This window comes from Cetobacterium sp., assembly GCF_051658645.1.
GTDB lineage: Bacteria > Fusobacteriota > Fusobacteriia > Fusobacteriales > Fusobacteriaceae > Cetobacterium_A.
The window spans coordinates 57,672-162,578 of the sequence record NZ_JBOFMZ010000074.1 but is presented as its reverse complement, the minus strand read 5'-3'; the positions used below and the strand labels follow the sequence as shown (position 1 = coordinate 162,578).

Below are 104,907 nucleotides of genomic sequence, written 5' to 3'. Positions count from 1 at the left end.
AGATAGAGCTTTCTGGACAAGCAGAAACAATGGAATGGTTACAAGAAAAATAGAATAGGCAAAGCTCCTGATTTAGTAGGAGCTTTTCTTTAAAGGAGAGGGACATGGAAAAGAAACAACCTATAACATTACAAGAATTTTTAGATAAAGTTGAAGAGAATGAAAGTAAAAAAGTAAAAATAACACATATTGAAGTAGATGGGTTTGGATTAGTTGAATTTGTAAGACCTCGTGAAGGTGTCTTGTTAGATTATTTAAACGATATGATAAAAGCTATAGATATGACAAAAGAAAAAACATTTGAAAAAAATGAAGAAGATGAAATGGATTTCGGAACTTCCGAAATTGAAGAGATAAAAGAAAATAAGACTAGATTAACAATAGAAAAAGAAAATTCAAAAGTTGATATGAAATTATTGGTTAAAGCTTCTGAAAAACTAGTTTACTTATGTTGTCCAACTATGCAAGCCAAAGAAGTAAGAAGTAGATTTAAATCAATTTCACCATATGAGATACCTACACAAATATTGGGGGTTAATGGAGTTAATAGTTTAGCACAAAAATTGAGTAATATATTTGATGGAATTAAGATTCAAGAGAAGGTAAATAAAACAATAAAAAACTAATAGGAGGTAATAAGAAATATGGTGAGTTATTTTGGATTTCTTATTACCTACAAAAAGGACATAGATTAGATTATTTATTAAACCTTGATTATGAAGAGCAAGTATTCTTTAAACAAAGTATGGAAAAAATGAATGAGGAACAAGTTTTATATGACTATAAAAAAATGGAGGACTTTTTAAATGCTTTAGGAGGTGAGAAAAATAGGGGATAGAGTTATTAATACGATACTAACTTTAAGAGATAGTATCTCAGGACCTTTAAAAGCTGTTTCAAAAGCAACAGAGCTAGCGAATAGTCATTTAGATGGAGCTAAAGAATTAGTTGAAAAATATGAAGGAACAATAGCTAATGCAAATAAACATATAGATTCAGCAAAAGCAAGAATAACAAATTTATCTAAAGAATATTCCAGCAATTCTAAGCATATAGAAAAGTTGAAATCAGAAACAGAAAAATATGAAAAATCTATTGCAGATGCAAAAGATAGAGCTCAGGAGTATGGAAAAGGGTTAGAAAATACAAAATTAAAATTGAAACAGCTTCAGTCAGCACAAGAAACAACAAATAAAGCTTTAGAGGAAGCAAATAAAAGTGGAGAGAAATCAACTTTAAAAAAATTAACAAAAGAGTATTCAGATGTTTCTAAAGAGATAGAAAAAACTAAATCAGAAATTGAAAGATATACTAAAAGTTCTAAAGCAACAGAGGAACAAATAGAAAGTTATAATAAAAGATTAGAGACCAGTAAGAGTCAGCTCCATGGTTTAGAAAAAGCTCAAGAATCAAATACTAAAGCTGTAGAAACAGCAAGAAAAGTAATAGTGGATTATGAAAAGGTTATTACTCAAAATAATGGTCCACTAAATACAGCTAGAGCTAAAATGAGAGAATATGGAAAATCATTTGCTGAAATTAGTAAAAGAGCAGAAGAGGGTAAGAAAAATATTTTAGAATGGGGAAAAGCTTTTGTTGAGACTGGTGATGATGTTGTTAAAAGAGCAATACAAGCAACAGGAGCAGTAGCAACTTTAGTTGGTGGATTTGCTGTTAAAGAAGGGTTTGGAGAAGCCATGAATATGGAAGGTTATAAAATGCAACTTGAAACAGCAACAAAATCTACACAAAAAGCAGGACTGTTAATGTCAAATGCAATAAAATTTGCAAATAGTACTCCTTTTGAAACAGGAGAAGTTGTAGAGTCTACAGCTAAGATGGAAGCTTATGGGATTTCGTCAAAGAGGTGGTTGAAAGATGTAGCGGATATGGCTGGAGCCACAAATAAGTCAATTGATCAAGCAACTGAAGCTATGGCAGATGGTGTTATGGGTGAATTTGAAAGATTAAAAGAGTTTGGAATAAAAAAAGAGCAGTTGATAGAAGCAGCAGCTTTAAAGTATGGAAAAAATATTGTTTTTAACAAAAGAGGACAAGTAAAAGATGAAGCTAAACTGCAGGATATTTTACAAGCTGAAATGCAAAAAAAGTTTATAGATGGTGCTGAAAAACAAGCTAAAACTTTAAAAGGATTATGGTCAACAGTAACAGGAGTTACTAAATCATCTTTAGCTAAAATAGTTGGAATGACTGAAGAGGGAACAATTAAGCAAAGTAGTCTTTATATGAAGTTAAAAGAACAAGTTGAAAGAGTTGTAGGCATTTTAAATAGATGGCAAAAAGATGGGACAATAGATAAAATAGCAGAAAGAGTAGCAAAAGCAGTAGAAAGTATGATTATATTCTTTTCAGAACTATTTAATTTTATAAAAAAGTATAGAGCGGTAATTGAAACAATATTAATTTTTATCTCAACTTTATATTTAGTGACAAAGGCAATAGCAATATTAAAAATAGCACTGACAACCTTATCTGTTGTTTTAGGGGTATTAAATGGAACAATAGCGTTATCTCCAATAGGATTAATAACAATAGCAATAGCTGGATTAGTAGCTATTTGTTATTTACTTTGGAATTATTTAGATGAAGTTATAAATATGTTTAAAGGTGTATTTAATTGGATTAAAAAAACCTTAGATTCTTTAGGACCTTTAAGTTTTGCTTTTGCTACATTGGTTGGACCGATAGGTTGGGTAATAACAATTGTTTTAGGGTTAATTCAGCACTTTGATAAGTTGAAAAAAATAGTATTATCAATACCAGGAATATTAAGAGAACTAAAAAAATGGATATTAGATAGTTATGATACTTTTTCAAAATGGATCGCTGGATTGAAAGAAACTTTTTTATCTTTAGATAAAGTTAAAAATGCAATTAATTTTGTGAAAATAGCAGGTCAAACATTGCTAGAGTGGATAAATTCAATTGTATCAACTTTTCAAATTTTTTATGGTTGGATAAAAATAATACTGGATAGCATAGGTGAATTCGCATTTTTATTAGGAGGTCCAATAGCTCCATTGTTAGGATTAATTCAACATTTTGACAAATTAAAAGAAGCTGGAGAGAAAGCTTTTAATATTATAAATAAGGTGTTTGGTTATAATAGTAAAGATACAGATATTTCTATATCAGAGAATAAGAATATTAAAAGTAAACTAGAAGCTGTTGAAAGTTTGAGATTAGAAACTGCTAGTGGGGTATCAGGAATGAACTTTCCAGAATTAAAAGAGATATCAAAGTCAGAGCCTAATTTTGGTCAAGATAAAAAGTATAGTCAATCTAAAGATACAGGAAAAAGTAACCCAATAGAAACAAAAATAAATGTAGTTATAAAAGGTGATGTTTATGGATTTAATGACTTTAAAGAAAAGGTAGCAGAAGCAGTTATAAAAATAGCAAATCCTAATATGTCGAATATGGTGAGGTAAAGATGATTTCAAATGTAGTTAATTACATATTAAAGGGAATGGAAATATATTTTTCTGTAGATAATAATAAAGAAATATTTAGACTTCCATATGTCCCTCCAGATGTTGAATTTGAATCGCCACTAGACTTTGAAGTCTTTGAAACCACAAGTGGAAAACTTTTAACTTTAATTGGAGAAACAGGACTAAAAACTTTAACAATAGATAGTTTTTTTCCTTCTAAATTTTATAGTTGGCTAGGAAATATAACTTTAGCACCATTGTGTATAGATTTTTTTGAAAGAAATAGAAATAAAAAATTAAGAATAGTCATAGTGAGTTTATCTATAAGAGAAAATATGGAGTGTATAATCACAAATTTTAAATATAGTAAAAAGCATAATGGAGATATAAAGTATAGTCTTTCTATTCAGGAATATATAGATCCTAATAAGATTGGAGGAAGTAGTGCATAAATTAAAATTGATTCAAGAAGATAAAATTACAGATATAACAAATATGGTTGGGAACATAAATTTTAATACAAGTGTAGATGCGTTGGGAGCAATGTTTGAGTTCAGTATTCCAAGAAGCTTTAAAGATAAAAATTATAAATTAACAGAAATAATAAAAACTGGAGATATTATTAAATTTGAAAATACAAAAAATTTATTTACAGGAATGATTATAGATATAGATACTCTTAAATTTTCAAAAGAGATAAAGTGTTTTGATTTTTATTTTTACTTAAATAAGAATAAGCTTATAAAGCAGTTTAAGAATTTGAATGCATCAGCTTGTATAGAAAACTTATTAGAGAGCGTAGGAGCTAAAGTAGGGACTATAACAAGCATAGCAACTTCAATTGATAAAATATATAAAAATAATACTGTAGCAGAAATAATAGATGATATTTTAAAAATTGTAAATGAAGAAACAGGCAAAAAATATCTTTTGGAGATTGAAGATACAACATTTAGTCTGGTTCCATATAAAAAAATAAAAGTTCAAGTGACTAAAAATATTTTTGGAATGCCAACTTTAACAGAAAGTATAACAGATATGAAAAATATTGTATTGGTAGTTTCAAATGATTCAGAAGATGAGAGTATTTATGCAAAGGCTGAAGACAAAAATAGTGTAAAAAAATATGGAATGCTTCAAGAGATAATAGAAGTTGATCCTAATAAAGATGACATTTCAAAAGTTAGAAATATAGCTAATACAAAATTAAAAGAACTAAATAAAGTTTTAACCACTTCAAGTTTAAGTGTTTTAGGAAATGATGAATTGAAGGCTGGAAGACTTTTAGATGTTGAGATTAAAGAATTTGGAATAAAAGAGGAGTTTTTAATAAAAAGTTGTACTCATACATTTCCAAAGGGGAATCATATTTGTAGTTTAGAGCTAGAGGTGGATTGATGAATTATCAGTTAATGTTAGCCAAAATGTTTAAAGTAAATGAAAATAAAGAGATTGAATTTGAAGCTTGCATCGGACAAGTCATCAAAGCACCACCAGAGACAACTATAAGTATTTGGGATGGACAAGTTATTTTATATCCACATCAATTATATATGAATGACAGGTTGTATGATGACTATACAAGAAACTTTGATATAGATGGAGAGATAACAGAAATAGCTATACAAACCACATCAAGTAATATAGATGCAGGACCAGGTCCTCATAAGCATAGTCATGGAACAATAGAGGGAAAAGGAAAGTATAAAGCTATAGGAACAATTATAAATACAGATACACTTATAATTGGAGATTATGTAAAGGTAATTCCAACAGAAAAAGGGCAGAAGTGGTTTATTGATTCTAAGTATAGGAAGGTAAAAGAATGAGTATTTTTCCTGTATTTAATGAAGTTTTAGATGTGAAAGAAGAAAAAAAAAAGAATGGAAAAAAAGAGATTTTATTTGATTTTAAAGCTAAAAAGATTGTTATAGTTGATGGAAAAACAAAAGAAGCGACTGAAGTTGAGCAAGTTCGTCAATGGATTCAACTTCTGATATCAACTCAAGTAAATAAATACAAAATATATGAAGATACAGAATTTGGTATGACTGATTTATACAATTTAAGAGGTCATAATATATTTAATACACCATTTGGAGTAATGGAATTAGAGCGTGAAATTAAAGAAAAAATTATGAATAAAAAAGAAGTTCAAGAAATAATAGATATAGCTTCAAGAGTACAATTTAATAGCCTAAATATAGAGGTCACAGTGAAATTAAAAAGTGGTGAAACTCTTACAAGTGAGGTGAGTATAGAGTGATAGAATATAAAGTTCCTACAATAGATGAGATAGAAGAGGAGATGTTAAATAATATATCTGATGATTACGTAAAAGATATTGGAACTTTTACAAGAGATATGATAAGAACATATGCTATAGAGTCTCATAAATTTGAAAAGAAATTAGAAGAATATTATAAAAAATTAGATATTTATAATTTAATTGAGAATGAGCTTACTAAATTTGTTGAACAGAGAAAAGGACTTCATAGGAAAAGTGCAAATCCAGCTAAAGGAGTTTTAACAGTTGAAGGAACAGGAACTATTAAAATTGGAGATGTATTTGAAACAGCATCAGGAAATAGATATAAAACAACTGAAGAAGTTGCTATAGATAAAGTAGGTATTGTAAATATAGAAGCGATTGAACCAGGAAGTACTGGAAATGTAGGAGCTAATTCAATTGTTTTTATTCCAGTAACAATTCAAGGAATTGAAAAAGTTACAAATAAAGCTCAATTGATAGATGGATATGATGAAGAAACTGATGATTCATTAAGAGAAAGATACTTGATTGAAATTCAAAAACCTTCAACAAGTGGGAATGTTTACCATTATATGCAGTGGGGAAGAGAAGTTGTAGGTGTGGGAGATGTAAGAGTTTTTCCTTTGTGGAATGGAAATAATACTGTTCAAATAGTAATAATAGATGATAATAAAGTTGTAGCAAATCAAGAGCTAATAAACAGAGTGCAGGAATATATAGACCCTAAAGGTACAAATGATAGAACTTGGGGAACAGGCTCTGGAGCAGCTCCTATAGGAGCATATTGTACAGTTAATACAGCTACAGCTAAGACTATCAATATAGAATGTGAATTAATTTTAGAAAAAGGGTATGAACTAGATTTGATAAAACCTTTGATTGAAGATGAAATAAAAAAATATTTGAAAAGTATTGCATTCAAAAAAACTAGTGTATCATATGCTCTTTTGTCAAGTTGGATATTAAATATTGATGGAGTTCAAGAATGGACAACGTTTACTATAAATGGTAATCAAGAAAATATAAAAACAGAAGAAAAAGAAGTAGCTGTATTGGGGAGTGTGAACTTAAGTGTCTCATAAAGTACAAATAGTAAATAATTTACATAAAATATTTAGAAGTGATTCTTATATAAATAACTTATTAGGAGTAGCTGGAGAGAGATTGGATAACTATGAAAAAAAAGCTGAAGGATTAGAGAAGGAATTTTGGTTTGATACTATGTCAGCTTTAGGAATAGCTATTTTAGAAGAGCAACTTGCATATAATACTATGAGTAATACTTTAGAAGGGAAAAGAGAAGAGTTAGAAGCAAGATGGAAAACTTCAGGTAAGTGTGATTTAAAACTGCTTCAAATAATAGCTAATTCATGGAGAAATGGTGAAGTAGCAGTGTTGTTTACAAATGCTTGTATAAAGATAACATTTATTTCAATAGTAGGAATTCCAAGAGATATAGCTACTCTAAAAGGAGCGGTAGAAGAAGCGAAACCAGCACATTTACCTGTAGAATATACATTTAGATATAGAACTTGGGGTAACTTACTACAAAATACATGGGGTTATTATAAGCAATTTACTTGGGAACAAATCTTAAGAAGGGAAGGGATTTAAAATAGATAAGGAAAGAGTTGAATTTATAGATGTTGAGTATCCAGATTACGATACAACAGCAGATGTAGAAATAATAAATAAGAATATTAGAAAATTAGTTGAAAATGCAAAAGAACAAGATGTTGAACTAAAATCTAAAGAACCTATGATTAATAAAAAAACAGGATTTAATTTAGAGAAGACTGATTTAACAGAAAATGAAAGTGACAAATTGTTTAGTGCAAAAGGAGCATTAAATCTATTTAATAATTTAACTACGAACTTTACAGATGTAATTAATACAGCAAAAGAAGTTTTGAGGGGGGATATATCAAAAAAAGAAGATAAGTTTGAAAAAAATAGTGGTTTTAATAAAGTTAAAACAGATTCTTTAGAGGATGATACAAATAAATTATTTACATCAAAGGGAGCATTTAATCTAAATAGCACCCTAACAAAATTGATCAATGAAATAAAAACGACATTAACATCCCATACAGAATTAAAAGCAACATCATCTAAAGATGGTCATATATCTAAAGAGGATAAAAGTAAATTAGATGGAATAGCAACTGGAGCTAATAACTATTCTCATCCTACTTCATCAGGGAATAAACATATTCCAACAGGTGGCTCAGTAAATAGGTATTTAAAATGGCTTTCTGATGGAACACCAACTTGGGAGTTGGTAGATTGGAGTATTATTCAGAATAAACCTAGTAGCTTTCCAACAGCAAGTCATAATCATGATGATAGATATTTCACAGAAACAGAAATTAATGAGAAATTTAAAAATTTCTGTCCAATTGTAGTCGGAGCACTATTAATTTTAGACTCTACAGCGAATCCTGCAACCTTATACCCTAATACTACTTGGAGTAAGATTGAGAATAGATTTCTTTATGGTTCAGCTAGTCCTAGTGCTACTGGTGGAAGAAGTTCTGTAGCATTAGCTTTAGCAAATATTCCTGCACATAACCACAGTGCTTCACAAGGAGGCCACACACATACTGCTAATCATAACCATACAGCGACACAAGCTTCTCATCTTCACAGTCAGCCTGGTCACTTCCATACTTCAACATCAAAATCAATAGATACTTATGGGGCAGGGAATTGGTCTGTAGCACCAAACTTCACTATCTATCAAAATAGCAAGGGAAATGCAACGTTAAATACAGATACCAAAGGTGGAGATAATACTGGTTCTGCTACTCCAGCTATAACAGTTAATGCAACAAATGTAACAACATCTAGTTCGACACCTTCTATAAGTATTGGAAATACTGGTTCAGGAACATCATTTGATATAATGCCACCCTACTATACAGTTTGTATTTGGAAGAGATTAAGTTAATTTTTAAATCTGGAGAAAGAATACTAGTTGAAGTTATTGGAAAAGGACAGATTTTTTTAATTACTAACGATTTTTATTAAAATATTAAATTAAAAGGAGACTTTAAAATGGTTGAAAATAAATATATCTATATAAGTAAAGAAGAGGCTAAAAAAGGAACAGCATTAGTTTTTGCCGTAACAGATGAGCCAATAAAAAATATGGAAGAATATTTTGAAGGTAGGGCTTGTCTATTTGTTGGAGAAGATTTACCGCATTTTATAACTTATTTAGAAGATAAAAATATAATTAGAGAAGCTACAGAAGAAGAAAAGTTAGCTAGAAATCAAAGAACACTTAATGAAAATGAAATTATAAATAAAAATGGAGTGATTGAATTATATGATACTTATACTCAAAAGATTATCAATAATGAAATAATTGATAAAACTAGGGATGACTATATAAATGAAAATTTAATAACTTTAGATTCTGAAAAAAACAAGGCAAGAAACCAAAGAAAAAATGAAATGAAATCAGTTGATTTGTATGATAAAGCTGTACTTAGAGGAGATATTGAAGAATCTGAAGATATGAAAAAAGAAAGAGATGAATATAGAAGAAAGTGGCTAGAACTTCCTAATTCTTATGAGAATATAATTATTCCAATTGAAGAACTATATCCTCAAAAACCTCTTGTAATAGAGTATTTTAATAATAGTTCTGCATTTTAATTAATAAAGGAGTTGTTTAAATTTTGATAGGGAATATAGAGTATATAAAATTAGGATTAACAATAGTGACATCATTATCCACTGTATTAGGTTTTTATCATAAATTTATTATGAGTCAGATAGATAAAAAAGTAGATCAAAAAATATATGATGGTGAAGTCTCTAATATAAAACAACAAACAAAATATAATTATATTAATTTAGAAAATAGAATTGTTATAGTTTCAGATGATGTAAAAGTAATTAAGGAATATCTTCTAAATAGTAGGAAATAAATCAAATGGGTGCATTTTGGGTGCACATATAAAAAACACACCTTGAAAACTATTAGTAATCAAGGTGTGTTGTATTTTTAATTATTATTCCCACTCAATAGTTGCAGGTGGCTTAGAAGAGATATCATATGTCATTCTGTTGATTCCCTTAACCTCGTTTATGATTCTATTAGATACTTTATCTAAGAACTCATATGGTAATCTAGACCAAGTAGCAGTCATAAAATCTATAGTGTTAGCTGATCTTAAAACAGCAGTATATTCATAAGTTCTTTCGTCTCCCATAACTCCAACTGATTTAACAGGTAAAAGCACTACAAAAGCTTGGCTTACAGTTTTATATAAGTCGTGAGCTCTTAACTCTTTTATAAAGATATCATCAGCTTCTCTTAATATGTTGGCTTTTTCTTTATCAACATCTCCAATAATTCTAATTCCAAGTCCTGGACCTGGGAATGGGTGTCTGTCAACCATGTGATCAGGAATTCCTAATTCTCTTCCTACAGCTCTAACTTCATCTTTAAACAACTCTCTTAAAGGCTCAAGTAGTTTGAATTTCATATGCTCTGGAAGTCCACCAACATTATGGTGAGATTTAATAGTAGCAGATGGTCCTTTTACAGATTGAGATTCAATTACATCTGGGTATATAGTTCCTTGAGCAAGGAAGTCAACATCAGTTAATTTAGAAGCTTCATCATTGAATACTTCAACAAACTCATTTCCAATAATTTTTCTTTTAGTTTCTGGATCAGATACTCCAGCTAATTTGTTAAGGAATCTTTCTTCAGCTTCTACACACTTTATATTCATATGGAAGTTTTCTCCATAGATTTCCATAACATTTTTACCTTCATCTTTTCTAAGAAGACCTGTATCAACAAAGATACAAATTAATTGATCTCCAATAGCTTTATGTATTAAGGCTGCTGCAACAGAAGAATCAACTCCTCCAGAAAGTCCTAGAAGAACTTTTTTATCTCCAACAGTTTCTTTTATAGATTTTACAGTTTCTTCAATGTAATTACCCATTGACCAATTTTTCTCGGCTTTAGCTACTCCAAACACAAAGTTTTCTAACATCTTAGCACCATATTCAGAATGAGTAACCTCAGCGTGGTATTGAATGCAATAGATATTTTTTTCAACGTTAGCAATAGCAGCAATACAAGAATCAGTATGAGCGATTTCTTTGAATCCTTCTGGTAATATTGTAACATGGTCTCCATGACTCATCCAAACTTCATTTAAGTTGGGAACATCTTTAAATAGAGGACTTTCTAAATCGTCAATAATTAACTCGGCTTTTCCAAATTCTTGCTTGTCAGCTCTTTCAACTACTCCACCAAGTAATTGAGATGTTAATTGCATTCCGTAACAAATTCCTAAAACAGGAATCCCTTGTTCGTATAATGCTTTATCAATTGTAGGTGATCCATCTAAATAAACTGAAGCAGGTCCACCAGAAAGAATAATACCTTTTGGTTTTCTAGCTAAAATATCCTCTAATGGTTCGAAGTAAGGAACAACTTCTGCGTAAACTCCCATTTCTCTTACTCTTCTTGCAATCAATTGGTTGTATTGAGAACCAAAGTCAAGAATAATGATGCTATTTGTCTTCATAAAAACCTCCAAAATATAATAAAAAAAGATAAATCTTATACTATAAAAAATAGAAAGTAGACTTATCCCTTTAACTTTTTTTCATAGAAACTAATTTATGGTTAGTTGTAGAAACGTTGCACCATATTTGCAACATATACGAATATTTGTATTTACTTTTGAAACATTTTAGCATATAAGCATCGAAAATGTCAACTTATAATTAAATATTTTAATCACAAGATGAAGACCGATAATAATTATAAAATAAAAAATAGTATTAGAATTAAAAAGATGTTACAATTATAAATAGAAAATAAATACTAAAATATAATTAACGAAAGGAAAAATAAAAAAATATGAAAAAACAAATAAAAGAAGTTATTGTAGTTGAAGGAAGAGATGATATATCTGCAGTAAAAGCAGCAGTAGACGCTGAGATTATTCAAACAAACGGTTTTGCAATTAGAAAAAAAGGTAATGTAGAAAAGCTTAGAGTAGCTTATGAAAATAAAGGTATTATAGTATTGACTGATCCTGATTTTGTAGGAGAAGAGTTAAGAAAATATATATCTAAATTTTTTCCAAATGTAAAGCAAGCTTATATAAGTAGAAAAGAAGGTTCAAAAGATGGTGATGTAGGTGTTGAAAATGCAACTCCAGAAGCAATAATAAAAGCATTAGAAAATGCAAAATGTGAAGTAGTTCAAAATACAGAAAATATATTTACTATGAATATTTTAATGGAACATAAATTATCTGGTTCTGTTGAATCTAAAGATTTAAGAGAAAGATTGGGAACTGAATTAAGAATAGGATATTCAAATACAAAACAAATGCTTTCTAAACTAAATAGATATGGAATAACTATGAAACAGTTTTTAGAAGCAGTAGATAAAATAGAAAAAGCGAAGAATTAATTCTTCGCTTTTTCTATTTTAATTTTAGAAAGAAATTATTTCAGCAGTAGCTTCGTACCACTCACCCTCTTCATCTTCACCAAATTCGATAAAGAAGTTTACTTGAACATCTTCAAAAGTAAATCCAACGCAATTTTCCTCTTCAACAGTGAAAAATTCTATTTTTTTAAATTTGATAGCATCTAATTTTTCAGCTAAATCTGATCTCTCTTCAAAAAGTTCAATTATATCATCTTTTATAAAAAAGTCTCTACTTTCAAATTCACCATTGATTCTCTCTATTTTTTTCATTAATTCTTCTGTCATATTAATTTATCCTCCTACATTTTAAAAATTGATTTTACTTTTTTAATTGTTTTAACCAAAGACAATATAAACTTAATTTTTCTAATTTCAAAAGGAACCTTTTCTAAAGCTCTTTTCATCTGAAGATCAATATCTTTTTCGCTCATACTCATAAAAAACCTTCTCCTTTAAAAACAACTATATCGTAAAGTATACATGAAAAAAAATATATAGTCTATATTTATATTAAAAATTATTTTTTATTGAAAAATATGCTATAATATATACGGTTAAAGTAATATAAATGTACAAATAATAATTAATTAAAAAAATATAATAATATAAAATCAGGAGGTGAAAACGTTATCAAAAAATAAATTTATGGTAACGTATGAAAAAATGAAAAATTGCATATTGATCGGAGTAGCTGGTGGAAGTGGAAGTGGAAAAACAACGATAGCACATAATTTAGCAAAGGCTTTCAAGTCAGAAGACGCAGTGCTAGTTGAGCAAGATGCTTATTATAAAGAATTGACAAATTTACCATTGGAAGAAAAAGCAGCTGTTAATTTTGATCACCCAGATTCTATAGAATTTGATTTGTTAAAAGATCATTTAACAAAACTTCAAAATGGTGAGGCAATAGAAAGACCAATATATGACTTCACAACACACTCTAGAAAAGACGGATGTGTTAAAATTGAACCATCAAAAATTATAATAGTTGAAGGTATTTTAATATTTGCAGTACCTGAAATTAGAGAATTGTTTGATGTAAAGATATTTGTTGACACTGATGCAGATGAGATGATACTAAGAAGAATTGAGAGAGATATGACTGAAAGAGGTAGAAGTTTTGAATCAGTAAAAAACCAATATCTAAATACAGTAAAACCTATGTTCTTAGAATTCTGTGAGCCAAGTAAAAGATATGCAGATGTTATAATACCTAGAGGTGGAGAAAATAAAGTTGCTATTGGAATGGTAATAAGTAATTTAAAAAGATTCCTTCAAAAAGGAGTGTTAGGATAAAATATGAAAAATGTTATCTGTATAGAAGGGGTTGTTGGAGCAGGAAAGACAACTTTAGGAGATATTTTAGCTAAAGAATTATCTATTCAATTTTTTGAAGAGCCATATGTAAATAACCCATTTTTAGATAAATTTTATTCAAATAAAGAAAGATATTCATTTTTAAGTCAGATGTATTTTTTAAATAAAAGAATGGATATAATAGATGAAGCTTCTAAAATGAATGACTGTGTTATGGATAGAAGTATTTTTGGAGATTTATTATTTGCAAAAATGCACCTAAAAAATGGATTTATGACTCAAGATGAATTTTGTTTATATGAGTCTTTTTGGAAAAAGTTGATATCAACAAGAGAAAAACCACTTTTGATAATATATTTAGAAACAAATGTAGATAATGCAATAAAGAAAATTGAAGAAAGAGGAAGAGATTTTGAAATTGGAGTTGAAAGAGAATATTGGAACTCTTTAAATGATGAATATTCAAATTTTTTCAATACATATAGCGATTCAGTTATATTAAAAATAAATATAGACAATATGGACATAAGAGATAATGCTGAAGATAGAAAACTGTTTTTTGAAATTATCAAATCTAAATTAAAAAAATAAAACATTTATGGAAAGAGACTTTTAAGGAGAGAAATGATGATTTTTTTTAAAGGTATAATAACAGGTATAATATTATCTCTTCCTTTTGGTCCAGTTGGAATACATTGCATGGAAAAAAGTATGACTGAAGGAGAGAAAAAAGGTTATATATCAGCATTAGGAATGGTATCTGTGGATATAATTTATGGAATAATATCTTTTTTATTTATAAGTAGAATTGATCATTACATAATAAAATTTGAAACTCCATTAAAAGTGTTGATAAGTGTGTTTTTAATATTTATTGGTGGCAAAAAATATTTTTGTAAAAATGAAATAAAAGAAATGGATGATGAGAATTATAATTTAGTTCAAGATTTTTTTGAAACATTTTTACTTTCAATATTTAACATATCGTCTCTTTTTGTAATCACAGGAATATATACACTTTTGGGTATCTTAAACCTTGAAATAAAAGAGACAACAGTCTTAGAATTGGGATTTGGAATTGGAATTGGCGGAATATCGATGTGGTTTATAACTGTTTTTTTAATATATCACTTTAAAAAATGTGTGACTGTTGATATATTATTTAAAATAAGTAAATGTTCAGGTTTGGTGATTCTTTTATTTGGAATTGGAACTATTATATTTGCCTTCTACAAATAATAATAGAAATAATATTTCTTAAGGATGGTAGTTTATGAATTTAGATTTTAAAAAAGAAAATTGTAAAAAAACAATAGCAGTTGCTATGAGTGGTGGTGTTGATTCGGCAACTGTAGCATATCTTCTAAAAAAGCAAGGTTATAATATTTTTGGTGTAACAATGAAAACTTGTGGTGAAGAGGATAAAGATGCTAAAAGAATATGTGATGATTTAGGAATAGAACATTATCTTTTAGATGTTACAGAAGATTTTGGGAAAGAGGTTATTGACTACTTCGTGAATGAATATAGTTCAGGAAGAACTCCAAATCCTTGTATGGTATGTAATAGAAAAATAAAGTTTGGGAAATTAATTCAATTTGCATTAGAAAAAGGAGCTCAATTATTAGCAACAGGGCATTATGCTAATATAGTTGATGGAACTTTAGCAATTGGTGATGATATAAATAAAGATCAAGTTTATTTTTTATCTCAAATTAAAAAAGAAAATTTAAAATATATAGTTTTCCCAGTTGGAAAAATGCAAAAACCATTAGTTAGAGAGTTGGCAAAAGAACTTGGTGTAAGAGTTTATGCTAAAAAAGATTCTCAAGAAATCTGCTTTGTTGAAGATGGAAAATTAAAAGAGTTTTTAATGGATAAAACAGATGGGAAAATAGATACTCCAGGACAAATTGTGGATATGCACGGGAAAATGTTAGGAAAACATAATGGTCTAGCTTTTTATACAATAGGTCAGAGAAAAGGTTTAGGAATAGCTTCAGCGAATCCACTTTATGTAGTTGCATTAGATAGAAAAAATAACAGAGTGATAGTTGGAGACAATGATGATTTAATGAAAAATAGTTTGGTGGCAAATAATCTTAATTTACTTTTAGTAAATGAAACAAAAGAGTTAGATAACCTAAATTGTTTTGCAAAAGCAAGGTCTAGAGATAGACTTCATCCATGTAAAGTAAGAGTAATTGATAATGATACAATTGAGATTATATTTACAGAAGATAGTGTAAGAGCAGTAACTCCAGGTCAAGGAGCTGTCTTGTATACAGAAGATGGAAAAGTTATAGCTAGTTCATATATAATTAAATAAATTAAAACCTGTAAATAGATTATATCTATTTATAGGTTTTTTTTTGTTTTTTTTAGAAAAATATACTTGTGAAATAGTCAAAATTACGATATACTTATATTGCCAAAGTGTTTATTTTAAAAGAAAGAGAGGTGTTATTATGAGTTTTTTCAATAGATTTAATGATGCAGACAAAATTAACCTGTTCTTAGGAGATTTTTTAGTTAGACAAGCTGGCTACCCAACAAGAAGAGATTTAGCAAAACTGTTAATAAAAGATATGAAAGAAAATATAAAAGGTTATATTAGAGATGAAAATTCTTTATTTCAAGTTAGTCAAATTTATTTAGATGGTGTGGTTACGAGTAGAAGTGCATTATTAAAAAAAATTAAAAATTTATATGAAACAAACAGAGATACAACAGAATTAGTGAAAGTTTTTTCTGAAAGTGAAAAAATAAATGCTGTTTTTTCAACAGATTATGACATAATTTTAGATGATGTAAATTCAAATAAAATAGTTAAAATATTACCAACTGATGATAAAGTAGCAGTATCTAAAGGTGGAGAGATTAAGCATTATAAGCTTTTAGGAGATGTAAATAAATATGAAAAAATATTTATTTCAATTCAAGATTTTAGAAAATTAAAAGTTTTAGATTTTTATAAAAATTTCTTTAAAAGTATGAAAGAAGATATTGAAAAATATCCAACGCTAATTTTAGGAATGGACTTAAATAACATTGACTTTATAGACATGTTAGAATCTACATTGTTAGGTGTAGAAAAAAAAGATGTAATTTACGCTGTAAGTAGCTCAAATGTTTTAAAAACTAGAACGATTGAGAGATTAAATGAGTTAGGAATTAAATTACTACCTCACACTGAAGAGGAATTTTTCAAAGAGTTAAAAGATTATCTTTGCTCAGCTCCAACTATGGAATTAGAGTTAAAAGAGGCAACTGTTGGAAAAAAGATCTTTCGGTAACTTCAATGGAATCTACTCAAATAATATCTGAAGAACCAATATTAGATGTTGTGAAGAGAAGTCCAGAAGTGTTAGAGATAAAAAGTGAAGATTTTAAATTAATGGAAAGTGCTTTAGAAATAAGGTATAGTTCTTTAAAATTGGATAGGTTACCAATTGAATTTTCAACTGTAAAAGATATGAAAAATCAAAATCTAATAAAAACTTTTGGAGTTACCGAATTAAAAATTGATGAACTATATTTAAAAGGGTGTAGTAGTAGAATTGTAGAGATAAATAAAAAAACATACTTAGAGTTAAAGAACAGAGAGTTTAAATTAGGTTTAGAAATAAAACTAGAAGAAGATGGATCTTTTGATACAGTTATAAAAGATTATTATTATAAAATTTATAAAAGTAATAATACAAAAAGATTAATTGTTAATATAAAAATACTGAAAGAAATTTTCGTAGGACACTCTATCGAATTAATGAGTAAATTATTAACTGGAAAAGTATCTTTTGAAAACAGAATAGAGATTATGAAACTAGATTTATTAGAAAAAGAAATTTTAGAATTAAAAAGCAATAAAAGAGAAAAACTTTTACAAGAGGAAAATTCTCTTTATTCATTAGCACTATTAAATCTTATAGATAAAACACCAAATCTTCAAAGTTGGATAAACTTTAGATGTGACCTAGATAAAATTAAATTTATTGAGGGTGATAAAATATCTTTTGAAAGAATTCATTTAATCAAAGGAAATGAATTTAACATAAGAGAAAAAATAATAACTACATCCCCACTAGAGGAGAGAGAGTTTAAAAATTCAGAAGTAGCAGCTTATAGAAAAACCGCTCAAATTTTATTAGAGAAAATATCTAGAAAATAGTAAAGAGGTGTTAAATTTATGTTGGACAAAACCATAAATAAGGAAGAATTTTTTAAAATATTTTCAATAAGTGATGAGTATTTCGAGTCAACAGGATTGAATTGGGATGAGCTAATGAAAATATATTTAGATTATTTAAAATTAGTTCCTTATTTAGAAAAAGAAGCAGAACATATAGTCTCTAAACTGATAGATAGTATTGGTGTTCATTCGGTCAGAAGAAGAGTAAAAAAAGCAGCTCATCTTGTAGAAAAAATAATTAGAAAAGGTCGGAAATATGCTGATCGTGGAATATGTGTAGAGAACTATAAAGAAATTATAACTGACCTTATAGGTATTCGTGTATTACACCTTTTTAAAGATGATTGGCGTGGTATTCATGAAGAGATAACAAAGTTATGGGATACAAAAGAAACACCTCAAATCAACATAAGAAGAGGAGATTATAATATACAGGATTTGAAAACTACAATTGAAGATTTAGATTGTGAAATAATAGTAAGAGATCATGGGTATAGGTCTATACATTATTTAATTGGAGTTCCTGTTACAAAGCAAGATGAAGTTCTTGTAGAGATACAAGTTAGAACTGTTTTTGAAGAAGCTTGGAGTGAGATTGATCATTTGATGAGATATCCTTATGATGTGGATAATCCTATTATAACTGAGTATTTAGGTATCTTTAATAGATTGGTTGGAAGCGCAGATGAAATGGGAACATTTGTAAAAAAAATAAAAAAAGAATTTTCTAATGGAAAAGGTCTAGAAGAAAGTTTTAGAGAGTTAGATTTAAAATTCAAGTAAAAGAAGAGTTAACGCTCTTCTTTTTTTCTAAAAAAAGTTAAAGGTGGGCTGATGAAAGAGATATTAATAGCTTTAAAAGACTACTTAGTTTTTATAAATATCATATTTGCAGCAATTGTAATTTTTTTTGAAAGAAAAAGACCTGTATTTACACTATTTTGGATAATGATACTATTATTGACATCATATTTTGGATTCATAATGTATTTATTTTTTGGAATTAGCTTTAAAAAAAGACGTGCTTTATCAAAATATTATTTGAAAAACAGTAATAAATATTCTAAAAATATAAAAAAAAAATCAATGATTAATATAAAAAAATGGATTGGACTAAGTAAATATTTAGATGGAGTTCTTTTAGGTAAGATGACACATAATAATAGCTTTGTTTTTTATAGAAAAAACGAATCTTTTTTTAGTAGTTTAACTTTAGCTATAAAAGAATCAAAAAAAAATATCTATATGGAGTACTATGTTTTTGATGATGATGAAGTTGGTGGACCGATTTATGATGCTATTTTAGAAAAAGCAAAAGAATCTATTGAAATAAAGATTATTATAGATGGTGCTGGAACAAGAGGAGTCTCTAGAAAAAGGTTAAAAGAGCTGAGAAATGCTGGTGTAATGATTGAAATATTCTTTCCATCATACTTTCCATTTATAAAAATAGGGAATTTAAGAGCAAATTACAGAAACCATAGAAAAATAAGTTTGATAGATAATGAGGTTTTATTTTCAGGTGGATTAAATATAGGAAAAGATTATTTAGGAAAAGGTAAGTTAGGAAATTGGCAAGATATCGGATTTTCAATAAAAGGTGAAGCTATAGTTGATTATCTTCATGAGTTTGAAAGAAGTTGGAAGTTTTTAAAAAAAGATACAACAGATCTATTTGAAAATCCAGCTTTAATAAAAAAAGATTATCAAATTACACCAATTCAAGTTGTAAGCTCTGGACCAAACTATGAATTTCATACAATAAAAGATACAATATTAAATTTAATTATTAAAGCTGAAAAAAGTATAATGATCGAAACACCTTACTTTATACCAGATGAACCAGTAATGGAAGCTTTAAAAGGTGCTTTGGTTTCGGGAATTAAAATAAAAATAGTAATTCCAAATATAGGAGACCATGCTTTTGTTTATTGGGCAAATCAGTATTTTTATGGAGAGTTATTAGAATTAGGAGCAGAGATTTATAAATATAAAAATGGATTTATACATAGTAAATTGATGATTGTAGACAGAGAGATTGCATTTTTGGGAACGGCTAATTTTGATTATAGAAGTATGTATCAAAATTTTGAAATTAATTTATTGATTTTAGGAATTAATATAATTGAATTGGAAAATAGAATAAAATCAGATATACAAAATTCTGAAATGGTAAAAATAGAAGATTATAAAAATAGAGGAAAAAAAGAACGAGTTTTAGAATCAATATCTAAACTAATTGCACCAATACTATAAGGAGAATAAGATGATAAGAGTAGCTATAATAACTTTAAGTGATAAAGGTTCTAGAGGAGAAAGAGAAGATATAACAGGTAAAAAACTAGCAGAAATTTTTGATAATCATAAAGATTATAAAAATGTTTATTATAATATGTTACCAGACAGTTATTCTGAAATTTGTGATGAACTAAAAAAATTATCAGATGAAGATATCGCAGATTTAATTGTAACAAATGGTGGAACAGGGTTTTCTAAAAGAGATATAACACCAGAAGCAACACTCGCTGTAATAGAGAGAGAAGCTGAAGGTGTAGCAGAGTATATGAGAGCTAAATCCTTTCAAATAACACCAAAAGCTATGCTCAGTAGAGCTAAATGTGGAATAAGAAAATCGAGTTTAATTTTAAATTTACCAGGAAGCCCAAAAGGAGCAACCGAGAATTTAAATTTTGTAATAGATGCTTTAGTTCATGGAATTGAAATATTAAAAGGAACTGCGAGTGAGTGTGCAACACCATTAAAAAAATAGGAGGAAAAAATGCAGTTTGAATACATAAATTATGGGAGTTCTTTAATTCAGGGACTAAAAAAAGATCCTCTTGTTTTATATATATTTTCAGATTATCCACTTAAAAATATTCAAAGAAAAGAGAGTAAAAGAAATATTTTTGAACCTGATCCTGTTTATTACACAATAGATGAATTTAAAAATCAAGCTTTTAGAACAGATAAAATTATCTTAAGTGAAGCCAAGAGATTTATAAGTTTATATAACCATATGAAAAAAGAGTTTTTAGAACTAAATATAAATAATTACTTTGAATCAATAGAGTTTTCAGATAAATTTTTTAAGTATTATGCTGAGTTAAATAAAAGTTTATCAATCGAATCAATAGAGTTAGAAGAGTGGCAAAAAAAGTATTTTCAAAATTTTCATAAGTTTAAAGAAAAGTATGATATTCATCTAGCTGAGAAAAATTATATACCAAAGGATTGGATACATAGTATAGAGAACTTAGACTTATCATCCTTTAAGAAATATAAAAAAATAGTTTTTGTAGATGTAATCAACTTTACACCTTTAGATAAGCTTGTGATTTCAAAGCTAGAAAAATTTGTGGAAGTTGTAATTAGAGTTCAAGGAGAGTTTGGAGTTTTTGATGAGGATAATTTAGAGTTAAAAGATGTTTATCTACCAAAAATTCAAAAAAATGAAATTTCTATTTTAGAGGTTCAAGATGAGTTAGAACTAATAGGTAACTTATTAGATATCATGAAAATAAAAAATAATATGACAAATATATTTTCACCAGAAGCAGATGAAAATGAGTATTCTAAAATATTTCCAAATAACTTTATGAGAGGAAGCTTTTATACTATAAATGACACAAAGCTTTTTAAATTCTTGTCAGCTTTAAATGAGCTTGTATCTTCATTAGAGCCTAGAATGAATAATCTGATCTCTATAAACAGTTTTTTGAGTGGTATAAGAGTTTCAGAGATACAAGAATATTATAAAGTTGAAAAAAAAGATATGGAATATATCTATAATCAAATAAATTGGGATTATAAATATATTGGACAAGAGAAAAATGAAAATATTTCAAAAATATATTTAGATATATTAAAAATATATAAAATGAAAAATATAGATGCTTTTATAGAATACTTTAACGAATTATTATCATTAGATATGTTTCGTGAGAAAATATATTTGAATTTTTATGATAAGCTTCAAGAGTATATGGGCTATGCTAAAACAACAGAGATAATGTTAGAAGAAAAAGATATGGATAACTGTTTTAGAAATGGTGGAGATATATTAAAATTTTTATTGCAATACTTTAATGGTGTTGAAATAATAAGAAATGATAAAACAGAAGGTAAATATTTAATTAAACCTATGGAAAACTGTAAAGTTATCCAATCAAGAGAATCAATTTTTATAAATATAAGCATAAGACATCTTCCAAAAATGAAAAGAGATTCTCTTTATTTAACAGAAAAGCAAAAAAAAGAAAATGGATTTAGTTATTATGAAAAAGAAAGAAAAGAAGAAAAATATCGTTTTTATCAAAATTTATTGAAAAATAAGTTTAATACAATATTATATATAAAAAATGAAAATAGTGGAGAAGCAGTTTCACCTCTGCTTTCAGAGGTGTTAAATAAATATAAAATAAATTATTTAGAAAAGATGATTTATAGTGAAGATATTTTAGAAAGACTATTGGCTTTAAAATCAAATTCAATTGGACAGTTTTCTGAAGCTCACTTGTTAAAAGAAAAAATAGACTTTAAAAATGGTCAAATGAGTTTAGGAGCTTATGATTATGAAGTTTTGGCTAAATGTGAATACAGATTCTATTTAAGTAAAATTTGCCAGTTAGAGTCTTTTGAAAAAGAGGATACTTTAGGATTGTCATTAAAATTTATAGGAACATATGTACATGAAGTTTTTGAAAAGTTAACGGATAAAATGTGGAAAAAAATTCTGAATATTTCTGATTATAATATAAGTCCAGAAGAAGTTGAAGAGTTATTATATCTTAGTTTCCATTATAACAGAAAAAAAATACCACTTTATTTAGATAATTATTTTACACAGATATTAATTCCTCGTTTTACTAAAAATATATTAAAGTTTTATAAAGAGATAGAAGAGTTATATATCGAGAAGAAAGTAAAACGTATAGAAAGTGAAAAAAATAGTAAAAAAGAGCCGTTATTAAAAGGTGAAGTAGAAGTTACTCTTGGTGGTAGAGTCGATTTGGTTATTGAAACAACAACGAACAATCATATAATTGATTTTAAAACAGGAAGTAAAATAGATAACCAACTTGATTTTTATACGATTATGTTATATGGAGATGAAAGCAGAGCACAAAAATCAATCTATAATGCCTTTGAAGGTAAACTTGAAAATCAAGATAAAATAAAGCTAACAAAAGAGTTATTAAAAGAAAGATTAATAGATTTTTTCAGAGAAGAAACTTATCTTTTAAGTGAAAAGAAAAGTGGATGTTTATACTGTGAATATGAAGATATATGTAGGAAGGAGTTTTAGATGAAAGGAACAGTTTTAAAAGCAAGTGCTGGAACAGGAAAAACATATAGACTTTCGCTTGAGTACTTAGCTTCTCTTTTTAAAGGAGAGAACTATAAGGATATATTAGTAATGACATTTACTAAAAAAGCTACCTCAGAAATTCAAGAGAGGGTATTAGTTTTTTTAGAAGAGATGTATAAAGACTCTGAATCAGGATTATATGAAAATTTAAAACACCTTTATCCAGAATTAGATTTATCTTTCGAAAATGTAAAAAAAGTTTATTATGAAGTTTTAGATAATAAAGATAGACTTAAAATATCAACGATAGATGGTTTTATAAATAATATATTCAAAAATGTAATAGCACCATATTTAAATATATTTTCTTATGAAATAATTGATGATAATGATAATATCGAGATCTTGTTAAAATGTTTTGAAAAAATTGTACAAGATAAAGTTGAATTTGATAGATTTAAGATATTTTTACAAAATAGAACAGAACGTGATGTACAAAAATATTTAGATATACTTAAGAAACTTGTTGATAATAGATGGAAACTTATTTTGATTGAACAATCACAAAGTTTAAAAAATAAAGATGAATACTCTGGAGAGATATCTGTTCATAAGTTAATAAAACATTTAACAGATACTTTTACAAATATTCAAGAGAAAAAAAATGATGGTAAAAATATAACTGAATATATGACAAAGGTTATAAAATGGATAGTAGAAAAAGATAGTAGTGAACATAAAGATTATGTAATTGAAAATTGGAGTGAAATATTAAAAAGTGATAAATGTTGGGATTCTAGAAAAGTAAAAACAACAAAAAAACATGATTTTGATTCTGAGATAGAGATTTTAGGAAAAGCTTTTTCTCAATTGAAAGAAGAAGTTTCAAAAGAAATTTTTAATAAAGAAGTTTTAAGTTTTGAAAAAGAAATTTTATATTTTATAGAAAATCTTTATAAAATATATGACAGTATAAAATTCAGTGAAAAAAGTTTTACTCATTTGGATATAAGTAGTTATATGTTTCAGTATATAGATAAACCAGAAATAAATTTAATAAAAGATGGTTTTATTACTCAGTACTTTAAAGATATTTTTGACAGTGAATTTAAAACAGTATTTATAGATGAATTTCAAGATACAAGTGTTCTTCAGTGGAGAATATTAAAAGGTCTTATAAATAGCTGTGAGAATCTAATTTGTGTTGGAGATGAAAAGCAGAGTATATATGGTTGGAGAGGGGGAGAAAAAGCTCTTTTTGAAAACTTGCCAGATATTATAAATGTAGAAGAGGAAACGATGAGTGTTTCTTATCGTAGCTGTAAAAATATAGTAGATTTTACAAATGATATTTTCAATGGAATATCCGAAGCTTATGACGAAGTGGCTAAGCTAGAAAATCACAATCATAAATGGGCTTTTGCCTCTGTAGATGGTAAGAGTGAAGAACTCGGTTATTTTGAAATTATAAAAAAAAGTGAATTAGAATCAGATAGTGATAATATAGAGAATATATTACCAGAAGATGAAAATATGATTGAAAATATGCTGGATTCAATTGAAGATAACTTTAAAGGTGAGTATGGTGGAATAGGTATAATAGCAAGAAGTAATAAACAATTAAATGAAATTGCAAACTCTTTGAGTGATAGAAAAATACCTTTTTTTATAGATTCAAATGATTCCATTATATATCATAGAGCTGTAAATCCTATATTTAAATTATTAAAATTTAGTGTGAACAAGGATATGTTTTCTTTATTAGAGTTTCTAAGAAGTGATATTGTTAAAATTGGAAATGATGAGTTGAAATTTATTTTAAAAGAAAAAGATGATATAGGAAGTTATATATTTTCTTTTCCAAGAATAGATACTGAAAAAGATGAATTAAATTTATCAAATCTTAAAGATGTAATAGATAAAGTAAAATATATTGTTCAAAAAGGAGTAACGAATAGAAACTTTGTATTGGATATAATTGAAAAGTTTAATATATCAGAGCATTTTTCTGGCAAATCAGATTTAAAAAATATATTCCGATTTTTAGAGATGTCTAAAAACTATGAGGATATTTTATCTTTTTATAATTCTTTGCTAAACGAAAAAGACAATCCTAAATTTAAGCAAGTTTCATTAGAAGAGGAAAAAGCAATAACACTTTTAAGTATACATAAATCAAAGGGATTAGAGTTTGAAACAGTTTACTATTATCATCAAAACCAAAAAAAAGGTATGTCAAGTGGTGTCCAATTTTATATAGATTTTAAAACGCCATTTAACGAGATAGAAAATTATATATTTGTAGATAAAAAATATGAGAAAATTTTATCTAATTTAGGAGATGACTATGCTTTCTTAAGAGAGTTAAAAATAAAAGAAGAACAAGAAGAGATAAATAGTATTTATGTAGCTTTAACAAGAGCGAAAAAAAATCTATTTTTAGTTATAGGAGAAAATCAAAATAAATACTTAATGAATGTAACTGATGAATTATCAAATACAAAGCGTGGGAAAATAAGTAAAACTGAAAAAAATAAAAATGACGATAGAATAAAAAATACCGAGCTTTTAAATTCAATAAATTTTGTTGAAAAAAATGTTGAAGATTGTGAAGAACCTAATAGAATTCTTCTAGTTGATATAGTAACTGAAGAAAAAAGAAGAATAGGAAATGCAGTACATTATTATTTAGAATTTATTATAGATAATACAATTGAAGAACATTCTGAAGCAAAAGAAAAAACATACTCAGAATACTCTTCAATTATAGGAGAGAGGAAATTAAAAAAAATCCTGGAAAGTGATGAATTTGAAGCTCTGTTTCAGAAGAACTCTGTTATTTTCTCTAGTGAATGGGATCATATATACCCAGAGTATGAAATATACCACGAAGGTCAACTAAAAAGAATAGATAGAATAATGATAAAAAAAAGATTTGAAAACAATAAGGGTAAAATTTTAGTAGTCGACTATAAAACTGGTGGAGTAAATCAAACTCAATTAGATGAATATATTGAAATAGTTGAAAGTCATTTGAAAAATTTAGGTGAAGATAAAAACTATGATGTCGTTGGGGAATTTTTAGAAATAAAACTATAAAATTTAAAAAATGCAAAGATAAATCTAGATAAAAAATAGATTCATCTTTGCATTTTTATTATAGTCTTTTAAAATAAAATGCGAATAAAATAAGATTTGCTCCACTAAAAAAAATATACCAAGCAACACATAAAAATATAAAACTTTCAGAAATAAAAGGCATTCCTATTAAGAGAGCTCCAAATAAAATATTAATAATTCCAGTATTTAAACTAAAATTTATTGAACTAGGAAATATTTTCCGATTAAAAATAGTGTTTACAAATATTAAAAGACCTTTAAAAGTCATGAAAATTCCAGAGTATATAATCATATAAAGTTGATTGTTAAAAGGTTGACTAAGTAATGATATAGATGCAACAATTTCAAGAACTCCAACAAAAATATAAAGTCCCCAATGAAAATTTATTATTTTTCTAAATTGAAATCCTTTTATAAAATTTTTAATACCACTTACAAAGAAAAAAGCAGCTAAAATATCAATTACGTATTTTGAAAAGATATTAGTACTAAAAATTCCTAAAAAACCAACTATACTGAATAAAATCCCTGTAATCAAAAGATATCTAAAAACTTTTTTTTTGAAACAAATCATAAAATCACCATCCTTTAAAGTTAAAAAATTATGTATTGTTTTATTCTAAAAAACTTACAATTCTCCTTTCTTTAACTATAAAATAAAAATATTGATTAAATATATATAATAAAAATATTATATATATTTTGCATATATTTGCATTTGTATTTTTTTAATGGTATAATTTATTAGAAAGTAATAAAAAAATATATGGGGAGGTTTTATGATAGAATATCAATTTAATATGGCCGAAACATTAGCAACAGCAGTGGTATTATTATTAGTAGGAAAATTTATAAAAAATAAAGTATCATTTTTTGAAAAGTTTTTTATACCAGCCCCGGTAATTGGTGGAGTAATATTTTCAATAATAACTTTAATAGCTAGAAATGCTGGAATATTCGAATTTTCATTTAATGGAGCATTAAAAGATTTATTAATGATTGCATTTTTTACTACAATTGGGTTTTTAGCAAGTTTAAAATTATTAAAAAAAGGTGGGATTCAAGTATTTACATTTTTATGTATAGCGAGTATTTTGGTTGTTATTCAAAATTTAGTAGGGATAAGTTTAGCTAAACTATTTGGATTAAATCCACTTATAGGAATAGCAGCAGGTTCTGTTCCATTAACTGGAGGCCATGGTACATCAGGAGCTTTTGGACCAGTTTTAGCTACAGCAGGAGCGACAGGAGCAATGTCAGTAGCAATAGCATCAGCAACATTTGGATTAGTAGCAGGATGTATGATAGGTGGTCCAGTAGCAAAAAAATTAATGAATAAATATAATCTTATAGGTCATGTGGAAGAAGAGTTTTTAATACCAGAAGAAAAATCGAAATCAGTTTCGAAAGAAACTGTAACAGAAAAAAGTCTTTTTTCTGCGATTGTTTATATAACTTTATCTATGGGCATTGGAGGTTTCTTAATTCCAATATCAAAAAAATACGGTGTAGTTTTACCAGCCTATATAGGTCCAATGTTAATAGCGGCAGTTATAAGAAATGTAATTGATACAAAAGAAACAAAATTACCACTACATACTATAAGTGTAATAGGGAATCTTTCATTACAATTATTTTTAGCGATGGCTTTAATGTCTATGAAATTATGGGAATTAGCAGCTTTAGCTGGACCTTTAATTGTAATTCTTTTAGCACAAACAGCAGTTATGGGATTATATGCTTATTTTGTTACATTTAGAGTGATGGGAAAAGATTATGATGCAGCAGTTATGGCATCTGGACATTGTGGATTTGGAATGGGTGCAACACCGAATGCAATGGCTAATATGGAGTCGTTTACAGCTGTAAATGGACCTTCACCAGCAGCATTCTTTGTACTACCATTGGTAGGAGCTCTTTTTATAGATTTTACAAACGCTTCAATAATAACAGTTTTTATGAATTTTTTCGGAAAATAAAATGTTATCTATTAAATTAGCTGATTTTAAAAAAGTAATAGTGTTAAAAACTATTACTTTTTTTATTTTTTGAAAGAATCTAAAAAGAAAGTACACATTGTTTGCGTATTATTAGTTAATAGATAAGTATTAAAAGGAGGATTGCACAATGAGTGAATTAATTAATAGTAAACTAAAAGAAATTTATAAAATACAGCCATATTTAGTTTATATAGATAGTATATTCTATATTTCAGGTTCTGTGATTCCAATTGATGAGTTTAAAAGGTATATTGACAATATAAACTACATAAGTAATCACAAAAAAATTTTAGAAACTTATGAAAATTATACAAAGAATAGTTTACATCTTTTTTTTGATAACTATATTTCAATTTTTTCAGCAAAAGATATTAAAAATTACATAAATCAAATATTTAAAGGACGTTTAATGATAAATCGTTCTGATTTATTGGAAGGTTTAGAAAGCTATAATATTTTAAATGAAGACTTTGTAGATTGTTATATAAAACGTTCAGTTTATTTTGATCAAATATCAGACAGGATAAAAAAGAATTTTTTAATAGATGATTTTGAGTGAAAAAACACAAAAAATGAACAAAAGACTTGAATTTAGTTAAAATGTGTGATATATTATAATTAAATACGGGGGTATTAGATTTTTATAAAAAAGGCAATTTTTAATGATTTTCATTAAAAATTGCCTTTTTAAATAACTTATTAACTAATATATTAAGCTACTTTAACAGAAGATATCAGAAAAAACTCTTCTCCATCATATTCAGATCTTTCAACTGAAAGTTTAACGTTTTGACTTAACTTAGAACTTTCTAAAATAAAATGAAGCCTTTTATTTTCTTCATTCAATGTTAGTTTAAATTCGTGGCGTAAAAGTGAAAAAATATCATCTTCTAATTCTGTAAGAGTATATTCAAAATCCTCCATTAAAAGATATAAGGTATCTGCAAAGCTAACAGCATCTTTTTTCATTAATTCCTCCATTGATATTAATTATTTAAATAATGTAGAAGATAAATTCCAAAACGATCTAATTTGTAAGAATTATCTTTTAAACAATTATGATTTGTAATTAATTCTTCTCTTAAAAGTATTTCATAGTCCATACTATAATATTTTTCTTTTATAGGTAATAAAATATCAGAAACTTCAATTTTATTGCTACTATTTTGTAAAAGATTAAAACAATTTTCAACTTCATTTTTATTTTTTTCAAAACACTCTTGAAGCACTTCATAACATTTTTTAGGTAATCTTTCTTTAAGATAATAAAAATATTCTCTATAGTACATAGCCATCCTCCAAAATATTCAATAATATATTTCAAATGGATTATACTCTTGTTTTATTTAAATCCTTTATTTTTAGATTATATAAATAATAAAAATTAAAAATACTATTATAATTGGAATAATAATTTTTTCATTTTTGAAAAAACGATGACTAGAAATTGGCTTTTCAACTTTAATTTCAATATCTTTAGAATGAAAACTATCAACTAGTGAACTAATAAACTCTTCTTCTGAAAGCTTTCTCTCTCTAAGTTCATCTAAATCTAAATCTCTAAAATTTAAAAAAGTGAATTTCAAAACTCTCTGATTTTTATTATTAACAAAGTCTTCTCCTAAAATAAGAGTTTTAGAATTATCATCACGTTCAATAAACTTTGTTTTTAAATTAAATTTAACAAGAGTTTCAGGTTTTATATTTCCAGAAAGCTTATCAAAAAAATTCTTTTCATTATTGGTAAAATCTTCTTTTGTTTTAGTACCACTATCTATTTGTTCTATAGGTTTTTCTTTTGATATATTCATGTCTTTTTCCCAAATATATAATTTTTCTTGTAAACTTATAAGATGATAGCCATCTTTAGGAAATATTTTTTTCAGTTCTTCAACTAATTTAATTGATTCAATTGTGACTTGCCTATCCATGATCACTCCTTTTATTTTTTAACTATCTTTAATTATACACCTTTTAAAATGAGAGGTCAATATGCTAAAAATTAACTATAAAATTATTTGCTCTAAATCTAAAGAATCTAGAAAATCATATGGGAAAATAATTAGTCCATTATCAGAATCTAAATCTAACTTATAGTTTAAATCTTGAGCAGTTTTATAATATAAAAACCATACAAATTTAGAACAATAAAAATTATGTTCATTTTTTTTAGAAAATGAAATTTTATACTTTCCATTTCCATAAGTTTTTATATTTTTTAAAAATTGTTGTTTAAATTTTTGATTGAAACCTTTGTATCTTAAAACAACTATTTTACGATTAGCTTCATTAAGCCAAGCTTGTACAGTTATAGTATAGTAACTTTTTGTCGGCATTGGAAAGTCACCTATATAAAAATCATTAATCATAACTGAACTATGTCCCAACCAAGAAAGAGGATCTGTAATAACTTTATTTTTAAGAATAATGTCTCCAACTTGAAGTTTATTAGAATTATGAATAATACTTTGGCTATCTTGCCATAAATAACGGCTATTAGAACATCCGATAACACTTAAAAAAATAAGAAAAAGAAATAAAAATCTTTTAGAAACAGAAATAATCATAAAATCACCACCTATTATATAACTAATACCACAGTTATTATAAAAAAGTAAAGAAAAAAAAAGAAAAGCCATAAAAAATAGTAATAAAATATATACAAAATTAATTAGGAAGTGGTTTATTATGATGTTATCAATTTTATTTTTTATATCAATATTTATAATTTTTAAAATTATCATTAAATTAAAAGAAATAGGAGGATGGTAAAATGGAAGAATTTAAAGTTTTAATTTTGAATAATGTTACACTTAATATTATCGCATCAATTATTATATTTATAGTAGGATTAGGAGTTGCATCAATTATTATAAGTAAGTTAGAAAACATCTTTACTAAAACAAAACTATTTTCAAACTTAGAGCATGAAATAACAGGAAAAGAAGGTGGTAGTAGTACTTATGCAATAAAAACATTAATTAAATTTATATATTACATATTTATTATATTTATAATTGGTATAATAATGGAAAAATTAGGTTTTAGTAGATTAGTTAATCCAATATTAAATTTATTAGATCCAATATTTTCATATATTCCTAATATCTTAGGTGGTATTATTTTATTAATTTTAGCTATTATATTAGCAAAACTAGGCCAAAAATTATCTTTTGTATTTTTTACTAAAATAAAAGTAGATGAAAAAATTAATTCAAATAAAAGTAATATTTCATTAGCTAAAATATTTAGTGAAATTATTTCGCTTTTAATATTTATACTTATTTTACCAGGAGTTTTAGCGGCTTTGAAATTAGATAAAATACTTATTCCAATAACAGATATGTTAACAAAATTCTTAAGTTATATTCCAAGTTTAATAGCTGCATTCTTGGTATTTATAGTAGGTTGGTTTATTGCTTCAAAATTAAGAGATATATTAAAAGAAGTTATTGAATCATTTAAATTAGATGATAAATTAAGTGTTGATGGTAAAGTGTTATTTGAAGGTAAGCTATCAACTATTATAGCAAATATAGTTTATGTATTAGTTTTAATTCCTGTGTTTTCTGCATCATTAAATTATTTAGGATTAGAAATAATAATATCACCAGTTATAAGTATGTTGAATGTTCTATTTAACTATATACCTAATTTAATTGGAGTGGCTTTAATAATAGTTATAGCTTTATACTTTGGAAAAATTATTGAAAGTATTATTACCAATCTACTTATAGGATTGAAGTTTGATTCTTATTTAGAAAAAGCTGGTTTAAAAACAGTAGAAAATAACTATTCTAAATTAATTGGGAAAATATCAAAAATACTAGTTCTTTACTTTGCAATAATACAATCAATAGAAATTTTAAATTTTGGATTATTACAAAATTTAAGTTTAAAATTAACTTTATTATTTGGAGAGATATTCTTAGGAGTTACAATCATTGCAATTGGAATTGTTGTAGCAAATTATGTGTCTAAAATAGTAAAAAATACCTCACTAGATAATAAAGAACAAATTGCAGTTATAGCCAAAATAGCTGTTATAGTATTTGTAGGAGCAATGGGGCTTAGACAGATGGGAATAGCAAATGAAATTATTAATTTAGCATTTGGATTCACTGTTGGAGCTTTGGCAATAGCATTTGCAATAGCATTTGGAATTGGTGGAAAAGATTTAGCTAAAGAAAAACTTCAAAAATTAAGTTCTTGTAAAAAACAAGAAACAAAAGAAAATTAAGTAAAATATCCTCCTGGCGAAAGATTTAATCTTATGTCTGGAGGATTTATTAATTAAAAGGAGAGAGTATGAAAAAGAATAAAATTATAGGAGTATGTCTCTTGGTTTTAATTGGAATTGCAGGATATATATATATTCTAAAACCTAAAAAAATAGAAGGAATAAAATTGGTAAAAACAGATTTTATTGAAAAAATATTGGTTTCAGGAATCGTTTCAGGAATCGATAATTCGATTCTTTCAACTGAAATAAATGGAACTATTTTAGATATTTTCTTTAAAGAAGGAGAATTTGTAAAAAAGGGAGATATTATCGCTAGTCTTAGAACTAAAGATATAGATGTTTTAATAAAGCAAAAAAAAGCAGAACTTTTATCAACAGAAGCTGAGTTGGAAAAATTAGAAACAGTATTAATTCAGAATGCCGAGCTTTTATTTTTAAATTCAGAAATTGAATATAAAAATGCTGAAATTGAATTTCAAAAGTATTTTAAATTATATGAAAATCAATATGTTAACATTTTAGAATTAAATGAGAAAAAAAATATTTTGTTAGAAAAAGAAATTAAGTTTAAAAATTCTTTAAATGAATTAAATTCTTTAAAAACAGGACCAAATAGAAAAACAATATTAGCAAATTTAACACAAAAGAAAGAAGCTTTAGAATATGAAAAAGAGCAAAAACAAAAATATAATATAGTTGCACCATATGATTCTTATATTAGAGAAAGGTATATTGATATTGGAGAAACTGTATCTGCATATTCAGAATTATTTTTGATATCTTCATTAGATGAAAAAATAGTTGAAGTTGATTTAGATGAAAGATATTCTGACAAAATAAAAAAAAATGATAAAATAACAATTTATTCTTTTGGTAACGAAAATATAAAAGAATTTGGTGAAATTTATTTTATAAATAACAGTGTAAATGAAAGAAAAGGAACAATTTTAATAAAAGGAACTTTAAAAGAAAAGTCACATCATTTTCTATATGGAAGTACTGTTAACATTGAGATTGATGGTCAAAAAATAAAAGATAGCTTTTTTATACCAAAAGAATATTTTTATTCTAAAGATGAAAAAACTTTTGTAATGATATATGAAAACGGTAAAGTTGAAGAAAAAGAGATAAGTGGAGTTCATGTTTTAGATGGCTTTGTTATAAAAGATGGAATAGATGAAAGTAATATCGTTTTGAATCCAGAAAATTTAAAAATAGGAGAGAAGATTCAATATGAGATACGAAATTAAAATAGCTTATAATTTTTTAATGAAATCAAAATGGCAAACATTATTTCTTTTAACGGCAATCGGAACTGGAGTTGCAGTTCAACTTTTCATTTCATCTTTAATTGTTTCACTCCAAGATAATTTAGTAGATACAATTTTGGGGAATATAGCTCATATTATTATTGAAGATGGAGACATGAGAAAAACGATTAAAAAAGAAGGAGGAATTTATACTTATGGAAATTTTTCAAATGAACGAAATAAAATATCAAACTACAAAAATATAATTTCTGTATTAAAAAATGATACGAGTGTTAAAAATGTTGTTCCGACTTTAGAAGGAAATGCTCTTTATGAAAGATCAGGAAAATCTATAGCTTTAAAAATTAGAGGAGTTGATTTAGAAACTGGAAATTCAATATTTAAAGTTAAAGAAAAAGTTTACTCTGGTAAAAATAATATAGAGTCGAATAAAATTCTTATTGGAAAAAGAGTTGCTGAAGATTTTTTTCTCTCTCCAAATGATATATTAAGTATAACACTTCCAAATGGAAATAAAGAAAACTTCATTGTGAATGGTATATTTGATTTAGAGGATGCTCAGTCAAATAATGGGTTAGTTTATATGGACATATTAAAAGCACAACGTATTTTTGATAAAAGAGGATATATTAATAAAATAAATATTCAATTAAACAATATTTTTTTAGGAAATGAATTCTCTAAAAAAATAGAGAGTAGATATCCATATTTAAAAGCTATATCTTGGATGAAAGATGGAAAACAGCTTTTAAATGCATTGAAATCTCAAACGATGTCTTCATTAGTTATTCAGGTTGTTGTATTATTATCAACAACTCTAAGTATAGCGAGTGTACTTTATATTACAGTTGTTCAAAAGACAAAAGAGATCGGAATCTTAAAAGCAATTGGAGCTTCAGATTTTTCAATAGGATTTATAGTGTTAATTCAAGGAGCTACAGTTGGATTTTTAGGTGCAGTGCTCGGGTGTTTATTAGGAATAATATTAATTCAAGTATTTCAAATAGGAGCAAAACCTAGTTTTATAATAGTTGTAAAACTACCTTTGATTTTAAGAATACTAATATTTTCAACACTTTCAGGAATAATCGCCGCATATATTCCTGGAAAAAAATCGATGAAACTAAATCCAGTAGAGGTGATTAAAGGTGAGTGAAATATTAAAACTAAGTAATGTTTCTAAAACGTATAATGGAATAGATAATATTTTAAAGAGTATAGATTTAAATATACAAAAAGGAGAGTTTATTGCAATAATAGGTCAAAGTGGTAGTGGTAAAAGTACATTATTAAATATTGTAGGAGCTCTAGATAATCCTACAAAAGGAGATATTTATTTCAATGGAAATAATATATCAAAATATAATTCTGAAGAAAGAGCACAATTCAGAAATAAAAATATCGGTTTTATTTTTCAATTTCATTTTTTATTATCTCAGTTTAATGTAATGGAAAACATACTTATTCCAAATTGGATAAAAGTAGGCAAAGCTTATAAAACTGAAGAAAAAAGAGTACTACAAATACTAGAAAATATGAATCTGAAAGATATTGCATATAGAAATATAAAAGATATATCTGGTGGACAGCAACAAAGAATCGCTATTGCAAGAGCATTATTAAATAATCCTGAAATTGTTTTAGCGGATGAACCAACTGGAAATTTAGATTCTAAAACAAGCACTCAAATATATAATATTTTGCGAGAAATAAATATAAAGTACAAAACAACATTTTTAATTGTAACACACAATCCTGACATAGCTGCATTATGTGATAGAGTTATTGAAATTATAGATGGTAAAATAAATTTAAGTAAAAACTGATTTCAGTTTTTACTTAAATTTATTATATAGAATTACTTTATAACAATAATATTATTTTCTAAAAGCTTGACTTCAATATCTTTCGTAATTTCAACATCCGTTATGATTGTCATATTAGATTTTAGCTTTGAAAAATTGAAAATTGAATCTTGAAAAAAATTTTGACTTGGAGCTAAAATATAAACGTTTTTAGCAAAATTAATTGCAGTTTTATATAATGTTCCTAGTTCGATAGAATTAATACTCATTTGTAAATTATCAACATTAATTCCAGCAGCTCCTAAAAATATTTTGTCAGTGTTAAACATCTCTAAATTTTGCTTTGCTATATCACCAACAAAAGAGTTTAACTTTTTGTTGTAAAAACCTCCTAGTGAGATTATTTTTATATCAGAATTAACAGATAATATATTTTGAATTTCTAAATTGTTAGTTATTACAGATATTTTAATTTTTTCTTTTTGAAGTAGCTCTGCCATCATGAAGCTGATATCATTGTTGTCTAGAAATATAATATCCCCCTCCACTACAAAAGAGAGAGAAGTTTGAGCTATTTTAAGTTTACTTTCCAATTCATTTTTCCCTAAATTTTTAAAAATAGAATTTTGAATGATTTTTTTTTTCAAAATAGCTCCACCGTGAGTTCTAGTTAAAAGATTTTCTTCTTCCATATTGCAAAGGTCTTTACGTATAATAACTTTACTTAAAGAAAATAAATCGCTTAATTCATTCACACTTACTTTTTCTTTTTGTTTTAATATATTTAAAATTTTTTGTTTTCTTTCTTCAACAAACACAATATACCTCCTGCCTTAATAGTATGTAAATTATATCATAAAAAACTTTTTAAAAAAAGAAAGTTAAAAATATACCGTATAAAATTATACCAATATAAAATTTTAAATGAGGTGTAAATGAAAAAATCAAATATAATTATTGTAGGAGCAGGCCCTGGAGGTTTGGCAGCGGGGTTGTTACTTTCAAATAAAGGATACTCTGTTAAAATTTTTGAAAAAAAGTCATATGTAGGCGGAAGAAATTCTTCTTTTAAATTGGGAGAATACAGATTTGATTTAGGACCAACATTTTTTTTAATGCCCGGTATTTTAAGAGATATTTTTATAGAAGTAGGAGAACGAATAGATGATCACTTAAACTTAATTGAAATTAATCCAATGTATAAATTAAAATTTTATGGATTAGATGATTTTAATCCGTATTCTCATAATAAAAAAAACTGCATGTATGGAGAACTAGAAAAACACTTCCCATATAGTTCAAAGGATTATGATAGATATATGGAGAGAGAAGAAAAGAAATTTTCTCGCCTAGAACCTTGCTTAAAAGTACCATATCTCTCTCCAATTGATTATTTTAAACCAAGATTTCTTAAATCATTACCATATTTGGATGCATTCAAATCTATATATAATGTATTAGGTGATTTTTTTAAATATGAAGAGTTGAAATTATCATTTACATTTCAAGCTAAATATATTGGCATGTCACCATGGATAGCGCCTGGAACTTTTTCGATCATCTCTTTTTTAGAGCATAAATATGGGGTTTACCATATCGAAGGTGGACTTGGAAAGGTGTCAAATATTTTAAGTGAATTAATAGAAAAAAAAGGTGGAGAAATTCATCTAAATTCAGATGTGAAAAGAGTAATTTTTGAAGATAAAAAAGCTGTTGGTGTAGAATTGATAGATGGTACTCGTTATCTAAGTGATTATGTAATTTTAAATGCAGACTTTGCAACAGCTATGAAAGCTTTGGTTCCTGAAGATCTAAGACATAAATATTCAGATAAGAATTTAGAAAAAAAAAGATATTCGTGCTCTACATTTATGATGTACCTAGGAGTAAATAAAATTTACAAAAACATCCCACATCATAGCATAATTTTTGCAAAAGATTATAAAAAAAATTTAAGCAAAATAAGTGAATATAAAAGTGTAGGAGATGACTTTTCTTTTTATATACAAAATGCATCGGTAACAGATAAAAGCTTAGCTCCAGAAGATAAATCTTCTATCTATGTTTTAGTTCCTGTGGCTAATAATAATTCAAAGATAGATTGGGAGCTAGAAAAAGATCAATTCGCAGAACTTCTTTTAAATAAAATAGAAAGAGTTGCAGAGTTTAGAAATATTCGAAAACACATAGAAGAGATTAAAATCATTACTCCTATAGATTGGGAAAAAGACTATAGTGTTTACAAAGGAGCAGTATTTAATCTTTCGCATGACTTAGGACAAATGATGTGGCTTCGTCCTCGTAATAAACTTGAAGGATATAAGAATCTCTTTTTAGTAGGAGGAGGAACTCATCCTGGAAGTGGATTACCTACAATCTATATGTCTTCTAAAATCACGTCCGATTTAATTCAAAAAGAGTCTTTAATGAAAAAAAATACTTTTTCATTTGAAAATTCTTTAGAAAAAGCATAATTTAAATTTGTAAATTCTTTTATCTTATCTAAAGAGTTAACTTTATTTTTTATTAAATAGTTTAACATTGCTCCTCGAGCTTTTTTAGCTTCAGTACTAATATTTTTTAACTTCTCTCCATCAATTTGTCTAAATTCAATATCTATGATATTAAAAAAATCTCGATTTAGTATTTTAGAGAATTCTTTAGATGCTATATTTATAAAGGTTTCGTGTTTAAACTGAATCAAATAATTTTCTATTTTTTCTTTCCAAAATGAATATAAAGAAATATCTAAAATTTTGTTAGTCATATCAAGTCTATAGGGCCTTATAAAGCTAGTTCCATTTAAGATTCCATACAATGCTGAAAATATATAAAGATTATCTCTAATATAAAAAAAATCATCGCATGAATAATTAGAAAGTTGAATTTGTTTAAAGCTAACACCGTCGTATAAAGTTATTGCTTCCCTCTCCTCACTATCTTCAAAATTTTGATAAAAATTAAAAGTTTCATTAAGAATATTACCTTTAATTTTTAGAGTTTTAGATAACTCATCTTTAGATAATTTTTTTAATACATTTAGCAAAACTTCGTTACTTGAATTGAAATTATAATTTTTAGAATTATTAATCTTATCAGCTTTTATATTTTTATACTTCATACTCTTACTTGGGGAAAACAGTATCTTCAAAATTATCATCTCCTTTCTATTCTAGAATATATAGCATTATATCATTTTTCTAAAAAATTAACTGTATATTTCTAAAAAATAAGTGTATAATTAAAGAATAAAACATAAGATAAAATGGAGGTTACTGTGGACCAAAGAATTGAAATACTAGCAAAGAATTTAGTGAATTATTCTTGTAGAGTGCAAAAAGGAGAAAAAGTTTTAATAGAAACAGTAGGCGAGGATACTAAAAATTTAGTAAAAGCTTTAGTTAAAGAAGTTTATGCTGTTGGAGGACACCCTTTTGTATCAATAAAAGATCAAAGTGTAACAAGAGAGATACTAAAAGGTATGAGTAAAGAACAAGCTGAATTAATGGCAAAATATGAATTAGAAAGAATGAAAGACATGGATGCATATATAGCTATAAGAGCCGCAGAAAATGCATCTGAGTTATCAGATATAGAATCAAATAATATGAAAATATATACAGATTATTTTTCAAAACCTGTACATTTAGGAGAGAGAGTAAACAATACGAAATGGGTTGTACTAAGATATCCAAATAATTCAATGGCTCAATTAGCAAATACATCTTTAGAATCTTTTGAAGATTTTTACTTTAATGTTTGTAATTTAGATTATTCAAAAATGAGTAAAGCCATGGATTCTTTAACAGCTTTATTGGACAAAACAGATAAAGTTAAAATAACTGGCCCTGGAACAGATTTATCGTTCTCCATTAAAAATATTCCATCTGTAAAATGTTGTGGATTAAGAAATATACCTGATGGAGAGGTTTATTCTGCTCCAGTAATAGACTCTGTAAATGGAGTAATCACATATAATGCCTCTTCTGTGTATCAAGGTACAACATTTGAAAATGTATGTTTCAAATTTGAAAATGGTAAGATTATTGAAGCTACAAGTAATGATACAAAGAGATTAAATGAAATTTTAGATACAGATTCAGGAGCTAGATATATTGGGGAATTTGCACTTGGAGTGAATCCTTATATATTAAAACCGATGAAAGATACATTGTTTGATGAAAAAATAGCAGGAAGCATTCACTTTACACCAGGACAAGCTTATAAATTAGCTGATAATGGTAATAAATCAGCTGTTCACTGGGATTTAGTGTTAATTCAAAGACCTGATTTCGGTGGTGGAGAGATTTGGTTTGATGACGTTTTAATTAGAAAAGATGGAATCTTTATGATTGAAGAGTTAGAGATATTAAATCCAGAAAATTTAAAGTAGGAGGATTTAATAATGAATATACTTATGGCACTTTCGCAGTTGGAAGTAACTGGTGCTGAAGTTTATGGAACGGTTTTAAGCAATGAGCTTATTAAAAGAGGCAACAATGTCTACATAGTTTCTGATACTTTAACAAAACCTACAAATGCGCAATATCAAAAGATAGAATTTAATAGAAGAAAGTTATCTGATAGAATAAATCAAGTTAAAGCACTTCTTAAAATTATAAAAGAAAAAGATATAGAAGTAGTTCATGCACATTCGAGAGCATCTTCTTGGAGTTGTTCTATAGCTTGTAAAATAGCCAAAATACCGCTGATAACAACAATACATGGAAGACAACCAGTTCATCTAAGTAGAAAGCTTGTTAAAGCTTTTGGAGATTATTCTTTAAGTGTATGTGAAAACATTCGAGATCATATTGTGAATGATTTAAATGTAAATCCTAAAAATATAACAGTTTTAAGAAATATGATAAATACAAATGAATATCAAAAACAATCTTCTGAACAAAAAGGAAAGAGTGAAAAAGTAATATCTATAATTGGAAGACTTTCTGGTCCAAAAGGAGATGTGACTTATAACCTTCTAGATATTTTGCACAAAAGAAAAGATTTTAAAATACAGGTTATAGGTGGAAAAGATGTTCCACAAAGATTTAAAAAGTTTAATGGTAATGTTGAATTTCTAGGATATGTAAATAATGTATCTGAAAAAATTAAAGAATCTTCTATTGTTATAGGAGCAGGAAGAGTTGCTGTTGAAGCGATTTTATCTGAAGTTCCTGTGTTAGCTATAGGAGAAGCTGAGTTTATAGGAATAGTTACAAAAGAACGATTGAGCACAGCTTTAAAATCTAATTTTGGAGATATTTCTCTAAATACTACTCCACTATTTAGATGGACTGATGTTATTCCTGAAATAGATAAAGGTTTTAATGTTAACAAGGTAGACTTAACTATACTAAGAGAAAAAGTTATGAAAGAATTCTCTTTAGATGACATTGTTTTAAAAATTGAAAATATATATCAACAAGAGATCATAAAAAAAAGAAAGTATGAAATGCCTGTAATAATGTATCATCGAGTTATTAAAGATGAAAGTGAAAAAGGTGTTCATGGTACCTATGTAACAATAAAACAGTTTGAAGAGCAGATGAAATATCTTAAAATGAAAGGATACGAAACTATCACGTTTAAAGATATGCTTAAAAACAAGTACAAAGACAGATTTCACAAAAATAAGAAATGGATTATGCTTACGTTTGATGATGGATACAAGGATAATTATGAAAATGCTTTTCCTATCCTAAAAAAATATGGATTCAAAAGTATTATATATATTCTTGATGGAATAAAATATAATAAGTGGGATGTAGATGATAAAAACAATCCTGAGAAAGAACTACCTTTAATGTCAACTGAAGAGCTTTTAGAGATGAAAGAATATGGAATTGAATTTGGTGGGCATACTTCTACTCATCCAAAACTTACTCAGATAGGTAATGAAAAAATGAGAAAAGAGATAATTGATTCGAAAAATAACATTGAGAAAATGATTGGAGAAAATCTATTATCATTTGCATATCCTTATGGAGATTTAAACGAAGAGGTAAAAAACACTGTGAAAGAAGCTGGATATGAATTTGCTGTTTCAACAGATTCAGGAGATATAAACTTTTCTGAAGATTTGTTCCAAATTAGAAGAATTGGAATATTCCCGACAAATAATATTTTCAATTTCAAAAGAAAGGTATCAGGAAAATACAACTTTATTAAAATAAAAAGAGAAGAAAAAAGTTATAAAAAAAGTAACTAAGGGAGAGGGTTAATATGAAAAAATTATTAATGGGGTTATTAGCATTAACAATATCAACAACAATGTTTGCTGAAGATAAATTTGGTATTGGTGCAGGAATGGGGATATCTGACAATATGTATAAAGGAGCTGAAAGCAAAGCCTATCCTATGCCGTTGTTAGATGTTAACTATGGTGACTTATATATTAAAGGTGTAACATTAGGTTATGAATTCTACAAAGATGACACTTTTGCAGCTTCACTATTTTTGAATCCTTTAGCTGGTTTTACAGTAGAAGGTCAAGACTTAGAAAGTGGATACAATAAAATAGATGACAGAGAATTTGGAGCTATGTTTGGAATTAGATTAGATGCAAATACTGGTTTCTATGGAGTTAGAACAGGATTATCTGCTCAATTTGGTGAACGTGGTGGAGAGGGAAAACTAAGTGCATTCAAAGCATACAAAGCTAGTGAGAGACTTACAATTGTTCCTTCTGTCCATATTAAAGGATATACTAAAGATTATACTGATTATTACTTTGGTGTTACTTCAGAAGAAGCTAGAAGAGTTGGAAATGAAAAAATTGAAAAAGCATACGAACCTAATTCAGCTTATTCATTTGGAGCAAATATAGCTGCAGATTATAAGTTAACTGATAGTGTAGCTTTAATGGCATTTTTAGGTGTAGAGAAATTCTCAAGTGAAATCTCAGATTCACCAATAGTAGAAGACGATGGAATTTTATATCTAGTAGGAATAGGAGCAAAATACTATTTCTAAAAATTTAAGGAGAACAAATGAAATATAAAGCAATTATATGTGATTTAGATGGAACACTATTAAATGAGCATCACACTATATCTGAAGAAACAAAGGAAACTATAAAGAGAGTTGTTGATTCTGGTGTAAAATTTATCATAGCAACTGGAAGACATCATAATGATGCTATGACATTTAAAGATATGCTAGGATTAGATAGTTTTTTAATAACTTCAAATGGTGCTAAAGTACATAATCATAAAAATGAAGAGATTATATCTAGAAATATTCCTGCTGTTTTAGCAAAAGAGTTATTAAATTATAAATACAATGAAAAACTACATAAAAATGTATATTTAGATGAAGAGTGGTATGCAGAGAAACCTTTAGAAGAAGCTTTACTGTTTCATAAAGAATCTGGCTTTCATCATATAATAACTCCTTTCAACTCTCTTGTTGGAAAAGATGTAACTAAATTTTTCTTTATATGTGAAGATGAAAATCACATCTCTAATTTAGAAGAAACATTAAGAGAAAAATTTAAGAATGGATTAAATATAACACTTTCTTTAGGTTCTTGTTTAGAGATTATGAAAGAAGGTGTTTCTAAAGCAACAGCTATAGAAGAAGTTTTAAAAAGAGAAGGAATTAAAATAGAGGATACTATCGCTTTTGGAGATGGTTTAAATGACCTTGAAATGCTTTCTTCTGTTGGAAAAGGGTTTATTATGGGGAATGGAAGCTCACGATTAAAAGAGTTACTTCCTAAAAATGAAATTATTAAAGCAAATTCAGAAAACGGAGTTGCTAGAAAATTAAAAGAGTTATTTTTATAAAAGTGAAAAAAGTTATCTTAACAGGTAACTTTTTTTATTGTTTAATTTTATAGGAGAGAGAAGATAAAAAAAGAGAGAAGATTAACTCTTCCCTCTCCAAATTATTTTTATAAATTAAAAATTAAATAACCTTTGAAACAATCCTTTTTTCTGAGTTGGTTGTTCCACTTTCTTTTTCTGAATTTGGTTTATTTGATTAACTGCAGGAGCAGTAACCTCTTCAGAAGACATAGCTTCATTTTTATCAGATGTAGAGTTTTGAGTAGCTGGTACATAATAACCTAATAGACCTGCAATACCACGACTATATTTGCTATCTTTTTCTACAGCAATTCTACCTCTTCTAATTAAAAATGTTTTATCAGAAGGAGAACCATTTAGAAGTCCAGAGATTGGATCTAACTCTTGATAAGTTAAATCTCCATTTTTTATGTGATTATCTAAGAAATCAAATGTTGTAGGAGTATAAAACCCTTTACTTATAATTTCATGATAAAAATTCTTCCAAATAGGAGCAGCAACTCCCCCACCAGTAGCTTTTACTAAAGGATCATTGTTATCATATCCAACATATATAGTTGTAACATAATCTGGTGTCATTCCAGAGTACCAAACAGTTCTAGAATTGTTTGTAGTACCAGTTTTTCCACCTTGCTCTATTGGAATATTATTTATTTTTACTTGTGCATTTTTACTTGTTCCCTGTTTAACAGAATTTTTCATCATGTTAGTCATAAGAGCAATATCAGCACTATTAAATTTTTGTTCTATTTGTGGTTTTGTTTCATACAGAGTATTACCAAATTTATCTATAACTTTAAATACAAAGAAAGGTTTAATCGAATATCCACCATTAGCAAAAATCGCATATGATTGAGCTAATTGAAGAGGAGTCCCCTCTGTAGTTCCTAAAGCTGATGTTAAGTTATTTGGAATAACAAACCCCGCATCTACTTTTTTCATTGTATCCATTAAAGCTGGAATTCCAGCTTTATCTAATAATTTGATAGAAACAATATTCTGTGATTTATCAAAACCTTGCATTAAAGTTATTCCATTATAGTATTTTTCTCCAAAGTTTCTAGGAGCCCAAGTTCCATAAACAATTCTTGAGTCTTCTACAAGTAAATTCTCTTCATATCCTTTTTCTAAGGCAGTATAATAAATAAAAGGTTTAAAAGATGATCCTACTTGACGTTTTGCTTGAACAGCTCTGTTAAAGTTTCCAGTTTTAAAGTTTTTACCACCTATAATACTTATAACTTCTCCGTTTTTAGCATCAATAGTAACCATTGCACCTTGAAGTTTTTTATCACTTTTTAATCGAGGATAGTTTTCGAATGTACTTTTAGCAACTTTTTGTATATTGAAATCTAAAGTCGTTTGAACGCTTAAGCCATCATTATAAATTTGCTTTTCTTCAAAATTTTCAAATAAAAATTTCTCAACTAAGTCTGTAAAATCTGGAGCATTAAACTCTATTTTTTTATCTACAGGACCATAAATAATTGTTGTTGTTTTATCTTTATAATCTTTAGAAGATGCTTTAGACTCATTTGTAAATTTATAATCTATAGCTTCATTATATTCTTCAGCTGTTATCAAATTAAATTTCAACATTTGTCTTAAAATTAATTTTTGCCTGCTTAAAGATTTTTCTAAGTTAGTCCTAGGATTATACATGCTAGGTCTATTAGGTATACCAGCTAATAAAGCTGATTCTGCTAGATTAATATCTTTAATATTTTTTCTAAAGAAATTATGGGCAGCTATTTTAACTCCATAAGCACCAGAACCAAAATATATCTCATTAAGATATTTTTCCATAATCTCATCTTTAGTATATTTTCTTTCAATTTCAAATGTTATTATAATCTCTTTTATTTTTCTTGATATTTTTTTTTCATGAGATAGGAATGCATTTCTAGCTAACTGCTGAGTTATAGTACTACCACCTTGAGCAGCTCTACCTGACTTTAAGTTAACAATAACAGATCCTAAAATTCTAAATGGATCAATTCCATAATGAGTTAAAAACTGTCTATCTTCGATAGCCATAAAAGCTTTTTGAAGACTATGTGGAATGTTTTCTATATCCACAGGTTCTCTTGTTTCTTTTGAAATAACATCAATTACTTGTCCATGTCTATCATAAATTGTAGTTGGAACAGGAGGACTATAATTTTCAACTAATTCTGAAATATTTGGTAGTTCTTTATAATATCTATTTATTAAAAGTCCAACCCCAATACCAGCTACAATTCCTAAAGATATAATAAATATGGCCACATATTTAAGAATTTTCCATTTCATAAAATATCTCCATTTTTAATTATTTTGAATTCTTTTGTCTTAACTGTCCACAAGCACCATCAATATCAGCACCTTTTTCTCCTCTGATAATAGCATTAACTTTTCTGAAATCCTTTAAATAATTAAGAATTTTTTCAATCTTCTTTTGAGAAGGTTTTTGGAATTCTTTTCCTTCAACAGGATTACAAGGAATTAAGTTTAATACATGATCAAAGTTATGAACAAAATCAGCTAAATAAGACATATCATTATCAGATACATTAAAATCATTAATTAATATATATTCAAATGTAATTCTTCTTTTAGTTTGTCTTTGGTACTCTTGTAATATTGGGAATAAATCAGCTAATGGATACTTAGTATTGATTGGCATGATTTCACTTCTTTTATCATCAATTGCACTATGTAAAGAAATTGCTAATTCAACTGGAATTCTTTCTTCTAATAATTTTTCAATACCTGGAATTATTCCTGAAGTTGATATAGTTATTCTTCTTTTTGAAATATTAACCCCTTTTTCAGATGATAAAATTTCAATAGCTTTAATAACATTATTTATGTTAAGCATTGGTTCTCCCATACCCATAAATACAATATTATTGATTTGACATCCTTGGTTTAATAATCTTCTTTCTATTGTATAGAATTGATTTACAATTTCATGTACTTCTAGGTTTCTAGTGAATCCACCTAAACCTGTTGCACAGAATTGACACTTAACAGCACATCCAACTTGAGATGAGATACAAAGAGTTGTTCTATCTTTATGCTTTAATATAACACTTTCTATTGTGTTTCCATCTTCTAATTTAAATAAGAATTTTTCTGTTTTATCTATTTTAGAAACTTGATGTTTTAATAAATTTAAGAATGGAATATAAGCATTCTCAATCAATAACTCTCTATCCTTTAATGATATATTCGTCATATCATTAATATCTCTTACTATCTTCTGGTTTAACCAAGTGAAGATTTGTTTTCCGTAAAATTTCTTCATTCCTAAAGAAACTATAAAGTTTGTAAGCTCTTGTTCGTTTAAATTTAGTAAATTTATTTTATTTGACATATTTCCTCCGTTATTACTAATAAATACCTAATTTCTATTATAACAGAGATTACGAATATTTACAATATATTTGTAATCTCTTCTAGTGAAGTTTCACCTTTGAAATTAACACGCTCTATTTTCCCACCTCCTTTTATATTTAATTTTTGTGAAAAATCTTTAAGTAATTCACTACAATTTATATTTTTACTAGAAATAAGACCTCCATTTTCCCAAATGCCTATAAAAATATAGTCTTCTGGAATTAGCTTATTTAAATTTTCAATAATTTCTTTATTAGCTTTATAGACAATATATTTCTTTTCTTTCTTCTCAATAGTTTCGTTTATAAGTTTAGGAAGTAAAAGTTCTGAGATTTGAGTATTTAAATCTCTACATTTAGTTTCGTTTTCTTTTTTTTCAGTTGAAATTTTTTTTAGCATCATTAATATCTCATTATCTTTACAACTAAATTTTTTATTCAACTCTTTAATTATTTTATTTTTTTTATAAAATCTTGAATAGCTCTCTCACCAGCAAGAAAATAAAATCTAGTATAATTACCTTTGATTTTTTCAAAGTTTATAATCTTAAATATTCTAATTTCAGATATGTTAGAAACATGATAACCCGCACAAGCACTTGTATCTAAAGAGTCAATTGTAACTATTCTAACATCCCCCACTACTTTGTCGCTTATTTTTTTTCTTAAAGTTTGAATACTATTAGCTTCTTCTCTCTTTATTGTTGCTGTTGATATTCTTTTCCCCTCTCCAATAGCTAAATTTATTTTCTCTTCTAATTTATCTATAAAGTTATCATTCAAATCTTTAGAATCTAAATCTACAGTAGTATATGTTTCTGTCATTCTAAAGCCAACAGTGTTTAAACCATATTCGTTATAGGCTATTGCTGAAAATAGATGTTGTGCACTATGTTGTACTCCTATATCAAAAACTACATTTTTATCAATATGAAGACTATATTTTCCTGGAGAAATATCTTTTTCAACAACTAACCTATTTTCATTTAAAACCTTAGTGAAACGAGTGTTTCCTATGAAACCTTCATCTCCATTTTGACCACCTTTACCATCTATATATAACTCATGTGATCCTACTTCAACAATCCAACTGTTATTCTCTTTAAAACACGAAAGTATATTAATCATCTTTCCTCCTAAAATTTTTTATACTTTATTTTATACTTTTAAACACACTATTTCAATAGGATTCTTTTTATAATTATGATATACTATATTAAATTAGTGATGATAAAAGGAGCTTATATGACTAGAGATGAAAAAATTAAAAATATATATTTAGGTGCTCATGTTTCAATACAGGGTGGAGTAGTCAATGCGTTTAAAAACGCTATAGATATTGGTGCAAATGGCTTTGGAATGTTTGTAAAAAACCAAAGAAGATGGGATGCAAAGCAATATACAGAAAATGAAATCTTATCATTTAAAGAAGCTATGAAAAAATCTGGAATTTTACCAGAACAAATTCTACCTCATGATGGTTATCTTATAAACTTAGGTAGTCCTGATTTAGAAAAAAGAGAAAAATCTCTTAACGCTTTTATAGATGAAATGGAAAGAGTTAATCAATTAGGATTGATATACTTAAATACTCATCCTGGAAGTCATTTAAAAGAGATTTCAGAAGATGAGTGTATTAAGTTAATTGCAGAATCTATAAATAAAGCACATAAAGTAGTTCCTAACGTAATAATAGTTATTGAGAATACAGCAGGTCAAGGTTCTAATATGGGTTATAAGTTTGAACACTTAAGAGATATTATTGAACTTATAGAAGATAAAAATAGAGTAGGTGTTTGTCTAGATACTTGCCATACTGTTGCTTCGGGATATTCTCTTTCTACTAAAGAAGAGTACGACTTTACAATGAATGAATTTGAAAGTATCGTTGGATTCAAATATTTGAAAGGGGTTCATTTAAACGACTCTATGTTTGGAGTAGGAAGTAAGAAAGATAGACATCACAGTATTGGAGAGGGAACTATCGGATTAGATTTCTTTAAAAGATTTATGAATGATCATAGATTTAGAAATATTCCTATAGTCATGGAAACAATAGATGAAACAATTTGGAAAAAAGAGTTGGATTTACTTAGAAGTTTTATTGACTAGTATTTATAATATAAAAATACCATTTAAAACACATTGTTTTGAATGGTATTTTTTTATACTATCTAATCAATTTTTTTACAGCTTTTGATAAAGCTTTATCTTTTTCGACTTTTCCAATTTTACCTAAAAACCAGTTTAATTCTTGGTCACTCAAACGTAACTCTTCTTTTATAAACTTTTCGAGCTTGTCAACCTCCATTGGTAGTAAATCTTTTTTTAAAGAACTATTTATCTCTTGAATTGTTCTTCCGCCCTCAAAAAAGAATATTATTTTTTGCCAGTTTTGAAGTAAGTCTACTTTTCTTAGTAGCATTACAGCGGTATAACTTAGATCAGGTATCTCTTTAAAACCTTTTCTAGAAAGATAAGATCTAATTTCATCGTTTTTATTTGTTTCAAAAAGAAGTTCGCCAGCTTTTTTAGTATTCATTATTTTTGGCATTTTAGATGTTTTTTCTTTTAATCTAAGGTACTTAGATAATGTTAGTGTTTTTGTTTCAAGATAAAATTCGATTGCAAATTCATTGAAAGTTTTATTTTCAGGAATAGTCCCTGCTTCAATATAATCTATTATATTATCAATTTTTTTAAAATCAACCATTTTATAATTGTCCTCCTAAATATATCTTCTGTTCTTAAAAGTATTATAGCACATATTTTACGATTGAAACAAGAAAAAATAATTATTTTGTATACTTTGTAATTTATAGTTATAAACGATTATAAAACATCTACATATATATAAATGTAGATCAAAAAATAATTTAAATATTAAAACTTGATTTTATATTTTTAAAGAACTATAATTGTAGTATAACATTATTAGGAGGAAAAGAATTGAGATTAGATAAATTTTTAGTAGAGTGTGGAGTTGGAAGTAGAAGTGAAGTAAAAAAATTAATATCTTGTGCTGAAATACTTGTTGATAAAAAAATATGCAAAGACAATAAGAAAAATATAGATGAAGTTAATACAGTGGTTGAGTACAAAGAAACTAGAGTTATATATCAAGAGTTTAGATATTATAAACTTTATAAACTTGACGGATATATAACAGCAACAGAAGATAAAAAAGATAAAACTGTTATGGAACTTTTACCTGAATGGGTAAACAAAAAAGATTTATTTCCTGTAGGAAGATTAGATAAAGATACAGAGGGGTTGTTACTTTTTACTAACGATGGTAAATTAGCACATGAGCTTACATCTCCTAAAAAACATGTTGATAAAATATATCGTGTTCTTTTAAAAGAAGAAATTGGAGAAGAAGAAATTAAGAAATTGGAAGAAGGTGTTGATATTGGTGGATACATTACTCAACCTGCAAAAGTAGAAAAAATAAACTCTAAAGAGATTCTTTTAAATATAAAAGAAGGTAAGTTTCATCAAGTAAAAAAAATGCTAAAAGCAGTAGAAAATGAAGTTATATATTTAAAAAGAGAAACTTTTGGAAAGTTAACTTTGGAAGATATGTTTTTAGGTGAAGTAAGAGAAATTAACAGAGAAGATGTGATTTAATTTTCTATAAAAAAAATGATAGGACTTTAAAGGAGGGCGTTTTGAGCGAGGTAGTAATAAAGGAAAAACATGAAATTAGTACCCAACGTAGAAAGAGGAAACCTAAAGAGGATAAGAAAAGTATTTTTGAAATATACAAATCAGAAAAAACTATGAAAGATTATTTTTTTTATCTAAAAGATTTTTTGAAATATGTTTATGATGGTGACACTCCTATAGAAGGAGATGAAATAATTGAGCTTATGACTGGAATTGAAAAAAGTGATATCGAAGATTATTTATCTCATCTTTTAAACGAAAGAGATATGAAAAAAACATCTGTTAATAAAGTAATTTCTTCGTTAAAATCTTTATATAGAGAGTTGGAAAAAAACGGCTATGAAAATCCATTTAAATATATTGGGCTTTTTAAAACAAGCAGAAATTTAGACAACATATTAAAAGTCTCTTTTGATGATATAAAAGAAATTTTAAAAAAATATAAAGTTAATGGAGAAAAAGAGTATAGAAATACGTTAATACTTCATACACTTTTTTATACAGGTATGAGAAGTCAAGAACTACTTTCTTTACAATTTAAACATATTTTAAAAAGAAATGGTGAATATTTTTTGAAGTTAGAAAAGACTAAAAGTGGTAGAGAACAATACAAGCCATTACACAATTTTATTATAGATAAAATAGAAAGCTATAAAAATTATTTAACAAATGTGTATGGAGTACTTGAAGAAGAGTTGGAAGAAAAATATCTTTTTTATACTTCTTTTGAAAAAAATAAACCATTATCTTATAGAGGACTTTATAATGTAATACAAGAGATGGGCTCGGTAATTAATAAAGATATTAGTCCACATAATATTCGACATGCCATTGCAACAGAACTTTCGTTAAATGGAGCAGATTTAATAGAAATCCGTGATTTCTTAGGGCATTCAGATACTAAAGTTACAGAAGTTTATATAAATGCTAAATCACTTATCGAAAAAAGAGTTCTAGATAAAATACCAATACAAAGTGTTGATGATAACTAAAAACTCTCAAAAAAATACTTATTACAGATTAAACAAGATAATTTTAATTACAATAAAAATTACATCACCAACCACACTACATATAATTAACATTATATGTAGTGTGGTTGGTGAGAATTACAAATAATTATTATTTGAAGTAATTTATAGGAGGTTGGATGAACTTTATAGATTCTAGTCTAATTGAAGAAATATTTTCCCTAAGAAAAGGAGATGAATATAAAGGAGATTTTGGTCATACATTAATTTTATGTGGAAGTAAAGGAATGGTAGGAGCTGGATATTTCGCTAGTATGGGAGCTGTAAAATCTGGTTCAGGTCTTACAACTTTAGGTACTTATAGTGATTGTTTTAACATCTACTCTATTAAATTAAATGAAGTTATGATTATAAATTTAGATGAAATTAATATCTTAGATATTATACATAAATTTTCTAGTATCGTATTTGGATGTGGTTTTGGAATAAATAATAAGAATGAAAGTTTGTTAAAATTATTACTTATCAATTATAAAAATCCAATAATTATAGATGCTGATGGACTTTCATCGTTATCTAAAAATAACAATTTAGATATTCTTAAAAATAGAAACTATCCTACAATTTTAACTCCTCACTATGGCGAATTTTCTAAACTTACAAATTTGGATATCGATTTTATAAAAAAAGACAGAATTGAAATTGGAACTGTTTTTGCTAAAAATTATAATTGTGTTTTAGTTTTAAAAGATCATAAAACTTTGATAAATGATAATAATAATTCATATATAAATACAACTGGAAATAGCGTTATGGCAACTGGTGGAATAGGAGATGTTTTAGCTGGAATAATAGGATCTTTTATAAGTCAGAAATATTCACCTTTAGATGCGGCTATTCTAGGAGTGTATTTTCATGGTAAATGTGGCGATTTTTTTTCAGATTCGTATCACAGTATCACTCCAACAGATATTTTAAATTTATTGCCAAAAATAATAAAGAAGTAGTACCCCTCCCTTCAGGTAGACAGATAAAAAAAGAACTGTAAAAATCGTTTAAATATATGTCTACTTGATAGGGTATATACCAATACTACTCTTTTTTTATTTTTCTGAAAGGCTATGTGGAATAATGAAAGATACGATTATAATTGCAATTCCAATAAAAACTCCAACTATAGGAGTCCCACCTATAAGAAATACATATTTATCACTTAAATATATCAAAGTTGTTTTTCCACCATAAACATCTTTAAAAAGTCCGATATTTTTAAATACGGGATATGTTATTGTAAAAATAAAAGCGCCAACTAATCCACCCAAAATAACATATATACTTTTTAAATATCCAGCTCCAAAACTTGCAATAGCCGTTCCAGGACAAAGTCCTATCAACCCAAATCCAATTGCTAAAATTCCACTTCCCAAAACCACTCCTAAATTCATTGGTTTTATACTAAAATGATCTAACGATACAATCCCGAAGATTACACCTAAATACGTTAATGTCATTCCAAATCCAATTGCTAAAAGTATTATTTTCATTAAAGTTAAATCTTTTAATTTTAACATATTGGAAATAACAATTCTATTTGTAGCTCCTGCATAATATAATGCCATCCCAAATAGAATTCCTAAAATTAATCCTAAAAGAGGAATATTCCCTAAAATCAAATGATTCATATTATTCACCAACCTTTTTCTGAACTAATATTGCAATCGGAAATAAAATCATTGTAAAAACGATACTACTCAAAGATAGTTGTATCACTCCACTCATCATATGTCCACTTGTACAACCTCCAGCCATTCTCGCTCCAAAAAGCAGTAACACTCCTCCCACAAAAAGTCTCATTCTAGAAATTTTATCATTTTCTAAAAGATTATTAATTTCTGTAAACTCTAAAGTTTTTCTTAAAAATATTTTTCCGAGCATTCCACCTAGAAAAATTCCAATTGCAAATACAATTCCAAAGTTATATGGAATAGCAATACTTTTTGCAATTCCATCTTGATTGTAATAATCAACTACACTGTAGAATTCTTTTCCATTCTTAAAAATAATACCTTCTTGAAATGCTGTTTGTATCATTCCAGATAAAACACTAAACTGAGTTGATATACCAATTGGTTTTATAAGTACCAAAGATATAAAAAATACAGTTCCTAAAACAATACCTTTTAAAATCCAATTTTTCTTCACGTTTAACTCCTCCTTTTATAAAAAAAAGTTGTATATACAATTATTCGCAAAAAAATTATTTTTTCTTTTTTATAATTTATATAAAAATAGGGATAGACTTATCTATCCCTACATAACTATATTACAGTACCTTTTGCTATAACTTTTTTTAATTTTAAATGTTTATCTAAAATTACTATATCTGCAAAATATCCTGGACTTATTTTACCATATTCATCATCTATTCTAATAGCCTTAGCTGGATAAAGAGTTGCCATTCTTATAGCTTCCTCTAAAGTTATATCACAGAACTTAACTAAATTTCTAACCCCTGCATCCATAGTTAAAGCTGAACCACCTAATGTTCCATCTTCTCCAAAACATTTTCCATTTTTATAGTAAACTTTATTACCTTCAAAATAGAAGTATTCCATATCAGTTCCAACTGGAGAAGTTGCATCTGTAACTAAATATAATCTTTCACCCATTATCTTAATAGCAGATTTAATAGCAGAATAATGACAATGGAATCCATCAACTATTACACCAGCTTTTATATCACCATCAAATATTGCTCCAACAACACCTGGTTCTCTATGATTAAATGACGTCATTGCATTATATAGATGTGTCGCAAGTGTAATTCCGAAAGCTTCTTTTTCTTTCACTTCTTCAAAAGTAGCGTTAGAATGCCCAACTGCAACATTAATTCCCACTGCACTAAGTTTCGAAATTGTTCTTTTATCAGTATTTTCTGGAGCTAATGTAATTATTTTTACAATTTCTTTTCCAGCTGCAACTATTTTATCTATCATTGTTTCATCAGCTTTTCTTATAAATTTAGAATTATGTATTCCTTTTTTTTCTGTTGATATATACGGACCTTCAATATGCAAACCTAAAACACCATATTTACCTTTGTCGTCAATACTTTTAACCAGATTTAAAGCTTTTTCAATATTTTCATCACTAGTAGTTATTAACGTTGGAGTAAATGAAGTACATCCATATTTTAAGTTTGTTTTATGCATTATCTCTAATGTTTCCAAACTAATATCATCATTAAAAAGAACTCCTCCACAACCATTAAGTTGTAAATCAATAAATCCAGGAGTTATATATCCTTTTTCAGCATCTATAGTTTCGATTTTTGGATAATCAGAATTTAAAGTTTCTTCTGAAACTATATCAATTATTCTCTCTCCATCTATAATCAAAGCTTTTTCAGTATAGAATTTATTCCCTAAAAATACTTCTCCATTTATTATGGCTTTCATTCTTAATTCATCTCCTTACTTTCCACAACTTTTATAAAGTTCTTTAATTAATAAATCTGTATCTAAATTTTCTTTTTCAATATCTTTAAAGTATCTATAAGTACCTACTTTTAACTCTGTACAAGCAGCTTCATCAGAAACAATTATTCCTTTTGCATGTAGTTGAAGTGCACTTATAGTCCACATATGATTAATTCCTTGCTCAACAGCATTATGTAAAGCTCTTGCTTTATTATGTCCATTTACCATAATTAAAACTTCTTTTGCATCAAGAATAGTTCCAACTCCAACAGTTAAAGATAACTTTGGTACTTTATTTATATCTCCACCAAAGAATCTAGCATTAGCTATAATTGTATCCATAGTTAATTCTTTATCTCTAGTTCTTGAACTTAAAGATGATCCAGGTTCGTTAAAAGCAATATGTCCATCTGGTCCGATTCCACCTAAAAACAAATCAATTCCACCAATATTTTTTATTTTAGATTCATAATCTTCACACTCTTGCTTATAATCAGTTGCTAAACCATTTAGTATATTTATATTAGATGGTTTAATATCTATATGTTTAAAGAAATTCTCATGCATATAATAATGGTAACTTTGATCATTATCTGGTGATAGTCCAACATATTCATCCATATTAAATGTTACTATATTTTCAAAAGAAATTACTCCGTCTTTACAGAATTGAATTAATCTCTTATACATTTCTAATGGTGTTCCCCCTGTAGGTAATCCTAATACAAAAGGTTTTTCTGCAGTTGGTTTCGCTGCTAATATTTTTTTAGCAACATATACAGCTGCCCAATCTCCAATATTTTTTTCAGTTATAATTACTCTCATTAAAATCACTCCCTCGATTGAATTATATTTCCTACATTAAAGTTACCATTTATTTTTATAATTGTCAATCTTTTTCCGTTTCTTTTTTTCTGTTTTTTTAAAATATAATGAATTTTATTTACATTTTAAATTTTTTAACACTTTCTACAGCACTGCCAATTAATTTTTCTGCTTTCTCTCTGTCCATTTGAATTAGTTTAATATACAATATATCAATTACTGTTAATTGTGCCATTCTAGAAGAAAGAGATGTCGATCTTAGATTACTTTTTTCTACAATTGTACTTAAAGCAATATCTCCTATATCTTTAATTGGATTACTAGCAAATTTAGTAAGAGTTATTACTTTAACGTCTTTTTCTTTAAATTCTAAAATCGATTGGTATATATCTAGTGTTTGACCACTGTAAGATATTACAAATACTACATCTCCCTCTCCTGCTGTAGATGCGTTAGTTAATTGTATATGTTGATCTGTTTCAAAAATAACATTTTTTCCTAACTCCCAAAGTTTATATTGGAAATCCCTAGCAACTATTCCTGAGAATCCAGCTCCTAAAATAAATATTCTATTTGCATTATGAATAACCTCTGCTGCTTTTTCAACTTGTTCAAAATTTAATATTTTATACGTATCCTCAACACTTTTTATATTTTCATAAACTACTTTTCTTGCTAAAATTTCAGTAGCATCATCAAATTTAATTTCATCATATATTATATGAATATTTTTTTCACTATTTTTCATAGCTATATCTCCAGCCAAAGCTATTTTAAATTCAGGGAACCCTTTAAACCCTAATTTTTTAGCAAATCTAACTACTGAAGCTTGACTAACATCACATTTTGAAGCTAAATCATACGTATTTAAAACTTTTATTTCTTCTATATTGCCTAATAGAAAATTAGAGATCTTTTTTTCATTTTTAGTAAAACTTTCCTGATATTCTTTTAATTTTATAAGTGTCCCACCCATTTTAATCCTCCGTTATATGTTTTCTCTTTTTTTTAATTCTTTTTCAATTTCATTTAATACCTTTCTTTTGTTTAAACTCCAAACAGGTTCAATAACTTCATCTTTTTTACCATCACCAGTAACCCTATGAACAACCATTTCAGTTGGAATAAATTTTAAAATTGTAGTCACAATATCTACATATTCTTCCAAATTAAATATTTTAAATCTTGTTTCTTTATACAGTTTCTCTAAATGTGTTCCTTTTATTATATGCAAAGAGTGAATCTTTATGCCCCAAGCTTTTGATTTCACTATTACTTTAGCGGTTTCTAAAATTGCCTCTTTTTCCTCAGTAGGTAAACCTACAATCATATGAGTTACAAATTTAATATTTTTTCTTTTTAAACTTCTTGCTGTTTCTTCATAAACTGTTAAATTATATCCTCTGTTTATTAACTTTGCAATATTATCATCTGCTGTTTGTAAACCAAGTTCTATCCATATAAAATATTTTTTATTTATTTCATCCAATAAATCTAAAACATCTTCTGGTATGCAGTCTGGTCTAGTACCAATTGCTAATCCTAATACCATTGGATGATTCAATGCTTCATAATATATTTTTTTCAACTGTTCTACACTACCATATGTATTTGTAAAGTTTTGAAAATATGCAATTACTTTTTTACCTTTGATTTTTTCTTTCATAAATTGTAATTGATCATCTATTTGCTCTGTGATTGATTTTATTCTATCTCCTGTAAATTCACCACTTCCAGAATCACTACAGAATATACAACCACCATATGATATTTTACCATCTCTATTCGGACAAGTAAATCCTCCATCTAAAGAGACTTTAAATACTTTATCCTTAAATTCATCTTTAAAAAAATTACTTAGAGAATAAAATCTTCTATTATTATGCTTCTCCATTATTCTTTTCCTTTTCTTTTTTTTGTCTTTCAATTTTAGAATATATGCATCCACAATAATCTTGTCTATACAGATTATGTTCTTTAGAAAGATGAACACTTCTTAAATATCTACTCTTTTTTTTAAAGTCTCCTTTTAAAAACTTAACTTCATACTTTTTTTCTAGCTGTATTCCAATTTCATTAATCCAAACAGAATTTTTAAGTGGGCTTATACTTAGAACGGTTGTAAAGTAATCATAATGAAGTTCTTTAGCTTTTTTAGCTGTAGCTTCCATTCGTAACTTATAACATTCGTAGCATCTTGGTCCACCTTCTTTTTCATCTTCAAGACCTTTTATTTTTTCTATAAAATCTTTACTGGGACTATATTCACCTTCTAGTATATCTATCTCAAATTTCATAGCATCATTAAATGTATATTGCTCTTCTAATCTAGTTATATATTCTTCTTTTTCTGTTATATTCGGATTATAAAAATATATATCCAAATTCAAATACTCTTTCAGATGTTCTATTATAGCACAACTACATGGTGCACAGCAAGAGTGTATTAAAAGTTTTTTTTCACTCTTAACCCCTATTCTATCTAGCTCTTTTTGCATTTCTAATTCATAATTTACTTTCATACTATCATTCCTTTTTTCATTTATATAAAGATTATAACATATAAATTAGTGTTTTTTTTTATTTTCTGCTATAATTAAATTAATTATTTTTCGGAGGTGTTTTATGAACAAGAAAATTTTTGTTATGTTAACTAATGGATTTGAACTAATTGAAGCTATGGCTCCAATAGACATTTTAAGAAGATCTGGACTAGATGTAGTTACTGTTTCTACTTTAGAAAACTCTTTAGAAGTTGAATCAGCACAAAAAGTTAAAGTTTTAGCTGATGTGACTATTAATGATATCAATGTTGGAGAGGGAAATATGGTTGTTATTCCTGGTGGATTCCCTGGATATGTAAATCTTAGAAACGATTCAAAAGTAATTGCAATTGTAAAAGAGTACTTAGAGGATAAAAACAAATACGTAGGAGCTATTTGTGGTGGTCCAACAATTTTAGGTATTAATAAACTTATTGGAAATTATAAATTTACATGTCACTCATCTGTAAAAGAAGAAATGAATAGTTCTAATTATATTTCTGAAGATGCTGTTATTGATAGAAATTTAATCACATCTCCTGGAGCTGGAAAATCAGTAGAATTCGGATTTGCATTAGCTGGAATCTTTGTAGATTCAGAAGTTTTACTAAAAGTTAAAAAAGGTATGGAATTAGCATAATTCTATACAAAAATAGAGTAGCGTTAGAATTCTAACGCTACTCTATTTTAATTCTAAATTACTCTTCATCCTTTTCATCTTCAAAGAAACCTTCATATATTTCATCTTCATCACTGATTAAAAGGAATCCAATTTCTTCAATACAGTTTTCTAACTTTAATTCTTCTGAAATCTCTTCTTCATTTATAAATTCAAAATTTTCATCCTCTAAAGTAGCCAAGAATAAATGTGGTAAGAATCTATCAAATTCACTCATATATGTTGTTGCTCCAAAGCCTTGTCCTTGTTTTGAATTTTTATTTAACTCTCTAGAATATTTTGTATGATTAGAACAATCATGAACAACTAATGGCCACTTTTCTTCAGAAGCTTGTTTCATCAGTTTAAACGTTATCTCTCTAGACCAAAGTGGAGATATGTAACCTCTTCTAGCCATATACATTTTTTCACCAACATAGTTATTTATATTGTCTTCTCCAAAATGTAATTCAGCACAGTTTATAAAATCTATTCCAGTATTTAAAATAGCTGTTTTTTTATTTTGAAATTCCTTATAAAACTCGGGTGTCATTGGAGTTTCTATTCCAACCATTGGTATAAATTCTTTTGCCATAGCCATACTCTCAATAACTTTATCACTACACTTAACAGCACCTAAATTAAATCTTAATTCATTTAATCCAGCTTCTCCTAATTTTTGTAAATTTTCTCTAGTGCAAAGAGAACCGTTAGTATACATATGTTGGTATATTCCAGCATCACTTAATTTTTTTATAATCCCGTAGTATTTTTCAATATCTAGGAAAGGTTCTAAGTAAACATACGCAATTCCACTTGGTTTTTTCTGTATTGATAATAATAGGTCTATATCTTCTTCGTAATAAAGAGTTTCTCCAATTTCCCACATACCATCTGGTATAGCTTCTTGATTATCTATATTATCATGATAATAACAGAATTTACAAAGTAAATTACATTTATGAGTTTTTCTTATTCCACCTAATCCATCACCAAACAAACAAGATATACATCCTTTTGGAAATCTTTCTTGATTTCCTACAAAATATGTTCTTCCTTTTAAATCTTTTAATTCTGAAATTTCACTTTTCATATCTTCGTGATTTTTATTTACAGTTAATTCAATCTGTCTCATTGTAGACTCTATAATCGGGCTAAGTCTTTTGTAAATCTCTGTTTTATCTCCAGAAAGAGATGAAAGGTAATTAAACCATTCTAATGCGTCTTTTTTTGAAATTTTCATCTTTATCTCCTATTTATTAATCTTTTATTGTAAATACTAAATCTATTATTTTAAGGCCATCAATTGCAGCACTTATAATTCCACCTGCATATCCAGCTCCCTCTCCTATTGGATAAAGTCCTTTTGTATTGATAGATTCTCCTAACTCATTTCTTGTTATTTTTACTGGAGCTGAAGTTCTTGTTTCTGGACCAATTAAGTTTGCATGTTCTGTTATAAAGTTTCTTTGTGTTTTCTCCCAATGTCCCATAGCCATTTTCATGTTATCTAATATTACTTTTGGGAATAATTCATTTAAATCATAGCTTTTCAATTCCATTTCATAACTAGAATCAATTTTTCTATTTGTAGTTTTTCCTTTTAGAAAATCTACAGCATTTTGATATATTGCACCATAATTACCAACTTCATCATAAGCGGCTTTTTCTAACTTATCTTGATATTCCATTCCTGAGAATAACTCATCTCCAAATTCATTTGCTTTAATTCCTACAACTAATGCTGAATTTGAAAATCTTCCATCTCTTTCTGAATAACTCATACCATTAACTAATGAGCCACCTTCTTGAGAAGCTGCATTAACTATTACTCCTCCAGGACACATACAGAATGAAAACACACCCCTAGCTTCCTCTTTATTGTTATAAGTTAAGCTGTATGTCGCAGCCTCTAGATTTGGATGGTCTAGCATATTACCATATTGCATTTTATCTATTTCCAATCTTGGATGTTCGATTCTAGCTCCTATAGCAAAAGGTTTGTTTTCCATAAAAACACCTTTTGTATGTAGCATTTTGTAAGTATCTCTTGATGAGTGACCAATACCTAGTACAACATGTTCAAAAAGTTCAATTTCTTCAACTTGAATAGGTGATTTTACATCTTGAATTTTTAATCCTTTTACTTTACCATCTAAAATTATAACCTCTTTTACAAGAGTATTAAAACGAATCTCTCCACCAGATGATATAATTTTTTCTCTTAAATTTTTTACAACTATTTTTAATACATCTGTTCCAACATGAGGTTTATAATCCCATAAAATTTGTTCTTGAGCACCATTTTGAACAAGTTCTAAAAATACTTTATTCATGTATCCGCTTTTAACTCTTGTATTTAATTTTCCATCTGAATAAGTACCAGCTCCTCCCTCTCCAAATTGAATGTTTGAATCTGGATTTAGCATGCTGAACTTTACAAATTTATCTATTGTCAAATCTCTTTCATCAACTTTTTCACCACGTTCATAAACAACTGGTTTGATACCTAACTCACAAAGCCTTAATGCAGCAAATAAACCAGCTGGGCCAGTTCCTACAACTGCGACCCTACCTATTCCTGTCTTCGCCTTCAACGGAACCTCATCAATTTCTTTAGCTATATTCACATTATCCAAACCTAATATATCTACATCATTTTTTAATGTAACCTCTATATTATATACAAATTTTATTTCACTTTTTTTTCTACTGTCTATCGATCTTTTTGAATATTCTATTTTTTCTATATTATCAGCTTTAATACCTCTTTTGATAATTTCTTTTTTTAGTTCAAGGTTTTGATCTTTTTCAATAGATACGTTGATATTATTTATGATTACTTTCATTTTGCACCTCTTTTTCAATAAAAAAGCTTCGAATGATACTCTTCAAAAGAATTGTATTCGAAGCCTTCGTAAATTATACTATTTTTTCCTCTAAAGTTTTACCAACTCTAAATTTAACAACTTTTTTCTCTTTTAACTTCATTTTTTTACCTGTTTGTGGATTTCTTACATGTCTCGCCGCTCTAGTTACTACCTCGAATTTTCCCCATCCAATAAATGATACTGGTTCTCCTTCAACTAGCTTTTCTTCAACTAAATCTAAAAATAACTTAACTGCCTTTTCTGCATCTTTTTTAGTATATTCACCTTTTTTTGCAAATAATTCGATAAATTGTTTTTTAGTCATTGCTATCCTCCTTGAACTATTATATTCTATAATAAACAAGAAACCAGTCGCTGCAAAACAAAAACCCTGTATTAATGGTATCTTTAAACCGATTATACCCATTAAACTCTTAAATGTCAATACTTTATAGTTTTTTTTTAGTTTTTACTTAAAATATGTCTAAATAGAGAACTATTATTTAATTATGCCTCTCTCTTTATACTTTAAAAACTCAGGAAGCATGTATTTTTCATAAAGTTCAGGAGTATATTTTTTTATTGGTTCAGCTCTTTTTAAAACCTTCTCCATTGAAACATTAAATTTTTTCCATGTATGCCCATCAGATGTTAGATTTTGCATAAAACCTTGATACCTATCACAAACATTTGCAAATCTAGCTTCATTACTTTCACACTCTTCAAACTCCAACCATAAGTTTAAAAAATGCTTTTCTTGATCTGCTGGTAGGAGAGAGAAAATCCGTTTTGCTGCTTTTATTTCTTCTGATTTTTTATTTGGTCTTTCCTGTCCAAATGCTGGAGTATCTCCTGCATATATTTCAACTAAATCATGAATCAATATCATCTTCAAAGCTTTTTCCAGGTTCATTTCGGCTTTAAAATATTCTTTTATAGTTAAAGCAACTAAAGCCATATGCCAGCTGTGCTCTGCATCATTTTCTTCTCTTTTTCCTTTAACAACCAATGATTGTCTAAAAACATCCTTCATTTTATCAATCTCAAATAAAAAATCCATTTGCTTTTGTATTCTTTCCATTTTATCCCCCAAAAACTTCTTTTGTCTTCGTTTTACTTTCTATAACGGTTTTTTTGCTCTTCTATATTCTTTGTTCTTGCGTTTATTTTCTTATTGTATTTCTTTTTAGGTAATTCTAAAGTTGAAGAAACGCCTTGAACATATTCAATCTCTTTCTCAATCATATAAACTTTAGTATGATCTTCTATTTGAGCGAACATCTCTTCGTTTCTATCTGTTACAAATAAATATGAATCACCCTTTTCTCCAGCTCTACCAGTTCTACCAATTCTGTGAATATAACTCTCTACATCCTCGGTCATATCATAATTAAATATATGTGTAACTCCAGTTATATCTACACCTCTAGCTGCAACATCTGTTGCTACTAAAAATTGAAACTCTACATCTTTGAAAGATTTCATTATTTTTTCTCTTTTAGCTTGAGGTATGTCACTGTGAAGCTTTTGGCATAAATACCCCTTAAATGTTAATTCTTGCTCTAAACTATCAACTCTTGCTTTGGTTCTACAGAATATAATTCCCATAAATGGATTTGTTTCATTTAGTAAAAGAGAAAGTGTATCTACTTTTCTTCTATCTGTTGTTTTTACAAAATATTGATTTATATTTGCTAATTTATTTTCTTTACTTTCTATAGCTATATTAAGAGGCTCTTTTGTTATTTTATAAGCCATTTTTTTTACAGTTGAATCAATCGTAGCTGAAAAACAAAGTGTCTGTCTTTTTCTATTGCAAACCTCTACTATTTTATCCATTTCATTTCTGAATCCCATAAGTAGCATTTGATCTACTTCATCTAAAATTAAAGTTTTTATTTTAGCAAGATTAATTGCCTTTCTTTCAATCAAATCAACTAGTCTTCCAGGAGTACCAATAACAATATCAACTCCTACATTTAAAGTTTCAATCTGTCCTGCAATCTCTCTACCACCATAAGCCAACATAATTTTTCTGTTATCATAATTTATTTTTTCACACTCTTCAGCAATTTGTATAGCTAACTCTCTAGTTGGAACAATTATTAGTCCTTGAGGTTCTTTTATGTTTTTATTTAAAGTTTGGATAAGCGGTATTGCAAAAGCAAAAGTTTTTCCACTTCCTGTTGAAGCTTGTCCAATTACGTCTTTATTATTTAATATAGCTGGGATAGCTTCTATTTGTATTTCAGTTGGTTCTTTTATTCCTTTTTTACTCAAAAGATTTACTATCTCTTTATTAACTTTTAAATCATTAAAATTAGTCACATATTCTCCTTTAAAACAATATATTATTCAATTCCTTATTATAACATTTATCTCTAAAAAAAGAAATAAATAAAGATAAGTTTAAATGTGTAATTTTAATCTTTGACTTTTGTTAAAAATCTGTTAAAATATATTTATTTATTTTTTTTATATTTAGGAGGAATTTACAATGCAAGATTGTCTAAATGGACAAAAATATATACTAGTTTTCGGTGCTTCTGTTGTAGATATGTTTGGGTTTTGCAACTCATCATATAAAGCGTGTGACTCAATTCCCGGGAAGATAAAAATATCTTTTGGAGGAGTTTCAAGAAATATAGCTGAAAATATGGCTAGAGTTGGAGTTAAAACTAAATTTATATCAATACTTGGTAATGATGAAATTGGGCGTTCTATGTTAGACCATTCGTTGCAAATAGGTTATGACATGAGAAACTCTTTAGTTTTAGAAGGTAAGAGTACTCCGACGTATATGGCAATATTAGATCAAACTGGTGAAATGGTTTCTGCAGTAGCAGATTTAGACAGTATCAATGCTATGACAACTGATTTTATAGATTCTAAAGCTCCTATGATTGAAAATTCAGCTTACACTTTCTTAGATGCTGATGATCCCATTAACTTAGAGTATTTATTAACTAAATTTAGAGGTAAAACTAAATTCATATTAGATCCAATCTCTTCGACAAAAGCTGACAATGTAAAACACTTAATTAAATATTTCCACACAATAAAACCCAACAGAGTTGAAGCTGAAGTTTTATCTGGAATCAAAATTAACACAAGAGAAGATTTGGAAAAAGTTGGACAATATTTTCTTTCTTTAGGAATTGAAAATGTATTCATTAGTTTAGACGCAGATGGAATTTACTATACAAACGGAACTGAAAGTGGAACTTTGAAAGCTACTGAAGTTACAGTTAAAAACGTAACTGGTGCTGGTGATTCTTTTGTTGCTGGTTTAGGATTTGGTTATATGAACAATTTAACGATAGAAGAAACTGTTAAATTTGCTATGGCAATGTCTATTGTGACTATTTCTCATGAAGAAACTATTCATCCAAGTATGGGACATGAATTAATCCAAAAAATTATTGAGAAAACGAATTGGATAAAAAATTAAAAAAATGGGTTATTAACCCATTTTTTCATTTATATTAATATATTCATTTATTTTTCTGTTATATTCTATTCTACCTTTATCTTTTTCTACGTTGTTGTCTTTTTTCATTTTAAGAACTTTCTTTTTTCCTTCTCTCTCTTTCATGAAATCCTTTGGAATATAATTCATTTCATCCCCTTCAAATTGATCAAAATTCATTCTTCCCTTCGCCATTTTTTTCTCCTTTTATATTATATGTTTGATGAAATATTTATACCTATTTTTTAGCTATTTCCTTTTAATTTTTTAAAAAAATGTAAAAAAGAACAACTTTTTTTTACAAAAGTTGTTCTTTTTTACATTTTATTTAATCTTTTCTTATTTTAAACAATGAAAAATTTGATCCATCATGTTTCCTTAAGTTTTTACTTACCATGATAACAGTTACTGTTCCTGCTATCACATCACAAATAGGCTGCGCTAACCATACTCCTGTTAATCCATACATTTTTGAAAAAATCATTATTAATGGAATTAATAATATAACTTGTCTTAACAAACTTAAGAACATTGCAGCTTTTCCCTCTCCTATTGCTAAGAAATAGTTGCTTCCAGCCATACCAAAACCTATTGCAGGCATTGCCATTAGATATATTCTCATTCCATGAATAGAAATTGCCATTATATCAGGGTTTTTATTAAATAAACCTACAATCGCTTTTGGGAAAATCTCTATTAAAAGCAACGATATTACAAAAATAATAACTCCAGACCACGCTGATATTTTATACGCTTCTTCCATTCTTCGATACTGTTTTGCTCCAAAATTGTATCCTATTATAGGCTGAGCTCCTTGAGATATTCCATAAACTGGCATAAAACAAAGTAATGCTACAGCATTAACTGTTGCCATTGCTCCAATTGCCAAATCACCACCATATGTTTTTAAAGCGTTATTATTTAAAACTTGAACCATACTTGTAGCTATTTGCATTGTAAAAGGTGAAATTCCTAAAGCTAATATTAACTTTACAATATCTCTATCCAAAGTTAAATTCTCTTTTTTAATTTTTAAGTCTGATTTTTTACTCATATAGTATAATATTGACAATACAGCAGTCATAACTTGCGATAATACAGTTGCTATTGCAGCTCCTTTAATTCCTAATCCAAATGTAAAAATGAATATTGGATCTAACACTATATTTACAAGACAACTAAACACCATTATTATCGAACATATTTTAGGACTACCATCAGCTCTAATTGAACTATTTAAAGCATATCCCATGATATTAAAGACAGTACCATACAGTATGATTTCTATATATTCTTCAGCATATTTTAATGTGTTTTCACTTGCACCAAACGCATTTAATATAGGATTTTTATAAATGATTCCTAGAATCGTTATTATTACACCAAAAACAACTGATAATGTTATTATATTTCCTAATATTTTTTCAGCACTATCTCTTCGTTTTTTCCCTAATTTTATAGAGATATTAGCGGTTGCTCCAATTCCTATAAGCATAGAAAACGCTAAAACTATTGTGACTATCGGCATTGTTATACCAACACCTGTTATCGCTAAAGCTCCAATATCCTTCATATTTCCTATAAATATTCTATCTACAACATTGTATAAAGCACTTACTAGCATACTTATTATTGCAGGAATAGAATATTTTAACAGTAATTTTTTAATATCTCCATTTTGCAATGTTAATTCTTTCTTCATTTTTCCTCCGTTATTTTTCATCATCCTTTCATAATAACATTTTTTTTAAAAATATGATATAATTAATTTAACTTTTACAGAAGGAGGGATTTCTATGAAGATATTCAAGAACAGCTGTTCTTTAGATTGCTTTGATGTTTGCAAAATGGACGTATATAAACAAGATGGAAAAGTTATTAAGTTAGAAGGAAATAAAGATAATCCTTTAACTAATGGGTTTTTATGTTCTAAAGGTTTAAAACATTTAGATAGACTATATGATAGCAATAGACTTTTAAATCCTTTACTTAAAGTAGGAGAGGGATTTAAAAAAATAACTTTTGATGAAGCATTAGAACTCATCAATTTAAATTTAAAAAGAATTAAAAAAAATAGATCTACAAATTCTATTATTCACTACTGTGAATCTGGAGCTGGTGGACTTTTAAAAGGAATACATGATATATTTTTTAATTTTTTAGGTGGAATATCAACTCCTAGTGGAGGTACATGTTGGTCTGCTGGATGTGCAGCTCAAGACTATGATTTTGGTGATAGAAAAACGAGTGATTTAAAAGATATGATCAATGCAAAAGTAATTATTCTTTGGTCTAGAAATCCTGCGGTTACTTCTATTCATTTATACAAAAAATTGATTGAAATGAAAAAGTTAGGAATTAAAATTGTAACAATTGATTTTAGAAATAATGAAACTTCGAAGATTAGTGATTTACATATTAATCTAAAAGCTGGAAGTGATGGATCTTTAGCTCTCGCTCTTAGTAAGTTGGCATTTGAAAAAGGAATTGTAGATTTAGAATTTTCTAAAAATAACATTCTAGGATTTGAACAATTCAAAAATTATCTTTCTAGTATTGAACTAAAAGATTTAATTGAAGAATGTGGTGTTTTTAAAAAAGATTTAAATATGTTACTAGAATTTTTTTCATTAGGAAACATCATAACTTTTATAGGTTATGGTTTGCAAAAATATACAAATGGCGGAAACACTGTTAGATGCATTGATGCATTAATGAGTATAACTGGAAATGTTGGTAAAAGTGGAGCTGGAGTTTTTTATTCTAGTAAAATATATCCTAATATTTTAAATAGAGATCCTTATAGAAGTTCAAATTATGCTTTTAACTCTAGAGAGTTTCCAATAACAAACTTTTCTAATTTTGTAAAAGAAAATAATATTGAAACTATATTTATAAGTAAAGCAAATCCTTTAAATCAATTACCTAATTTAAACGAAACTTTAGAAGCCTATAAGAGTATTCCTTTCAAAGTTTGTTTTGATATGTTTTTAACAGACACTGCTAAAAACAGTGATTTAATTATACCTGTTACAAATACTTTAGAAAGTGAAGATATCATTTATTCTTCTATGCTTATGCCTTCACTTATGTATAACGAACAAGTTGTAGCTCCTCTTTATGAAGAGATGGATGAATTTATATTTTTTCAAAAATTAGCAAAACTCATGAATTTAGATAACTATCCCTTTGTTTCTAAAGAAGAGTATCTAAACAGAGTTCTTCAACCTCTAAATATAACTCTTGAAGAACTAAAGAAAGAAGACATAAATATTCATAAAGGATATATTGCTTGGGAAAATAAAAAGTTTAAAACACCTTCTGGAAAAATTGAGTTGTATAGTGAAACCGCTTTAAAAAACGGAGTAGAACCCATGCCTTTATTTATAAAAACTTTAAAAGGATCAAGCGAATATCCAATTAGATTAATTACTCCACATAGTAAGGATTCTTTATTTACTCAACATAGTGGGGAATTTAATAATATTTCTACTATTTTTATATCTAAAGAAAATTCAGATGGATTTGAGGAGAGGGAAAAAATAAAAATTTCATCTATCAATGGTGAAATCGAATCCGAAATTTATATTGATAATAATTTAAAAAAAGATGAAGCCTATATTTTTATGCAATGGAATTCTAAGCAAGGAAATCCAAATTTTTTAACTAATAATTTTATTTCTGATATTGGTGGTCAAGTAGCTTATTACGATACTTTTATAAATATAAAAAAACTATAACGGAGGATTTTATGGAGATTTTAGCACATAGAGGTTCTTCAGGAAGCGCTCCTGAAAACACTATTTCTGCTTTTAAGAAAGCTATTCTTGATGGGTGTGATGGATTCGAGTTTGATGTACAACAAACAAAAGATGGTAAAATGGTTGTTTTCCACGATTGGACTTTAGAAAGAACTTCAAATGGAAAAGGATATTTAAGAGAACATACCCTTGAAGAATTAAAAATGTTAGATGCTGGAAGTTGGTTTCATAAAAAGTTTAGTGGAGAAAGAATACCAACACTTGAAGAAACTTTAGATATTATTCCCAACCACCTTCTTATAAACATTGAATTAAAAGAAGAGTTTTCTTGTGAAAGAGAATCTGAAAAGATACTTTCAGATATACTTAAAAAATACAAAAATAAAAATATTATAGTTTCATCTTTTAGTCATAATCTTTTGAAAAATTTAAAGCAATTAGATTCCTCAATAAAAATAGGTCTTTTAGTTGAAAGCCATCTTTTAAATTTAGATAAATATATTGAAAATTTAGGCTTTGATATAGTTGCATATCATCCATCTAAAAGTTTTATTTCTAAAAATGATATCAAATATTTAAAAAGTAAAAACATAGATATCAATGTATGGACTGTAAACTCTATTAAAGATGCTAAAGCTTTAAAAAATATGGGTGCTACTAGGATAATTACAAATTTTCCTAGAGAGCTTCGAGATTAACGTATTATGAGAGGAGATAGAAGCATGGAAAAAGAAATGATAATTTTAAAAGCATTGGCACATCCATTGAGATTAGAAATAATAAAATTACTCTCTGATAAACAGTGCTTGTGTGTTTGCAAAATACAAGATTATTTTGATGCTACACAATCTAATTTATCTCAGCATCTTAAGATTTTAAAAGATGCTGAGATATTAGTTTCTAAAAAAGAAGGTGGTTGGGTTTATTATAGTTTAAAAAATCACAACCTTCTTGATATTTTAAATATTTTAAAAAATAGCTGATTTTTAACTTTAATAACAAAATTCAAAAAGCTGATTTCTATATTATGTAGAAATCAGCTTTGAGTATTTAATATAGGGTCCATTTTATCTATGGAGCTTTTTTCTATATTTCTATTTCATTTACATCTAATTTTTCAACAAATGAAAACTTATTATCTATTTTTTTTAATACAAATATTTTTTCTTGTACAATCTGTCCACCAAAACTATTGTATGTTTGATATTTAATTTTTTGAGCATATATATTTTCTTCTAATTGTTTAACCTTAGTTACTTCCAATACTTTTATTGCAGGTGTATTAAAATAACTGCCTAATGCGAAGGCTACTCCTGTTTTATATGAGGTTTTTGGTGTTGAATAACTTAATGTGGAAAGGGCTAATAATAACAAACATATTTTTTTCATAATTTGTACCTCCCTATGCTAAATTATAACATTATTCATAATATATATTATACTCTATACTTTTTATTTGTAAAAATATATCTTTTATATCTTATTTATTTTTAGCTTGATTAAATTTAAAAATAATCTTATAATATATGATATAATTTTAAATGGAGATATTTATGAATAAGGTTATTTTAAAGTTTTTTAAAAGTTTTGAGGGAAGAAAATTAACTTCTAACGATTTAAAATTAGCTGTTAAAAAAGCAATAAATTTAGGATCCACTACCGAAGATTTACTTTTAATTATAAATTTAATTAAAGATACTAAAAATAAAAAATACAAATTAGATAAAAAAAGCTTCTTTATTTTAACTGCCGCTATTGTTTATGTTATATCTCCTATTGACGCTGTCTCAGACTTTATTCCTGTTCTAGGATGGGTTGATGATGCGAGTGTTATCGGATATGTTGCTCGAGCTTATTGTGGTGTTTTAAAAGATTACAAAGATTTTTCTATAAAAAATTTCGAAAAGAAGAAAGACATTATATAAAAATATCTTTCTTCTTTTTTTATTTTTACTTATCATCTTTTGATTTAAATTTTTCTTCAATTTCAAATAAAAGCATTTTAACATCTAATAACTCTGCTGCAATTAATTTATCAAAATTATCTTTATATATTTTTTCTAATTTTTTAAATCTTTCCCAAAAATCTTCAACATCTTCTTTTTTTACAATATTACCTTGTTTTAAATTTTCCTTTGCTGCTTTTTTTAAATCTTCTAATTTTTGTTTATTTTCCATAAAACACCTCTTTTATTTTTTTTGATATTTAAGATAAACTTTTAAAGAAATTTTTTATTTCTTTTTCACTTGTTTCTATACTATCAGAAGTATGAACAATATTCTCTAAAATATCTGTTGAAAAATCTCCTCTTATTGTACCTGCAACAGCTTCTAATGGTGATGTACTTCCCGCCATAGCCCTAATTACTTTGATACAATCTTTACCTTCTATAACTATTAAAACAACTGGACCAGATATAATAAATTGAATCAAATTATTATAAAAGTCTTTACCTTTATGAATTTCATAATGTTTTTCTGCTTTTTCTAAAGATACTTTTTCCATTCTTAAAGCTTTTATTTCCAAGCCTTTTCTTTCAACTCTTTGAATTATATCACCAATTAATTTTCTTTCTACTGCATCTGGTTTTATGATTAACAATGTTTTTTCCATGTTCTCCCTTTATTTCTAATATTAGTATTGTATTATTATTAATACTAATAATTTACTAATTTTCCTTTTTAAATATTAAAAATGAGAAGATTTAAATATATCTTCTCATTTTTATTTTATAATTTTATTAAATGTTTTTTTTGATAGTCTATATATATCAACTTGATTTCTTCAATTTCTGAATTTTGAAATCCAAAGCAAGATAATCTTTCTATAAAATCAATACTTAAATCGGCTATATAGTTAATTGATTCATCGTTTGAAATATTTACAAATCGTCTATACTTAGAATATATTTTTGTGATTTTTTCTCCTTTTATAAGAGTTGTTTTTAAGTCCCAACTCATTATATTATTTAAAAAGTTTTTATATCTCTTTAAAACTTCAAGTTTAATTTTCTCGTCTTTAATTAAAGTTTCTATTAAGTTTTTATTTAAAGACTGAATATATATAACTCTATTCTTTTTTAGTAATTTAATTACTTTTTTAAATCTTTCTTCTGAAATCAATTTATCTACTTTTATTAAATATTTTTTTTCTAAATTTTTTATACCTAAAATATTCATCGTTTCTGATAACTCTTTTTTTAAAAGTAGATTTTCTATATTATACTTTTTAAGTTCGTTTTCTATTTTTTCCCATTCAAGAGTTTCTTTTTCTCTTTTTTCTTTTAAAATAAAAAAATCATTTTTACATTTTATAAAGCTGTCTTTTCTTAAAATTTCTAAAGACAATCTATGAATTTCATTATTTAATTCTTTTTGATCTTTTTCAGCTTTTATAGTTTTTTTATTTTTAAATAATAAATTTATCATCTTAACCCCCCTGAAAATGAAGCTTTAAATATTAATACTAAAATTCTTCTTCTTTTCCTTTCATCTTTAAAAATTTTATGTATTAAAATAAGCAGGTACTGGGAATGTACCTGCTTACTTTAAATTAGAAAATTATTCATCAATTTGAGAGAAAATTGATGAGCATTAAAAGTTCAGTAATTGAATTGTACATCAAACACGTCCATTTGTCGAACTTTTAACTGATCAACTTATGTTCGCTATCTGATTATTTTTTATATTTTTCTTGGTTATTGTATTGTTTTGTACTATAATATATAACATAACTTAATTATAATAATAAAATTTTAGGAGATATTAATGAATTATTTTTTACACAAAGACTTTGAAATTTCTGAAAAGAATAAAAACCGAATAACTTTATATTTTAAAAATATCAAAACTATAACAATACCTGTTGTTTTAGAAGCTAAAAACTATACAGCAATCATCGATGTTAAAAGCTTTTTACATCTAAGTAATTTTGATTGTTTTAATTGTTTAACTAACTGTTGTGTACAATTCCCATATAATTTCAATAAAAAAGCTAGAAATGTTATTTTAAATAATTTAAAAGAATATGATTATTTAACTAAATCAATTTCTATTTTAAAAGAAGAGGGCTTAACAGAGTCAGAAATTATCAACTCTATAAAACAAGATAGTATGCTTATACCTGATGAACATATTGACTCTACATTTGATAGGTGTACTTGTTCATGTGTACACATTGATAGACACCTCTGTGCTATACATAAAATATGTATCGATAAAAATTATACTCTCGGAGAAATTATTGACATAAAACCTTTATGGTGTTCAATTTATCCATTAGAAATTATTCAAAATGATAATATTTTATATTTTTTTGTCCCAACAAAACAAAATAATTACTTAGCTATGAACGATTCTAACTTTGCCTGTATGGATATTGAAAAATCCAAATCAGCATATTTTAGAAGAAACAATCCAATCGGTTTTAAATCTGAAGATTATAAACCTTTTATAATTTCTTATGAAAATGTTTTAGAATATATTTTTGGAAGTAATTTTATATCCGAAATTAAATTTACTCTTAATTTGGAAAATACAACTAATACAATTTTACAATATAACAAAAAAATATAGAGAGGAAAAAATCAGATTTTTTCCTCTTTATCAATTTATAAAATTAAAATAATCAAATAATTCTCGATTAATTTCTTCTTTCAGTACTAACTTATATTCAACTAAAGGTTCTCCTTTTTTTCCTAAAATCTCTTTAGCATTCAACACATCTGAAACTTCTCCTAAATAAAAAAATGTTTCTCCCATTTTCTTTTTTAAAAAAACTTCAATGACATATTCATTTTGAGCAATTCTTCCCTCTCCAGTAATTTTCCCATTTCTATTTAAACATCTATTGCTTTTAGAAAACCAATTAAATTTTTGCTTATCATAGAAAATATTATCATAATTTTTATACAATTTTGAATCATCTAAGGTTATAAATATCATTACTTTTTTTTCTAATTCAAAAATTGTATATCCACTTACTTGATATCCATTATTAAAATCTAAATTCATATACCAAAAAGCTTCTTGTTTTGTATAATTTTTGTACTTTACAACTGATTCTTTATAAAAATCTTTATAATTCAGTAGTGAATATTCGATATTATAAACAATTAAATCATCAACTAACATTTTGAAATATTCATTTTCTTTATAACTTTTTAAAATCTCTTTTTTTATTTTATATTCATTTTCTTCTTTTACAATAATGGGTTTATATTCTTTTATTGTTGATAAACTCTTAAAAATCGCTTTTGATAAGTGCTTTAAAGCATTTTCAATATTATTCTTTTGATTGTAAAAATTGTATTCTGTTTCTAATACTTCTACAATTGTTTTAACAGTAATTATTCTTTCACTTAAAGCATTTTTCAATATAATCATCTCATGTATTCTTTTAGCTGGTGTAAACACATTTGACAAAAATGTCAAACAATCTTTTTCTATGCTGTTCAAGTTTCCTAAACTTAGATTTGGTTTCATAACCTTTAAAATTTCATCATAATCTTTTCTAAATTTTAATATAATACTTGGATCTATCATTTTTCTTTTATAAAAATCATTTAACAAAGGTATTCTTCCTAATTGTTTTTGAAGTAAATTAAAATCATGCTCTATCGCTTTTTTAGTTGAAAAGTTTGTTTTATTTATATTTTCAAATATTCTTTCCCTAACTATATTTTCAAAAGTAATACTACTTTCACCTGGAATCAAATTAGTTCCATTTATTAAGAACATTTTCATAAAATCTCTATTATAACTATTGTTTTGTGCTATTGCAGACGGAATCAAAAAATTCTTTTGATAATTTCCTATAAAATCTAAAATAACAACATACTCTTTATTCTTATTTTTTCTTAATCCTCTCCCTAATTGTTGGATGTAAACTATTGATGACTCTGTAGGTCTTAAAAAGATAACTTGATTTACACAGGGAATATCAACACCTTCATTAAATATATCAACAGTTACTAAGTATTCTATCTCTCCATTTTCTAAAGCTTCTATACTTCTTTCTCTTTCCATATCTGTTGTTTGTCCCGTTAAAGCAACTGCTTTTATTTTTTTTTCTATTAATTTTTGAGCTAATATTTTAGCTTCTTCAACTCTTGATACAAAAATAAGACCATGTAATGTTTCTCCACTATAGCCATAATATTTAGATTTTTCAATTATATGATTTACTCTTTCATCTATAAGTAAATCTTTCAAGCTTGTTTTCTCACTTATCTCTTCGCCATCTATAGCTATATCTGATATTCCAAAATAATGAAAAGGGCATAACAGCCCCTCTTCTAAAGCATCATGAAGACGTATTTCATAAGCTATATTGTGATCAAATAATTCATATATATCAAAATCATCTCCTCTTTCTGGTGTTGCAGTCATTCCAAGCAAAAACTTTGGAGTAAAATAATTTATAACATCTTGATAACTTTTTGCTCCGCTATGATGAACTTCATCTATTATAATATAATCGAAATTATCTTTTTTATATTTTTCTAAATTATTTTTCTTACTTAAAGTTTGAATCATAGCAAAAACTATCTCTTTATTTTCTAAAATTTCATCAAAACTACTTTTAGCTTTATCTAAAATTGTTTTTCTATGAGCTAAAAATAAAACTTTTTTTGGATTAGCAGCTTTTACATCAAAAGCACTTAAGAAAGTTTTTCCTGTTCCTGTTGCACTTATTAATAGACCTCTCTTTTTTTCACTTCTTAATTTCTCTAAATTTTTAAGAGCAATCTCTTGCATTTGATTTGGTTTTATTTCTCTTTTTTTGATTAAAAGCTTTGTTTGTTTTTCTTTAATAATTTTAGATAAATTATAAATCTCTCTATAATTAGAAACAACATCGCTTGTTAATACTGGCAAAGAATTATATACGTTATTAAATTCATATAAAATATCACTCAAGATTTTTCCTTTTTCTAAAGAGTTTATTTTCAAATTCCATTCAAAATTAACAGTTAATGCTGTTTGAGTTAAATTACTACTTCCAACTATTAATGTCCAAATTTTATTTTTTTTAAAAAAATAACCTTTAGCATGAAATTTTTCCCCTAATAAAAGTTTAACTTCTATATTTTTATAACTCAATAGTTTTTCTAAAGCTTTCGGCTGAGTAAAATTAAGGTAGTCACCAGTTAAAATTTTTCCTTTAATTCCTTTTTCTTCCAAAAGTTTCAATTGTTCTAGAATAAGTGCAAGCCCACCTTCTGTTATAAAAGCTACAGATATTATAAACTCATCACACTCTTCTAGTTCTTTTCTTATATCTATTATTATTTTGTTTTCTTTATTTGATAAAAGTTTATACTGAAAATCTAATTTTGATTCAATCGTAGAATCTAAAACGCTTGTTTTTAAACTTTCTAATATTTTTATATTCATAATACTCACCTTACTATAATTAATTTTTATAATTAATTATAGCATACCAAAAAGTATTAAAAAAAATAAAAATTTGGAATATTTATTTTGTTCTATTTTTTTGGTATCATAATATTACAAAACAATACAGATATTTTTTCGGAGGGGCAAATGATTGAAATTAAAGATATTCGATTAGCACAAGAAGGAAACGATGAAGCAACTGAAAAAATATTCCAAGAATATCAAAATACAATCTTAAGAAACAATCACAAGTTTTTTTTAAAAGGTGCTGAATCTGACGATTTATTACAAGAAGGTTATATTGGACTTATAAAAGCAATCAAGTCTTTTGATGAAAATAAAACAGCTTGTTTTAATACATTTGCAAACCTTTGTATCAGGAGACAAATAATTACTGCTGTTAAAACTCACAATTCTGCTAAATATCAAAATTTAAATTCTGCTATTATGGGTGAAGAATATATAAGTTTTGAAGAAGTGACTAAATATACATCTCCTTCTATTAATTTTTACAATCCTGAACAAATTGTTTTGGGAAAAGAATTAGTAAAACTTTTAGAAAAATTTTTAATAGAAACTCTAAGTGACCTTGAAAAAAAAGTTTTTTATTTTCTTTGTAAAGAGTATACTTATGTAGAAATTGCAGATTATTTAAATGAAAGTCCAAAAAAAATTGACAATACTATTCAAAGAATTAAAAAAAAGATTTTAAATTATTTAGAAACTTCTGTTTGTAAATAATTTAAACAATATATAGAGAAAAGAGGGAGGCTAACAAATTAGCTCCCTCTTTTTTCTATATATTGTCTATGAATCCTAAAGCATTTAATATTTTTTCACCTAAATTTCTATTTTTACCTTTATAAGGATAACAGTGAATATGAATTGCTGGATTAAAATTTAATTCTATAATAGCATAATTATTTTCAACATTTGGTGTAGATATATCTTCAATCATCATATCTACACCGCATATTTTAGCTCCTACTACCTTTGAAGCTGTCACTGCTATATCTTTATAGACATTCAATACGTCATCCGTAAAATCAATGCTGTCGCCTCCTGTGCTTATATTCGAGTTTTCTCTCAAATAAATAACCTCATCTTTTTTTGGTATATCTTGAATATATAAACTTTGAGCTTTTAAAAACATTTTTTCAGCTTCACCTAATTTTATTTTTTCAAGTGGAGTTTTATATCTATTACCTCTTAAAGTATCTAAGTTTTTTTCAAAGACTAACTCTTCAATATTTTTAATTCCATCACCTACAACATTAGCTGGGACTCTATGTAATATTCCGACTACCTCATCACCCACAACAAAAAATCTATATTCTTTTCCTTTTATAAAATTTTCTATAAGAATAGAATTATCTTCTTTAAAAGCAATTTCAATTGCTTTATCATAATCTTCTTTTAAGAAGTCATCTTTAAATATAGTTATTCCTAATCCGAAATTTGTAGTTTTTGGTTTAATAACTATTTCTGATTTATATTTTCTATAATCATTTTTTGCCTTTTCTATATCATTATAATTCCTTCCTTTAGGCACATATATTTTTGCTTTTTCTAGTAGTTTTTTAGTAACTACTTTATTTTCCATAATTAATATTGTTATATAGGAATCTAAAGATGTTTTTGTAGCTTGTTTAATATACTCTGTTTTTCCATTTTTTGTTAAAGCAATAAAGTTTTCTTCTCTATCCAATATTTCAAAAGTTATTCCATTTTTTATAGCATCTTTCAAAATAATTTGAGTTGAAAGTTCAAATTCTTCAAATCCTTTTAAAGTATATTGATTTTTTTTTATTTCAATCAAAGCATGCTTTGATTGATTTATATGGAAATTTACAAATCCTTTTTGTTTAACATCTTTTAAAACCATATCAGTATAAAGCTGATTAGATAAAATTTTATTTCTTTGGAATTCTAAAACTTTATTATCTTCCTCTGTAAACACATCAATATCTCTTAATTCTTTTTCAATGCTTTCTAAAATCATTAACGAATAGTCTTTAGGAGAAGTTTCTGTATCTTCACAACATATTAATTTGAAATCTTTGGAATTTCCATTATTAGCTAGTAATTCTTGATTTTTTAGATATCTAAAATAATCTTTTTCTGTAAATTCTTCTTCTTCTTTTAAAAATAAAAACAAAATAAAAATATGTAGAAATTTTAAATCTAATTTTTCTATTCCTATTTTTGAAAATGGATTTAAATCTATTGATCTAAATTCTAAATAATCAATTCCATTGGATTCTAATTCGTTTAATATTTCTTTTGTATTTTTTGTTTTTAATCTTATAGGACTATAGTATTCTTTCGGACTAGAGATCACATTTTTATCTATTAACCCTTTCAAAGAATTTACATATTTGTTTACACTTTCATAATTAACATAAAACTCATCTTTATTTCTATAACCACAACTGCTATTTCTAAAAGATACAATATTTTCAAAATAATACGTGTCTTCTGTGAATTTTTTCATTTTATCAATACAATTTTGTAAATATGTTTCATGAACTACAGGACTTGCACCTAATAAATATATAACTATCCAACCATACTTAAAATAATTTCTAGATATTTTTAGATAAATTTCATTTTTAAAATCTTTAAGTGATAAATTTGATGACGATAATTCATACAATTCTTTTAAAAACTCGTCATCAAAAGAAAAATTAAAATGAATTCCAGATAAAAGTTGCTTTTTTCTTCCATATTTTTCTCCTAATTTTTGTCGATATTCTTCTAGCTCTTTATTATTTTCAAATTTGGCTACTGGTATTTTAGAATCTTCTGGCAATATTGGCGGAACACTTTGTGACCAAAGATACTCATCTTTTAAGTTAATTGAAACAACCTCATGAATATTTTTTAAAAAATTATAAGCTGATTCTACACTTTTTTGTACTGGAGTAATCATTTCAATTTGACTTTCTGAAAAATCAACCGTTATAAAAGGGTGCTTTAATTTATCTCCAAAAACTTTAGGGTGCTCAGTAATACATAATTCTCCATTTTCTTTTACTCTTAAACTTTCTTTTTCAATTCCAAAATTTCCTTTTTTTATATCCAATCCTAAATTATATTTTTTAACTACTTTTTTTATTAAATTCATTTTTATCAGCTCCTATATTTAAATATTTTCTAAACATGACTGGAGATATAATACCTTTTATAACACTAGATAAAGCTATACTTATCCAAACTCCATTTAAGCCAAAATATTTATCTTTTGATAAAATAAAAGCTAAAGGAATTCTTAACGATGTAAATATTATACTTATTAAAGAAGGTACTTTAGGCTTTCCAACTCCACTAAAAGCTCCATTTGTTACAATTTCATAGCACATAAACAATTGGGACAATCCTATTATTCTCATATAATCTACCGCAATATCTATTGTTTCTTTTTTTTGAACAAATATTCTTACTAATGATTCAGGCAATAATATAAAAATTAAAGTTGTAAATATTCCAATCAATGTAGATATATAGATTGCTGTTTTATAACCTTCTTTTATTCTGCTCTGTTGTTTAGCTCCATAATTTTGACCTATAAAACTCCCCACAGCACCTTGAAGTCCAGCTACTGTCATAAATGTAATAGATTCTATTTGAATTCCAATTTTTTGAGCTGCTATTGCATCTGGTCCCCACTGTGAAATTATTTTTGCGATTGTTATTCCAAACCCTGTAAACAAAACTCTTTGTAATGCTATTGGTGATCCTAAAATCATCATCTCTTTCATTTTATCCCAGTTTTTTGAAATATAACTTTCTAGTTTAAAATAATCTCTAGATTTCATTAAAAATAAACATGTATTTATTCCTTCAGCTAATATTGTTGCTAAAGCCGCTCCAAATACTCCCCAATTAAAAACAAATATAAATATAGGATCTAAAATTATATTTAATATTACTCCTACACTATTTATTTTAAATGGAAGTTTACTTTCACCATAACTATTTAAAATTCTTGAATATAAAAAATTGAAAAATTTAAATATCAATCCAATTCCCGCTACTACTAAATATGTTTGAGCCATTTTTTCAACTTCTGATGTTAAATTAAAAAAACTTACTAAATTTTTAGAAAATATTATAATTGGTAATATAAATACTATTGCCATTAAAAAATTTACTGTACACGCTGCTTTTATGTACTCTTTTGTTTTTTCTAAGTCTTTTGCTCCAATTACATGGGAAATTTTTATTCCTGCTCCCACTACAACCATCGAATTTACTGCATAGCCTAAATTTATAAAAAAACTAGCAGTTCCGACCGCAGCTACTGCATCACTTCCTATTTTCCCAACCCAAAACATATCTACCAATCCATAAATCATTTGTAAAAAAGACGACCCCATTATTGGAAATGCTAGCGTTAATAAAATTTTTCTTATATTTCCATTCGTCAAATCATTTTTTTTCATTTCTTTTATATCACTCCCTTTCTCTATATTAGTTTTTTCTAATATGAATTTAACATTTTTATTAACTTTTGTCAATTCAATATGAAAAAAGGTATGTAACTCACATCAGAGAAAATACCTTTTTCTTTTACTATCTTTTATTATCTTTTGGAAAAGGGATATAATCCACTAAAATATCTACAAATGACTGAATATTTCTAGTTTGAATTATCACTTTTCCTTTTCCTTTAAAGCTATTTACCAATCCCTCTCCAGTTCTAAAGCCTAACATTCCACTTGCCATCTCCATTTTGTAATCTAAAGTTTCTTGCCAACATACAACATGACCATTATCTATTTGGAAGGGTTGTGATCCATCTAAATAGATTTCTACTAAATCTCCAAAACCACTTACTAATAATTCACCTTCACCCTTAGATTTCAAGATAAAGAACCCTCCTGTTCCACCAAGTATAGAGTTTAAAATTCTTTTCTGTCTCGTACATGTATAATCAACTGATGTATTACAAGCTAAAAAACTACCATCATTTATGTACCAATGATTTTCTTTCGAAACATCTATCACTTTTATATTTCCAAAACCTTTTGGTGCTACTGCTATTCTTCCAGCTTGTTTAGCATTAGCAACTGATGTAAAAAAGCTTTCTCCACCTAAAAAAGCCTTTCCTATTGCAGAGAAAAAACCACCATTAACTTTTCCAACCAAATTTATAGAAGCATCCTTATATACCATACATCCTGGCTCTATTCTTATGCTTTCATCTTTTTCTAATTGAAATTCAACAAGAGATGCACTTGTTGATGATGTTTGTACTATTTTCATATTTTTGTCCTCCTAAAAATTAATTTTAAAATGCCAGAGCTATCTTGCTCTGGCATTTTATTATAACTTACATTGCATTTTTGTATATATTTATTATTTCATCTAAAGTAGCTTGTTTTGGATTTGTAAACCCACAAGCATCTTTTAAAGCATTTGTAGCTAGCGTTATAAAATCTTCCTCTTTAGCTCCAAGCTCTTTTATTCCAGTTGGAATTCCTATATCTTTTGATAATTTCACAATTTCTTCTATTGCTAAATCCGCTGGATTTTTATCTTTTATATTATGTGGATTAACCCCTAATAACAACGCAACCTTCTTTAATTTGTTTGCTGAAATTTCTCCGTTGTATTTAACTACATGTGGCAATAGAATTGCATTACAAACACCATGTGGTAAATCATAGAATCCACCTAATTGATGAGCCATAGCATGAACATAACCTAGTGATGCACTATTGAAAGCCATTCCTGCTAAATATTCAGCATAAGCCATATTATCTCTAGCATCTATATCTTTCCCATTATGAACTGCATTTCTTAAATTTTCTGCAATTAGTTCAATTGCTTTTTCTGCACAAGCATCTGTTACAGGTGTAGCTATTGTAGAAACATATGCCTCGACAGCATGAGTTAACGCATCCATTCCAGTTGCTGCTGTTAAACTTTTTGGCATATCTAGCATTAATTCTGGATCATTTACCGCTATAATTGGAGTTACATTTTTATCCACTATAGCCATCTTAACATGTCTACTTTCATCTGTTATTATACAAAATCTTGTCATTTCTGATGCTGTTCCTGCTGTTGTATTTATAGCTATTAATGGTAGTTGTGGATGTTGTGATTTATCAACACCTTCGTAATCTTTAATATTTCCTCCATTTGCTGCTACTAAAGCTATTCCTTTTGCTGCATCATGTGGCGATCCACCACCAAAAGATATAACAAAATCACAGTTGTTATCTTTTAACATTGCTAATCCATCATTAACATTTCCAATTGTTGGATTTGGCTTTGTTTCATCAAAGACAACATAACTTATTTTATCTTCATCCAATAAATTTGTTAGACTTTTAACCAGTCCAATTTTTACTAAAATTTCATCTGTTACTATCAATGCTTTTTTTAATCCTCTAGAATGAATCTCTTTACCTAAATCCTTTACTGACCCTTTCCCCATATAAGAAATTGTTGGCATAAAAAATACGTATGACATTTCGACTCCTCCTGTATTCATAATAATTCATTTAGTAGATTTTACTCTTGTTTTTATTCTATTGCAACCTTTTTTTGAACAAAAAAAATAGAATTAGTATTCAAATTAGAATATTCTAATATACACAAACGAAAAATTTCACATCACTTTTTTTACTCATTGGATTTTCGGTTGAAAAAAATATGAACTAATGGTAAAATTTAAAATTATCAAAGAACTTATTTTTTGGAGGTGAAATGTTATTGAAAATAAAATAATTTTAATTCAATAACAGATATTATGTTTTTAGAGATTTTAATTATTTTTGCGATTACTTACTCAGGTGTATTACTTTCAGAATTGCTATCCTTACCTATTCCTGGAACTATTTTAGGAATGTTTATTCTTTTAACTCTTTTAATAACAAAAGTTTTAAAAATAAAGCAAATCGAAAAAACAACAAATACAATTTTAAGTAGCATGCTATTTCTTTTCTTACCACCTGCTGTTAAATTATTAAATTATATCGATATTCTTAAAGATAGCTTCTTCAGAGTAATCTTTTTAATTGTTTTAACTACTGTAATCACAATGGCCGTTACAGGATCTGTTGTAAATTTTTTAATTAAAAGAGGTGAAAAAAGAAATGGAATCATTAAATAACCCTTTGTTTGGATTAGTTATTAGTTTTTTAGCTTTTGAAATCGGAAATTTCTTATTCAAAAAAACTAATTTCCCTTTGTTCAATCCCTTATTAACTGGTTCTGCTCTTGTTCTTGCATTTTTATACTATTTTTCTATTCCTTTAGAATATTATTCAAAAGGTGGCGATATGATTGAATTTTTTTTAGTTCCAGCTACTGTTCTTTTAGCTGTACCTTTATATAAACAACTAGGTTTATTAAAAAAATATTATTTCCCTGTACTCATAGGTGGTTTAGTTGGAGCAATTACAACTATTTCTTCAACTATTATTTTAGCTAAAATCTTAGGAATAGATCGATCTTTACTAATCTCTTTTATTCCAAAATCAATTACGACGCCAATTGGGATTGAGGTAAGTAAAACATTAGGTGGTATTATTCCTATAACCATTTTTGCAATTGTTATAACAGGTATCTCTGGAAATATATTCGCAGTTACTATTTGTAAAACTTTTAAAATAGATCACCCTGTAGCAAAAGGTGTAGCTATAGGAATTTCAAGTCATGCTGGCGGAACAGCAAAAGCAATCGAAATTGGTGAAGTCGAAGGAGCTATGAGTGCACTTTCTATTGTTGTAGCTGGAATAATCACTCTTATTTTTGCTGCTTTTTTAAAATTTTTTATTCATTTAATATAATTGAAAAGAACAATTTATGTATAATTTTCAAAAAAAATGAAAAAAATTTTCATACTCAAACAAGCCTACAACTAATGTTTTTAAGTGATATCGAGGGTTTTCCTTCTTTCAAAAATTTCCATTTTTATAATTTTTATGTTATAATATAATAACAAATTTATGAAGAGGTGATTTTATTGAAGTTGAAGTTTATCGCAATGTTTTTATTATTAACAATTTGTATTTTCTCTAAAGAGGATAATTCTCCAAGTAAAATAGAAGCATACGTAAAACAAAATACTAATACTAATACAACAGCTACTAATATATATAACAGTATTATTGAACACTCTGAAAAACATGATGTAGAACCTGAATTAATTGCTGCTATTATAAAAGTTGAAAGCAACTTTAAACAAGGTTCTAAGTCACAAGTTGGAGCTACTGGGCTTATGCAACTTATGCCCAAAACAGCACGATTATTAAAAGTTAATCCTAATAATGTTAATTCCAATATTAAAGGTGGAACTAAATATATTGCTTGGTGTTTAAAACAAAATAAAAACAATATCTCTTTAGCATTAGCTTCTTATAATGCAGGAATTGGAAATGTGAAAAAATACAACGGAATTCCACCATTTAAAGAAACTCAAAACTATGTTAAAAAAGTTATGAAAGAATATAATGATTTAAAAGGTTGAAATGCAAAAAAAGGTAGCGGCATTAAATAGAACAATCCGCTACTTTTTTTTATTTGTTAAATTTTTAAATATATATTTTTTTCATAATGTCCCTGCTTAAATTAGATATATTTAAATTTTTATTTTTAAATCATTGTTTTTAATAAAACCTTTTTTTCTCATAAAAATTGAAATTATATATGTTGTAACTCCTGGTAAAATGATATATAAAGTAATTATGATAGCTACCATTTCTATACCACCACGATTTATTTTTTCCATAGCTACATAACTCTCAAATATACCCACTAAACCACTAGTTCCCATGCCAGCACCAGCAAATGTATTTTCCATTTTAAAAACTATTGTCACCAAGGGACTTAAAAAAGCTGATGCTAAAATTTGTGGTATCCATATTTTCCAATTTTTTACTATATTAGAAAATTGAAGCATTGAAGTTCCAAGCCCTTGAGCCAAAAAACCTCCCCAACCATTTTCTCTAAAACTTATCACAGCAAAACCAATCATTTGAGTACAACATCCTAAAGTTGCTGCTCCTGCTGCTAATCCTTCTAATTTTAACATCATTGCTATTGCTGCACTACTTATAGGTAAAGTTAATGCCATCCCCATAAATACAGATACAAATATACCCATAAAAAAAGGATGTAACTCTGTTGATTCCATTATAACAAATCCTAATCCTGTCATCATTTTATCTAGTATGGGCCCTAAATATAAAGCTACTAGTCCTCCTGCTATCATTGTAATAACTGGCGTTAAAATAATATCCACTTTTGTTTCTTTCGAAATTAATTTACCAAATTCTGCTCCAACTAAAGATGCAATATAAGATCCTACAGGTCCTCCTAAAGAGTAGCCTATTGCTCCTGTGAATGTTGAAGTAAACAATATTAATGGCGGTGCTTTTAAAGAATATGCTATTGCCACACCTATTGCTGGTCCAGCCATACTTCTTGCTATAGGCCATAAAATTTCTGATAAAAACATTATATCTAATCTTTGACCTATCATATTTAGAATAGATCCTGTTATTAATGTTGAAAACATACCTAATGCCATAGCTCCTAAAGCATCTACAAAATATTTTTTTCCACATATTTCAACATCTTTTTTCTTAAAAAAATCTTTTAACATTATTATCAAAACTCCTTTTTCACCTAATGATCTAAAAAACGATGTGTTATTATATCATACTTCCATATCAAAACTCTATTTTAAACTTAACAGTACCTTTTAATTTTTTTGAAATTAGGTAATTTCATTACTCTTGTGGTAAAATATAACAAACTAAACTAAGGAGTATTTTATATGAATGGAAAAAATAGAGCTAATATAACAGCTGGTATAAAAGTGAAAGTTGTAAAAAAAGAAGATCAAAGAACTGGAAAACTTACCGAAGGTATTGTTAAAGATATCTTAACTAATTCTGCTAACCATCCTCATGGAATTAAAGTAAGACTAACAAATGGTGATGTTGGAAGAATACAAGAAATATTAAAATAATTTAGTTGACATAATATCGTTTTAATGATACACTTTAGAAGTAAGGTATCGCGGGATAGAGCAGTTGGCAGCTCGTCGGGCTCATAATCCGAAGGTCGTTGGTTCGAATCCGGCTCCCGCCACCAAATAAAGTGTATATAAAGACTCGTTTAAGAGATAAAAAAAGAGGCTGACCATAAATAATGGTCGGCCTCTTCTGTATTATCATAAGTAACGTAACTACTCAGTTGAGTAACTACTTTATTTTTTAGTATAACGGCAGATAAATTTCTTTGTAATCTTTCTGCATCTCTATTTCGAGAATAGTTTTTTGAATAATTTCTTTAAGAGAAATTACATCTATTTTTAACTTTAATATATCTGATGAAATTTCATCATAATTATTGAGAGAGTTTTTTAAAACAGTTTGAGCACCTTTATAGTTTCCATTTTTCCAATGCAGTAATCCAACAGATATTAATAATAGTGTGATTGCTACGTGTGTTTTTGTTTCACAATTTGTTTCTTCTATCCAAATTTCTTCTAAAATTTCATGACATTCAAAAAAATCTCTTTCAATTTCAAAAACTTCTATAAATTTCAAATATTTATCTATATTTTTAATATTAATCACCTCAAGTTAATTATACTATTATTGAATTGTTTCAATGTTACAAAAGATATTATACTAAAAAACAGTAAATAAATAAAGTCAAAATACTTATAGAAACCCTACAAATATTTTGACTTTTTTTGTTATTTTAAAATAACAGGAAAGAGCACACAAACGATAGAGAGTTACCAAAATCTAACTTACTCATTTTCCATATTTTAATATTATACTATAAATAGCTTAATATTAAAATATACTTTTTATTTTATAAATTCAATCAAAAAGTGTATGTTTAAAAATTCGTAACTTTTAATTATGAAACATGTTCATAAAACTTTTTAAATAATCAACATAAGCCCTCTTAGATAAGTTTCTAATATAATACGCATACGTTGGATAAGCTTGTATTGAGTTTAATCCTTTATATAATTTTATTTTATTTCCAATCATAACTTGTAAGATTCCAACTATCTCTCCTGCTCTCTCTCCTATACAAACAACTCCAATTATGTTAAATTTGCTATCACAAATTACCTTCAAAAGAAAAGTCTGTTCAAAAGCTATTACACTTCTATCATTCTCTTTATCTATAGTGTATACATATATTTTCTTGAATTTTTGTTTTGCTACTTCTTCACTCAATCCAACTTTTGAAACTTCTATATCTCCAAATAGCGTCCATGGAATATATGAATAATCTACTTTTTTCAATATATAAGGAAACAATATATTTCTAACCACTATCTCACCTTGATAACCAGCTACATGAGAAAATTTAAATTCAGATGCAACATCTCCAATTGCAAATATATTCTTAGTTGACGTTCTCATGTATTTATCTACTATTATTTCTTTTTGGTTATAATTTATCTCTGCATTTTCCAATTTTAAATTATCTATATTCGAAATTCTACCAGTTGATACAAATATTTTTTCAGTTTTAAAATCTCCATTATTGGTTCTCACTATTATTTCTTTTTCTATTTTTTCAGAATTTATTACATCTATTTCTATAGATGTACAATTTAAAAACAACTTTATTTTTGCTTCTTTTAACTTTTGTATATAAAACTCTCTGATCTCTTTTTCCAACGTCGGCAAAAAAAATTCTGATTTTTCTATTATAGTTACCTCTATACCTAATTTTTTTAAAGGAAAAGCTAATTCCAAAGAAATTACCCCTGCTCCCAACATTACAATACTTTTATAATTATCTTTACTATAAAAGAAATCTTGATTCGTAAAATATTGACTATTCTTAATACCTTTTATATTCGGAATAAATGGTAAACTTCCTGTAGACACTACAATATATTTACTTTTATATATTTTTCCATTTACAGATACTGTATTTTTGTCCACAAAAGTTCCTTCACCTTTTACATACTCTATATTTTCAAATTTAGATATATATGGCAATTCAGCATCTCCTACTTTGTGTACATTTTTAATGACTTTATCTAAAGCATCTTTTAAATTCGATGTTTTTTTTGAAGCTGATATAAAACTTTTAGAAGGGATGCAACCACCCCATGTACACTCTCCACCAAGTTGTTCTTTTTCTATTAAAAGAACCTTTTTTCCTGCTGATGCTAAAGCTATCGAAACAGTTAGACCACCAGCACCACCACCGATTACAATTGTATTATACATATTCTCATCTCCCATAAGTTTCTATAAAACTATTATACCAGTTTGTTCTTTGTAGACCTTTATAGTAATTTTGACTTTTATAAAATTAAAAGGTATAATTAGATATAAGAACATTTATGAAAGGAGACACTATGTTAACTTGGTTTATTATTGGTTTATTATTTTTAGGTGTTGAACTCTTAACTTTTGGACTTATCTCAATTTGGTTTGCTTTTGGAGCTTTTTTAACAATGCCATTTTACAGTTTTTCTTTACAATATCAATTTTATATTTTTGTTTTTATATCTCTTATATCTTTAATCTTAATCAGAAAAATAGCTTTAAAATATTTTAAGACTAATAGTAAAGAATTAAATCGAATTACAAAAAAAGAAGTTACAATAGATTACATTGAATTAAAAGGAACACAAAGAATCTATACTGTATATCTTGACAGTAAAACTTGGCAAGCTATATCTTCTGAAATTTTTGAAATAGGCGATCATGCTATCGTTGAAAAAATCATTGGAAATAAGTTAGTATTAATTAAAAAATTATAGGGGGGTTTTATGTTATTCTTATTTGTTTTAATCTTAATTGTTATATTTTTAATTGGAACACACGTTAGAATTGTTTCTCAATCTCAAGCTTTTGTTGTTGAAAGATTGGGAGCTTATCTATCTACTTGGGAAGTTGGATTAAACGTACTAATACCTTTTGTTGATAGAATTGCAAAGAAAATTTCTTTAAAAGAACAGGTTATTGATTTTCCACCACAACCAGTTATAACAAAAGATAATGTTACTATGCAAATAGATTCTGTTATATATTTTCAAATAACAGATCCTAAGCTTTATACTTATGGAGTAGAAAATCCTTTAAATGCTATTGAAAATTTAACAGCTACAACTCTTAGAAATATAATTGGAGATTTGGAATTAGATGCTACTCTAACTTCTCGAGATACTATCAACACTAAAATGAGAGCTATTTTAGACGAAGCTACTGATCCATGGGGAATTAAGATAAATAGAGTTGAATTAAAAAATATTATTCCACCTGCAGAAATTCAAGATGCTATGGAAAAACAGATGAAAGCTGAAAGAGAAAGAAGAGAATCTATCTTAAGGGCTGAAGGGCAAAAAACATCTGCTATCTTAGTTGCCGAAGGTGAAAAAGAAGCTACTATTTTAAGAGCTGAAGCTAAAAAAGAAGCTTTTATTAGAGAAGCTGAAGGAGAAGCCGCTGCTATTCTTAGCTTACAAAAAGCTCAAGCTGAAGCAATTAGACTTATAAAAGAAGCAGCTCCTGATAAAAGTGTTTTAATGCTAAAAGGAATGGAAACTTTTGAAAAAGTTGCAAACGGTCAAGCTACAAAAATTATTATTCCTAGCGATTTACAAAGCATCGTTACCTTAAGTGAACTATTCCACGAGTCTAAAAAATAAAAAAATATTCAAACGGTTTTTGCCCTGTATTCTACAGAGTTTAAACCGTTTATTTTTTTGTATTCCTTGAAATATTTATTATTAATTTTAGACATAAAAAAATGATATATAAATTACATTTAAGTTTAGATGTAATTTATATATCATTTTTGGTACCTGAGGGGGGACTCGAACCCCCAAGATGTTACCACCGGCGGATTTTGAGTCCGCTACGTCTACCAATTCCGTCACTCAGGCATCTTTTCAACAACTTATTCTATACCAATTAGAGAGGTTTGTCAATATATTTTTTTATTTTCAAAGGAATTTATAATTTTACTTTGTAAGTTTGTGTTGTAGACTTATAACTTAATTATTCTAAGGAGGTTTAGATGCTAAAGAGGTTACTTTTTCTTTCAATTTTAGTTTTTAGTTTAGTTGGATGTGAAAACACAACATACAATACACCTACCGTTCGAAGAAATGCTATTGGTGGCGCTGCAGTTGGAGCTATCGCTGGTCAAATTATCGGCAGAGATACTAGAAGTACTTTGATTGGAGCTGGTATAGGAGCTCTTGCAGGAACTGCTATTGGTCATGAAAAACAAAAGAACTATTACAGAAGAAGATACTATTATTAATTAGGAGGACGCCATGAAAAAAATATTTTTATTTTTATTTTCTTTGACATTATCACTAAATTCCTTTAGTAATAGTGAAAATTATAACTTTTCAATTTTAAAACAAAAAATGGAAAGTTACGGCTACAAACTAGATTATGCAACAAAAAATGTTGGATTTAATTTCAAAAAGGAAACTGCTCACACTGAAGTAGTTGAATACAAAAACTATGCTGAGCTAAACTCTGCAATTGGAAATTCTATTAATCTTTTACAAGAAAAAGGATTTAATCTTGTATCTGAAGAATCTGATTTTGGTAATGGTATTTTAGTTTTTTCAAATCTAGCAATCGAAAATTATATTTTCGTCTTATCAGCTAATTATAAGCAAAATGTTATGCTAAATACTGGCGGTTCAACTAAAGATTTAGAATTTTCTTTTAAAACTTTAGAAGAAACTTTAAAAAATTTAAAAAAATGATTTCATAATTTTCTTGACTTTATAAAAAAAAAGTACTATTATTTAAGAATAAAAAAAACATTAGGAGGAAGATATGTTGGCATTTTTCATTTTTTCAAACTCATTACATCATCACCATCATAGATATTAGAGTTTGCTTCTTATGAAATTTTCATAGGTACAGACTCTCTTTGCATTGCAAACTTGAATCTGTATCCATGATGAAAATGAAAAACAACAATTTTTCCTTAGAGCCATCTAGATACTTCTAGATGGCTCTTTTTGTTTCAATATACTAAATTCATCGGAGGCAATATCTTGAAAAAATTATTACAGTTTTTATTTTTTACAATTTTTATTTTTACAGCTGCGTATTCTAAGGATAATTCTTTAGAAAAAATCTTAAAAAAAAGAGAAATTACTATTGGTCTTGATGATACTTTTGCTCCTATGGGTTTTAGAGACGATAAAGGTAATATTATAGGATTTGATATTGATTTAGCAACTGAAGTTGCTAAAAGACTTGGTGTTAAACCCAATTTCAAAGCTTGTGACTGGGAAGGAATTATCTTTGATTTAAGAAGTAAAAAAATAGATCTTATTTGGAATGGTATGACTATTACTCCATCTAGAGAAAAACAAATCTTATTTTCTGAACCATATTTTAATGACGACCAAATTGTTATTGTAACAAATTCTTCTATAAAAAATTTACAAGATTTAAAAAATAGAATTATTGGTTTACAAATGGGCAGTACATCTTATTTTGCTTTTGAAAATTCAACATTAAAAAATGAAATAAAAGATATTAAAAAATATTCAAGTAATGTTGAGGCTCTTCTTGATTTAGAAGCTGGCAGAACAGAAGCTGTTCTTATGGATGCTGTTATAGGTCGATATTACGCAGCTAAAAAAAATAATTTTATAATTTTAAAAGATACTTTGTCTAAAGAAAATATGGGTATTGGATTCAGAAAAGAAGACGTTGCTTTAAAAATAAAAATTGACAATACATTAAAAGAAATGAAAAATGATGGTACTTTTAATGAAATTTATAAAAAATGGTTTGGTGAAAAATAATATATGGAAAATAATTTTATTTATATAATCACTGGATTAAATTTAACTTTAAAACTCTACTTTTTTACATTAATTTTTGCTTTACCTTTTGGTATTTTACTTGCTCTTGGAAGAGTTTCTAAAAGAAAAAGTATTAATATCTGTATTCAAATTTACACTTGGATTTTTAGAGGAACACCTTTACTTTTACAATTATTCTTTGTTTATTATGGCCTTCCAGTAGTTGGAATAACTTTAGAACCTTTTACTGCTGCATCGATTACATTTGTAATTAATTATTCAGCATACACTTGTGAAATATTCAGAGGTAGTATTCTAGGTGTTAACAATGGACAATATGAAGCTGCTCAAGTTTTAGGTTATAACTATTGGCAAACTATGTTCAAAATAATTATTCCACAGAGCTTAATTACAGCTATTCCTGCTCTTTCAAATGAGGCTATTGCTCTTATTAAAGATACATCTTTAGTTTCAGCTATTGGAATGGCTGAAATTTTAAGAAACTCAAAAGAAATTGTTACAAGAGATTTTAGTATTACCCCTTTTATTCTTTGTGCTTCTATCTACTTAATTCTTTCTACTATTATTATTTTTGTTTTAAAAAATATTGAAAAAAAGGTGAATATATAATGAGTATAAAAGTTAAAAATTTAAATAAAAAATTTGGAAATAATGTTATTTTTAAAGATTTAAATATACACATTGAAAAAGGAGAAGTTGTATCAATTATAGGTCCTTCTGGAAAAGGAAAATCTACTTTTCTAAGATGTGTAATTGGACTCGAAAATTTTGATTCTGGTGAAATTCTATGTAACCGAAAAAAAATGGGTATGGTTTTTCAAAATTTCAATCTTTTCCCTAACAAAACTGTAATTCAAAATATTATGGAACCTTTAGTTTTAGTCGACAAACTAGATAAAAGTCTTGCAAAAGAACGCGCTTTTAGTCTTTTAAAAAAAGTCGGTTTAGAAGATAAATGTAATACTTATCCTAAATATTTATCTGGTGGACAACAACAGAGGGTAGCTATCGCTAGAGCTCTTGCAAAAGAGCCAGAAGTATTACTTTTTGATGAACCTACTTCAGCTTTAGATCCACTTATGACAGAAGAAGTTTTGAAAGTTATTGAAAATTTAAAAAATACTACTAGTATGACTATGGTTATCGTTAGTCATGAAATAGAATTTGTTAAAAAAGTTTCAACTAGAATTATTGAGTTTTAAAAAAAGGTTGTCTTATAAGCTAATTATCGCATATAAGACAACCTTTTTTTATTAATTTTTTCTATATACAAATAAACCTGTTAACGTTAAAGCTACTGATATCGCCATGTATCCTGGGTTTGATATTGCTGCATAGACAAATATTGATACTCCGCCTAAAAGTGCTAAAATAGGCACTACTGGATACAAAGGAACTTTATAAGGTCTTTCTAAATTAGGTTCTTTTTTTCTAAGTATAAATAACCCTAAAAATACTAAACAATAAAATAGCCAAAATAGTGCTACAGGTATATCCCCAAATATATCTGGTTTTCCTGTAATTAGCATCGCTACTAAAAATAAAGTTACTAAAATGTACATACATACTGAAGAGTTTACAGGCTGTTTAAATTTATCATCAATTTTAGCAAAGTATTCTTTTTTAGGAAGATGCCCTTCTACTGCCAGAGTATAAGGAATTCTTGTAGAAGCCATAATCATACCATTTAATCCTCCGAAAGCTGAAACCATTATACCTAAAAATATAAATTTAGCTCCAAAATGCCCAAATAGCTTTGTTGCAACACCAAGCATTCCAACTCTTACTATTTCTTCTGCTGTAAATACATTTAAAAGTGCAACATTTAAAGCAACATAGAATATCGCTATAAATCCTAGCCCTAATACTATTGCTTTTGGCAAATCTTTTTTTACATTTTTTAAATCCCCAGCTATTGTTCCTACGTATATCCAACCATCGAATGTAAACATTATCGGAACTAAAGCTAATCCTAATAAAACTAATGTAGATGAAGACGTTGCTTCTTTTGTGACTTCTGTCATATAGAAAGTTCCCGCTGTATTATCTCCAAAAACAAATCCAAAAATAGTTATTAATAGCAATGGAATTATTTTTGCTATAGTTGCTGCAGTTTGTATCTTTCCACCTATATTCTTTGTGAATATATTTATTCCAAATAATAACGTTATAGCACCAAATGCTACTAATCCTAAAAAAATTGTATTGCTTGGATCTACATTTAAAAAACTACCTGTAAATACTGCAAAATAATAAGCTATTAATGCTACTAGTGCTGGGAAATATATTATTAATTGAGCCCAACCAACTAAAAATGCAATTCTTTCACCATATATTCTTTTTATCCAAGCTATCATTCCACCTGTTTCTGGGATTGCTGCTCCTACTTCTGCTGCTGTTAATCCTGATAAAATAGAGATTATTCCTCCTATTACCCAAGCTGAAATTGCGATTTTAGGATTCATATTTGATGCTATTAAAATTTGTCCTGCTTTAAAGAAAATTCCAATTCCAATAACAATTCCAACAACCATTGAAAAAGCTACAGAGAATCCATATCTCTTTTCTAAATTTTCGTTCATTTTTTCTCCCTTATTAATGTAGTGTTTTGTGATTATTCTTTACTTTTTTTAAAGTTTTTTCCAATTTTTTATTTTATCATAAAAAAAGGTCTTAAACAAGCCTTTTTACATCTTGCATAAATAGAAAAATTGGTATATAATAAGTTTAATAATATAAAGGGGTGAAATAACAACAAAATGTTAGAAAGAAAAAAAGCTAATAATAACTCAATAGTCGATTATTGTGCAAAATTTTATTTGTTTCCACTGCTTTTCATCGGTCTAATTCTTAGAAGCTTAGATAATATATTCTTAAAATTAAAATATCAAAAATTAAAAGCAGCAAAATAGTATAATCCCCTTTAGATAGATAAAAAAAGACCTGTAAAATGGTGTTTGAAAATATTTAACTAGAGGGGGTTTTTTTATGTCTAAAATTAATAAAAATTTAAACGGTTTAAGCTCTGTAGAATACAGGACAAAAACCGTTTAAATATTTTCTTATTTTTGATAAATATTAAATCTATCTGTAATTTTTTTTAGCTTATCTAATTTTTCTATACTTTCTTCTTTGTTTCTTTTCCCAAATCTAATAAGTAATGCATTTAAGATAACTATCCCTGGAACAAATGTATATGCTTTTCCACCATTTTTAGTTGTGATTACTAAATCAGATATATTACCTAATACAGAGTCTTTTTTGTCAGTCATAGTAATTATTTTGTTACCTTGTTCTTTAAAGAATTCAGTAACTTGACATGTAAAGTTTGTATAAGGATGGAAAGAGATTGTAAACAAAACATCCTCTGGAGTTGAGTATAACAATTTATCGGTGAAGTCAGAAGCTCCTGAAATCATAAGTTCCACATCTTCTCTCAACTCTTTTAGCATAAAGTATAAATAGTAAGCTAATGCATAAGAACCTCTTGCTCCTAATACATATAGTTTTCTACTATTTTTTATCATTTCCATTGCTGCTTCTAGTTGCTCTTCAATTGCAACTATATCCATCTCTTCTAATAATTCTACATTTGTATTTATAATTTCTGAAAGTATTCCATCTTTTGAAACAGAGCCAATTTCTTCTCTAAATTCTTTCATATGAGATGTTGAAATCTCAACATCTTTCTGAAAAACTCTTTGGAAATTTGGATATCCTTTAAACCCTAGGCTTTTTGAAAATCTTGTTACTGTAGCAGGGCTTGTTCCTGTTTCTTTAGCTAGTTCATTTATAGAAATAAAAGAAACTACACTTTGATTATGCTTTATAAAATCTACAATTTTTTTAAAACTTTTACTATAAGTTGAATAATTTTGCTCTAAATTAGCCAATACTTCCTTTTTCATATCACACCTCTATAACTATACATTTGGATTTAGTACAAATTCAGCTAAATCGTTTACAAAGTTCATTGTCTTTTCATTTTTATCATTTACTGGATTAAATTCAACTATATCTACTGATGTTATAGAGTAGTTTTTAAATAGGAATCTAAACGTTTTAAACATTTCATCAGTTGTGAATCCATTTCTAACTGGTGTACTTACTCCTGGTGCAAACTCAGGATCAACTGAATCTACATCAAAACTTATATGAATATTATCAATTTTTAAGTAATCTCTAATTTCATCTAAAACATTTTCCAATCCTTTATGAACAACATCATCATAAGAGATTACTTTAACTCCTAACTGTTCTATCACTTCTCTCTCTTTTACATCTAAATCTCTAGCACCTAAAATAACAACATTTTTGCTATCTATTTTAGCTCCTTCATAGAAACAGTTAACTAAATCTCTATCTCCTGCTCCTTGTAAAAGTGCAAGTGGCATTCCATGAATATTTCCTGACATAGTTGTCTCATCTGTATTCATATCTCCATGAGCATCTATCCAAACTACACCCACTTCTTTTTCTAATGCTACTCCTGAAATTGATCCTAAAGCTATTGAATGGTCTCCTCCTATAGTTATAGGTCTATATCCATCTCTAACTGCTTCGTTTACAGCTAAAGCTAATTTTTCACAAGTATTTAATATTGTATTTTTATATTTTAATGACCACTCATTGAAATTCTCTCTTTGCTTTTCTACATCTATATATGTCATCTCTCCAAATACATCTGGGAAGTGTTCTTCTAATACTTCTGGTCCAAATTCAATACCTGCTTTGTTTGCTCCTAAGTTCATTGGAACAGCAAATATTTTGTTCTTCATTTTTTCTGTATATAAATAAACAGCATCTTGATCATCTATAACTTTAACAAACTCTAACTCAGGATCTTCCATTCCTTGAACGTGAAGTTTTGCTGCTTTTAGATTTTGAATATAAGTTATCGCTTCTTTTGTAATTCTCTCTCCTGGTGTTATTACAGGAATTCCTGGAGGATATGCCATAATCATCTCAGCACATATTTTCCCCTCACTCTCAAGGAATTTCACTCTATTATTCTCACTATAAAAAGCTTCTCTTGGTATTAAAATAGATTCAGGTATAGCGGGCATTTTACCAACTGATTCTGCAATAGTTTTTCCTTTTCCAAAAAATCTCTTACTTATATCTTTTAATGCTTCTAAGAATGCTCCAGTACTTGATTCATCATCACCTAAAGTTACCAATCCTAATACATTATAGAAATCTGATAATTCAACTTGAATATTGTAATCATCAACTAATAAAGTCTCTAATTCAAATCCAGTTAATCCTAAGTCTCTAGCTGATATTGATAATTTTGTATCATCAAAATCATGAATACCATATCTTCCTACAATTTCTTTTCCAAATGAGAAGATTCCAGGTATCTTATTAACTTCTGCTCTTAAATCTCTTGCTAATTTAAGTGTTCTTGTTAACAGTTCTCTACCTTCAGTTGCAATTTGTCTTCTAGCACAATCTAATGATGCCATTAAAGGGTATGAAGGAGATGTCGTATGTAGTATACTTAATATTTGTTGAATTCTATTTACATCAACTCTTGTTGAATTTACATGTAACATTGACATTTGAGTCATTGCTCCAATTATTTTATGAGTACTCTGACAACAAATGTCTGCTCCTGCATCTATAGCTGACATTGGTAGGTCTTCATGAAAGTGTAAGTGAGCTCCATGAGCTTCATCCACTATTAGAGGAATATCATAACTATGAACTATATCAGCAATTTTTTTAATATCAGTTGCTGCTCCATAGTATGTTGGATTAATAATTAAAACAGCTTTTGTATCTGGATGTTGCTTTAGCATATTTTCAACTACTTCTGGTCTAACCCCGTGAGCTATTCCTAATTCATCATCCACTTCAGGATTCATATAAACTGGAATCGAACCACTTAATATTATTCCGCCAGAAACTGATTTATGAACATTTCTAGGTACTAATATTTTTTCTCCTGGTTTTACAACAGACATTATCATAGCTTGAATTGCTCCTGATGTTCCATTTACAGCAAAGAAAGTTTTCTTTGCTCCATAAGCGTCAGCTGCTAATTCTTGAGCTTCTTTTATACAACTTTTTGGATTATGTAATCCATCAACCATTTTAAAGATAGTTACATCAATTGAAAATGGATTTGGTCCCATAAAATCATAGAACTCTTTATCCATTCCTTTTCCTCTCTTATGCCCTGGAACATGAAAAGGAATTATATCTCTTTTCGCATATACATCTTTCAATGTCGAGAATATAGGTGTTTGATATTGATTTAATTTAGTCATCTTACCGTTATCGTTAATCTCTAAAATTAATGATAACGTTCCACCTCCTTTTTTATATATATTTTAATATTATATTTTATATTTTTGTATTTAATGATATTAAAAAACTATAAAATAATATATAATTTACATTATTAATTTCTTTTAAAATACGAGATATTGTAGAGCTTTTTAGAAATTAAGTCAACTTTTTTTTGAAAGGAACCATAAAAATCATGAAAAAAATTTTAATTTTTGTATCAAATGGCTTTGAAGCCTTAGAGCTATCAGCCTTTACAGACGTATTTGGATGGAATAATATTGTTGGAAACAAAAAAGTTTTCTCTACAATTTGTTCGCTTCACGATGAGTTAAATGCCACTTGGAACTTAAAAATCATACCAGAACTAAACATTAAAAATACAACTATTAATTTAGATGAATTTAGTGCATTAGTCATCCCTGGTGGATTTGGTAAATCAGGTTTCTTTAATGATATTCAATCTCGTGAACTTAATTCCTTGTTAAATCATTTTATTTCAAAAAAACAAACTGTTATTGGTGTTTGTACTGGCTCTTTAGCGATTGGTATACACGGCTTTTTAAAAGATGTTCCTGCTACAACATATCTTTTAGATAACGAAAGATATTTTAATCAGTTGAAAAATTATGGAGCTATCCCAATTAAGAAAAATATTGTTATATCAGGCAATATTATAACTTCTTCTGGCCCTAGTACAGCTATTGATGTAGCTTTTTATCTTCTGAAAATATTAACTGATGAATCAAACTGTAAGATTGTGAAAAAAAATATGGGATTTTTAAAATAATTTAAGATTTTTGATGAAATTTATTCTATTTTATGTTATGCTTTTAAATATCAAATAACCCTATCTTGTATGGGGATTCTAGTGAGGTGTTTTAGATGAAAATAGAAGAAGGAAAAGTAGTAACACTTGAATTTAAAGTTTACAACAAAGACAATGGAGATCTTTTAGAAGATACACAAGACGTAGGACCATTTTTCTACATCCAAGGATTTGGAAATTTTGTTCCAGCTATTGAAGAAGCTTTAGAAGGACAAGAAAAAGGATATACAACAACTATCGAATTAACTCCAGAAGAAGGTTATGGAGATTATGATGAAGAGTTAATAATCGAAATGGATAGATCTGAATTCACTGAATTCGAAGATATCTACGAAGGATTAGACTTTATCGCGGATATGGATGACGACTCTGAGCAATCATTCGTTATTACAAATATTGAAGATGATGTTATCACTGCCGATGGAAACCACCCATTCTCTGGTAAAAATTTAAAGTTTGATGTTGTTGTTTCTGATGTAAGAGAAGCTACTGAAGAAGAAATTGAACATGGACATGCTCATTTCCATGGTTTTGAAGACTAATTTATTACATTAAATCATTACTATAGAAGAGTTAAGGAGTATAAATAGATGAAAATAGCTTTAGGTGCAGATCACGGTGGATTTGCTTTAAAAGAAATTGTTAAAAATCATTTAGAAGCAAAAGGATTTGAAGTTTTAGATAAAGGTACTTATTCAACAGAATCTGTTGATTATCCTACTTTTGCTAAATCTGTTGCTAAATCTATACTTGAAGAAGAAGCTGATTTTGGAATACTTATCTGTGGAACTGGAATCGGAATATCAATTGCAGCAAACAGATTTAAAGGAATTAGAGCAGCTCTATGTTCAAATACAACGATGGCTAAATTGACTAGACAGCATAATGATGCTAATATTTTAGCTTTAGGTGCTAGAATGACTGGAGATATATTGGCTCTTGAAATTGTAGATCAATTTTTAGAAACTGAGTTTGAAGGTGGAAGACATTTAACAAGAATTGAAGCTATCGAACTTTAATCTTTTCATTTAGGAGTGACTTATGGCTACTATATTTACAAAAATTATAAACAAAGAGATACCAGCTTCTATCATTTTTGAGAATGATAAAGTTATTGCTTTTAAAGATATAAATCCAATAGCACCTATACATATTTTAGTGGTTCCTAAAAAGGAAATTCCAACTTTAAATGATATAACTGCTGAAGATTCAGATTATCTTATAGCTATGTATTTAGCAATTAAAGACATAGCTATAAGCTTAAATATCTCTGAAAATGGATATAGATTAATTACAAACTGTAATTCTTATGGTGGTCAAGAAGTATTTCATTTACACTTCCATCTTTTAGGTGGTAAAAAACTTGGTCCTATGTTATCATTTTAAACAAATAAAGGTTGCCTTTCGGCAACCTTTATTTATTCTCTAACCATTCTTTAATTGTTTCAAAACTCTTATTTACCAATTCCTCTACAGAATAGTCTTTTACAGATACTTTTTCAAAAAATTTTATTTTTACTACTCCACTTTTAGGTAATTTTTTATTTGTTGGATAAATTTCATAAGCACCTTTTATTCCAAATGGTACTATATCTGCATTTAATTCTTTTGCTAAGATAGCATGAAATTTTTTAAATTCTATCATCTTACCATCTTTAGTTCTTGTACCTTCTGGAAATATAACTACATTTTTTCCTTTTCTTAAAGCTGTTGCAGCTGTTTGTAATGTTTCAGATAGATTTTTATTTATATCAATTAGTATTATATTTGAATTTTCTCCCATTGATTTTAAAATACCATCTTTGAAATGAGCTACTTTTGCCAAATAGTAAGTATTATCTAATATTTTATTAGGTATACTTTGAGCAAAAATAAATCCATCTAAAAAACTTTGATGATTTCCTATAAATATAGTTGGTTTATTTACATTTACATTCTGAAGCCCTTCTTTTTCAATTTTTATAAATGTAGAAAAAGGTAACTTTAAAAGCATTTTCATTATTTTTCCTACTAAATTTGATTTAGGTAGTCCATTTATATTTTCTTTACTTAAAATCTTTTTCCAATCTGTATCTTTAATCTCTACATTTTTTGAATTTTCTCTTAAATATTCTGATATTTTTAAAACTGTTGGATTTCTAACCAAAATATCTTCTGTTAAATCTACTTCAAAGCTACTTCCAACAAATGCAATAAATTCAACCAAATCTAATGAATCTAATCCTAAGTCTAATTCTAAATGATCAGTTGAAGAGACAATTTTATTTTTCAAACCTTCTAAATATCTTTTTACTATAGAGTATTCTTTAAAATTTGGAACATTTTCTTCTTTCTCTTTCTCGATCTTTCCATCTAAAAAATCTCTTATCATAAATCTTCTAATTTTCCCGATTTTTGTTTTTGGTAATTCTTCTTGAACTATTTTTAAATCTAGTATTTTTTTGTAATTTTGAGCTTTTAAATTATACTTATCAATAACATTTGTTTTTAGAGTTTCAGATATATTTGTAATTTTATGTTCTTCCACTTTAGAAAAGTTAGGATATACAACTGCAGTTAATAAAGACTCATACTCTGTAACCACAATTTCTTCTATTAAATCTGTATTTAAAGTTATCCACTGCTCTATCTCTATTGGATTTATATTTTTCCCATTAGATAATACAATCATTTCTTTCTTTCTTCCTGTTATGTAAAGATAGTTGTCTTTTACTACTCCTAAATCTCCAGTATGAAACCATCCATCTGAATCTATCGCTTCTGCAGTAGCGTCTGGTTTATTAAAATAACCTTTCATCAAATTTCTACCTTTAGATAATATCTCTCCATCTTCAGCTATTTTAACTTCTACTCCATCCAATATTTTTCCTGCTGATCCAGGAACAACACAATTAATAGGAGTGAATGATATCATTGGTGCTGTTTCTGTAAGCCCGTAACCTTCACATATATCGATTCCTAAAGTTTTAAAATCTCTTGAAATATCAGCATTTAATTTTGAGCCACCAGAAACGAAAAATCGTATACTACCTCCAAATCCTTCATGAACTTTTTTAAATATCTTCTTACTTAGCTCTTTATTTTCTAATTTTTCACAAATTCCAAATACTGTTTTAGTAACTTTACTTGAATTTATTTTCTCCATAATTTTTTTGTGTAACATCTCCCATAATCTTGGAACACCAATCATTATAGTTATTTTATAATTTTTTAAAGCTTCCATCATTGCTTGAGATGATAATTCTTTTAAAAATGCTATTGTTGCACCTTGTTGTAAAGGTATTATCCCTGAGCCTAAAAGTGGAAATATATGATGCATTGGTAATAATGCTAAAATTTTATCAGAAGGTTTATACATATTATACTTATTTAACCCCTCTATATTTACCAAGATATTATCAAAAGTTAACATTACGCCTTTAGGGCTGCCTGTTGTTCCAGATGTATAAAGAATTAATGCTACCGCTTCCCTATCTGGAGAATATATTACTCCTTCTTTTTGAGCTTTCGACAAATCAATTTCATCTACATTTAATATAATAGTATCAAGATTAGATTTTTCTACTCCTTCTTTTGCAATTGAATAGGTATCATTTGATACAAATATATATTTAGGTGTGCAATCTTCTATGAAATATTGAAATTCAGACATTTTTGATGCTGCATCTAGACATACACAAGTTCCTTTTTTATCCCAAATTCCTAAAAAAGAATAAATAAGTTCTGGTCTATTTTCCATAAATACAACTGCACGTTCTTCTTTTTTTAAATTTAATATTGACGCATATTCTTTTGATCCAGCTATTAATTGTTTATATGAATATTCTATCCCCTCATAGAAAATTGCTGTTTTATTATGATTTTTTATAAATTCCACTTTTCCCTCCACGTTATTACAGGTGTTTTTTACACTTCAATGATTATATCACATTTCTAATCTTATTTCAACTTTCGTAAAAATGGTAAAAAAAGCTGACACTATTAAGCATCAGCTTCTTTTTAATTTTCTAATTTTTGTGAAATTTTATCTCTTACTAAACTTACAATTTCTTTTATTGTTTTATTCTCAGGATATATTTTGTCTAATATTTCAAAATTTACTTTACCAGAAGATGGTATACTTTTTCCATAAGGCATTCTGTTATATGCACCTTTTATTACAAAGGGTACAACTGGAATTTGAAGTTCTTTTGACAAAATTGCAAAACTCTTCTTGAATTCTTGAAGTTCTCCATCTCTAGTTCTTGCTCCTTCTGGAAATATAACTAAGTTTTTACCATCTTTTAAAATCTTCGCTGCTATCTTTAAAGTTTCTTTTAAATTTTTATTCATATCAACCAATATAATGTTTCCATTGTTTGCTAAATACTTTTTTAATTTTCCATCAAAATGAATATTCGTAGATAAAAAATATGTATTTTTTATGATTTCTTTTGGTAAAGTTTCACAAAATACAAATCCATCTAACATACTTTGATGATTTCCTATAAATATTACTGGTGAATCTTTTTCTAATTTTTGTATATTTTTTTCTATTTTTATATAAGAGTTAAATAATGGTTTTAACATTGTTCTTAATGAAATTATATACTTTGATTTTGGCATTTTTAATTCTACTGGTTCTTCAAATATTTTTTTCCAATTTACCTCTTTATCCTCAAAATTACCACCTTGCTCTCTGATATACTCACAAAGATTTTCTACAGTTTTTATTTTAACAAAATCTTCCTCAACAATGCTAACTCCAAATGTATTTTGAATAAAAGTTATAACTTCCACTAAGTCCAATGAATCTAATCCTAAATCAATTTCTAAATGTGATTCTGGAATAATTTCAATTTCATCATGAAGAGTATTTATAAATTTAGAAACTTGTTTAAATTCTTCAGAATTAACCTCTTTTGATTTTGATACTTTTTTTTCAACTTTTTTAGAAATTAAAGTTTCAGAATCCTCTTCTATTTTTGAAGTTATCCCTATTATTAAATCTTTCAACATAAATCTTCTTAATTTTCCAAGTTTAGTTTTTGGAAGTTCTTCTTTTACTATAATTATATCTAATATCTTTCTATATTTTGGAGCTGTCACATTATATTTATCAATAACTTCCCATTTTATAGCTTCTTTTACATTTAATATTTTTCTTTCTTCTAGTAATTTAAAATTTGGATAAACTATTGCAACTAGATGTTTTTGATATTCTACTACTGCTACTTCTTCTATCAAATCAGACTCTTTAATTATTTCAGATTCGACATCTGATGGATTTATATTTTTTCCATTTGACAGCACTATCATCTCTTTTTTTCTTCCAACTATCTTCAAATGATCCCCATCAAATTGACCTAAATCTCCAGTGTGGAACCATCCATCTTTATCTATCGCTTCTGCTGTAGCTTCAGGATTTTTATAATATCCTTTCATCACATTTCTACCTTTAACTAAAATTTCACCGTCTTCTGCTATTTTTACTTTCACACCAGGTAGAGGAGTTCCTACTGTTCCAGGGATTATATCTCCAGGCCTGTTACATGTTATTATTGGTGATGTCTCTGTTAACCCATATCCTTCAGACATATTAAATCCAAAAGTTCTAAAATCTTCAGAAATTTCTTGATCTAATTTAGCTCCTCCTGAAACTAAACTTTTGATATTACCAC

The 104,907-nt window shown here is 27.1% G+C and carries 108 protein-coding genes, 2 tRNA genes and 1 riboswitch (1 of these 111 cut by a window edge); of the genes, 63 read left to right on the top strand and 47 right to left on the bottom strand.

Translation table 11 applies throughout. The features are described 5' to 3' along the window. The first annotated feature begins 104 nt into the window (after window positions 1–104). The 11 genes from ACRCZX_RS10275 to ACRCZX_RS10225 all read left to right on the top strand — a co-directional run bounded on the left by ACRCZX_RS10275 (window position 105) and on the right by ACRCZX_RS10225 (window position 9,665). A complete protein-coding gene (locus ACRCZX_RS10275) occupies window positions 105–626 on the top strand; it encodes a hypothetical protein (RefSeq protein ID WP_438582834.1) in 522 nt (173 codons plus the stop codon). Window positions 627–818: 192 nt separating this feature from the next. Then, window positions 819–3,452, top strand: a complete 2,634-nt coding sequence (locus ACRCZX_RS10270) for a hypothetical protein (RefSeq protein ID WP_438582833.1) — start codon at window positions 819–821, stop codon at window positions 3,450–3,452. 2 nt (window positions 3,453–3,454) lie between these two features. Further along, entirely contained in the window at window positions 3,455–3,907 is a 453-nt protein-coding gene (locus ACRCZX_RS10265) for a hypothetical protein (protein ID WP_438582832.1), read from the top strand. After that, window positions 3,900–4,853: an XkdQ/YqbQ family protein gene (locus ACRCZX_RS10260; RefSeq protein WP_438582831.1), complete on the top strand. Its 954-nt coding sequence runs from the start codon at window positions 3,900–3,902 to the stop codon at window positions 4,851–4,853. Before ACRCZX_RS10265 ends, ACRCZX_RS10260 begins: the two co-directional genes overlap by 8 nt. Continuing rightward, window positions 4,853–5,284 (top strand): DUF2577 family protein, encoded by a 432-nt coding sequence (locus tag ACRCZX_RS10255; RefSeq protein ID WP_438582830.1) that lies wholly within the window; start codon window positions 4,853–4,855, stop codon window positions 5,282–5,284. Before ACRCZX_RS10260 ends, ACRCZX_RS10255 begins: the two co-directional genes overlap by 1 nt. After that, window positions 5,281–5,721: a DUF2634 domain-containing protein gene (locus tag ACRCZX_RS10250; protein ID WP_438582829.1), complete on the top strand. Its 441-nt coding sequence runs from the start codon at window positions 5,281–5,283 to the stop codon at window positions 5,719–5,721. Before ACRCZX_RS10255 ends, ACRCZX_RS10250 begins: the two co-directional genes overlap by 4 nt. Next, window positions 5,718–6,809, top strand: coding sequence for a baseplate J/gp47 family protein (locus ACRCZX_RS10245; RefSeq protein WP_438582828.1), 1,092 nt, complete (start codon window positions 5,718–5,720; stop codon window positions 6,807–6,809). The genes ACRCZX_RS10250 and ACRCZX_RS10245 overlap by 4 nt, the downstream gene beginning before the upstream one ends. Beyond that, window positions 6,799–7,341 carry a putative phage tail protein gene (locus ACRCZX_RS10240; protein WP_438582827.1) on the top strand — a complete coding sequence of 181 codons (543 nt, stop codon included), beginning with the start codon at window positions 6,799–6,801 and terminating at the stop codon, window positions 7,339–7,341. Before ACRCZX_RS10245 ends, ACRCZX_RS10240 begins: the two co-directional genes overlap by 11 nt. Before the next feature lie 145 nt (window positions 7,342–7,486). Continuing rightward, window positions 7,487–8,677, top strand: a complete 1,191-nt coding sequence (locus ACRCZX_RS10235; protein WP_438582826.1) for a hypothetical protein — start codon at window positions 7,487–7,489, stop codon at window positions 8,675–8,677. 107 nt (window positions 8,678–8,784) lie between these two features. Beyond that, window positions 8,785–9,390 carry a DUF4376 domain-containing protein gene (locus ACRCZX_RS10230; RefSeq protein WP_438582825.1) on the top strand — a complete coding sequence of 202 codons (606 nt, stop codon included), beginning with the start codon at window positions 8,785–8,787 and terminating at the stop codon, window positions 9,388–9,390. A 23-nt stretch (window positions 9,391–9,413) separates the two neighbouring features. After that, window positions 9,414–9,665: a hypothetical protein gene (locus tag ACRCZX_RS10225; RefSeq protein ID WP_438582824.1), complete on the top strand. Its 252-nt coding sequence runs from the start codon at window positions 9,414–9,416 to the stop codon at window positions 9,663–9,665. An 84-nt stretch (window positions 9,666–9,749) separates the two neighbouring features. Here ACRCZX_RS10225 and guaA read toward each other — a convergent pair whose 3' ends face one another. Then, on the bottom strand, window positions 9,750–11,288 hold the full coding sequence (gene guaA / locus ACRCZX_RS10220; protein ID WP_438582823.1) for a glutamine-hydrolyzing GMP synthase: 1,539 nt from the start codon (window positions 11,286–11,288) through the stop codon (window positions 9,750–9,752). 64 nt (window positions 11,289–11,352) lie between these two features. After that, a riboswitch (purine riboswitch) is annotated at window positions 11,353–11,450 on the bottom strand. Window positions 11,451–11,626: 176 nt separating this feature from the next. Between guaA and rnmV the strand changes: the two genes are divergently transcribed. Beyond that, the gene (rnmV, locus tag ACRCZX_RS10215) at window positions 11,627–12,187 is read left to right on the top strand and encodes a ribonuclease M5 (protein WP_438582822.1); all 561 of its coding nucleotides are present in this window, start codon (window positions 11,627–11,629) and stop codon (window positions 12,185–12,187) included. A 24-nt stretch (window positions 12,188–12,211) separates the two neighbouring features. Here rnmV and ACRCZX_RS10210 read toward each other — a convergent pair whose 3' ends face one another. Together ACRCZX_RS10210 and ACRCZX_RS10205 are read right to left on the bottom strand one after the other, a co-directional pair. Further along, the gene (locus ACRCZX_RS10210; protein WP_438582821.1) at window positions 12,212–12,493 is read right to left on the bottom strand and encodes a hypothetical protein; all 282 of its coding nucleotides are present in this window, start codon (window positions 12,491–12,493) and stop codon (window positions 12,212–12,214) included. Between the two features lie 14 nt (window positions 12,494–12,507). Further along, window positions 12,508–12,645, bottom strand: a complete 138-nt coding sequence (locus ACRCZX_RS10205) for a hypothetical protein (RefSeq protein ID WP_438582820.1) — start codon at window positions 12,643–12,645, stop codon at window positions 12,508–12,510. A 226-nt stretch (window positions 12,646–12,871) separates the two neighbouring features. On the opposite strand from ACRCZX_RS10205, the gene udk reads away from it, so the two are divergent. The 11 genes from udk (at window position 12,872) to ACRCZX_RS10150 (ending at window position 26,124) form a co-directional block, all read left to right on the top strand. After that, window positions 12,872–13,504 (top strand): uridine kinase, encoded by a 633-nt coding sequence (udk, locus tag ACRCZX_RS10200; RefSeq protein WP_438582819.1) that lies wholly within the window; start codon window positions 12,872–12,874, stop codon window positions 13,502–13,504. 3 nt (window positions 13,505–13,507) lie between these two features. Continuing rightward, a complete protein-coding gene (locus tag ACRCZX_RS10195; RefSeq protein WP_438582818.1) occupies window positions 13,508–14,116 on the top strand; it encodes a deoxynucleoside kinase in 609 nt (202 codons plus the stop codon). A gap of 36 nt (window positions 14,117–14,152) precedes the next feature. Further along, window positions 14,153–14,764 carry a LysE family transporter gene (locus ACRCZX_RS10190; RefSeq protein ID WP_438582817.1) on the top strand — a complete coding sequence of 204 codons (612 nt, stop codon included), beginning with the start codon at window positions 14,153–14,155 and terminating at the stop codon, window positions 14,762–14,764. A gap of 34 nt (window positions 14,765–14,798) precedes the next feature. Beyond that, a complete protein-coding gene (mnmA, locus tag ACRCZX_RS10185; RefSeq protein ID WP_438582816.1) occupies window positions 14,799–15,854 on the top strand; it encodes a tRNA 2-thiouridine(34) synthase MnmA in 1,056 nt (351 codons plus the stop codon). Between the two features lie 139 nt (window positions 15,855–15,993). Continuing rightward, window positions 15,994–16,821, top strand: coding sequence for an SIR2 family protein (locus ACRCZX_RS10180; protein ID WP_438582815.1), 828 nt, complete (start codon window positions 15,994–15,996; stop codon window positions 16,819–16,821). A 5-nt stretch (window positions 16,822–16,826) separates the two neighbouring features. Then, window positions 16,827–17,693, top strand: a complete 867-nt coding sequence (locus tag ACRCZX_RS10175; RefSeq protein ID WP_438582814.1) for a hypothetical protein — start codon at window positions 16,827–16,829, stop codon at window positions 17,691–17,693. 21 nt (window positions 17,694–17,714) lie between these two features. Beyond that, window positions 17,715–18,497, top strand: a complete 783-nt coding sequence (locus tag ACRCZX_RS10170) for a RelA/SpoT domain-containing protein (protein ID WP_438582836.1) — start codon at window positions 17,715–17,717, stop codon at window positions 18,495–18,497. Window positions 18,498–18,548: 51 nt separating this feature from the next. After that, complete coding sequence (gene cls / locus ACRCZX_RS10165; protein ID WP_438582813.1) at window positions 18,549–19,970, top strand: cardiolipin synthase; 1,422 nt, start codon at window positions 18,549–18,551, stop codon at window positions 19,968–19,970. Window positions 19,971–19,980: 10 nt separating this feature from the next. After that, window positions 19,981–20,484 carry a MogA/MoaB family molybdenum cofactor biosynthesis protein gene (locus tag ACRCZX_RS10160; RefSeq protein ID WP_438582812.1) on the top strand — a complete coding sequence of 168 codons (504 nt, stop codon included), beginning with the start codon at window positions 19,981–19,983 and terminating at the stop codon, window positions 20,482–20,484. Between the two features lie 9 nt (window positions 20,485–20,493). Then, window positions 20,494–23,022 carry a PD-(D/E)XK nuclease family protein gene (locus ACRCZX_RS10155; RefSeq protein WP_438582811.1) on the top strand — a complete coding sequence of 843 codons (2,529 nt, stop codon included), beginning with the start codon at window positions 20,494–20,496 and terminating at the stop codon, window positions 23,020–23,022. Then, a complete protein-coding gene (locus ACRCZX_RS10150) occupies window positions 23,023–26,124 on the top strand; it encodes a UvrD-helicase domain-containing protein (protein ID WP_438582810.1) in 3,102 nt (1,033 codons plus the stop codon). A 58-nt stretch (window positions 26,125–26,182) separates the two neighbouring features. Here ACRCZX_RS10150 and ACRCZX_RS10145 read toward each other — a convergent pair whose 3' ends face one another. Beyond that, entirely contained in the window at window positions 26,183–26,719 is a 537-nt protein-coding gene (locus ACRCZX_RS10145; protein WP_438582809.1) for an HdeD family acid-resistance protein, read from the bottom strand. 205 nt (window positions 26,720–26,924) lie between these two features. Here ACRCZX_RS10145 and gltS point away from each other — a divergent pair, with 205 nt between their 5' ends. Beyond that, the gene (gene gltS, locus ACRCZX_RS10140; protein ID WP_438582808.1) at window positions 26,925–28,124 is read left to right on the top strand and encodes a sodium/glutamate symporter; all 1,200 of its coding nucleotides are present in this window, start codon (window positions 26,925–26,927) and stop codon (window positions 28,122–28,124) included. Window positions 28,125–28,272: 148 nt separating this feature from the next. Next, on the top strand, window positions 28,273–28,704 hold the full coding sequence (locus ACRCZX_RS10135; protein ID WP_438582807.1) for a hypothetical protein: 432 nt from the start codon (window positions 28,273–28,275) through the stop codon (window positions 28,702–28,704). A 152-nt stretch (window positions 28,705–28,856) separates the two neighbouring features. On the opposite strand, the gene ACRCZX_RS10130 is transcribed toward ACRCZX_RS10135, so the two are convergent. From ACRCZX_RS10130 to ACRCZX_RS10115, 4 genes are all read right to left on the bottom strand, one after another. Further along, the gene (locus tag ACRCZX_RS10130) at window positions 28,857–29,114 is read right to left on the bottom strand and encodes a hypothetical protein (RefSeq protein ID WP_438582806.1); all 258 of its coding nucleotides are present in this window, start codon (window positions 29,112–29,114) and stop codon (window positions 28,857–28,859) included. 17 nt (window positions 29,115–29,131) lie between these two features. After that, the gene (locus ACRCZX_RS10125) at window positions 29,132–29,434 is read right to left on the bottom strand and encodes a hypothetical protein (RefSeq protein ID WP_438582805.1); all 303 of its coding nucleotides are present in this window, start codon (window positions 29,432–29,434) and stop codon (window positions 29,132–29,134) included. A gap of 72 nt (window positions 29,435–29,506) precedes the next feature. Further along, window positions 29,507–30,076, bottom strand: coding sequence for a hypothetical protein (locus tag ACRCZX_RS10120; RefSeq protein ID WP_438582804.1), 570 nt, complete (start codon window positions 30,074–30,076; stop codon window positions 29,507–29,509). Between the two features lie 75 nt (window positions 30,077–30,151). Beyond that, on the bottom strand, window positions 30,152–30,712 hold the full coding sequence (locus ACRCZX_RS10115; protein WP_438582803.1) for a YiiX/YebB-like N1pC/P60 family cysteine hydrolase: 561 nt from the start codon (window positions 30,710–30,712) through the stop codon (window positions 30,152–30,154). A 206-nt stretch (window positions 30,713–30,918) separates the two neighbouring features. Between ACRCZX_RS10115 and ACRCZX_RS10110 the strand changes: the two genes are divergently transcribed. The 4 genes from ACRCZX_RS10110 (at window position 30,919) to ACRCZX_RS10095 (ending at window position 35,485) form a co-directional block, all read left to right on the top strand. Next, window positions 30,919–32,385: a mechanosensitive ion channel gene (locus tag ACRCZX_RS10110; RefSeq protein ID WP_438582802.1), complete on the top strand. Its 1,467-nt coding sequence runs from the start codon at window positions 30,919–30,921 to the stop codon at window positions 32,383–32,385. Between the two features lie 68 nt (window positions 32,386–32,453). After that, a complete protein-coding gene (locus ACRCZX_RS10105; protein WP_438582801.1) occupies window positions 32,454–33,638 on the top strand; it encodes an efflux RND transporter periplasmic adaptor subunit in 1,185 nt (394 codons plus the stop codon). Further along, complete coding sequence (locus tag ACRCZX_RS10100) at window positions 33,622–34,815, top strand: ABC transporter permease (protein ID WP_438582800.1); 1,194 nt, start codon at window positions 33,622–33,624, stop codon at window positions 34,813–34,815. The genes ACRCZX_RS10105 and ACRCZX_RS10100 overlap by 17 nt, the downstream gene beginning before the upstream one ends. Beyond that, window positions 34,808–35,485 (top strand): ABC transporter ATP-binding protein, encoded by a 678-nt coding sequence (locus ACRCZX_RS10095; protein WP_438582799.1) that lies wholly within the window; start codon window positions 34,808–34,810, stop codon window positions 35,483–35,485. The genes ACRCZX_RS10100 and ACRCZX_RS10095 overlap by 8 nt, the downstream gene beginning before the upstream one ends. A gap of 32 nt (window positions 35,486–35,517) precedes the next feature. Here the strand turns inward: ACRCZX_RS10095 and ACRCZX_RS10090 are convergent, their stop codons facing one another. Beyond that, a complete protein-coding gene (locus ACRCZX_RS10090) occupies window positions 35,518–36,282 on the bottom strand; it encodes a DeoR/GlpR family DNA-binding transcription regulator (protein ID WP_438582798.1) in 765 nt (254 codons plus the stop codon). 117 nt (window positions 36,283–36,399) lie between these two features. Here ACRCZX_RS10090 and ACRCZX_RS10085 point away from each other — a divergent pair, with 117 nt between their 5' ends. Further along, a complete protein-coding gene (locus ACRCZX_RS10085) occupies window positions 36,400–37,938 on the top strand; it encodes a phytoene desaturase family protein (protein WP_438582797.1) in 1,539 nt (512 codons plus the stop codon). Here the strand turns inward: ACRCZX_RS10085 and ACRCZX_RS10080 are convergent. Beyond that, a complete protein-coding gene (locus tag ACRCZX_RS10080; protein ID WP_438582796.1) occupies window positions 37,875–38,615 on the bottom strand; it encodes a YaaA family protein in 741 nt (246 codons plus the stop codon). The genes ACRCZX_RS10085 and ACRCZX_RS10080 overlap by 64 nt on opposite strands. Before the next feature lie 126 nt (window positions 38,616–38,741). Here ACRCZX_RS10080 and ACRCZX_RS10075 point away from each other — a divergent pair, with 126 nt between their 5' ends. The 4 genes from ACRCZX_RS10075 to ACRCZX_RS10060 are packed head-to-tail and all read left to right on the top strand — an operon-like array spanning window position 38,742 to window position 43,254. After that, entirely contained in the window at window positions 38,742–39,857 is a 1,116-nt protein-coding gene (locus ACRCZX_RS10075) for an aminopeptidase (RefSeq protein ID WP_438582795.1), read from the top strand. A 12-nt stretch (window positions 39,858–39,869) separates the two neighbouring features. After that, complete coding sequence (locus tag ACRCZX_RS10070; protein WP_438582794.1) at window positions 39,870–41,675, top strand: polysaccharide deacetylase family protein; 1,806 nt, start codon at window positions 39,870–39,872, stop codon at window positions 41,673–41,675. Between the two features lie 14 nt (window positions 41,676–41,689). Beyond that, complete coding sequence (locus ACRCZX_RS10065) at window positions 41,690–42,439, top strand: MipA/OmpV family protein (RefSeq protein WP_438582793.1); 750 nt, start codon at window positions 41,690–41,692, stop codon at window positions 42,437–42,439. Between the two features lie 17 nt (window positions 42,440–42,456). Further along, on the top strand, window positions 42,457–43,254 hold the full coding sequence (locus ACRCZX_RS10060) for a Cof-type HAD-IIB family hydrolase (protein WP_438582792.1): 798 nt from the start codon (window positions 42,457–42,459) through the stop codon (window positions 43,252–43,254). A 114-nt stretch (window positions 43,255–43,368) separates the two neighbouring features. On the opposite strand, the gene ACRCZX_RS10055 is transcribed toward ACRCZX_RS10060, so the two are convergent. Genes ACRCZX_RS10055 through ACRCZX_RS10040 form a run of 4 tightly spaced genes read right to left on the bottom strand, consistent with a single transcriptional unit; the run spans window position 43,369 to window position 47,783 of the window. Continuing rightward, a complete protein-coding gene (locus tag ACRCZX_RS10055; protein ID WP_438582791.1) occupies window positions 43,369–45,567 on the bottom strand; it encodes a transglycosylase domain-containing protein in 2,199 nt (732 codons plus the stop codon). A 19-nt stretch (window positions 45,568–45,586) separates the two neighbouring features. Next, a complete protein-coding gene (gene rlmN / locus ACRCZX_RS10050; RefSeq protein ID WP_438582790.1) occupies window positions 45,587–46,633 on the bottom strand; it encodes a 23S rRNA (adenine(2503)-C(2))-methyltransferase RlmN in 1,047 nt (348 codons plus the stop codon). A 59-nt stretch (window positions 46,634–46,692) separates the two neighbouring features. Beyond that, the gene (locus tag ACRCZX_RS10045; RefSeq protein ID WP_438582789.1) at window positions 46,693–47,058 is read right to left on the bottom strand and encodes a hypothetical protein; all 366 of its coding nucleotides are present in this window, start codon (window positions 47,056–47,058) and stop codon (window positions 46,693–46,695) included. Window positions 47,059–47,105: 47 nt separating this feature from the next. Beyond that, on the bottom strand, window positions 47,106–47,783 hold the full coding sequence (locus ACRCZX_RS10040) for a hypothetical protein (protein WP_438582788.1): 678 nt from the start codon (window positions 47,781–47,783) through the stop codon (window positions 47,106–47,108). A gap of 117 nt (window positions 47,784–47,900) precedes the next feature. On the opposite strand from ACRCZX_RS10040, the gene nfo reads away from it, so the two are divergent. Continuing rightward, the gene (nfo, locus tag ACRCZX_RS10035; protein ID WP_438582787.1) at window positions 47,901–48,767 is read left to right on the top strand and encodes a deoxyribonuclease IV; all 867 of its coding nucleotides are present in this window, start codon (window positions 47,901–47,903) and stop codon (window positions 48,765–48,767) included. A 58-nt stretch (window positions 48,768–48,825) separates the two neighbouring features. Here nfo and ACRCZX_RS10030 read toward each other — a convergent pair whose 3' ends face one another. Beyond that, on the bottom strand, window positions 48,826–49,368 hold the full coding sequence (locus ACRCZX_RS10030) for a hypothetical protein (protein WP_438582786.1): 543 nt from the start codon (window positions 49,366–49,368) through the stop codon (window positions 48,826–48,828). 236 nt (window positions 49,369–49,604) lie between these two features. Here ACRCZX_RS10030 and ACRCZX_RS10025 point away from each other — a divergent pair, with 236 nt between their 5' ends. The 3 genes from ACRCZX_RS10025 (at window position 49,605) to ACRCZX_RS10015 (ending at window position 52,302) form a co-directional block, all read left to right on the top strand. Then, window positions 49,605–50,285 (top strand): pseudouridine synthase, encoded by a 681-nt coding sequence (locus tag ACRCZX_RS10025; RefSeq protein ID WP_438582785.1) that lies wholly within the window; start codon window positions 49,605–49,607, stop codon window positions 50,283–50,285. Window positions 50,286–50,326: 41 nt separating this feature from the next. After that, the gene (locus ACRCZX_RS10020) at window positions 50,327–51,316 is read left to right on the top strand and encodes a tyrosine-type recombinase/integrase (protein ID WP_438582784.1); all 990 of its coding nucleotides are present in this window, start codon (window positions 50,327–50,329) and stop codon (window positions 51,314–51,316) included. 158 nt (window positions 51,317–51,474) lie between these two features. Further along, window positions 51,475–52,302: an NAD(P)H-hydrate dehydratase gene (locus tag ACRCZX_RS10015; RefSeq protein WP_438582783.1), complete on the top strand. Its 828-nt coding sequence runs from the start codon at window positions 51,475–51,477 to the stop codon at window positions 52,300–52,302. Window positions 52,303–52,398: 96 nt separating this feature from the next. Here the strand turns inward: ACRCZX_RS10015 and ACRCZX_RS10010 are convergent, their stop codons facing one another. From ACRCZX_RS10010 to ACRCZX_RS09980, 7 genes are all read right to left on the bottom strand, one after another. Next, entirely contained in the window at window positions 52,399–52,977 is a 579-nt protein-coding gene (locus ACRCZX_RS10010) for a YeeE/YedE thiosulfate transporter family protein (RefSeq protein ID WP_438582782.1), read from the bottom strand. Between the two features lies 1 nt (window position 52,978). Continuing rightward, window positions 52,979–53,497, bottom strand: a complete 519-nt coding sequence (locus ACRCZX_RS10005; protein ID WP_438582781.1) for a YeeE/YedE thiosulfate transporter family protein — start codon at window positions 53,495–53,497, stop codon at window positions 52,979–52,981. A 116-nt stretch (window positions 53,498–53,613) separates the two neighbouring features. Further along, the gene (gene nagA, locus ACRCZX_RS10000) at window positions 53,614–54,753 is read right to left on the bottom strand and encodes an N-acetylglucosamine-6-phosphate deacetylase (protein ID WP_438582780.1); all 1,140 of its coding nucleotides are present in this window, start codon (window positions 54,751–54,753) and stop codon (window positions 53,614–53,616) included. A gap of 15 nt (window positions 54,754–54,768) precedes the next feature. Then, the gene (gene nagB, locus ACRCZX_RS09995; RefSeq protein WP_438582779.1) at window positions 54,769–55,599 is read right to left on the bottom strand and encodes a glucosamine-6-phosphate deaminase; all 831 of its coding nucleotides are present in this window, start codon (window positions 55,597–55,599) and stop codon (window positions 54,769–54,771) included. Window positions 55,600–55,717: 118 nt separating this feature from the next. Then, window positions 55,718–56,575 (bottom strand): MurR/RpiR family transcriptional regulator, encoded by an 858-nt coding sequence (locus tag ACRCZX_RS09990; protein WP_438582778.1) that lies wholly within the window; start codon window positions 56,573–56,575, stop codon window positions 55,718–55,720. Window positions 56,576–56,587: 12 nt separating this feature from the next. Beyond that, window positions 56,588–57,493, bottom strand: a complete 906-nt coding sequence (locus ACRCZX_RS09985) for a TIGR01212 family radical SAM protein (RefSeq protein ID WP_438582777.1) — start codon at window positions 57,491–57,493, stop codon at window positions 56,588–56,590. Further along, a complete protein-coding gene (locus tag ACRCZX_RS09980) occupies window positions 57,480–58,121 on the bottom strand; it encodes an epoxyqueuosine reductase QueH (protein ID WP_438582776.1) in 642 nt (213 codons plus the stop codon). Before ACRCZX_RS09980 ends, ACRCZX_RS09985 begins: the two co-directional genes overlap by 14 nt. 103 nt (window positions 58,122–58,224) lie before the next feature. Between ACRCZX_RS09980 and ACRCZX_RS09975 the strand changes: the two genes are divergently transcribed. Beyond that, window positions 58,225–58,782, top strand: coding sequence for a DJ-1 family glyoxalase III (locus ACRCZX_RS09975; RefSeq protein WP_438582775.1), 558 nt, complete (start codon window positions 58,225–58,227; stop codon window positions 58,780–58,782). Window positions 58,783–58,840: 58 nt separating this feature from the next. Here ACRCZX_RS09975 and ACRCZX_RS09970 read toward each other — a convergent pair whose 3' ends face one another. The 5 genes from ACRCZX_RS09970 to ACRCZX_RS09950 all read right to left on the bottom strand — a co-directional run bounded on the left by ACRCZX_RS09970 (window position 58,841) and on the right by ACRCZX_RS09950 (window position 63,998). After that, window positions 58,841–60,043, bottom strand: a complete 1,203-nt coding sequence (locus tag ACRCZX_RS09970; protein ID WP_438582774.1) for a radical SAM protein — start codon at window positions 60,041–60,043, stop codon at window positions 58,841–58,843. A gap of 16 nt (window positions 60,044–60,059) precedes the next feature. Beyond that, on the bottom strand, window positions 60,060–61,649 hold the full coding sequence (locus ACRCZX_RS09965; RefSeq protein ID WP_438582773.1) for an NAD(P)/FAD-dependent oxidoreductase: 1,590 nt from the start codon (window positions 61,647–61,649) through the stop codon (window positions 60,060–60,062). A 73-nt stretch (window positions 61,650–61,722) separates the two neighbouring features. Beyond that, on the bottom strand, window positions 61,723–61,995 hold the full coding sequence (locus tag ACRCZX_RS09960) for an HU family DNA-binding protein (RefSeq protein ID WP_438582772.1): 273 nt from the start codon (window positions 61,993–61,995) through the stop codon (window positions 61,723–61,725). A gap of 174 nt (window positions 61,996–62,169) precedes the next feature. Next, window positions 62,170–62,751: an HD domain-containing protein gene (locus ACRCZX_RS09955; RefSeq protein WP_438582771.1), complete on the bottom strand. Its 582-nt coding sequence runs from the start codon at window positions 62,749–62,751 to the stop codon at window positions 62,170–62,172. 32 nt (window positions 62,752–62,783) lie between these two features. Next, window positions 62,784–63,998, bottom strand: coding sequence for a DEAD/DEAH box helicase (locus ACRCZX_RS09950; RefSeq protein ID WP_438582770.1), 1,215 nt, complete (start codon window positions 63,996–63,998; stop codon window positions 62,784–62,786). Between the two features lie 169 nt (window positions 63,999–64,167). Between ACRCZX_RS09950 and ACRCZX_RS09945 the strand changes: the two genes are divergently transcribed. Beyond that, window positions 64,168–65,121, top strand: a complete 954-nt coding sequence (locus ACRCZX_RS09945; protein WP_438582769.1) for a carbohydrate kinase family protein — start codon at window positions 64,168–64,170, stop codon at window positions 65,119–65,121. A 12-nt stretch (window positions 65,122–65,133) separates the two neighbouring features. Here ACRCZX_RS09945 and ACRCZX_RS09940 read toward each other — a convergent pair whose 3' ends face one another. After that, window positions 65,134–65,334, bottom strand: a complete 201-nt coding sequence (locus ACRCZX_RS09940; RefSeq protein WP_438582768.1) for a hypothetical protein — start codon at window positions 65,332–65,334, stop codon at window positions 65,134–65,136. 133 nt (window positions 65,335–65,467) lie between these two features. Further along, on the bottom strand, window positions 65,468–66,841 hold the full coding sequence (locus ACRCZX_RS09935) for an MATE family efflux transporter (protein ID WP_438582767.1): 1,374 nt from the start codon (window positions 66,839–66,841) through the stop codon (window positions 65,468–65,470). A gap of 94 nt (window positions 66,842–66,935) precedes the next feature. On the opposite strand from ACRCZX_RS09935, the gene ACRCZX_RS09930 reads away from it, so the two are divergent. The 3 genes from ACRCZX_RS09930 to ACRCZX_RS09920 are packed head-to-tail and all read left to right on the top strand — an operon-like array spanning window position 66,936 to window position 69,883. Beyond that, the gene (locus ACRCZX_RS09930) at window positions 66,936–68,879 is read left to right on the top strand and encodes a molybdopterin-dependent oxidoreductase (RefSeq protein ID WP_438582766.1); all 1,944 of its coding nucleotides are present in this window, start codon (window positions 66,936–66,938) and stop codon (window positions 68,877–68,879) included. An 11-nt stretch (window positions 68,880–68,890) separates the two neighbouring features. Further along, a complete protein-coding gene (locus tag ACRCZX_RS09925; protein WP_438582765.1) occupies window positions 68,891–69,598 on the top strand; it encodes a glycerophosphodiester phosphodiesterase in 708 nt (235 codons plus the stop codon). 24 nt (window positions 69,599–69,622) lie between these two features. Next, a complete protein-coding gene (locus ACRCZX_RS09920) occupies window positions 69,623–69,883 on the top strand; it encodes an ArsR/SmtB family transcription factor (RefSeq protein ID WP_438582764.1) in 261 nt (86 codons plus the stop codon). Between the two features lie 103 nt (window positions 69,884–69,986). On the opposite strand, the gene ACRCZX_RS09915 is transcribed toward ACRCZX_RS09920, so the two are convergent. Further along, window positions 69,987–70,289, bottom strand: a complete 303-nt coding sequence (locus ACRCZX_RS09915) for a hypothetical protein (protein WP_438582763.1) — start codon at window positions 70,287–70,289, stop codon at window positions 69,987–69,989. 164 nt (window positions 70,290–70,453) lie between these two features. Here ACRCZX_RS09915 and ACRCZX_RS09910 point away from each other — a divergent pair, with 164 nt between their 5' ends. Then, the gene (locus tag ACRCZX_RS09910) at window positions 70,454–70,825 is read left to right on the top strand and encodes a YkvA family protein (protein WP_438582762.1); all 372 of its coding nucleotides are present in this window, start codon (window positions 70,454–70,456) and stop codon (window positions 70,823–70,825) included. Window positions 70,826–70,850: 25 nt separating this feature from the next. On the opposite strand, the gene ACRCZX_RS09905 is transcribed toward ACRCZX_RS09910, so the two are convergent. The 3 genes from ACRCZX_RS09905 to ACRCZX_RS09895 form a co-directional block, all read right to left on the bottom strand. Beyond that, on the bottom strand, window positions 70,851–71,078 hold the full coding sequence (locus ACRCZX_RS09905; protein WP_438582761.1) for a hypothetical protein: 228 nt from the start codon (window positions 71,076–71,078) through the stop codon (window positions 70,851–70,853). 28 nt (window positions 71,079–71,106) lie between these two features. Next, the gene (gene ndk, locus ACRCZX_RS09900) at window positions 71,107–71,514 is read right to left on the bottom strand and encodes a nucleoside-diphosphate kinase (protein ID WP_438582760.1); all 408 of its coding nucleotides are present in this window, start codon (window positions 71,512–71,514) and stop codon (window positions 71,107–71,109) included. Between the two features lie 116 nt (window positions 71,515–71,630). Next, window positions 71,631–72,329 (bottom strand): hypothetical protein, encoded by a 699-nt coding sequence (locus ACRCZX_RS09895; RefSeq protein WP_438582759.1) that lies wholly within the window; start codon window positions 72,327–72,329, stop codon window positions 71,631–71,633. Between the two features lie 339 nt (window positions 72,330–72,668). Between ACRCZX_RS09895 and ACRCZX_RS09890 the strand changes: the two genes are divergently transcribed. Then, window positions 72,669–73,475: a hypothetical protein gene (locus tag ACRCZX_RS09890; protein WP_438582758.1), complete on the top strand. Its 807-nt coding sequence runs from the start codon at window positions 72,669–72,671 to the stop codon at window positions 73,473–73,475. Between the two features lie 30 nt (window positions 73,476–73,505). Here ACRCZX_RS09890 and ACRCZX_RS09885 read toward each other — a convergent pair whose 3' ends face one another. Then, window positions 73,506–76,298, bottom strand: a complete 2,793-nt coding sequence (locus tag ACRCZX_RS09885) for a DEAD/DEAH box helicase (RefSeq protein ID WP_438582757.1) — start codon at window positions 76,296–76,298, stop codon at window positions 73,506–73,508. Window positions 76,299–76,448: 150 nt separating this feature from the next. Between ACRCZX_RS09885 and ACRCZX_RS09880 the strand changes: the two genes are divergently transcribed. Continuing rightward, window positions 76,449–77,042 (top strand): sigma-70 family RNA polymerase sigma factor, encoded by a 594-nt coding sequence (locus tag ACRCZX_RS09880; protein ID WP_438582756.1) that lies wholly within the window; start codon window positions 76,449–76,451, stop codon window positions 77,040–77,042. Window positions 77,043–77,097: 55 nt separating this feature from the next. Here ACRCZX_RS09880 and gshAB read toward each other — a convergent pair whose 3' ends face one another. The 4 genes from gshAB to yiaY all read right to left on the bottom strand — a co-directional run bounded on the left by gshAB (window position 77,098) and on the right by yiaY (window position 82,785). After that, window positions 77,098–79,428: a bifunctional glutamate--cysteine ligase GshA/glutathione synthetase GshB gene (gshAB, locus tag ACRCZX_RS09875; protein WP_438582755.1), complete on the bottom strand. Its 2,331-nt coding sequence runs from the start codon at window positions 79,426–79,428 to the stop codon at window positions 77,098–77,100. Continuing rightward, window positions 79,403–80,746, bottom strand: a complete 1,344-nt coding sequence (locus tag ACRCZX_RS09870; RefSeq protein ID WP_438582754.1) for an MATE family efflux transporter — start codon at window positions 80,744–80,746, stop codon at window positions 79,403–79,405. Before ACRCZX_RS09870 ends, gshAB begins: the two co-directional genes overlap by 26 nt. A gap of 130 nt (window positions 80,747–80,876) precedes the next feature. Beyond that, window positions 80,877–81,569, bottom strand: a complete 693-nt coding sequence (locus tag ACRCZX_RS09865; RefSeq protein ID WP_438582753.1) for a TIGR00266 family protein — start codon at window positions 81,567–81,569, stop codon at window positions 80,877–80,879. Window positions 81,570–81,636: 67 nt separating this feature from the next. Next, window positions 81,637–82,785 carry an L-threonine dehydrogenase gene (yiaY, locus tag ACRCZX_RS09860; RefSeq protein WP_438582752.1) on the bottom strand — a complete coding sequence of 383 codons (1,149 nt, stop codon included), beginning with the start codon at window positions 82,783–82,785 and terminating at the stop codon, window positions 81,637–81,639. 279 nt (window positions 82,786–83,064) lie between these two features. On the opposite strand from yiaY, the gene ACRCZX_RS09855 reads away from it, so the two are divergent. The 3 genes from ACRCZX_RS09855 to ACRCZX_RS09845 all read left to right on the top strand — a co-directional run bounded on the left by ACRCZX_RS09855 (window position 83,065) and on the right by ACRCZX_RS09845 (window position 84,786). Beyond that, the gene (locus tag ACRCZX_RS09855; RefSeq protein ID WP_438582751.1) at window positions 83,065–83,427 is read left to right on the top strand and encodes a CidA/LrgA family protein; all 363 of its coding nucleotides are present in this window, start codon (window positions 83,065–83,067) and stop codon (window positions 83,425–83,427) included. Beyond that, window positions 83,411–84,106, top strand: coding sequence for an LrgB family protein (locus ACRCZX_RS09850; RefSeq protein WP_438582750.1), 696 nt, complete (start codon window positions 83,411–83,413; stop codon window positions 84,104–84,106). Before ACRCZX_RS09855 ends, ACRCZX_RS09850 begins: the two co-directional genes overlap by 17 nt. A 176-nt stretch (window positions 84,107–84,282) precedes the next feature. Next, the gene (locus tag ACRCZX_RS09845) at window positions 84,283–84,786 is read left to right on the top strand and encodes a transglycosylase SLT domain-containing protein (RefSeq protein ID WP_438582749.1); all 504 of its coding nucleotides are present in this window, start codon (window positions 84,283–84,285) and stop codon (window positions 84,784–84,786) included. A gap of 111 nt (window positions 84,787–84,897) precedes the next feature. Here ACRCZX_RS09845 and ACRCZX_RS09840 read toward each other — a convergent pair whose 3' ends face one another. Beyond that, window positions 84,898–85,923, bottom strand: a complete 1,026-nt coding sequence (locus ACRCZX_RS09840) for a PTS transporter subunit IIC (protein WP_438582748.1) — start codon at window positions 85,921–85,923, stop codon at window positions 84,898–84,900. A 174-nt stretch (window positions 85,924–86,097) separates the two neighbouring features. Here ACRCZX_RS09840 and ACRCZX_RS09835 point away from each other — a divergent pair, with 174 nt between their 5' ends. Together ACRCZX_RS09835 and ACRCZX_RS09830 are read left to right on the top strand one after the other, a co-directional pair. Next, complete coding sequence (locus ACRCZX_RS09835; RefSeq protein WP_438582747.1) at window positions 86,098–86,292, top strand: YwbE family protein; 195 nt, start codon at window positions 86,098–86,100, stop codon at window positions 86,290–86,292. Window positions 86,293–86,341: 49 nt separating this feature from the next. Beyond that, window positions 86,342–86,417: transfer RNA gene (locus ACRCZX_RS09830), tRNA-Met, on the top strand. A gap of 122 nt (window positions 86,418–86,539) precedes the next feature. Here ACRCZX_RS09830 and ACRCZX_RS09825 read toward each other — a convergent pair. Then, entirely contained in the window at window positions 86,540–86,875 is a 336-nt protein-coding gene (locus ACRCZX_RS09825; protein WP_438582746.1) for a DUF309 domain-containing protein, read from the bottom strand. 318 nt (window positions 86,876–87,193) lie between these two features. Then, window positions 87,194–88,537, bottom strand: a complete 1,344-nt coding sequence (locus ACRCZX_RS09820; RefSeq protein ID WP_438582745.1) for a dihydrolipoyl dehydrogenase family protein — start codon at window positions 88,535–88,537, stop codon at window positions 87,194–87,196. A 131-nt stretch (window positions 88,538–88,668) separates the two neighbouring features. Here ACRCZX_RS09820 and ACRCZX_RS09815 point away from each other — a divergent pair, with 131 nt between their 5' ends. After that, the gene (locus tag ACRCZX_RS09815; protein ID WP_438582744.1) at window positions 88,669–89,076 is read left to right on the top strand and encodes an NfeD family protein; all 408 of its coding nucleotides are present in this window, start codon (window positions 88,669–88,671) and stop codon (window positions 89,074–89,076) included. A 9-nt stretch (window positions 89,077–89,085) separates the two neighbouring features. Next, window positions 89,086–89,964, top strand: a complete 879-nt coding sequence (locus ACRCZX_RS09810; RefSeq protein WP_438582743.1) for an SPFH domain-containing protein — start codon at window positions 89,086–89,088, stop codon at window positions 89,962–89,964. A 150-nt stretch (window positions 89,965–90,114) separates the two neighbouring features. Here ACRCZX_RS09810 and ACRCZX_RS09805 read toward each other — a convergent pair. Then, window positions 90,115–90,201: transfer RNA gene (locus ACRCZX_RS09805), tRNA-Leu, on the bottom strand. Window positions 90,202–90,335: 134 nt separating this feature from the next. Between ACRCZX_RS09805 and ACRCZX_RS09800 the strand changes: the two genes are divergently transcribed. From ACRCZX_RS09800 to ACRCZX_RS09780, 5 genes are all read left to right on the top strand, one after another. Further along, window positions 90,336–90,584: a YMGG-like glycine zipper-containing protein gene (locus ACRCZX_RS09800; protein WP_438582742.1), complete on the top strand. Its 249-nt coding sequence runs from the start codon at window positions 90,336–90,338 to the stop codon at window positions 90,582–90,584. 13 nt (window positions 90,585–90,597) lie between these two features. Beyond that, the gene (locus tag ACRCZX_RS09795) at window positions 90,598–91,044 is read left to right on the top strand and encodes a hypothetical protein (RefSeq protein WP_438582741.1); all 447 of its coding nucleotides are present in this window, start codon (window positions 90,598–90,600) and stop codon (window positions 91,042–91,044) included. A 297-nt stretch (window positions 91,045–91,341) separates the two neighbouring features. Further along, window positions 91,342–92,103 carry an amino acid ABC transporter substrate-binding protein gene (locus tag ACRCZX_RS09790; protein WP_438582740.1) on the top strand — a complete coding sequence of 254 codons (762 nt, stop codon included), beginning with the start codon at window positions 91,342–91,344 and terminating at the stop codon, window positions 92,101–92,103. Between the two features lie 3 nt (window positions 92,104–92,106). Next, window positions 92,107–92,733: an amino acid ABC transporter permease gene (locus ACRCZX_RS09785; RefSeq protein WP_438582739.1), complete on the top strand. Its 627-nt coding sequence runs from the start codon at window positions 92,107–92,109 to the stop codon at window positions 92,731–92,733. Beyond that, the gene (locus ACRCZX_RS09780; protein ID WP_438582738.1) at window positions 92,733–93,326 is read left to right on the top strand and encodes an amino acid ABC transporter ATP-binding protein; all 594 of its coding nucleotides are present in this window, start codon (window positions 92,733–92,735) and stop codon (window positions 93,324–93,326) included. The genes ACRCZX_RS09785 and ACRCZX_RS09780 overlap by 1 nt, the downstream gene beginning before the upstream one ends. A 51-nt stretch (window positions 93,327–93,377) precedes the next feature. Here the strand turns inward: ACRCZX_RS09780 and ACRCZX_RS09775 are convergent, their stop codons facing one another. Beyond that, complete coding sequence (locus tag ACRCZX_RS09775) at window positions 93,378–94,706, bottom strand: APC family permease (RefSeq protein ID WP_438582737.1); 1,329 nt, start codon at window positions 94,704–94,706, stop codon at window positions 93,378–93,380. A 177-nt stretch (window positions 94,707–94,883) separates the two neighbouring features. Here ACRCZX_RS09775 and ACRCZX_RS09770 point away from each other — a divergent pair, with 177 nt between their 5' ends. Continuing rightward, window positions 94,884–95,036: a hypothetical protein gene (locus ACRCZX_RS09770; RefSeq protein ID WP_438582736.1), complete on the top strand. Its 153-nt coding sequence runs from the start codon at window positions 94,884–94,886 to the stop codon at window positions 95,034–95,036. 150 nt (window positions 95,037–95,186) lie between these two features. On the opposite strand, the gene ACRCZX_RS09765 is transcribed toward ACRCZX_RS09770, so the two are convergent. Together ACRCZX_RS09765 and ACRCZX_RS09760 are read right to left on the bottom strand one after the other, a co-directional pair. Beyond that, complete coding sequence (locus ACRCZX_RS09765; protein ID WP_438582735.1) at window positions 95,187–96,032, bottom strand: MurR/RpiR family transcriptional regulator; 846 nt, start codon at window positions 96,030–96,032, stop codon at window positions 95,187–95,189. Window positions 96,033–96,047: 15 nt separating this feature from the next. Beyond that, complete coding sequence (locus ACRCZX_RS09760; RefSeq protein WP_438582734.1) at window positions 96,048–98,399, bottom strand: aminotransferase class I/II-fold pyridoxal phosphate-dependent enzyme; 2,352 nt, start codon at window positions 98,397–98,399, stop codon at window positions 96,048–96,050. Window positions 98,400–98,614: 215 nt separating this feature from the next. Between ACRCZX_RS09760 and ACRCZX_RS09755 the strand changes: the two genes are divergently transcribed. The 4 genes from ACRCZX_RS09755 to ACRCZX_RS09740 all read left to right on the top strand — a co-directional run bounded on the left by ACRCZX_RS09755 (window position 98,615) and on the right by ACRCZX_RS09740 (window position 100,633). Then, the gene (locus ACRCZX_RS09755; protein ID WP_438582733.1) at window positions 98,615–99,208 is read left to right on the top strand and encodes a DJ-1/PfpI family protein; all 594 of its coding nucleotides are present in this window, start codon (window positions 98,615–98,617) and stop codon (window positions 99,206–99,208) included. Window positions 99,209–99,303: 95 nt separating this feature from the next. Next, entirely contained in the window at window positions 99,304–99,789 is a 486-nt protein-coding gene (locus ACRCZX_RS09750) for an FKBP-type peptidyl-prolyl cis-trans isomerase (RefSeq protein ID WP_438582732.1), read from the top strand. 48 nt (window positions 99,790–99,837) lie between these two features. After that, window positions 99,838–100,266, top strand: a complete 429-nt coding sequence (gene rpiB / locus ACRCZX_RS09745; RefSeq protein ID WP_438582731.1) for a ribose 5-phosphate isomerase B — start codon at window positions 99,838–99,840, stop codon at window positions 100,264–100,266. A 22-nt stretch (window positions 100,267–100,288) separates the two neighbouring features. Then, window positions 100,289–100,633, top strand: a complete 345-nt coding sequence (locus ACRCZX_RS09740; protein WP_438582730.1) for a histidine triad nucleotide-binding protein — start codon at window positions 100,289–100,291, stop codon at window positions 100,631–100,633. A gap of 28 nt (window positions 100,634–100,661) precedes the next feature. Here the strand turns inward: ACRCZX_RS09740 and ACRCZX_RS09735 are convergent, their stop codons facing one another. Continuing rightward, window positions 100,662–103,124 (bottom strand): AMP-binding protein, encoded by a 2,463-nt coding sequence (locus ACRCZX_RS09735; RefSeq protein ID WP_438582729.1) that lies wholly within the window; start codon window positions 103,122–103,124, stop codon window positions 100,662–100,664. A 122-nt stretch (window positions 103,125–103,246) separates the two neighbouring features. Then, on the bottom strand, window positions 103,247–104,907 hold the 3' portion of the coding sequence (locus ACRCZX_RS09730; protein ID WP_438582728.1) for an AMP-binding protein. The gene runs 850 nt beyond the window's last position; 1,661 of the gene's 2,511 nt are visible here — the last part of the coding sequence; its start codon lies off the right edge, out of view — the gene reads right to left on this strand; its stop codon occupies window positions 103,247–103,249.

Excerpts from the sequence above, each read along its gene's own strand:
- ndk (WP_438582760.1), bottom strand. The coding sequence starts at position 71,514 with ATGGAAAAAACATTGTTAATCATAAAACCAGATGCAGTAGAAAGAAAA.
- ACRCZX_RS10255 (WP_438582830.1), top strand. The coding sequence starts at position 4,853 with ATGAATTATCAGTTAATGTTAGCCAAAATGTTTAAAGTAAATGAAAAT.
- ACRCZX_RS10205 (WP_438582820.1), bottom strand. The coding sequence starts at position 12,645 with ATGAGTATGAGCGAAAAAGATATTGATCTTCAGATGAAAAGAGCTTTA.
- ACRCZX_RS09880 (WP_438582756.1), top strand. The coding sequence starts at position 76,449 with ATGATTGAAATTAAAGATATTCGATTAGCACAAGAAGGAAACGATGAA.
- ACRCZX_RS09835 (WP_438582747.1), top strand. The coding sequence starts at position 86,098 with ATGAATGGAAAAAATAGAGCTAATATAACAGCTGGTATAAAAGTGAAA.
- ACRCZX_RS09945 (WP_438582769.1), top strand. The coding sequence starts at position 64,168 with ATGCAAGATTGTCTAAATGGACAAAAATATATACTAGTTTTCGGTGCT.
- ACRCZX_RS10015 (WP_438582783.1), top strand. The coding sequence starts at position 51,475 with ATGAACTTTATAGATTCTAGTCTAATTGAAGAAATATTTTCCCTAAGA.
- ACRCZX_RS09855 (WP_438582751.1), top strand. The coding sequence starts at position 83,065 with ATGTTTTTAGAGATTTTAATTATTTTTGCGATTACTTACTCAGGTGTA.
- rnmV (WP_438582822.1), top strand. The coding sequence starts at position 11,627 with ATGAAAAAACAAATAAAAGAAGTTATTGTAGTTGAAGGAAGAGATGAT.
- ACRCZX_RS09980 (WP_438582776.1), bottom strand. The coding sequence starts at position 58,121 with ATGAAAGTAAATTATGAATTAGAAATGCAAAAAGAGCTAGATAGAATA.
- udk (WP_438582819.1), top strand. The coding sequence starts at position 12,872 with ATGAAAAATTGCATATTGATCGGAGTAGCTGGTGGAAGTGGAAGTGGA.
- ACRCZX_RS10120 (WP_438582804.1), bottom strand. The coding sequence starts at position 30,076 with ATGGATAGGCAAGTCACAATTGAATCAATTAAATTAGTTGAAGAACTG.
- ACRCZX_RS09755 (WP_438582733.1), top strand. The coding sequence starts at position 98,615 with ATGAAAAAAATTTTAATTTTTGTATCAAATGGCTTTGAAGCCTTAGAG.
- ACRCZX_RS10145 (WP_438582809.1), bottom strand. The coding sequence starts at position 26,719 with ATGATTTGTTTCAAAAAAAAAGTTTTTAGATATCTTTTGATTACAGGG.
- ACRCZX_RS09920 (WP_438582764.1), top strand. The coding sequence starts at position 69,623 with ATGGAAAAAGAAATGATAATTTTAAAAGCATTGGCACATCCATTGAGA.
- ACRCZX_RS10175 (WP_438582814.1), top strand. The coding sequence starts at position 16,827 with ATGGAATCTACTCAAATAATATCTGAAGAACCAATATTAGATGTTGTG.
- ACRCZX_RS09925 (WP_438582765.1), top strand. The coding sequence starts at position 68,891 with ATGGAGATTTTAGCACATAGAGGTTCTTCAGGAAGCGCTCCTGAAAAC.
- ACRCZX_RS10030 (WP_438582786.1), bottom strand. The coding sequence starts at position 49,368 with ATGGTTGATTTTAAAAAAATTGATAATATAATAGATTATATTGAAGCA.
- ACRCZX_RS09930 (WP_438582766.1), top strand. The coding sequence starts at position 66,936 with ATGAAGATATTCAAGAACAGCTGTTCTTTAGATTGCTTTGATGTTTGC.
- mnmA (WP_438582816.1), top strand. The coding sequence starts at position 14,799 with ATGAATTTAGATTTTAAAAAAGAAAATTGTAAAAAAACAATAGCAGTT.
- rpiB (WP_438582731.1), top strand. The coding sequence starts at position 99,838 with ATGAAAATAGCTTTAGGTGCAGATCACGGTGGATTTGCTTTAAAAGAA.
- ACRCZX_RS09990 (WP_438582778.1), bottom strand. The coding sequence starts at position 56,575 with ATGGGTGGGACACTTATAAAATTAAAAGAATATCAGGAAAGTTTTACT.
- ACRCZX_RS09905 (WP_438582761.1), bottom strand. The coding sequence starts at position 71,078 with ATGGAAAATAAACAAAAATTAGAAGATTTAAAAAAAGCAGCAAAGGAA.
- ACRCZX_RS10235 (WP_438582826.1), top strand. The coding sequence starts at position 7,487 with ATGATTAATAAAAAAACAGGATTTAATTTAGAGAAGACTGATTTAACA.
- ACRCZX_RS09850 (WP_438582750.1), top strand. The coding sequence starts at position 83,411 with ATGGAATCATTAAATAACCCTTTGTTTGGATTAGTTATTAGTTTTTTA.
- ACRCZX_RS10190 (WP_438582817.1), top strand. The coding sequence starts at position 14,153 with ATGATTTTTTTTAAAGGTATAATAACAGGTATAATATTATCTCTTCCT.
- ACRCZX_RS09870 (WP_438582754.1), bottom strand. The coding sequence starts at position 80,746 with ATGAAAAAAAATGATTTGACGAATGGAAATATAAGAAAAATTTTATTA.
- ACRCZX_RS10070 (WP_438582794.1), top strand. The coding sequence starts at position 39,870 with ATGAATATACTTATGGCACTTTCGCAGTTGGAAGTAACTGGTGCTGAA.
- ACRCZX_RS10155 (WP_438582811.1), top strand. The coding sequence starts at position 20,494 with ATGCAGTTTGAATACATAAATTATGGGAGTTCTTTAATTCAGGGACTA.
- ACRCZX_RS10060 (WP_438582792.1), top strand. The coding sequence starts at position 42,457 with ATGAAATATAAAGCAATTATATGTGATTTAGATGGAACACTATTAAAT.
- ACRCZX_RS10115 (WP_438582803.1), bottom strand. The coding sequence starts at position 30,712 with ATGATTATTTCTGTTTCTAAAAGATTTTTATTTCTTTTTCTTATTTTT.
- ACRCZX_RS10010 (WP_438582782.1), bottom strand. The coding sequence starts at position 52,977 with ATGAATCATTTGATTTTAGGGAATATTCCTCTTTTAGGATTAATTTTA.
- ACRCZX_RS09915 (WP_438582763.1), bottom strand. The coding sequence starts at position 70,289 with ATGAAAAAAATATGTTTGTTATTATTAGCCCTTTCCACATTAAGTTAT.
- ACRCZX_RS09800 (WP_438582742.1), top strand. The coding sequence starts at position 90,336 with ATGCTAAAGAGGTTACTTTTTCTTTCAATTTTAGTTTTTAGTTTAGTT.
- gshAB (WP_438582755.1), bottom strand. The coding sequence starts at position 79,428 with ATGAATTTAATAAAAAAAGTAGTTAAAAAATATAATTTAGGATTGGAT.
- ACRCZX_RS09750 (WP_438582732.1), top strand. The coding sequence starts at position 99,304 with ATGAAAATAGAAGAAGGAAAAGTAGTAACACTTGAATTTAAAGTTTAC.
- ACRCZX_RS09955 (WP_438582771.1), bottom strand. The coding sequence starts at position 62,751 with ATGGAAAGAATACAAAAGCAAATGGATTTTTTATTTGAGATTGATAAA.
- ACRCZX_RS09985 (WP_438582777.1), bottom strand. The coding sequence starts at position 57,493 with ATGGAGAAGCATAATAATAGAAGATTTTATTCTCTAAGTAATTTTTTT.
- ACRCZX_RS10180 (WP_438582815.1), top strand. The coding sequence starts at position 15,994 with ATGAGTTTTTTCAATAGATTTAATGATGCAGACAAAATTAACCTGTTC.
- ACRCZX_RS10105 (WP_438582801.1), top strand. The coding sequence starts at position 32,454 with ATGAAAAAGAATAAAATTATAGGAGTATGTCTCTTGGTTTTAATTGGA.
- ACRCZX_RS09740 (WP_438582730.1), top strand. The coding sequence starts at position 100,289 with ATGGCTACTATATTTACAAAAATTATAAACAAAGAGATACCAGCTTCT.
- ACRCZX_RS10265 (WP_438582832.1), top strand. The coding sequence starts at position 3,455 with ATGATTTCAAATGTAGTTAATTACATATTAAAGGGAATGGAAATATAT.
- ACRCZX_RS10210 (WP_438582821.1), bottom strand. The coding sequence starts at position 12,493 with ATGACAGAAGAATTAATGAAAAAAATAGAGAGAATCAATGGTGAATTT.
- nagA (WP_438582780.1), bottom strand. The coding sequence starts at position 54,753 with ATGAAAGCCATAATAAATGGAGAAGTATTTTTAGGGAATAAATTCTAT.
- ACRCZX_RS10250 (WP_438582829.1), top strand. The coding sequence starts at position 5,281 with ATGAGTATTTTTCCTGTATTTAATGAAGTTTTAGATGTGAAAGAAGAA.
- ACRCZX_RS10045 (WP_438582789.1), bottom strand. The coding sequence starts at position 47,058 with ATGATGCTAAAAAAAATTTCAACTGAAAAAAAAGAAAACGAAACTAAA.
- ACRCZX_RS09840 (WP_438582748.1), bottom strand. The coding sequence starts at position 85,923 with ATGTTAAAAGATTTTTTTAAGAAAAAAGATGTTGAAATATGTGGAAAA.
- ACRCZX_RS10160 (WP_438582812.1), top strand. The coding sequence starts at position 19,981 with ATGATAAGAGTAGCTATAATAACTTTAAGTGATAAAGGTTCTAGAGGA.
- ACRCZX_RS09765 (WP_438582735.1), bottom strand. The coding sequence starts at position 96,032 with ATGAAAAAGGAAGTATTGGCTAATTTAGAGCAAAATTATTCAACTTAT.
- ACRCZX_RS10275 (WP_438582834.1), top strand. The coding sequence starts at position 105 with ATGGAAAAGAAACAACCTATAACATTACAAGAATTTTTAGATAAAGTT.
- ACRCZX_RS09820 (WP_438582745.1), bottom strand. The coding sequence starts at position 88,537 with ATGTATAATACAATTGTAATCGGTGGTGGTGCTGGTGGTCTAACTGTT.
- ACRCZX_RS09965 (WP_438582773.1), bottom strand. The coding sequence starts at position 61,649 with ATGAAAGTAATCATAAATAATATCAACGTATCTATTGAAAAAGATCAA.
- gltS (WP_438582808.1), top strand. The coding sequence starts at position 26,925 with ATGATAGAATATCAATTTAATATGGCCGAAACATTAGCAACAGCAGTG.
- ACRCZX_RS09940 (WP_438582768.1), bottom strand. The coding sequence starts at position 65,334 with ATGGCGAAGGGAAGAATGAATTTTGATCAATTTGAAGGGGATGAAATG.
- ACRCZX_RS10040 (WP_438582788.1), bottom strand. The coding sequence starts at position 47,783 with ATGATTAATATACTTTCGTGTTTTAAAGAGAATAACAGTTGGATTGTT.
- ACRCZX_RS09775 (WP_438582737.1), bottom strand. The coding sequence starts at position 94,706 with ATGAACGAAAATTTAGAAAAGAGATATGGATTCTCTGTAGCTTTTTCA.
- rlmN (WP_438582790.1), bottom strand. The coding sequence starts at position 46,633 with ATGTCAAATAAAATAAATTTACTAAATTTAAACGAACAAGAGCTTACA.
- ACRCZX_RS09890 (WP_438582758.1), top strand. The coding sequence starts at position 72,669 with ATGAATTATTTTTTACACAAAGACTTTGAAATTTCTGAAAAGAATAAA.
- ACRCZX_RS09780 (WP_438582738.1), top strand. The coding sequence starts at position 92,733 with ATGAGTATAAAAGTTAAAAATTTAAATAAAAAATTTGGAAATAATGTT.
- ACRCZX_RS10055 (WP_438582791.1), bottom strand. The coding sequence starts at position 45,567 with ATGAAATGGAAAATTCTTAAATATGTGGCCATATTTATTATATCTTTA.
- ACRCZX_RS09770 (WP_438582736.1), top strand. The coding sequence starts at position 94,884 with ATGTTAGAAAGAAAAAAAGCTAATAATAACTCAATAGTCGATTATTGT.
- ACRCZX_RS10125 (WP_438582805.1), bottom strand. The coding sequence starts at position 29,434 with ATGTACTATAGAGAATATTTTTATTATCTTAAAGAAAGATTACCTAAA.
- ACRCZX_RS09760 (WP_438582734.1), bottom strand. The coding sequence starts at position 98,399 with ATGACTAAATTAAATCAATATCAAACACCTATATTCTCGACATTGAAA.
- ACRCZX_RS10085 (WP_438582797.1), top strand. The coding sequence starts at position 36,400 with ATGAAAAAATCAAATATAATTATTGTAGGAGCAGGCCCTGGAGGTTTG.
- cls (WP_438582813.1), top strand. The coding sequence starts at position 18,549 with ATGAAAGAGATATTAATAGCTTTAAAAGACTACTTAGTTTTTATAAAT.
- ACRCZX_RS10065 (WP_438582793.1), top strand. The coding sequence starts at position 41,690 with ATGAAAAAATTATTAATGGGGTTATTAGCATTAACAATATCAACAACA.
- ACRCZX_RS10230 (WP_438582825.1), top strand. The coding sequence starts at position 8,785 with ATGGTTGAAAATAAATATATCTATATAAGTAAAGAAGAGGCTAAAAAA.
- ACRCZX_RS10110 (WP_438582802.1), top strand. The coding sequence starts at position 30,919 with ATGGAAGAATTTAAAGTTTTAATTTTGAATAATGTTACACTTAATATT.
- ACRCZX_RS10100 (WP_438582800.1), top strand. The coding sequence starts at position 33,622 with ATGAGATACGAAATTAAAATAGCTTATAATTTTTTAATGAAATCAAAA.
- ACRCZX_RS09895 (WP_438582759.1), bottom strand. The coding sequence starts at position 72,329 with ATGATAAATTTATTATTTAAAAATAAAAAAACTATAAAAGCTGAAAAA.
- ACRCZX_RS09785 (WP_438582739.1), top strand. The coding sequence starts at position 92,107 with ATGGAAAATAATTTTATTTATATAATCACTGGATTAAATTTAACTTTA.
- ACRCZX_RS09810 (WP_438582743.1), top strand. The coding sequence starts at position 89,086 with ATGTTATTCTTATTTGTTTTAATCTTAATTGTTATATTTTTAATTGGA.
- nagB (WP_438582779.1), bottom strand. The coding sequence starts at position 55,599 with ATGAGAGTAATTATAACTGAAAAAAATATTGGAGATTGGGCAGCTGTA.
- ACRCZX_RS09935 (WP_438582767.1), bottom strand. The coding sequence starts at position 66,841 with ATGAAGAAAGAATTAACATTGCAAAATGGAGATATTAAAAAATTACTG.
- yiaY (WP_438582752.1), bottom strand. The coding sequence starts at position 82,785 with ATGTCATACGTATTTTTTATGCCAACAATTTCTTATATGGGGAAAGGG.
- ACRCZX_RS10135 (WP_438582807.1), top strand. The coding sequence starts at position 28,273 with ATGAGTGAATTAATTAATAGTAAACTAAAAGAAATTTATAAAATACAG.
- guaA (WP_438582823.1), bottom strand. The coding sequence starts at position 11,288 with ATGAAGACAAATAGCATCATTATTCTTGACTTTGGTTCTCAATACAAC.
- ACRCZX_RS10195 (WP_438582818.1), top strand. The coding sequence starts at position 13,508 with ATGAAAAATGTTATCTGTATAGAAGGGGTTGTTGGAGCAGGAAAGACA.
- ACRCZX_RS09885 (WP_438582757.1), bottom strand. The coding sequence starts at position 76,298 with ATGAATATAAAAATATTAGAAAGTTTAAAAACAAGCGTTTTAGATTCT.
- ACRCZX_RS09795 (WP_438582741.1), top strand. The coding sequence starts at position 90,598 with ATGAAAAAAATATTTTTATTTTTATTTTCTTTGACATTATCACTAAAT.
- ACRCZX_RS10150 (WP_438582810.1), top strand. The coding sequence starts at position 23,023 with ATGAAAGGAACAGTTTTAAAAGCAAGTGCTGGAACAGGAAAAACATAT.
- ACRCZX_RS09910 (WP_438582762.1), top strand. The coding sequence starts at position 70,454 with ATGAATAAGGTTATTTTAAAGTTTTTTAAAAGTTTTGAGGGAAGAAAA.
- ACRCZX_RS09970 (WP_438582774.1), bottom strand. The coding sequence starts at position 60,043 with ATGAAAATTTCAAAAAAAGACGCATTAGAATGGTTTAATTACCTTTCA.
- ACRCZX_RS09865 (WP_438582753.1), bottom strand. The coding sequence starts at position 81,569 with ATGAAAATAGTACAAACATCATCAACAAGTGCATCTCTTGTTGAATTT.
- ACRCZX_RS10130 (WP_438582806.1), bottom strand. The coding sequence starts at position 29,114 with ATGAAAAAAGATGCTGTTAGCTTTGCAGATACCTTATATCTTTTAATG.
- ACRCZX_RS09815 (WP_438582744.1), top strand. The coding sequence starts at position 88,669 with ATGTTAACTTGGTTTATTATTGGTTTATTATTTTTAGGTGTTGAACTC.
- nfo (WP_438582787.1), top strand. The coding sequence starts at position 47,901 with ATGACTAGAGATGAAAAAATTAAAAATATATATTTAGGTGCTCATGTT.
- ACRCZX_RS09960 (WP_438582772.1), bottom strand. The coding sequence starts at position 61,995 with ATGACTAAAAAACAATTTATCGAATTATTTGCAAAAAAAGGTGAATAT.
- ACRCZX_RS09975 (WP_438582775.1), top strand. The coding sequence starts at position 58,225 with ATGAACAAGAAAATTTTTGTTATGTTAACTAATGGATTTGAACTAATT.